This window comes from Marinobacterium lutimaris (genome assembly GCF_900108065.1).
Lineage (GTDB): Bacteria > Pseudomonadota > Gammaproteobacteria > Pseudomonadales > Balneatricaceae > Marinobacterium_D > Marinobacterium_D lutimaris.
Genome location: NZ_FNVQ01000005.1, coordinates 57,672 through 171,866, shown reverse-complemented (window position 1 = coordinate 171,866; position 114,195 = coordinate 57,672). Strand labels below are relative to the sequence as shown.

Annotated in this window: 105 protein-coding genes and 1 other RNA gene (2 of these 106 running past the window's edge); 72 read left to right on the top strand and 34 right to left on the bottom strand. The window is 58.9% G+C overall.

The features are described 5' to 3' along the window. The 5 genes in view from C4S72_RS20170 to glcF are tightly spaced (at most 44 nt apart) and all read left to right on the top strand, a layout consistent with a single transcriptional unit that may run on beyond the window. A protein-coding gene (locus C4S72_RS20170) for a malate synthase G (protein WP_104004988.1) crosses the window boundary here: on the top strand, nucleotides 1-1,469 show its 3' portion. 712 nt of this gene lie to the left of the window's left edge; 1,469 of the gene's 2,181 nt are visible here — the last part of the coding sequence; its start codon lies beyond the left edge, outside the window; the stop codon is at nucleotides 1,467-1,469. Nucleotides 1,470-1,488: 19 nt separating this feature from the next. Beyond that, nucleotides 1,489-1,920, top strand: a complete 432-nt coding sequence (locus C4S72_RS20165) for a GlcG/HbpS family heme-binding protein (RefSeq protein ID WP_104004987.1) — start codon at nucleotides 1,489-1,491, stop codon at nucleotides 1,918-1,920. Nucleotides 1,921-1,964: 44 nt separating this feature from the next. Further along, a complete protein-coding gene (locus C4S72_RS20160; protein ID WP_104004986.1) occupies nucleotides 1,965-3,482 on the top strand; it encodes an FAD-linked oxidase C-terminal domain-containing protein in 1,518 nt (505 codons plus the stop codon). Continuing rightward, a complete protein-coding gene (gene glcE, locus C4S72_RS20155; RefSeq protein ID WP_104004985.1) occupies nucleotides 3,475-4,539 on the top strand; it encodes a glycolate oxidase subunit GlcE in 1,065 nt (354 codons plus the stop codon). The genes C4S72_RS20160 and glcE overlap by 8 nt, the downstream gene beginning before the upstream one ends. A 6-nt stretch (nucleotides 4,540-4,545) precedes the next feature. Then, entirely contained in the window at nucleotides 4,546-5,754 is a 1,209-nt protein-coding gene (glcF, locus tag C4S72_RS20150; RefSeq protein ID WP_104004984.1) for a glycolate oxidase subunit GlcF, read from the top strand. 30 nt (nucleotides 5,755-5,784) lie between these two features. Here glcF and C4S72_RS20145 read toward each other — a convergent pair whose 3' ends face one another. The 3 genes from C4S72_RS20145 to C4S72_RS20135 form a co-directional block, all read right to left on the bottom strand. Beyond that, entirely contained in the window at nucleotides 5,785-6,585 is an 801-nt protein-coding gene (locus C4S72_RS20145) for a DUF1338 domain-containing protein (RefSeq protein WP_104004983.1), read from the bottom strand. 93 nt (nucleotides 6,586-6,678) lie between these two features. After that, nucleotides 6,679-7,239 carry a hypothetical protein gene (locus tag C4S72_RS20140; RefSeq protein ID WP_104004982.1) on the bottom strand — a complete coding sequence of 187 codons (561 nt, stop codon included), beginning with the start codon at nucleotides 7,237-7,239 and terminating at the stop codon, nucleotides 6,679-6,681. Between the two features lie 7 nt (nucleotides 7,240-7,246). Next, the gene (locus C4S72_RS20135) at nucleotides 7,247-7,894 is read right to left on the bottom strand and encodes a HupE/UreJ family protein (RefSeq protein WP_235009210.1); all 648 of its coding nucleotides are present in this window, start codon (nucleotides 7,892-7,894) and stop codon (nucleotides 7,247-7,249) included. A 370-nt stretch (nucleotides 7,895-8,264) separates the two neighbouring features. Between C4S72_RS20135 and C4S72_RS20130 the strand changes: the two genes are divergently transcribed. Further along, a complete protein-coding gene (locus C4S72_RS20130) occupies nucleotides 8,265-9,845 on the top strand; it encodes a choice-of-anchor I family protein (RefSeq protein WP_104004980.1) in 1,581 nt (526 codons plus the stop codon). A 282-nt stretch (nucleotides 9,846-10,127) separates the two neighbouring features. Continuing rightward, nucleotides 10,128-11,774 (top strand): Na/Pi symporter, encoded by a 1,647-nt coding sequence (locus tag C4S72_RS20125; protein WP_104004979.1) that lies wholly within the window; start codon nucleotides 10,128-10,130, stop codon nucleotides 11,772-11,774. A 42-nt stretch (nucleotides 11,775-11,816) separates the two neighbouring features. Here C4S72_RS20125 and C4S72_RS20120 read toward each other — a convergent pair whose 3' ends face one another. From C4S72_RS20120 to C4S72_RS25815, 4 genes are all read right to left on the bottom strand, one after another. Beyond that, the gene (locus tag C4S72_RS20120; protein WP_104004978.1) at nucleotides 11,817-13,544 is read right to left on the bottom strand and encodes a bifunctional protein-serine/threonine kinase/phosphatase; all 1,728 of its coding nucleotides are present in this window, start codon (nucleotides 13,542-13,544) and stop codon (nucleotides 11,817-11,819) included. A 70-nt stretch (nucleotides 13,545-13,614) separates the two neighbouring features. Then, entirely contained in the window at nucleotides 13,615-14,472 is an 858-nt protein-coding gene (locus C4S72_RS20115) for a formate/nitrite transporter family protein (RefSeq protein ID WP_104004977.1), read from the bottom strand. Nucleotides 14,473-14,775: 303 nt separating this feature from the next. Next, nucleotides 14,776-16,092 (bottom strand): nitrate regulatory protein, encoded by a 1,317-nt coding sequence (locus C4S72_RS20110; protein WP_160115556.1) that lies wholly within the window; start codon nucleotides 16,090-16,092, stop codon nucleotides 14,776-14,778. A 347-nt stretch (nucleotides 16,093-16,439) separates the two neighbouring features. Continuing rightward, nucleotides 16,440-16,607 (bottom strand): hypothetical protein, encoded by a 168-nt coding sequence (locus tag C4S72_RS25815; protein WP_160115555.1) that lies wholly within the window; start codon nucleotides 16,605-16,607, stop codon nucleotides 16,440-16,442. Between the two features lie 77 nt (nucleotides 16,608-16,684). On the opposite strand from C4S72_RS25815, the gene C4S72_RS20105 reads away from it, so the two are divergent. From C4S72_RS20105 to C4S72_RS20085, 5 genes are all read left to right on the top strand, one after another. Beyond that, a complete protein-coding gene (locus tag C4S72_RS20105) occupies nucleotides 16,685-17,164 on the top strand; it encodes a cyclic nucleotide-binding domain-containing protein (RefSeq protein ID WP_104004975.1) in 480 nt (159 codons plus the stop codon). Continuing rightward, complete coding sequence (locus tag C4S72_RS20100) at nucleotides 17,161-17,829, top strand: HD domain-containing protein (protein ID WP_104004974.1); 669 nt, start codon at nucleotides 17,161-17,163, stop codon at nucleotides 17,827-17,829. Before C4S72_RS20105 ends, C4S72_RS20100 begins: the two co-directional genes overlap by 4 nt. A gap of 564 nt (nucleotides 17,830-18,393) precedes the next feature. After that, nucleotides 18,394-19,602, top strand: a complete 1,209-nt coding sequence (locus C4S72_RS20095) for a glycosyltransferase family protein (RefSeq protein WP_104005239.1) — start codon at nucleotides 18,394-18,396, stop codon at nucleotides 19,600-19,602. Further along, a complete protein-coding gene (locus tag C4S72_RS20090; RefSeq protein ID WP_104004973.1) occupies nucleotides 19,583-20,797 on the top strand; it encodes a glycosyltransferase family protein in 1,215 nt (404 codons plus the stop codon). Before C4S72_RS20095 ends, C4S72_RS20090 begins: the two co-directional genes overlap by 20 nt. Continuing rightward, entirely contained in the window at nucleotides 20,790-21,539 is a 750-nt protein-coding gene (locus C4S72_RS20085; protein ID WP_104004972.1) for a polysaccharide deacetylase family protein, read from the top strand. Before C4S72_RS20090 ends, C4S72_RS20085 begins: the two co-directional genes overlap by 8 nt. Nucleotides 21,540-21,551: 12 nt before the next feature. On the opposite strand, the gene C4S72_RS20080 is transcribed toward C4S72_RS20085, so the two are convergent. The 3 genes from C4S72_RS20080 to C4S72_RS20070 are packed head-to-tail and all read right to left on the bottom strand — an operon-like array spanning nucleotide 21,552 to nucleotide 24,599. After that, entirely contained in the window at nucleotides 21,552-22,154 is a 603-nt protein-coding gene (locus C4S72_RS20080) for a histidine phosphatase family protein (protein WP_104004971.1), read from the bottom strand. A 52-nt stretch (nucleotides 22,155-22,206) separates the two neighbouring features. Further along, complete coding sequence (locus C4S72_RS20075) at nucleotides 22,207-23,352, bottom strand: glycosyltransferase family 4 protein (RefSeq protein WP_104004970.1); 1,146 nt, start codon at nucleotides 23,350-23,352, stop codon at nucleotides 22,207-22,209. Continuing rightward, complete coding sequence (locus C4S72_RS20070) at nucleotides 23,349-24,599, bottom strand: glycosyltransferase family 4 protein (RefSeq protein WP_104004969.1); 1,251 nt, start codon at nucleotides 24,597-24,599, stop codon at nucleotides 23,349-23,351. The genes C4S72_RS20075 and C4S72_RS20070 overlap by 4 nt, the downstream gene beginning before the upstream one ends. Before the next feature lie 212 nt (nucleotides 24,600-24,811). On the opposite strand from C4S72_RS20070, the gene C4S72_RS20065 reads away from it, so the two are divergent. Next, nucleotides 24,812-27,442, top strand: coding sequence for an ABC transporter transmembrane domain-containing protein (locus C4S72_RS20065; RefSeq protein WP_104004968.1), 2,631 nt, complete (start codon nucleotides 24,812-24,814; stop codon nucleotides 27,440-27,442). 14 nt (nucleotides 27,443-27,456) lie between these two features. Here C4S72_RS20065 and C4S72_RS20060 read toward each other — a convergent pair whose 3' ends face one another. From C4S72_RS20060 to C4S72_RS20045, 4 genes are read right to left on the bottom strand one after another with little or no spacing between them, the layout of a single operon-like run. Further along, complete coding sequence (locus C4S72_RS20060) at nucleotides 27,457-28,620, bottom strand: ABC transporter permease (protein WP_104004967.1); 1,164 nt, start codon at nucleotides 28,618-28,620, stop codon at nucleotides 27,457-27,459. Next, nucleotides 28,617-29,615, bottom strand: a complete 999-nt coding sequence (locus C4S72_RS20055; RefSeq protein ID WP_104004966.1) for an ABC transporter permease — start codon at nucleotides 29,613-29,615, stop codon at nucleotides 28,617-28,619. The genes C4S72_RS20060 and C4S72_RS20055 overlap by 4 nt, the downstream gene beginning before the upstream one ends. Beyond that, a complete protein-coding gene (locus C4S72_RS20050) occupies nucleotides 29,615-31,567 on the bottom strand; it encodes an ABC transporter substrate-binding protein (protein ID WP_104004965.1) in 1,953 nt (650 codons plus the stop codon). The genes C4S72_RS20055 and C4S72_RS20050 overlap by 1 nt, the downstream gene beginning before the upstream one ends. Next, nucleotides 31,564-33,459: an ABC transporter ATP-binding protein gene (locus C4S72_RS20045; protein WP_235009209.1), complete on the bottom strand. Its 1,896-nt coding sequence runs from the start codon at nucleotides 33,457-33,459 to the stop codon at nucleotides 31,564-31,566. The genes C4S72_RS20050 and C4S72_RS20045 overlap by 4 nt, the downstream gene beginning before the upstream one ends. A gap of 288 nt (nucleotides 33,460-33,747) precedes the next feature. Between C4S72_RS20045 and C4S72_RS20040 the strand changes: the two genes are divergently transcribed. The 3 genes from C4S72_RS20040 (at nucleotide 33,748) to C4S72_RS20030 (ending at nucleotide 36,469) form a co-directional block, all read left to right on the top strand. After that, a complete protein-coding gene (locus tag C4S72_RS20040) occupies nucleotides 33,748-34,293 on the top strand; it encodes a hypothetical protein (RefSeq protein WP_104004963.1) in 546 nt (181 codons plus the stop codon). Between the two features lie 16 nt (nucleotides 34,294-34,309). Beyond that, the gene (locus C4S72_RS20035) at nucleotides 34,310-36,130 is read left to right on the top strand and encodes an adenylate/guanylate cyclase domain-containing protein (protein WP_104004962.1); all 1,821 of its coding nucleotides are present in this window, start codon (nucleotides 34,310-34,312) and stop codon (nucleotides 36,128-36,130) included. A gap of 96 nt (nucleotides 36,131-36,226) precedes the next feature. Next, a complete protein-coding gene (locus tag C4S72_RS20030; protein ID WP_146071927.1) occupies nucleotides 36,227-36,469 on the top strand; it encodes a hypothetical protein in 243 nt (80 codons plus the stop codon). 33 nt (nucleotides 36,470-36,502) lie between these two features. Here the strand turns inward: C4S72_RS20030 and C4S72_RS20025 are convergent, their stop codons facing one another. Together C4S72_RS20025 and hisN are read right to left on the bottom strand one after the other, a co-directional pair. After that, the gene (locus tag C4S72_RS20025; RefSeq protein ID WP_104004960.1) at nucleotides 36,503-37,285 is read right to left on the bottom strand and encodes a DeoR/GlpR family DNA-binding transcription regulator; all 783 of its coding nucleotides are present in this window, start codon (nucleotides 37,283-37,285) and stop codon (nucleotides 36,503-36,505) included. Nucleotides 37,286-37,315: 30 nt separating this feature from the next. Next, nucleotides 37,316-38,128: a histidinol-phosphatase gene (gene hisN / locus C4S72_RS20020; protein WP_104004959.1), complete on the bottom strand. Its 813-nt coding sequence runs from the start codon at nucleotides 38,126-38,128 to the stop codon at nucleotides 37,316-37,318. Between the two features lie 161 nt (nucleotides 38,129-38,289). Between hisN and C4S72_RS20015 the strand changes: the two genes are divergently transcribed. The 3 genes from C4S72_RS20015 to C4S72_RS20005 all read left to right on the top strand — a co-directional run bounded on the left by C4S72_RS20015 (nucleotide 38,290) and on the right by C4S72_RS20005 (nucleotide 42,078). Then, nucleotides 38,290-39,312, top strand: a complete 1,023-nt coding sequence (locus C4S72_RS20015; protein ID WP_104004958.1) for an ABC transporter substrate-binding protein — start codon at nucleotides 38,290-38,292, stop codon at nucleotides 39,310-39,312. Between the two features lie 85 nt (nucleotides 39,313-39,397). After that, on the top strand, nucleotides 39,398-40,405 hold the full coding sequence (locus C4S72_RS20010) for an ABC transporter ATP-binding protein (RefSeq protein WP_104004957.1): 1,008 nt from the start codon (nucleotides 39,398-39,400) through the stop codon (nucleotides 40,403-40,405). Further along, entirely contained in the window at nucleotides 40,390-42,078 is a 1,689-nt protein-coding gene (locus C4S72_RS20005) for an ABC transporter permease subunit (protein WP_104004956.1), read from the top strand. The genes C4S72_RS20010 and C4S72_RS20005 overlap by 16 nt, the downstream gene beginning before the upstream one ends. A 189-nt stretch (nucleotides 42,079-42,267) precedes the next feature. On the opposite strand, the gene C4S72_RS20000 is transcribed toward C4S72_RS20005, so the two are convergent. Then, on the bottom strand, nucleotides 42,268-42,894 hold the full coding sequence (locus C4S72_RS20000; RefSeq protein ID WP_104004955.1) for a heme-binding beta-barrel domain-containing protein: 627 nt from the start codon (nucleotides 42,892-42,894) through the stop codon (nucleotides 42,268-42,270). Between the two features lie 239 nt (nucleotides 42,895-43,133). Here C4S72_RS20000 and C4S72_RS19995 point away from each other — a divergent pair, with 239 nt between their 5' ends. Then, a complete protein-coding gene (locus tag C4S72_RS19995; RefSeq protein ID WP_104004954.1) occupies nucleotides 43,134-43,637 on the top strand; it encodes a helix-turn-helix transcriptional regulator in 504 nt (167 codons plus the stop codon). Nucleotides 43,638-43,733: 96 nt separating this feature from the next. Here C4S72_RS19995 and ssrA read toward each other — a convergent pair. Continuing rightward, nucleotides 43,734-44,092, bottom strand: a transfer-messenger RNA (tmRNA) gene (gene ssrA, locus C4S72_RS19990). Nucleotides 44,093-44,148: 56 nt separating this feature from the next. Then, nucleotides 44,149-44,628, bottom strand: coding sequence for an SsrA-binding protein SmpB (smpB, locus tag C4S72_RS19985; protein ID WP_104004953.1), 480 nt, complete (start codon nucleotides 44,626-44,628; stop codon nucleotides 44,149-44,151). Nucleotides 44,629-44,782: 154 nt separating this feature from the next. Here smpB and C4S72_RS19980 point away from each other — a divergent pair, with 154 nt between their 5' ends. From C4S72_RS19980 to C4S72_RS19970, 3 genes are read left to right on the top strand one after another with little or no spacing between them, the layout of a single operon-like run. Next, nucleotides 44,783-46,150: a sodium-dependent transporter gene (locus tag C4S72_RS19980; RefSeq protein WP_104004952.1), complete on the top strand. Its 1,368-nt coding sequence runs from the start codon at nucleotides 44,783-44,785 to the stop codon at nucleotides 46,148-46,150. Nucleotides 46,151-46,169: 19 nt separating this feature from the next. Continuing rightward, entirely contained in the window at nucleotides 46,170-46,601 is a 432-nt protein-coding gene (locus C4S72_RS19975) for a type II toxin-antitoxin system RatA family toxin (RefSeq protein WP_104004951.1), read from the top strand. 10 nt (nucleotides 46,602-46,611) lie between these two features. Further along, a complete protein-coding gene (locus C4S72_RS19970; RefSeq protein ID WP_104004950.1) occupies nucleotides 46,612-46,914 on the top strand; it encodes an RnfH family protein in 303 nt (100 codons plus the stop codon). 40 nt (nucleotides 46,915-46,954) lie between these two features. On the opposite strand, the gene C4S72_RS19965 is transcribed toward C4S72_RS19970, so the two are convergent. Beyond that, on the bottom strand, nucleotides 46,955-47,272 hold the full coding sequence (locus tag C4S72_RS19965) for an outer membrane protein assembly factor BamE (protein ID WP_235009208.1): 318 nt from the start codon (nucleotides 47,270-47,272) through the stop codon (nucleotides 46,955-46,957). 105 nt (nucleotides 47,273-47,377) lie between these two features. On the opposite strand from C4S72_RS19965, the gene fur reads away from it, so the two are divergent. Continuing rightward, on the top strand, nucleotides 47,378-47,803 hold the full coding sequence (gene fur, locus C4S72_RS19960; RefSeq protein ID WP_104004948.1) for a ferric iron uptake transcriptional regulator: 426 nt from the start codon (nucleotides 47,378-47,380) through the stop codon (nucleotides 47,801-47,803). 78 nt (nucleotides 47,804-47,881) lie between these two features. Here the strand turns inward: fur and recN are convergent, their stop codons facing one another. Then, on the bottom strand, nucleotides 47,882-49,555 hold the full coding sequence (gene recN / locus C4S72_RS19955; RefSeq protein WP_104004947.1) for a DNA repair protein RecN: 1,674 nt from the start codon (nucleotides 49,553-49,555) through the stop codon (nucleotides 47,882-47,884). A gap of 183 nt (nucleotides 49,556-49,738) precedes the next feature. Here recN and grpE point away from each other — a divergent pair, with 183 nt between their 5' ends. The 13 genes from grpE (at nucleotide 49,739) to C4S72_RS19890 (ending at nucleotide 63,184) form a co-directional block, all read left to right on the top strand. Next, nucleotides 49,739-50,329 (top strand): nucleotide exchange factor GrpE, encoded by a 591-nt coding sequence (gene grpE / locus C4S72_RS19950; RefSeq protein WP_104004946.1) that lies wholly within the window; start codon nucleotides 49,739-49,741, stop codon nucleotides 50,327-50,329. Nucleotides 50,330-50,455: 126 nt separating this feature from the next. Next, entirely contained in the window at nucleotides 50,456-52,378 is a 1,923-nt protein-coding gene (dnaK, locus tag C4S72_RS19945; protein ID WP_104004945.1) for a molecular chaperone DnaK, read from the top strand. Between the two features lie 162 nt (nucleotides 52,379-52,540). Beyond that, nucleotides 52,541-53,683 carry a molecular chaperone DnaJ gene (dnaJ, locus tag C4S72_RS19940; RefSeq protein ID WP_104004944.1) on the top strand — a complete coding sequence of 381 codons (1,143 nt, stop codon included), beginning with the start codon at nucleotides 52,541-52,543 and terminating at the stop codon, nucleotides 53,681-53,683. Between the two features lie 34 nt (nucleotides 53,684-53,717). Further along, the gene (cysE, locus tag C4S72_RS19935) at nucleotides 53,718-54,575 is read left to right on the top strand and encodes a serine O-acetyltransferase (protein ID WP_104004943.1); all 858 of its coding nucleotides are present in this window, start codon (nucleotides 53,718-53,720) and stop codon (nucleotides 54,573-54,575) included. Continuing rightward, entirely contained in the window at nucleotides 54,572-55,381 is an 810-nt protein-coding gene (dapB, locus tag C4S72_RS19930; RefSeq protein WP_104004942.1) for a 4-hydroxy-tetrahydrodipicolinate reductase, read from the top strand. The genes cysE and dapB overlap by 4 nt, the downstream gene beginning before the upstream one ends. Before the next feature lie 347 nt (nucleotides 55,382-55,728). After that, the gene (locus tag C4S72_RS19925; protein ID WP_104004941.1) at nucleotides 55,729-56,994 is read left to right on the top strand and encodes an amidohydrolase/deacetylase family metallohydrolase; all 1,266 of its coding nucleotides are present in this window, start codon (nucleotides 55,729-55,731) and stop codon (nucleotides 56,992-56,994) included. Nucleotides 56,995-56,998: 4 nt separating this feature from the next. Then, entirely contained in the window at nucleotides 56,999-58,144 is a 1,146-nt protein-coding gene (locus tag C4S72_RS19920) for an oxamate carbamoyltransferase subunit AllG family protein (protein ID WP_104004940.1), read from the top strand. Between the two features lie 44 nt (nucleotides 58,145-58,188). Beyond that, complete coding sequence (locus C4S72_RS19915; RefSeq protein ID WP_104004939.1) at nucleotides 58,189-59,220, top strand: aromatic ring-hydroxylating oxygenase subunit alpha; 1,032 nt, start codon at nucleotides 58,189-58,191, stop codon at nucleotides 59,218-59,220. A gap of 31 nt (nucleotides 59,221-59,251) precedes the next feature. Beyond that, nucleotides 59,252-60,175, top strand: a complete 924-nt coding sequence (locus C4S72_RS19910; protein WP_160115554.1) for a PDR/VanB family oxidoreductase — start codon at nucleotides 59,252-59,254, stop codon at nucleotides 60,173-60,175. Between the two features lie 74 nt (nucleotides 60,176-60,249). Then, entirely contained in the window at nucleotides 60,250-61,080 is an 831-nt protein-coding gene (locus C4S72_RS19905; RefSeq protein ID WP_104004937.1) for a transporter substrate-binding domain-containing protein, read from the top strand. Nucleotides 61,081-61,089: 9 nt separating this feature from the next. Then, nucleotides 61,090-61,737 (top strand): amino acid ABC transporter permease, encoded by a 648-nt coding sequence (locus C4S72_RS19900; RefSeq protein ID WP_104004936.1) that lies wholly within the window; start codon nucleotides 61,090-61,092, stop codon nucleotides 61,735-61,737. Then, nucleotides 61,734-62,396, top strand: coding sequence for an amino acid ABC transporter permease (locus C4S72_RS19895; RefSeq protein ID WP_104004935.1), 663 nt, complete (start codon nucleotides 61,734-61,736; stop codon nucleotides 62,394-62,396). Before C4S72_RS19900 ends, C4S72_RS19895 begins: the two co-directional genes overlap by 4 nt. Continuing rightward, on the top strand, nucleotides 62,393-63,184 hold the full coding sequence (locus C4S72_RS19890) for an amino acid ABC transporter ATP-binding protein (RefSeq protein WP_104004934.1): 792 nt from the start codon (nucleotides 62,393-62,395) through the stop codon (nucleotides 63,182-63,184). The genes C4S72_RS19895 and C4S72_RS19890 overlap by 4 nt, the downstream gene beginning before the upstream one ends. A gap of 65 nt (nucleotides 63,185-63,249) precedes the next feature. Here C4S72_RS19890 and C4S72_RS19885 read toward each other — a convergent pair whose 3' ends face one another. The 9 genes from C4S72_RS19885 to C4S72_RS19845 form a co-directional block, all read right to left on the bottom strand. Continuing rightward, nucleotides 63,250-63,771, bottom strand: coding sequence for a MarR family winged helix-turn-helix transcriptional regulator (locus C4S72_RS19885; RefSeq protein WP_104004933.1), 522 nt, complete (start codon nucleotides 63,769-63,771; stop codon nucleotides 63,250-63,252). Between the two features lie 122 nt (nucleotides 63,772-63,893). Continuing rightward, nucleotides 63,894-64,775 (bottom strand): NAD(P)-dependent oxidoreductase, encoded by an 882-nt coding sequence (locus C4S72_RS19880; protein WP_104004932.1) that lies wholly within the window; start codon nucleotides 64,773-64,775, stop codon nucleotides 63,894-63,896. 120 nt (nucleotides 64,776-64,895) lie between these two features. Further along, nucleotides 64,896-66,398 carry a pyridoxal-phosphate dependent enzyme gene (locus C4S72_RS19875; RefSeq protein WP_104004931.1) on the bottom strand — a complete coding sequence of 501 codons (1,503 nt, stop codon included), beginning with the start codon at nucleotides 66,396-66,398 and terminating at the stop codon, nucleotides 64,896-64,898. Between the two features lie 198 nt (nucleotides 66,399-66,596). Beyond that, nucleotides 66,597-68,183 (bottom strand): gamma-glutamyltransferase family protein, encoded by a 1,587-nt coding sequence (locus C4S72_RS19870; protein WP_104004930.1) that lies wholly within the window; start codon nucleotides 68,181-68,183, stop codon nucleotides 66,597-66,599. Between the two features lie 97 nt (nucleotides 68,184-68,280). Then, the gene (locus C4S72_RS19865; protein ID WP_104004929.1) at nucleotides 68,281-69,117 is read right to left on the bottom strand and encodes a sulfite exporter TauE/SafE family protein; all 837 of its coding nucleotides are present in this window, start codon (nucleotides 69,115-69,117) and stop codon (nucleotides 68,281-68,283) included. Nucleotides 69,118-69,146: 29 nt separating this feature from the next. Further along, complete coding sequence (locus C4S72_RS19860; protein WP_104004928.1) at nucleotides 69,147-70,472, bottom strand: TRAP transporter large permease; 1,326 nt, start codon at nucleotides 70,470-70,472, stop codon at nucleotides 69,147-69,149. Next, nucleotides 70,469-71,023, bottom strand: a complete 555-nt coding sequence (locus C4S72_RS19855; protein ID WP_104004927.1) for a TRAP transporter small permease subunit — start codon at nucleotides 71,021-71,023, stop codon at nucleotides 70,469-70,471. Before C4S72_RS19855 ends, C4S72_RS19860 begins: the two co-directional genes overlap by 4 nt. 9 nt (nucleotides 71,024-71,032) lie before the next feature. Further along, nucleotides 71,033-72,130, bottom strand: a complete 1,098-nt coding sequence (locus tag C4S72_RS19850; protein WP_104004926.1) for a TRAP transporter substrate-binding protein — start codon at nucleotides 72,128-72,130, stop codon at nucleotides 71,033-71,035. 452 nt (nucleotides 72,131-72,582) lie between these two features. After that, nucleotides 72,583-73,029 carry an Lrp/AsnC family transcriptional regulator gene (locus C4S72_RS19845; protein WP_104004925.1) on the bottom strand — a complete coding sequence of 149 codons (447 nt, stop codon included), beginning with the start codon at nucleotides 73,027-73,029 and terminating at the stop codon, nucleotides 72,583-72,585. 247 nt (nucleotides 73,030-73,276) lie between these two features. Between C4S72_RS19845 and C4S72_RS19840 the strand changes: the two genes are divergently transcribed. From C4S72_RS19840 to C4S72_RS19805, 8 genes are read left to right on the top strand one after another with little or no spacing between them, the layout of a single operon-like run. Beyond that, nucleotides 73,277-73,597 (top strand): Nif3-like dinuclear metal center hexameric protein, encoded by a 321-nt coding sequence (locus C4S72_RS19840; RefSeq protein ID WP_104004924.1) that lies wholly within the window; start codon nucleotides 73,277-73,279, stop codon nucleotides 73,595-73,597. 27 nt (nucleotides 73,598-73,624) lie between these two features. Further along, nucleotides 73,625-75,007 (top strand): V-type ATP synthase subunit B, encoded by a 1,383-nt coding sequence (locus C4S72_RS19835; protein WP_104004923.1) that lies wholly within the window; start codon nucleotides 73,625-73,627, stop codon nucleotides 75,005-75,007. A 3-nt stretch (nucleotides 75,008-75,010) separates the two neighbouring features. Beyond that, nucleotides 75,011-75,613: a V-type ATP synthase subunit D gene (locus C4S72_RS19830; protein ID WP_104004922.1), complete on the top strand. Its 603-nt coding sequence runs from the start codon at nucleotides 75,011-75,013 to the stop codon at nucleotides 75,611-75,613. After that, on the top strand, nucleotides 75,610-77,403 hold the full coding sequence (locus tag C4S72_RS19825; protein ID WP_104004921.1) for a V-type ATP synthase subunit I: 1,794 nt from the start codon (nucleotides 75,610-75,612) through the stop codon (nucleotides 77,401-77,403). Before C4S72_RS19830 ends, C4S72_RS19825 begins: the two co-directional genes overlap by 4 nt. Then, the gene (locus C4S72_RS19820) at nucleotides 77,391-77,837 is read left to right on the top strand and encodes an ATP synthase subunit C (RefSeq protein WP_104004920.1); all 447 of its coding nucleotides are present in this window, start codon (nucleotides 77,391-77,393) and stop codon (nucleotides 77,835-77,837) included. Before C4S72_RS19825 ends, C4S72_RS19820 begins: the two co-directional genes overlap by 13 nt. A gap of 10 nt (nucleotides 77,838-77,847) precedes the next feature. Further along, nucleotides 77,848-78,528, top strand: coding sequence for an ATPase (locus tag C4S72_RS19815; protein ID WP_104004919.1), 681 nt, complete (start codon nucleotides 77,848-77,850; stop codon nucleotides 78,526-78,528). Continuing rightward, a complete protein-coding gene (locus C4S72_RS19810; protein ID WP_104004918.1) occupies nucleotides 78,529-79,263 on the top strand; it encodes a hypothetical protein in 735 nt (244 codons plus the stop codon). After that, entirely contained in the window at nucleotides 79,260-81,086 is a 1,827-nt protein-coding gene (locus C4S72_RS19805) for a V-type ATP synthase subunit A (RefSeq protein WP_104004917.1), read from the top strand. Before C4S72_RS19810 ends, C4S72_RS19805 begins: the two co-directional genes overlap by 4 nt. A 13-nt stretch (nucleotides 81,087-81,099) precedes the next feature. Here C4S72_RS19805 and C4S72_RS19800 read toward each other — a convergent pair whose 3' ends face one another. Continuing rightward, nucleotides 81,100-81,432 (bottom strand): winged helix-turn-helix domain-containing protein, encoded by a 333-nt coding sequence (locus C4S72_RS19800; RefSeq protein WP_235009207.1) that lies wholly within the window; start codon nucleotides 81,430-81,432, stop codon nucleotides 81,100-81,102. A gap of 852 nt (nucleotides 81,433-82,284) precedes the next feature. Here C4S72_RS19800 and C4S72_RS19795 point away from each other — a divergent pair. The 5 genes from C4S72_RS19795 (at nucleotide 82,285) to C4S72_RS19775 (ending at nucleotide 90,400) form a co-directional block, all read left to right on the top strand. After that, entirely contained in the window at nucleotides 82,285-83,223 is a 939-nt protein-coding gene (locus C4S72_RS19795; RefSeq protein WP_235009206.1) for a response regulator, read from the top strand. 73 nt (nucleotides 83,224-83,296) lie between these two features. Next, nucleotides 83,297-83,662, top strand: a complete 366-nt coding sequence (locus C4S72_RS19790) for a response regulator (protein ID WP_104004916.1) — start codon at nucleotides 83,297-83,299, stop codon at nucleotides 83,660-83,662. A gap of 66 nt (nucleotides 83,663-83,728) precedes the next feature. Next, nucleotides 83,729-84,277 (top strand): chemotaxis protein CheW, encoded by a 549-nt coding sequence (locus C4S72_RS19785; RefSeq protein WP_104004915.1) that lies wholly within the window; start codon nucleotides 83,729-83,731, stop codon nucleotides 84,275-84,277. Between the two features lie 11 nt (nucleotides 84,278-84,288). Beyond that, on the top strand, nucleotides 84,289-86,142 hold the full coding sequence (locus tag C4S72_RS19780; RefSeq protein WP_104004914.1) for a methyl-accepting chemotaxis protein: 1,854 nt from the start codon (nucleotides 84,289-84,291) through the stop codon (nucleotides 86,140-86,142). Between the two features lie 7 nt (nucleotides 86,143-86,149). Next, nucleotides 86,150-90,400, top strand: coding sequence for a hybrid sensor histidine kinase/response regulator (locus tag C4S72_RS19775; protein ID WP_235009205.1), 4,251 nt, complete (start codon nucleotides 86,150-86,152; stop codon nucleotides 90,398-90,400). Here the strand turns inward: C4S72_RS19775 and C4S72_RS19770 are convergent. Continuing rightward, on the bottom strand, nucleotides 90,391-90,951 hold the full coding sequence (locus C4S72_RS19770; protein WP_104004913.1) for an NUDIX hydrolase: 561 nt from the start codon (nucleotides 90,949-90,951) through the stop codon (nucleotides 90,391-90,393). The two genes, C4S72_RS19775 and C4S72_RS19770, sit on opposite strands and share 10 nt — an antisense overlap. A 113-nt stretch (nucleotides 90,952-91,064) precedes the next feature. Here C4S72_RS19770 and C4S72_RS19765 point away from each other — a divergent pair, with 113 nt between their 5' ends. Together C4S72_RS19765 and C4S72_RS19760 are read left to right on the top strand one after the other, a co-directional pair. Continuing rightward, entirely contained in the window at nucleotides 91,065-91,664 is a 600-nt protein-coding gene (locus C4S72_RS19765) for a CoA pyrophosphatase (RefSeq protein WP_104004912.1), read from the top strand. Between the two features lie 9 nt (nucleotides 91,665-91,673). After that, a complete protein-coding gene (locus C4S72_RS19760; RefSeq protein ID WP_104004911.1) occupies nucleotides 91,674-91,868 on the top strand; it encodes a DUF1289 domain-containing protein in 195 nt (64 codons plus the stop codon). A gap of 30 nt (nucleotides 91,869-91,898) precedes the next feature. Here the strand turns inward: C4S72_RS19760 and C4S72_RS19755 are convergent, their stop codons facing one another. Next, nucleotides 91,899-93,164, bottom strand: a complete 1,266-nt coding sequence (locus C4S72_RS19755; protein ID WP_104004910.1) for an HlyC/CorC family transporter — start codon at nucleotides 93,162-93,164, stop codon at nucleotides 91,899-91,901. 74 nt (nucleotides 93,165-93,238) lie between these two features. After that, the gene (locus tag C4S72_RS19750) at nucleotides 93,239-94,033 is read right to left on the bottom strand and encodes a cytochrome C assembly family protein (protein ID WP_104004909.1); all 795 of its coding nucleotides are present in this window, start codon (nucleotides 94,031-94,033) and stop codon (nucleotides 93,239-93,241) included. Between the two features lie 296 nt (nucleotides 94,034-94,329). Here C4S72_RS19750 and ffh point away from each other — a divergent pair, with 296 nt between their 5' ends. The 20 genes from ffh to parE form a co-directional block, all read left to right on the top strand. Then, nucleotides 94,330-95,712, top strand: coding sequence for a signal recognition particle protein (gene ffh / locus C4S72_RS19745; RefSeq protein WP_104004908.1), 1,383 nt, complete (start codon nucleotides 94,330-94,332; stop codon nucleotides 95,710-95,712). Nucleotides 95,713-95,945: 233 nt separating this feature from the next. Next, on the top strand, nucleotides 95,946-96,197 hold the full coding sequence (gene rpsP / locus C4S72_RS19740) for a 30S ribosomal protein S16 (RefSeq protein WP_104004907.1): 252 nt from the start codon (nucleotides 95,946-95,948) through the stop codon (nucleotides 96,195-96,197). Between the two features lie 24 nt (nucleotides 96,198-96,221). Continuing rightward, nucleotides 96,222-96,755 carry a ribosome maturation factor RimM gene (gene rimM / locus C4S72_RS19735; RefSeq protein ID WP_104004906.1) on the top strand — a complete coding sequence of 178 codons (534 nt, stop codon included), beginning with the start codon at nucleotides 96,222-96,224 and terminating at the stop codon, nucleotides 96,753-96,755. Nucleotides 96,756-96,758: 3 nt separating this feature from the next. After that, a complete protein-coding gene (gene trmD / locus C4S72_RS19730) occupies nucleotides 96,759-97,514 on the top strand; it encodes a tRNA (guanosine(37)-N1)-methyltransferase TrmD (RefSeq protein WP_104004905.1) in 756 nt (251 codons plus the stop codon). A gap of 9 nt (nucleotides 97,515-97,523) precedes the next feature. Next, nucleotides 97,524-97,880 carry a 50S ribosomal protein L19 gene (rplS, locus tag C4S72_RS19725; protein WP_104004904.1) on the top strand — a complete coding sequence of 119 codons (357 nt, stop codon included), beginning with the start codon at nucleotides 97,524-97,526 and terminating at the stop codon, nucleotides 97,878-97,880. Between the two features lie 212 nt (nucleotides 97,881-98,092). After that, nucleotides 98,093-99,562 carry an LSm family protein gene (locus tag C4S72_RS19720; protein WP_104004903.1) on the top strand — a complete coding sequence of 490 codons (1,470 nt, stop codon included), beginning with the start codon at nucleotides 98,093-98,095 and terminating at the stop codon, nucleotides 99,560-99,562. Beyond that, complete coding sequence (gene xerD, locus C4S72_RS19715; RefSeq protein ID WP_104004902.1) at nucleotides 99,559-100,488, top strand: site-specific tyrosine recombinase XerD; 930 nt, start codon at nucleotides 99,559-99,561, stop codon at nucleotides 100,486-100,488. Before C4S72_RS19720 ends, xerD begins: the two co-directional genes overlap by 4 nt. Before the next feature lie 95 nt (nucleotides 100,489-100,583). Then, entirely contained in the window at nucleotides 100,584-101,315 is a 732-nt protein-coding gene (locus tag C4S72_RS19710) for a DsbC family protein (protein WP_104004901.1), read from the top strand. 246 nt (nucleotides 101,316-101,561) lie between these two features. Continuing rightward, nucleotides 101,562-102,863 carry a homoserine dehydrogenase gene (locus C4S72_RS19705; RefSeq protein WP_104004900.1) on the top strand — a complete coding sequence of 434 codons (1,302 nt, stop codon included), beginning with the start codon at nucleotides 101,562-101,564 and terminating at the stop codon, nucleotides 102,861-102,863. A gap of 13 nt (nucleotides 102,864-102,876) precedes the next feature. Then, complete coding sequence (gene thrC / locus C4S72_RS19700) at nucleotides 102,877-104,271, top strand: threonine synthase (RefSeq protein ID WP_104004899.1); 1,395 nt, start codon at nucleotides 102,877-102,879, stop codon at nucleotides 104,269-104,271. A gap of 74 nt (nucleotides 104,272-104,345) precedes the next feature. Then, nucleotides 104,346-105,170 (top strand): YdcF family protein, encoded by an 825-nt coding sequence (locus tag C4S72_RS19695; RefSeq protein WP_104004898.1) that lies wholly within the window; start codon nucleotides 104,346-104,348, stop codon nucleotides 105,168-105,170. Then, the gene (gene recJ, locus C4S72_RS19690) at nucleotides 105,167-106,900 is read left to right on the top strand and encodes a single-stranded-DNA-specific exonuclease RecJ (RefSeq protein WP_104004897.1); all 1,734 of its coding nucleotides are present in this window, start codon (nucleotides 105,167-105,169) and stop codon (nucleotides 106,898-106,900) included. The genes C4S72_RS19695 and recJ overlap by 4 nt, the downstream gene beginning before the upstream one ends. A 29-nt stretch (nucleotides 106,901-106,929) precedes the next feature. After that, nucleotides 106,930-107,112, top strand: a complete 183-nt coding sequence (locus C4S72_RS19685; RefSeq protein ID WP_104004896.1) for a hypothetical protein — start codon at nucleotides 106,930-106,932, stop codon at nucleotides 107,110-107,112. Between the two features lie 67 nt (nucleotides 107,113-107,179). Continuing rightward, nucleotides 107,180-108,040 (top strand): deoxyribonuclease IV, encoded by an 861-nt coding sequence (gene nfo / locus C4S72_RS19680; protein WP_104004895.1) that lies wholly within the window; start codon nucleotides 107,180-107,182, stop codon nucleotides 108,038-108,040. Between the two features lie 81 nt (nucleotides 108,041-108,121). Then, entirely contained in the window at nucleotides 108,122-109,945 is a 1,824-nt protein-coding gene (locus C4S72_RS19675; protein ID WP_104004894.1) for a GGDEF domain-containing protein, read from the top strand. A gap of 101 nt (nucleotides 109,946-110,046) precedes the next feature. Next, nucleotides 110,047-110,667 carry an NUDIX domain-containing protein gene (locus C4S72_RS19670; protein WP_104004893.1) on the top strand — a complete coding sequence of 207 codons (621 nt, stop codon included), beginning with the start codon at nucleotides 110,047-110,049 and terminating at the stop codon, nucleotides 110,665-110,667. A gap of 21 nt (nucleotides 110,668-110,688) precedes the next feature. After that, the gene (locus C4S72_RS19665; protein WP_104004892.1) at nucleotides 110,689-111,132 is read left to right on the top strand and encodes a DUF1249 domain-containing protein; all 444 of its coding nucleotides are present in this window, start codon (nucleotides 110,689-110,691) and stop codon (nucleotides 111,130-111,132) included. Next, nucleotides 111,125-111,931, top strand: coding sequence for a phosphodiesterase (locus C4S72_RS19660; RefSeq protein WP_104004891.1), 807 nt, complete (start codon nucleotides 111,125-111,127; stop codon nucleotides 111,929-111,931). Before C4S72_RS19665 ends, C4S72_RS19660 begins: the two co-directional genes overlap by 8 nt. Nucleotides 111,932-111,970: 39 nt before the next feature. After that, on the top strand, nucleotides 111,971-112,609 hold the full coding sequence (locus C4S72_RS19655) for a YqiA/YcfP family alpha/beta fold hydrolase (protein WP_104004890.1): 639 nt from the start codon (nucleotides 111,971-111,973) through the stop codon (nucleotides 112,607-112,609). A gap of 17 nt (nucleotides 112,610-112,626) precedes the next feature. After that, nucleotides 112,627-114,195: the 5' portion of a DNA topoisomerase IV subunit B gene (gene parE, locus C4S72_RS19650; protein WP_104004889.1), read on the top strand. It continues 327 nt past the right edge of the window; 1,569 of the gene's 1,896 nt are visible here — the first part of the coding sequence; it begins with the start codon at nucleotides 112,627-112,629; its stop codon lies off the right edge, out of view.

Genomic DNA, 114,195 nt, shown 5'->3' with positions numbered 1-114,195 from the left:
ATAACGGCCTGCACGTTGAGCTGCAGATCGACCCCAGCCATCCCATCGGTCAGCTCTCGCCCGCGTCGGTGAAGGATATCCTGATGGAGTCCGCCATGAGCACCATCATCGACTGCGAGGACTCGGTGGCCGCCGTGGATGCCGAGGACAAGGTGGCGGTGTACCGCAACTGGCTCGGTCTGATGATGGGCACGCTGGAGGATACCTTTGAGAAGGGCGGCAAGCAGATGACACGCCGCCTGCACGCGGACCGCACCTATTCGGCCCCCGATGGCGGAGCGCTGACGCTGCACGGGCGTAGCCTGCTGCTGGTGCGTAACGTGGGCCATCTGATGACCAACGACGCGGTGCTCGATGGTGACGGCAATGAGGTGCCCGAGGGCTTCCTCGATGCCATGGTCACCAGCCTCTGCGCCATCCACGACCTGAAAGGGCAGGGGCGTTACCGCAACAGCCGTCGCGGCAGCATCTATATCGTTAAACCGAAGATGCATGGTCCGGAAGAGGCGGCGCTGACCAATGAGCTGTTCGGCCGCGTCGAGCAGGCGCTGTCGCTGCCCGCCAATACGCTGAAGGTGGGCGTCATGGACGAGGAACGCCGCACCTCCGCCAACCTGAAAGAGACCATGCGCGCCGTCAGCGAGCGGCTCTTCTTTATCAACACCGGCTTCCTCGATCGCACCGGCGATGAGATCCACACCTGCATGGAGGGCGGCCCGGTGCTGCCCAAGGATGCGATCAAGGCCGAGCCCTGGATTCTCGCCTATGAGGACCGCAACGTGGACGCGGGCCTGGCCTGTGGCCTCGAGGGCGTGGCCCAGATCGGCAAGGGGATGTGGGCGATGCCGGACGAGATGGCGCGCATGATGGGCGCCAAGCTGGCGCATCCCCAGGCGGGCGCCAACTGTGCCTGGGTGCCGTCACCCACGGCCGCTACGCTGCACGCCACTCACTATCACCAGATCGATGTGCATCAGCGTCAGCATGAGCTGAGCGGCCGCGAGGAAGCCCCCATCGAACAGCTGCTGACACCACCGTTGCTGGGCGATACACAACTGACACCAGATCATATCCAGAGCGAGCTGGATAACAACGTACAAGGGATTCTCGGCTACGTGGTGCGCTGGGTCGGCCAGGGGATCGGCTGCTCCAAGGTGCCGGATATCCACAACGTGGGGCTGATGGAGGACCGGGCGACCCTGAGGATCTCCAGCCAGCATCTGGCCAACTGGCTGCTGCATGGCATCTGCACCGACGACCAGGTCAGCGACACCCTGAAGCGTATGGCCAGGGTTGTGGATAAACAGAACGCCGGCGATCCGGCCTACCAGCCGATGGCGTCGGATCTGGAGAACAGCATTCCGTTCCAGGCCGCCTGCGATCTGATCTTCAAGGGCTGCGACCAGCCCAACGGCTATACCGAACCGCTGCTGCACGCCCATCGTCGGGCGCAGAAAGCCAAACACTAATCGGGAAACAGGTATCAACATGCTGACAATAAAAAGACTGGACCTGCAGGATGCGCGGCTGCTTATGGAGGGCGCCTGCGCCAAGGCGCGGGAGATCGGCGTGCCCATGTGCATCGCCGTGGTCGATGAATCCGGCAACCTGGTGGCGTTTGAGCGCATGAACGGCGGCAAGATCACCAGCGTCACCATCGCCCAGGACAAGGCCTATACGGCGGCAGCCGCGAAAAAAGCGACCCACGAATATAACGAGAAGTGCGTGCCGGGCAGCCTGGTATTCGGTATCCACACTTCCATGGGCGGGCGCCTGTGCGTGGTTGGCGGCGGTCTGCCGGTCACCGTGGATGATCAGGTGGTGGGTGGGATCGGCCTGAGCTCCGGCACACCGCAGCAGGATATGGAGTGCGCCCAGGCCGGTATCGATCACTTTCTTAGAACCCGAGCCGGGGTCTGAGCAGAGAGTTGGCAGAAAGCCTGAGGTAAGTGAGGTGAAAGCCGATGAGTAACGCGGGAAAACGGGTCGATCGCGAGGCGCTGGCGCAGCGGTTTCGCCAGTTTATCGACCCGGAATATGTGATCAGCGATGACGAGACGCTCAAGCCCTATGAGTGCGACGGTCTCTCGGTCTACTGCGAGCAGCCGATGCTGGTGGTGCTGCCGGAAACCGTAGAACAGGCGCAGCAGGTGCTGCGCATCTGCCACCAGGAGGGCGTTCCGGTGGTGGCTCGTGGTGCCGGCACCGGGCTCTGCGCTGGCGCCATGCCGCACCCCGAGGGAGTGGTGCTATCGATGGCCAAGTTCGACCGGATTCTGGAGATCGATACCCTGGCCCGGGCGGCGCGGGTGCAGCCCGGCGTACGCAACCTGGCGATCAGCGAAGCGGCCGGTAAGAACGGCCTTTACTACGGCCCCGATCCCTCGTCGCAGATCGCCTGCACCATTGGCGGCAATGTGGCGGAAAACTCCGGCGGCGTGCACTGTCTGAAATATGGCCTAACCGTGCATAACCTGCTCAGCGTCGACCTGCTCACCGTGGAGGGCGAACGCCTGACCCTGGGTAGCGAGGGGCTGGACTGTTACGGCATGGACCTGATGGCGCTGATGACCGGCTCCGAAGGGCTGCTTGGCATCGTCACAGAGGTACGCGTGAAATTGCTGCCCAAGCCCGAAGTCGCCCAGGTGGTCATGGCCGGGTTTGATTCGGTACAGACCGCCGGTGATGCGGTGGGAGCGATCATCGCCGAGGGGATAATTCCCGGCGGACTGGAGATGATGGATGGTCACGCCATCGTTGCGGCCGAGGCCTTTGCCAAGGCAGGTTATCCCACCGAAGCCCAGGCGCTGCTTCTTTGCGAAGTGGATGGCACTTCAGAAGAGGTTCACGAGCATATCGATGCGGTGGAGAGCCTGTTCAAACGTCTTGGTGCCACCTCGGTACGCACCTCCCACAACGAGGAGGAGCGTGCGCGGCTCTGGCAGGGGCGCAAGTCGGCGTTCCCGGCGGTGGGGCGTATCTCGCCGGATTACTACTGCATGGATGGCACTATTCCCCGCGGGCAGCTGGCGCATGTACTCACCGAGATGGACCGCAAATCCCAGGAGTGCGGCCTGCGTGTGGCCAACGTATTCCACGCCGGTGATGGCAACCTGCATCCGCTGATCCTGTTCGATGCCAACGTACCCGGTGAGCTGGAAAAGACCGAGGCCTTCGGCGCCTGGATTCTCGAACTCTGCGTCGAAGTGGGCGGCTGTATTACCGGCGAACACGGCGTCGGTGTGGAGAAAATCCGCCAGATGCCGGCCCAGTTTAATGACTCTGAGATCGAGCAGTTCCACCGTATCAAGGCCGCCTTCGATCCGGCCGGCACGCTGAATCCGGGCAAGGGAATACCCACCCTGAGGCAGTGCCAGGAGTACCGGTCGCTGGATAAGGATATAGAGCCCAACGCGGGTGCAGCTGCTCAGCTTCATGCTCACGACCATGATCACGGACAGGGAGGGCATCACCATGGCTGATATCACCAATCTATTGGTTGAGCAGGTGCTCGCCGCCCGCGAACAGAAGCAGCCGCTGCGCATTGTCGGCGGTGGCAGCAAGGACTTTATGGGGCGGGCTGTGGATATGTCTCTGTCCGAGCTGAACCTGGCAGAGCACAGCGGCATCGTCAGTTACCACCCCGTGGAGCTGGTGCTCACCGCCCGCGCCGGCACGCCGTTGACCGAGCTGGAAACCGCGCTGGCCGAGAATAACCAGATGCTGTCGTTTGAACCTCCAAGGTTTGGCGAAGGCTCCACGCTGGGCGGCACCCTGGCCACGAACCTCTCCGGCCCGGGACGTCCCTGGTGGAGCTCGGTGCGTGATCAGGTGCTTGGTATCCGCCTGATCAATGGCTATGGCGAGCATCTGCGCTTCGGCGGCCAGGTGATGAAAAACGTGGCCGGATACGATGTGTCGCGACTCCAGGCGGGTGCCCTGGGTACCCTGGGCGCGATGACTGAAGTGAGCCTTAAGGTACTGCCCAAACCTGCCTCCACCCGCACCCTGGTCAGCGATTGCGAGCTGGGTGAGGCGGTCTCGATCATGAACCAGAGAGCGGCACAGCCCAAGCCGATTACCGCAGCCTGCTGGCTCGACAACAGGCTCTACATACGTTTATCCGGAGCTCACTCAGCGGTGGATGCTACCGCCGCTCAGTGGGGCGGTGAGGAGCTCGAAGATGCCGATGTTTTCTGGCAGCAGCTGCGCGATCAGCAGCTGGAGTTCTTCAGCACCGATCAGCCGCTCTGGCGTTTCTCCGTCAATCCCACCGCAAGGATGCCACAGCTCTCTGGCGGATGGCTGGTGGATTGGGGCGGCGCCCAGCGCTGGTATAGCGGCGCAGCCGACTTTGCCGAGATGGAGCAGATCGCAAAAGCGGCGGGCGGGCAGGTGAGCCTGTTCCGTGGGGGCGATCGCAGCGGCGAGGTTATGCACAGCCCCTCACCTGCGGCGCAGGTGCTGCAACAGCGGTTGAAACAGGCATTCGATCCGGACGGGCTGTTCAACCCCGGTCGGCTCTATAGCTGGATGTAGATCGATATGAAAACAGAGATTTTGCAAATCTATCAGGCCAGCCCCGAAGGTCAGGAGGCGGAAGAGATTTTGCGCAGTTGCGTGCACTGCGGCTTCTGCACAGCCACCTGTCCCACATATCAGGAGCTGAATGACGAACGTGACGGCCCGCGCGGCCGTATCTATCTGATCAAACAGTTACTCGAGACCGGCCAGGTGACGGAAAAGACCCGCACTCACCTGGATCGTTGCCTCACCTGTCGCAGCTGTGAAACCACCTGCCCCTCCGGCGTGAAGTATGGTCGCCTGGTGGATATCGGCCGTGGCCTGGTGGAGGAGAAGCTGGAGCGGCCCACCAAAGAGAAACTTATGCGCTGGGGGCTGCGCAAGGTGCTGCCCTATCCGGGACGCTTTGGCCCCTTGATGAAAATGGGCCAGCTGGCGCGTCCGCTGTTGCCGGCGCAGCTGAAAACCAAGGTGCCGCCGAAACGCAGTGCCTCGCCCTGGCCGGCGGAACGTCATGAGCGGGTGATGCTGGCGCTGGCGGGCTGTGCCCAGTCTTCGGCGGCGCCCAACACCAACGCTGCTGCGGCGCGGGTGCTAAACCGATTGGGGATTACCTTGGTGGAAGCGCCGAAGGCGGGTTGCTGTGGCGCCGTCAGCTACCATCTGTCTGCCCATGATGAGGGGCTGGATTTTATGCGCCGTAATATCGATGCCTGGTGGCCGGCGATTGAAGCCGGCTGCGAGGCGATCGTGATGACTGCGTCGGGCTGCGGCGCCATGGTGCAGGAGTATGGCCACCTGTTACGTCATGACCGCAAATATGCGGAGAAAGCGAAGCGGGTTAGCGAGATGACCAAAGACCTGTCGGAAGTGCTGCTTGGCGAGGATCTTAGCGTGCTGAAGATGCAGCGGGGCGACGGCAAGGTGGCCGTGCACTGCCCCTGCACCCTGCAACATGCGATGAAGCAGGGCGGCAGTGTGGATAAGGTGCTGCAGGCGGTGGGCTTTACGCTGGCGCAAACGGAGGAGAAACACCTCTGTTGCGGCTCTGCAGGCACCTATTCGGTGTTACAGCCGAAGATGAGCAAGCGACTGTTGGACAACAAGATCCGCGCCCTCACCGGCGATGGGCCAGAGAAGATCGTCACCGCCAATATCGGCTGTCAGCTGCATATCGAGACCCAATCCCCGGTGCCGGTACAGCACTGGATCGAGCTGCTCGACACCTGATCCAGGCCGTTAGGCTTTAGGACTGACTCATCAAGCGTGCGTGGACTCGAATATCTTATCCGCGTTGCCCTCGATAAAGCCCTGGAAGAGCTTGCCCGGTGACTCCTCGTAGCGCCGGGCGAACTCATAAAAACAGCTCGGCACCCGGTGGGTATCGCCGCCGGGGAAAGTCACGGCGATCCTGTCGGCCAGGGTCGATGACTGTTCGAGCAGCACCGCGGCTGAGCCTTTGACCTCCCCGCCCACATCGTTCAGCCCATAGCCCTTGGCTTTTAGCAGGTGGTTGACCGCTTCCAGCGTCTGCATCGTCTCCAGGTGATTGATGCTGACGGTGAAGTGGTTTGCCCTCAGGCCCAGCACCGATAGCCAGGCGGCATATTCGCTTTCATCCCTGAGCGCGCAGTAGGCATCGTAGCTTGGCATCGCCCAGAGCGGGCCATGCCAGAACAGGTTCGGATCCTCCACGGCGTTTTTGGGAATCTGCGCGATCAGGGTGTGGATAATCGCCTGGGTGCGCTCGGACAGGCGTTCAAACTCCAGCTCACTGAGGAATATCTTCGGTGCCAGCTCGTCCACCTCATGGCAATAGGCGCGGGCGCGTAGTTTCTTGGTATCGAACGTGTACTGGCCGAAGGCGTGGTAACCGAGCTGCTCGAGCAGCGGCTCCAGCCGCTCCAGCTCAATCGGGCTCTGGGCAAAGGTGCGAAACGCCACGTGGTCGTTGACGATGGTTTCGCCACGCTCGATAAACAGCTGCTGAATCGCTTCAGCCTGGGGTGCGATATCGACGTAATCGCGCCATAAATGCTGGAAGAACTGATGATGGTTCACAGCTCACCTCCCTCCGGTCTGACCGGCTTTGAGGTTCTCCCGTACCCTGAAAGGTAGTGGGTCGCTGTCTATCTGTCGAAAACCGAAGCTGCATCAGCGGATGCCAAGTACCTCGAAGCGCCCCTGTACCTGGAGGTTGATGGTGATGGCGCGATCGCTGTCATTACGCCAGTACCAGCCGTGAGACCCATCGAAGGGTGCGGTCAGGGTACCTTCAAGCCCGGTAACCTCGCCCAGGGAGTAACTCTCAAAGTAACCCGTGGTGTCGCCCGCCGGCTCACCGTGAAAGTCCACATGTACGACATGTTCGCCGCTGCTCCACTGGTAGGCGAACTTGTCGCCCTGGCCAAGCTGAAATTTGTACTCAATATCCTTGCCCGCGGGCAGAGAGAGCTGAATCTCGTGACGGGAATAGCTGCCCGTATTCGCTCGGCTACCTGGGTCTTCCGGCGCTGTTTCTGCGTCAGCTGTCCCGGGCTGAGACAACGCGATAAGACCGCTGAACTGGCCAAAACCGGTTGGGTCGATACCGAACTCCGCCGGCAGAATGACACAGGTATAGACCAGCGCGGCCACGCCGCTGGCGAGGCCACAAAGCTTGGTCAGCGATGTGGCTGAGCGGGTGTGTGGCGTTGAGGAAGAGAGATCAGACATAGATACCTCAGGAAAGGTAGTAACCGGTGAGCTGGTAGCCGGTGAGCATCAGCCCCAGGCTGATCAGAGCGGTATTGGCGGTCAGGGCAAAGCGGGGGAAACCGGGCAGTCGCCGCCATTGCGTCACCAGCGTCAGGATCAGGAAAAGCGCAGCCAGCTGGCCCAGTTCGACGCCCAGGTTAAACGCCATCAGGTTAGCCAGCATACCTTCGTCGCGGTTGATCAGTTGCTGCAGTTTGGTGGCCAGGCCGAAACCGTGGAACAGGCCAAAGATCAGCACGGCGATACGGGTATCCGGCTGATAGCCGAGCAGGCGTTTGAAACCGCCGAGGTTATCAAAGCCCTTATAGACCACTGAAAGGCCGATGATGGCATCGATCAGCCAGGGATTCAGGTTGATCTCATACAGGGTCCCATAGATCAGCGTGAGGCTGTGGCCAAGGGTAAACAGACTGACGTAAAGCAGAATCTCGCGGGGGCGGAACAGAAAGAAGATCACGCCGGTCAGGAACAGCAGGTGATCGTAACCGGTGATCATATGTTTGGCGCCGATATAGATAAACGGCAGGATCGCTTGGCCTGTCTGACCGCTGAGAAAGGCTTTGGAGCTCTCATCCACGCCGTGGGCGTAAATGCCTGTGCTTACCGCTGTCAAAACCAGCAATGTCGCCCACGCAAATACTCGGCTTGATATCAGCCTTGGCCTGACACTGGATGCGAACCCCGGTACAGGTTTTTGAGTGAGGAGAGGTTCTGACATGTGATAACCAGACTTTGCACAGTTTGGCTTCAGCCTAGTGGGGTCATGCCCGGCCTTGAATAGGACTCTGGCGCTGGATGGCAGGTACTTTGGTATCAAACAGCTGTTGGAAGCCCGTCTGAGCCCGGCTAAAGCCGGCGAAGGGCTCACTCGGAGGATAGAACGCTGTCGATTAAAAAACAGTCAATCTGTAACTTTCTGTCGTCAAAATATCGGCCTCGTTCCCGAACCTCTCATATTAAGAACTCAAAACGGACGGTCCGATATGAAGCCTTCTCTGCTCGCATCCGCGCTCTCCATGGCGCTTGTCTTACCCCTTGCCGGAACTGCACAGGCCGCTGTCTCGCTGACACAGGTGGGTCACTTTGCAGAAACCTGTAGCGATACTGAAGATGGCGGATGCACGGAGATTGCGGCTTACAGCAAGACCGCTCAGCGTCTGTACGTGACTAACGGCACCGATAACAAGCTGCGTATCCTCAACGTATCGGAGAGCGGCGCGCTGGCGCCCATGGCCGAGAACAGCGGCGTGGTGAGCGAGATCGACCTTTCGGTCTATGGTGGCGGGCCGAACAGCGTGGCGGTCTATGGCGAGTGGGTCGCCGTTGCGGTGCAGGCCGACAATAAACAGTCCAACGGCTTGGTGCTGGTGTTCGATCTGGACGGCAACCTGGAACGCAAAATCAAGGTCGGTGCGCTGCCGGATATGCTCACCTTCAGCCCTGACGGCCGCTACCTGCTTGTGGCTAACGAAGGCGAGCCGAGCGATGCCTACAGCCGCGATCCCAAGGGGTCGATCAGCATCATAAACACCCAGCGCAACTGGCTGGTGAAAACTGCCGGTTTCGCTCATTTCAACAATCAGGGGCAGGGCAAGGGTTCCGCCGAGCTGACCGGCGATGTGCGTATCTTTGGCCCGAACGCCACAGTGGCTCAGGATCTGGAGCCGGAATATATCGCCGTATCGCCGGACTCCTCCACCGCCTGGGTCTCCCTGCAGGAAAACAACGCGCTGGCGATTGTGGATATCGCCAAGGCAGAGGTGACCGACGTGGTCAGCCTGGGTTTCAAGGATCATCTGCTGCTCGCCAACTCGCTGGATGTGAGCGATAAAGACGATGACGAGAACGGTGGCATCAATCTGAAAAACTGGCCGGTGCTGGGCATGTACCAGCCTGACGCCATCGCGCCGCTGGTGATCGATGATCAGGTTTATATCCTCTCCGCCAACGAGGGTGATGCCCGCGATTACGACGGTTACTCGGAAGAGGAGCGGGTTAAGGATCTGGAGCTGGATGAGGCCGCCTTTGCCGATTTCCTGGCTGAAAAGGGAATGACCCTGGATGAGCTTCAGGCTAACGAAAACCTGGGGCGTCTGAATGTCACCACCTCACACGGTGATGACAACGGCGACGGCAAGTTTGAAAAACTTTACGCCTACGGAGCGCGCTCGTTCTCGGTCTGGAACAGCGACGCCGAGCTGGTCTGGGATTCCGCCAACCAGTTTGAAACCCTGCTGAAGCAGTTCGCCGAAGACGATGACATGGATGTCTGGGAAGATAGCCGCAGCGACAACAAGGGGCCTGAGCCGGAGTCGATCACCGTTGGCGAAATCGATGATGTGCCCTATGCCTTTATCGGCCTGGAGCGCACCAGCGGCGTCTTCGTTTACGATATGACTAACCCGGCCATGCCGCAGCCGGTCAGTTTCTTTGATCTGGAGCCGGCGGGCGATATCAGCCCGGAAGGTTTGATGTTCGTTAAAGAGGGCGCTCACAACTGGCTGGTCGTCACCAGCGAGGTGAGCAGCACCGTTTCCATCTATGAGGTCAGTGTGAGCGACTGAGTTGAGCGCGGGTCATGACTGGCGTTAAACAAGGCCCCCAGAGTAAATCTTTGGGGGCCTTGTTTTCTTTGGACGCTTTTTCACGACTTTTACTCAAAAACTCGAAATTCCCACCATATTGTTAGATACCCCTTGGCTTAGAACGGATTAACCAGCACTCTTTGGCTTAGGGTGCATCAACAGTATTCGGTCACTGCCGCCTGCGGCTGAATCAGCGGGACTGAATCACCAGATCAAACCACTAGACCCTATAAGCAAGCTGCCTGAATGGATGAGGCGTAAATGGATATTTTTGCCATGTTTTTCGCGGGACTCGGTCTGTTTTTCATCGGGTTGCGCGGCTTTGCCAACAGTTTCAAAAGCAGTAACGGTCGCCTGTTTCATAGTTTGGTCAAGCTGGCCGGTAAGCGGCGAGAACTCACCGTACTGATCGGCACCTTCGCCGGAGCGATCACTCAGAGCGGGGTTGCCGTTGCCTACATGATTATTTCGCTGGGCGCCGCCGGCGCGATCAACGTGCGTCGCGCGGTGCCGCTGATCGGCTGGGCCAACGTGGGCACCACGGGGCTGGTGCTGCTGGCGGCCTTCGATATCTACCTGATGATCTACCTGATGCTGGGCGTCGTCGGCGTCGGTTACTACCTCAGGCTCTATGATAGCGAGCGCTTTCGCTTTCCTCTGGCGGCCCTGCTAGGCCTGGGGCTGCTGTTATTGGGTCTCGCGACGCTGAAGAGCGGTGCTTCCCATCTCAACGAGGTGGTTTGGGTCAATGAGATCCTCTCCACCTCACCGCCTTCGCTGGTGTTGCTGTTTTTGGCGGCGGTGCTTTTCGGCACGATTGCCCAGTCATCGGCCACGGCCGCGGCTATATCCGTGACGCTGATCGTTGCCGGTCTGTTCAACATGGATCAGGCGCTGGTGGTGCTGTTCGGCGCCAATCTGGGTTCGGCGATCTGTGTCTATATACTGGGTCGCGGCATGACCGGTGTCGGCATGCAACTGGTGCTGATGCAGGTCTGGTCCAAGGCGCTTTCCGTGCTGGTTTTGCTGCCTGTGCTGATCTTCGAGCTCAACAGCGACTACCCCGGGCTGGAAACACTAGCCGCGATGCTCACCGAGGATGCGGGGCTGCAGTTGACGCTGGTCTCCCTGATCATTCAGCTGGTCGGTGCGCTGATGCTGAGTTACCTCGGTGACACCTTGATGGATATCGCAGAGAAGGTGGCGCCGGAGGGCAGGGCGGAAACCATGGGGCGGCCCAAGTATCTGTTCGATCAGGCGCTGAATGACCCGGAATCTGCCATGGATCTGGTTGGCAAGGAGCAGGCGCGGCTGGTGGCGCGTCTGCCGCATTACCTCGATTCGCTGCGCAGCGAGGCACAGCCCGGTGCTCTGCCGGTCATACAGCTGCACACCGCCAGTCTGAGTCTGGCCGCGCATTGCCGGCGGTTTATCTCAGAACTGACCGTGCGCACCCGCTCGGCGCCTTCGCTGGAGCGCATTGCCGGCATGCAGTCCCGCAACGAGACGCTGGTGCATATGTTGGAGGGCTGCCAGGAGCTCAGCGCCAGCCTCGCCCACCCCTTCGGAGAACCTATGGCGCAGCGGATGCGGAACAGCATTATCGAGGGGCTGCATGCGCTGCTGCTGACGTTGGAGGACAGCCTGAACGATCCCGAAGATGACTGTGAAATTCTGCTGCTGATGAGCAGCGACCGCTCCGGCCTGATGGAGCAGTTTCGCAGCGACCTGCTGGATAGCGAGGCGTCACTGAGCATGGAAAGCCGACGCGCCCTGTTTACTACGACCACACTGTTTGAACGCCTGGTGTGGCAGATCCACAATTTTGCCCGGGTGCTGGCCCGTTCCGATCGTCAGCGCGAGAACGGTGTGGAAAGCGATCTGGCTTCGCTGGAGTCAGCGCTCTGACTTTTTTCGAGGGTGAACTCAAGTGTGAGCTTGGTTGCGCAGTCAGTTGAGCCGCATCACCAGGTAGACGATCACGGCCGCCAGCAGTGCGCTGACGCCCTGCCAGAACTGCACCGGGTTGCGCTCGATCAGCGGCGGCCGGTTGCGGCTCAGGAACGCCTGGCCGGGCTTGCGCAGATCGTGGATAAACTCGGACAGTTCGTCGTAGCGCTTGAGCGGATCGGGGTTTAACGCCTTTTTCAGCGTGGCGTCGATCCAGGCCGGAATCTCCCGCTCGTCATCAAGCACCGGGTCGTACTGCAGACGCCGTTGCGCTGCCCGGGTGCGCGCGCGAGCCACCTGCGGGCCGTAGGGAAAGCGCCCCGACAGCATCTGGTAGGTGATCACCGCCAGGGAGTATAGATCGGAACGGGGCGAGGCCGGCTCACCCAGAAAATACTCCGGTGCGGTGTAGAGTGCGGTGCCTAGGATGGCTGGCTGATCCTGCCCAAGCAGGGTTTCATCGATACCGGCCACGCGGGTGGAGCCGAAGTCGATAATCTTCACCGTGCCGCTGTTGTCGATCATCAGGTTATCGGGCTTGAGGTCCTGGTGAAGCATCTCCAGACGATGGAAGGCGCGCAGGCCTCGGGCGATCTGTTCAATGATATCGCGCACCTTCTCCAGATCCGGCGCCGGGTTATCGATCAGCCACTGCGCCAGAGTCTGGCCCTCAATGTATTCGCTCAGGGTGTAGAGACAGCTTTTCGGGCGTGCACTCTGTACCGCCTGCAGCACATGGGGACTGTTCAGGCGCCTGGCGATCCACTCCTCCATCATGAAGCGTTCGAGATAGGCCGGATCCTCCCCCAGGTCGATGGAGGGCGTTTTCAGAATCACCCGCTCGCCGCTATCGTTATCCACAGCCAGGTAGACATGGCTGCGGCTGGTGGCGTGAATCTCGCGGACGATCCTGTAGCCATCCAGCTCGGCACCAGCTTCCAGCGGTGGTGGCAGCGGCAGGTTATCGACCTGCAGCGACAGCGCAGACTCCTCCGGCCGGGGCAGGGCGTCGACACGGACGATCTGCAGGCTCAGGTTGTCGGGGCTGCCCTGCTCAAACGCCTGGTGCACTATCGCCTCTGCGGCCCGGTCCAGATCGTCGCGGTGCTCCTGGATAGCGTAGAGGATGAAGGTGGCGTCCACATGTTCGTAGACACCGTCGGTGGCGAGCAGGAAGGTATCGCCCACCGCTAGCGGCAGCGCTTCATAATCCAGCTCCAGATGATCCTCGATACCGAGCGCGCGGCTTAAGTAGCTCTCCTCCTGGGATACCCAGAGGCGGTGGTCCTTGGTCAGCTGCTCAAGGCCGTTTCCCCGGGCGCGGTAGATACGGCTGTCGCCGGCGTGAAACAGGTGCGCGGTGGTGCTTTTCAGCACCAGGGCGCTGAAGGTGCAGACATAGCCTCGATCCCTCTCATAGCGGTACTCGCTGCGCCGGGTCTGGGAGCAGAGCCAGGAGTTACTGGCCTGAATCACCCTTGCGGCGGCGGTTTTTACTGTCCAGGCGTCGGAGGTGCAGAAGTAGTCATCAAGAAAGGTTTTGACGGCGGCGGCGCTGGCGATCTGGCTCACCGGGCTGGAACTGATGCCATCGGCGATGGCCAGGGCTGCGCCCTTGAGGGTCAACTGGGGCTCTTCCGGCACCAGCACGCCGTGGAAATCCTGGTTCTGTTGCTTTCTGCCCTTGTCCGAAAACTGGCCGATGCTGAGTCGCAGTGAGTTGCTCATGCGTCCATACCGCTGGAAACAGAGGAAAGCCCGGCCAGAGGGCCGGGCTTGGTGAGTTGCTTTAGCCGTTTCAGACGGAGGCTGAACCCGGCTTGCCGGCTGTTGCGGAAGTCTGTGCAGCCACCTTGCGCTTGGCGCCGGTGCGGACGTGAGTGGTGTACAGGGTCAGGCCGGTGAAGGCGAGACCGCCGACCAGGTTACCCAGAGCAGTGGGGATCTCGTTCCAGATCAGGTAGTCGGCCACGGAGAAGTCACCGCCCATGATCATGGCGAACGGGAACAGAAACATGTTGACCACGGAGTGCTCGAAACCCATGAAGAAGAACAGCATGATCGGCATCCACATCGCCAGCACCTTGCCGCTGACATGGGTAGAGATCATCGCGCCGACAACACCCATGGAAACCATCCAGTTACACAGCATGCCGCGGATAAAAATGGTGATCCAGCCATCAACGCCGTAGGCGGCGTAGCCAACGGTACGGGCTTCGCCGATACCGGATACTTTCTCGGCGATGGCACCGCCATCGGTGTTGTAACCCATGGTGAAGATGTAGGACATCATCACTGCCACGGTGAAGGCGCCGGCAAAGTTACCCACAAATACCAGGCCCCAGTTGCGCAGGATCTGTGACGGGGTGACGCCGGGACGTTTGTCGAGCCAAGCCAGCGGGGTGAGCATGAATACGCCGGTGAGCAGGTCGAAGCCCATCAGGTAGAGCATGCAGAAACCGACAGGGAACAGAATCGCGCCGATCAGGAAAACACCGGTCTGCACCGCCACGGTGACGGCGAAAACGGCGGCCAGTGCCAGAATCGCACCGGCCATGTAGGCGCGGATCAGGGTGTCACGGGTGGACATGTGGATCTTGGATTCGCCTGCATCGACCATCTTGGTCACAAACTCGGAAGGGATCAGGTAAGCCATGGTTAATTGCCTCTGTTTAAGCAGTTAAGTCATCACACACGGAATCGGTTGTGCTGGAGCTTGCAAAAAAAAACGCCCACTTCCCGCCTTCTGTAAAAGAGGAGGGAGGTGGACGCCGTTGTCCGGAAACTCTCAGCTTGTTAGTCGGAGCCATTACTGACTCAGATACAGGGACTAAAGCAACCGGTGTGCCAAGTTTTTAAAACGCGCGGAGCCGCAGAATATCAACAGAAATAGCTGTATTAGAGATCTGTTTAGCGATCGAGAATGTTTGTCATTGGTGCGGCCGGGCCGTTTTTTGCGCTAGTTTGGAGCCCTGCGTGCCGTTTTGTGTCCGCCTTTTATCCGCTCAACATCGGCAATCACCTTTTCGGCTACCTCGATCAGGCGCTTTTTCTGTGACATGGCGCTCTGCTGGAGGGTCCGAAACGCCTGCTCCTCATCCAGCCCATGGTACTGCATCAAAAGACCCTTGGCGCGCTCCAGCAGCTTGCGTTCAGACAGCGCCTGACGCGCGGCGCCCAGTTCGCTGCTCATCTGCTTCAGGCTTTCTGCCTGCTGCTGCACCAGGCCGTAGAGCGAGCGCACCCAGTCGGCGCCACCGGCAGCGCCGGCGGGCGGCAAGGCGGAGGTGTAGCCCAGCAGCAGGGTCAGCGGTGAGGGAGCCTGGCTGTCGGCAGAGCTTTCCAGTGAGGACTGCAGCGATGCCAGGCTGGCGCGCTGGTTTTTTAGGTCGCTGTTGGCCTGCTGGACGCGTTCGTCGCTCAGGGTCAGCAGCAGGTCGGCCAGTTCCCGCTCCAACACCTGCATCGCATCGATACGCCGGGTGGCCAGGTCGTACCAGACCTCGCTGATATCGGGCGGTACCCCGGCGCCAGGCGTCAGCCTTGCGATCACCTGCCGTAGCCGCATGAACTCATCGGTTTCGGGTTGCTCCAGCAGCATCTGCCAGGCATCCAGTTGCGGTTGCAGGGCAAACTCTTTGAACGTGGAAAAACAGTGCTCCTGGGCTTCGATCAGGTTGCCTATGCGTTCGAGAAGCTCGGCACTGAACTCCCCTGCGGCGATGCCGCTGACCGCCCAGGCGCGCTCCTGGCCGGCGTACTCCTTGCCCTGCATCAGGTTGAACATCGCCACCAGTTGACGGGTGATCTCCGGGTCATCGGAGATATCCGCCGCCTCGAAGATAACACCCAGTAGTGACTCCATCAGCCGGCTGTAGGCCTGGGTGCTCTGCTCGGGCTTAAGCTCAAGCTGATCTACCGCCTGACGCAGGCCGGGCAGGGCATCCAGGCCATGAAGAACGTGAGCAAGATTGTTGAACAGGCGTGCGCGACCGGCCAGGGGGCCGGTTTCCAGATCTAGCTGTTCGAGGCCGATACGGAAGTCGGCTTCCGCCCGGCGGGCGCTGTCGATCTGGGCCAGCCGCTGATCACAGAGGCGGGTGCCGCCGGATGCCAGGTAGACATTGGACAGCCCGCGTTCCCGCTGCAGTTCGTGGATCAGGTTGCTGACCTGGGTGACTTGGGTACAGCTGGCCATCAACTGCTTCAACGATGCGATTTCGGACTGTTTGGATGCGAGGAAAAACGCCTCGATTCTCTGCTGACTCTGCGGCATGCTCGGCTCCATTTACGGAATAGGCTCCGGGAAATGTGGACAGGGGCACCTGCCGAAGCTCGTACTACAGGTTTGATGAACAGGGGGCTTGCTTAACCCCTAAGCTATTGCAAAAGCGGGGCCTGGGCAAAGGTCGTCTGCAAAAGCCTTCTTTGCATAAGTGAGTTGTCAGGGCTCGCTCTTGGCTAGCTTTGGGCCTTGGGGGGTTGTCAGATGCTCAAGCGCAGCAGATGCGGGCCGATAACCTTATTAGGAGTCTGCTTCACAAAATGAAGGATGGTTGATTTTTAAGTGTATGTTATTAAATGACTTAATGGTCGGTGGTGATGCGGCTAAAGTATTGTTTATCAATAAAATGTTGAAGCTTTAAACTTTGTCGCTTGCAGGTTTTGTGGTACGAGTATTGCTTTATTTCCCGAATCTGTAATAAAGATGTTTGTAACAATATGCCGGTATCGTTTCTTTGCTCGCAAAGTCGTTGCCCATCCGCCGCTCGCATCAAGTGCTTGCAACATCAGCTCACTTGACCAGCTACGGTTCCAGTGCATATCTTGAAGACTTGTCCGATTTTATTTTGACGCTAGGTGTTACCTTGGATATCAATCAGGAAGTTGAACGACTTCGTCAGATTCCGATGTTCGCGAAAGTGGATATTTCGAAGCTGAAGCTGCTGGCGTTTACGAGTCAATTGCTGACCTGCAAGCCCGGTGAAGTCCTGATCAAGGTAAACGATCCTTCGGACTGTGTTTATCTGGTGATGGATGGTGAACTGGAAATCGTTTCCCTGACCACTTGTGGGCGGGAACAGTCCATTGTCCGCCAGCGTGGCGACGTGATTGGTGAAATCGCGGTTATTGCCAAAAGCCGCCGTACAGCGACCGTCAGGGCGCTGACCGAGGCCCGAGTACTGCGCATAGAGGCTGATGCCTTTATCGATATGATGACCAGAAACTCCGACGTGGCGCTCGACGTGATGCGTCAGCTCTGCGATAAGCTGGCTCAGGCGATGCAGATCAACGAGAGCCTGCAGGCGCGCCTGTCGGAACTAAAGCAAGAGAAGTGCAGCGAGTGAATGCCGATCGTTTCAAGCAGCTGTGGACACGCAACGTCACTGCTTCCAGCAGTAGCGGCGATGCCGAGTGGGTCTGCGCCTACCTGGAAAAACAGTATCGGCATGCCGAGCGCTACTACCACGATTTCAGCCATATCGATGAATGCCTGAAGTGGCTGGATCTTTATGCTGATACCGTTGAGGATGCCGATGCGGTAGAGCTGTCGATCTGGTTCCACGATGCTTGTTATCTCCCCACGCCTATCGGCCATGAAGAGCGCAGCGCACAGCTGTTTGCACGGATGGTCGGAGAGGGCATGGCCGCCGAGCGGCGCGAGAAGATCGTCCGCATGATTGGCTACACCACCCATACAACGCCGCCGCAAAGTGCGGAAGAAGCGCTGATGGTCGATATCGACATGGCGAGCTTTGCCCGTCCCTGGCATCAGTACCTGGTCGATACCGTGCATTGCCGCCTTGAGCGTCACTGGCTCACTGATCTGGAGTTCTGCGAAAGCCAGATCGGCTTCCTGCAGCGGATGCTTGAACGCCCCAGTTTCTATTACAGCGAAGCGTTTCAGCAGCATCACGAACAGGACGCCCGCAACAACATGCTGCGCATGATCGACCTGCTGCAGAAGCGCCGCGTAAGACTCGGTCACCGCATCGCGGTGGGTCAGCGCTAGGTCCGTAGATACCGGGAAAGCTGACCGCTTTCACCGCATTTCTGTTATCCATCACTTTTTATCTTCATGCCTGAACGCTAGCCTCCCGCACAGCTTTTTATGGCTTGAGCACGGCTGCTTACTGGGCGTCGTTATGACGCTATAAGTAAACAATCTTCGCTGTGAAGGAATCGGCGGAGCGACTTCAGATTCATCGGAACGAAACACTTGAGCCTGATCATCACGCTGCTACCTGAGGCTTGTTAAATCTACGCGCAGCAGCGATTTCGGGGCTTTCAGTGACGCCGATTCAGGCGGTTGCCTGGTTTCTTTGTAAGAATATGCAAAAAAAGGCTTCATTAGAGGAATCGCGAACGGGGTTATAGCCTTTATACTGAGGCCCTATAGCGCCGTTCGTTGCCGGGTCGCCATCGGCGTTATATCGAAGTGTTGTTTTGGATCCGCTATGTGGATCTGAATTTCTGATCTGATTGGTTTATCTGTGTGCCTGGCGTAGTCACCATGCCGGCAAAGAGGGAAAGAGCCCATGGTGTTTGTATGGGTGAGTTGATACAGGGTTTTAGTATGTCACAGCCGGAATCTCGCACCCCCCGCCGCATTCTCATGTACAGCCACGACACCTTCGGTCTGGGCCATCTGCGTCGTTGCCGGGCCATCGCCCATGCCATCGTTGACCGCTACAAATCCGCCACCGTGCTGATTTTGACCGGCTCGCCGATTATCGGCAGTTTCAGTTTCAAGGCCCGCGTCGATTTTGTGCGTATCCCCGGCGTGATCAAGCTGCATAACGGCGACTACACCTCGCTGAGCCTGCTGCAGGACCTGAGCAATACCCTGGCGCTGCGGGAGTCGATCATCCGTCATACCGCTGAGGTGTTCGATCCGGAGCTGTTTATCGTCGACAAGGAGCCGCTGGGGCTTAAGGGCGAGATCGAGCCGACGCTCGAGATGCTCAAGGAAAAGGGCGTGCCCGCGGTGCTTGGTCTGCGTGATGTGCTCGACACACCGGAGCTTCTGGCCCCGGAGTGGGAGCAGAAAAAAGCGATCGAGGCGATCGAGCGTTACTACAGCCGTATCTGGGTCTATGGTGACCGATCCATGGGTAATCCGTTGGAGACTATCCCGGGGCAGGCGCGTATCGAGTCGAAGATGCTCTACACCGGTTATCTGCGCCGTTCGCTGCCGAGCACCTATACCTCGCTCAATCTGGAGCAGGTGCAGCGTCCCTATATCCTGGTGACGCCGGGCGGTGGCGGAGATGGCATCGAAATGGTTGATCAGGTTCTGCGAGTTTATGAATCCGACCGGAAAATGCCGCTTAACCTGCTGATCGTGATGGGGCCCTTTATGCCCAGCGAGACCCAGGAAGCGTTTCAGCACCGTGCTGCGCAGCTCGAACAGGTGGGCATTATCACCTTCGATAACTGCATGGAGGCGCTGTTGCAGGACGCCAGCGGCGTGGTCGCCATGGGCGGCTACAACACATTCTGTGAGATTCTCTCGTTCGACAAACAGTCGGTGCTGCTGCCACGCAAGGTACCGCGACAGGAGCAGTGGCTGAGGGCGAAAAAGGCCGAGGCGCTGGGACTCACCTCCTGCCTCGACCCGGACAGCCCCGATCTGGAGCAGGAGCTCCAGAGCGCACTGAGCCAGCTGCATCTGAAGCAGCCGCCTTCGGGGCAGATGCCGCCCAATTTCATGAGCGGGCTGGAGACCATCTGCCTCGATCTGCAGGAACTGATGGATGTAGAGGATGAAGTGGCCTGTGGATAAGCCTGCTCCGACACTGATGTTTTATGTCCAGCACCTGCTGGGCGTGGGTCATATCAAACGTGCCTCACTACTGGTCAAAGGCTGGCTCGAGGCCGGCTTTGACGTCTGTGTGGTGAGTGGTGGCGAGCCTGTGCCGCTATTCAACTTCGATGGCGCGCAGCTGGTGCAGTTGCCGCCGGTGAAAACGGCGGATGCGGCGTTCAGTGCGCTGGTGACTGCCGAGGGAGAACCCCTGGACGATGGGTTCCGTGAGCATCGTAAGGGAATACTGCTGGATACCTTTGCAGCGGTTCAGCCCGATATCCTCGTGATCGAAAATTACCCCTTTGGCCGCCGCCAGTTACGCTGGGAGCTGAAGCCTCTGCTGGAGCTGGCTTCGAATGCAGAGAAGCGGCCGCTGATAGCCTGCTCGGTGCGCGATATTGTGCAGGCACGCAAGGCGGAGCGCGTGGCCGAAACAGTCTCGCTGATCGAGCGCTATTTCGATCTGGTGCTGGTGCACGGCGATGGTCGTTTCGTGCCGTTCGAAAGCAGTTTTCCCGCCGCTGCCGAGATTGCTGAAAAAATCCGTTATACCGGTTACGTCACCGATTCTATCGCCGCATCCGATGCCGAGGACGGTGAAGCGGAAGGCGAAGGCGAGGTGCTGGTTTCCAGCGGAGGCGGCGCCGTTGGCTTTGGCCTGATGCGTGCGGCAATGGATGGACGCAGCCAGACACTGCTGGCTGAACACACATGGCGCTTTCTGATGGGGCCGAATGTTCCCACACATGAACGTGCGGAGCTGGAGCTGGGAGTTAAACCCGGTGTTATTGTCGAGCCGTCGCGCCCGGATTTCCCCGCGTTATTAACCCGTTGCGGTCTGTCGATCTCCCAGGGTGGCTACAACACGGTGATGGATCTGTTGGTTGCAAGGGCCCCGGCGGTGATCGTCCCCTTTGAGGGCGAAGGCGAGACAGAACAGCTTGAACGCACTTCGAAACTGGCGCAGTTCGGGCTGTGCGCCCTGGTCCGGGAGCGAGATCTGACGCCAGAAGCCATGGCGCAGGCGGTGGACCGGGCTGTCGCCCTGCACCCGGAACAGGTGGATATCGATCTGCAGGGCGCTGCGCACTGTGCCCGGCTGCTCGGTGAAGCGCTTGAAAGCCGAAAAACAGTGAAACCGGAGAACAAGTTGGAGACCCTGGGTGGCTGATTGGAAAGCGCTGGAAACGGAGCTGGCGTTATGGCGTGAGTCGGGCCAGCAAGCGACGCTCTGGTGGCGCGACGATGATGCAGAAAGGCCCAGCGATGCGCTGGAGCAGTTGATCGAAATCAGCGACCGCTTTCATGTTCCGCTGGCGCTGGCGACTATTCCCGCCGGGGCTGAAGCCTCCCTGGCAGAGAGAGTTAAGCAGGCGAGCGCGGTCAGCGTGCTGCAGCACGGTTTTTCCCATCTCAGCCATGTGCCACCCAGCGAGCGAAAGTGCGAACTGGGCAATCATCGACCGCTGGCCGAGATCACCGACGAACTGGGTAAGGGACAGGCAAAGCTCGCTGAGCTGTTCGGCGATGCGTTCCTGCCGGTTCTGGTCCCGCCCTGGAACCGACTGGGTGAGCAGGTGATCGATGCGCTGCCAGGCCTAGGTTTCACTGGGCTTTCCACGCTTGGGCCTCGTAGTTGTAAGCAGAAAAGGCTCATCGAGGTTAATGTGCACGCCGATCTGATCAACTGGAAAGCAGGGCGCTGCTTCGCCGGTGAAGAGCGGTCGCTGGCGCAGATCATTACTCATCTACAGCAGCGCCGCCTGGGTGAGGTGGACAGCAGTGAGCCTACCGGAGTGATGACCCACCATCTGGTGCATGATGAGGGTGTCTGGGCATTCCTGCCGCAGCTCTTCGATCTGACGCTAAAAGCCGGCGCCCACTGGTGTACGGCGAAGGAGATTTTCAGCTAAAAGCCTGTACCCTCAGCCGCTGGAGTCCAGGGGAATATTGTAGTCCAGTAGCTCGATCCCTTCGGCTGAACAGCGAAACAGCAGTGCCTGGTCCCAACGGATTTTGACCGGGCACGCCTCCAGCATTTGCCAGTCCAGCGCCTCGCTGAGCAGGGCGCGGATCACGCCCTTATGGGTGACCAGCCCGATTTTTTCCGTAGCGAACCCTGCGGTCTGCAGCCAGGTCAGGATGCGCGTACGCACCTGCCGTGGTGATTCGCCGTTAGGTGGCGAAAGATCCAGTCCCTTATCTTCCTCCTGCTGCATGGCTGGGCCAAGACGGCGGCGCAGCTCAGGCAGGCGTTCACCTTCCCAATCGCCCCAGTTCATCTCGATCAGCGCTTCAGTGGTGATAAAGTCATTGATGCCAAGTGCCTTGGCGGTCTGCTGGGCGCGCAGCAGGGGGCTCACATACCAGGGGATGCTGGCGAAGGCTTGGGGCGGGCGTTTGCCGGCCAGCTGTGCAAACCCTTCGTCACTGAGCGGAATATCACGTCGTCCCTGCAGTCGCTTTTCCAGGTTCCACGTGGTTTTGCCGTGACGGACCACTAATATTTCAAATGCTTGGACTGTCATTGCCGGATCCTGAACGCTTCAGTTTTTAGATTAAGGGTTACTGGATTAAGTGTTACTGGATTAAAGGGATCAGCAGTTCCCTGAGCCGTGCTTCGGCCTGGCTCTCACTGTGATGCGCCAGGCACCAGCTTTTCGCTTTTTCACCCAGGCAGGCCAGTTGCTCAGGCTGTTGCAGCAGACGATCGACGGCGCTCGCCAGGGCAGCGGGATCTCTGGGAGTCACCAGATTGCCGCTATCTCCTTCGGAGACGATGCTACTGACGCCGCCCTCGTTACCGGCGATCACCCAGGTACCTGCAGCCTGGGCTTCCAGCAGCGCCATACCGAAAGCTTCATTGACCGCTGGCCAGACCATCAGGTCCGACGCCTGTAGCAGAGGTATTAGCGTATCGGATGTCAGGCGACCGGTCATGCAGACCGCGGGTACCTCAGCAAAGGCCTGTTTTATCGCCGCTTCGGCGCGGCCGTCGCCAACCAGAATCACCTGCCGGTTTTGTTGCGTGCAGAGCTTCAGACTCTCGGCCAGCAGCTTGTAGGAGGTCTCCTTGTCGCCGGGGCGCATCATACCTACGGCGATCAGCCAGGGGAGGTCAGGGTCCAGATTAAACCGCTGGGCCAGCGGCAGGCGGGAGTGTTCCGCCAGCGTATAGCTCGCGTTTTCCAGACCAGGTGGCAGATAGGGGGCCAGGTAAGCGAGCGGCGCATCGGCGCGCGCATCGAGAACACCACCCTCGTCGCAGGGATTCAGGCTCAGAATCAGATCGGCCTGCTGAATCGCCTCTCGCGAAGCGTTAAAACCGAGATCCCAGCGGCCGCCCGCCTGTTTACCGGCGTAGGAGGCCTCGGCGATCACGTAGGGAATTGCCAGAGCCTTGGCTACTCGTGGACCTATCCAGTCCGGCGCCTTGTGATAGAGATGATAAGTGAACCAGATCTGCGGACGCTGGCTGGCCGGTAGCTTGAGATAGCGGCGTATCAGCCGCTCGGCGAGGCGTTCACCTGTATGGCGGATCCTTGCCTGACGCTGGGCGTCGCCGGCGCGATCATAGCTGCGGAAGTGACTGGCCAGAGTCACCTCAAACCCTGCCAGGCCCAGCGTATGCATCAACCGCTGGGCAATCAGGCGGTCGCCGGAAGGGTTACCGTGACTAGGCGGTTTCAGCGGCGCGTAAAACGCCAGGCGCGGCGCCGGATTCATGACGACTCACAGGCTTTTGCGCTGATCGACTGCTGGTGTGCATCGAACTTGGCCATCAGATGGTCGATGCCGCGCTCAAACGAGAACAGTCGGTGTACGCGGTGCAGGCCGGCTTCCGCCAGAGCGTTGCGCTCATCCGGGTGAGTGATCAGATGCTCAAGCGCCGCGGTCAGCGCGGGCAGGTCGTTCTGCTCCACCAGCGTGCCGGTCTCGCCGTTGATGATCAGCTCCGGGATGCCGGAGATATTGGTGGCCAGGCAGCTAAGTCCCTGGCTCTGCGCTTCCATCAGTACGTTGGGCAGGCCGTCGCGGTCGCCATCGGCGGTGATGCGACTCGGCAGCACGAACAGGTCCGCCTCGCGGTAGCGTGCCAGTACCTCGGTCTGCGGCTGGGCGCCGAGCCAGGTGATGCGCTCGGAAAGACCCAGTTCCTCGGCCTGTGCGCGTAGCTTCTCAGCCAGGGTGCCGCCGCCGATATGGGTAAAGCGCCAGTTCAACTCCGGCGGCAGGGCCGCCAGTGCTGAGAGCAGCAGGTCGTAGCCTTTTTTCTCTACGGCGCGGCCGACGGAGATCAATTCCACCGGGCCGTTACGGCCGTCGTGGGTTTTCGGGGTGCGGTCCGCAAGCTCTGGGAAACGGGAGAAATCGATACCGTGGTAGACCAGCTCCACCTTGGCGGGGTCCGGTGACAGAGCCGCCAGATAGTCCTTGTTAGCCTCGGTGCAGGTTACCAGCCATTCAAGGTCAACCAGTTTCTCCTGGATCTCCCACTGGGACTGAGTCCAGATATCCTTGGCGTGGGCTGAGGCGAACCAGGAGCGCTGGGTCAGCAGGCTGGTGTAGCGGCCAACCGAGCCGGGCGTATGGATAAAATGGGTGTAGATGCCGCTGGTGCTGGCGGGCATTTCACGCGCAAGCACCAGCGCCTGGCCGAAGCGGCGCACGCGATTGCGGGTGAAGTCACGACGCAGGTCCTTGAGCCAGGCGCCGAAGGTTCTGCCAAAGCCGGGACGCAGCAGTGCCGAGAAGCAACCCTTGAGCACACGCCAAGGTTCCTGGTGCAGATATTCCGGCAGGTAGAGCACCGGTGACTGGATCTCTTTATGGATCGGGTGCACGGCCTTGTCGGTGGGGTGGCGAAGAGAGACGATGGTCATCTGCAGGCCACGCCGTTCCAGTGCGAGTATCTCCTGCGCGATAAAGGTTTCTGACAGTCTTGGATATCCTTTCAGGACTAGCGCGATCAACGTAACTTTCTCCGCGTGGGCTCCATTTGAGCCCTGCTTTTAAACGATCGCCTGGTGTAACCGCTGCTCGTACGGAGACACCGGGCGTTAGATAAGAAAAGTTGTATATCTTATCAGTTAACTCGCTATGCTGATGGTATAGTTGACCGAGATCTGATGCTGTCTGATGCCCCGGGATAGACCCGGTGTGTCGCCTACCGAGATGGAGCGGAATGGATTCATCCATATTCAAGTTTATCCGTCGACATACGATGAGGGATCAGATCCTGATCCTGCTGTTGACGTTGATCTCCTTCCCGTTTGTCTATGCAACGCTTGAGGTGCCCAAACGCATCGTCAACGATGCCATCGGTGGCGCAAATCCACCCCGGGAGCTGTTCGGCTATCAGATCGACCAGCTCGACTACCTGATTGTTCTCTGTTTCGTTTTTCTTGGCCTGGTGCTGCTCAACGGCGCGATCAAATACGTGCTGAACGTCTATCGCGGTGTGGTGGGCGAGCGCACACTGAGGCGTCTGCGCTATGAGCTGTTCGAGCGCCTGCTGCGCTTCCCCTCCAGCCGTTTTGACAAGGTTTCCCAGGGCGAGATTATTCCCATTGTGGTTGCCGAAACCGAGCCGCTGGGCGGCTTCGTCGGTGAAGCTTATGCGCTGCCCGCGTTTCAGGGCGGCCTGTTAATCACCTACCTGTTCTTTATCTTCAACCAGGACCTGATGCTCGGCACCGCAGCGATAGCGCTCTATCCGCTACAGATGTACGTGATCCCGAAACTGCAACGCAAGGTCAACCTGCTCGGCAAAGCGCGGGTTTTGGCCGCACGTAAGCTGGGCGAACGGATCAGCGACACCATCTCCGGGGTCAACGAGGTCCATGTCAGCGACACCTCGCAGTACGAAAAAGCGGTGATCAGCAAGCGTTTGGGTGCGATCTTCGATATCCGTTTCGAGCTGTACAAAAAGAAGTTCTTCATCAAGTTTTTGAATAACTTCCTGTCCCAGGTGACGCCGTTTTTCTTCTACCTGATCGGCGGTTACTTTGTGCTCCAGGGCGAGCTGTCACTGGGCGCCTTGGTCGCTGTCCTGGCGGCTTATAAAGACCTGGATGCGCCCTGGAAAGAGCTGCTGCGCTACTACCAGACCAAGGAAGATGCGCGCATCAAGTATGAGCAGATCGTCGAGCAGTTCGATCTGCCCGACATGCTCGATCCTGCGCTGCAGTCGGGCCCGGTGCTTGAGCTTGAGCTGGAAAAGGGCGCCTGGGATGGTCGCTGGGTTGGCTATGACCGGGGCATCGGCCGCAGCAAGCTTGAGCAGCTTAACTTTACCCTGCCGGTGCATGGCCACACCGCCATCGTCGGTTCCGGTGGCAGCGGTATCCACGAGATCGGCCTGCTCCTGGCGCGCCTGGATTTGCCCACATCGGGCACGCTGCACTTTGCCGGCGCGGATATGCAGACCCTGCCGGAGTCCGCCATCGGCCAGCATCTCGGCTATGTCAGTAGCGATGTGCACCTGTTCAGCGGCACCATCCTGAATAACCTGATCTATCCGCTGCGGCGGCGCTACCTGCCGCCGGAGGATGAATCCGAGCGTGAGCGCGAGATCCACCTGGCGATCAGTGCCGGCAACAGCAGCGACGATCCCGATGGTCAGTGGATCGATATGCAGCGGCTTGGCTTATCCGACAGGGCCGGGTTGGAGCACCATGTACATCAGGTGATCGAGGCGATGGAACTCTCGGAAGAGCTGTTCCAGTTTGGCCTCAATACCATCGTTGAGCAGCCCGGCGATGTGCTGAAAGAGGGAGTGCTGGCCGCCCGCGCCTCGATACACAATCGTTTGCAGGAGGACGAATACTCCGGACTGGTAGAGCCGTTTGACTGGGATCGTTACAACGAGAACCTCACCGTTCACGAGAACATGCTGTTTGGCTCCAAGTCGTCCAGTCTCAATAGCGACGAGGCGTCGCGAAACCCGGTAGCGATAAGGTTCCTGCGTGATCAGGGGCTGTTGCATGACTTTTTGATCATCGGCCGGCGTCTGGCTGAGACCATGGTCGAGCTGTTCTCCGATGTGGAGGAGGGCAGCGATCTGTTCGAGCGTTTCAGTTTTATTCGCGCCGAGGATCTGCCCGAATACCGCGAGCTGCTGAAAAATACCGATCCCAAGCAGATCGATACGGAAGATATGGCGACGGTGCAGAAGCTGCTTTACCTGACCAACCAGCTGTGCCCGGCACGGCACCGTTTGGGCCTCATCGATGCCGGCATGAAGCAGCGCATCCTCAACGCCCGTAAGGCGTTCGCCGAGATCTGGGGCAAGGGCGAGGGGCAGCGTTCACTGGATATCGAGTATTTCGACAGCGAGTCCTATAACTCTGGCCTGACGCTGCAGGAAAACATCCTCTTCGGCCGCACCGGTTACGGCGTGGTCCGCGGTCAGGAGAAGATCTCCGAACTGATCCAGGAAGAGGTGGGCCGGCTTGGCCTGGTGCGGGCGATCCGCAATACCGGGCTGGACTTCGATGTGGGCACCGGTGGACGCCGCCTGTCGGTGGCTCAGCGCCAGAAGCTGGCGTTCGCCAGGACCCTCGTGTGCAAGCCGGATGTGGTGGTGGTCAACGATGCTACCGCCAACCTGGATAGCTCCACCGAGATCAATATTCTCTCCAACCTGCGGCAGATGCTTACCGGCCGCGGTCTGGTGCTGATCACCAGCCGACCCAAGCTGGCGCAGTACTGTGATGATGTGCTGGTGGTCGAGCAGGGTCGTCTGGTGGATCAGGGTAGCTACAGCGAGCTGGAACAACGTAGCGATACGTTCCAGCAGCTGCTTAGCGAATAAGGCCAGCCGTCCCGTCAGTGTTTGTACGGGTCGGCTGCATCCCTTAAACCGTCACCGAAGAAGTTGAACGCCAGAATCACGATGATGACCGGCACCACCGGCAGAATCAGCCAGGGGTAGATCGCCACCACGTTGATATTCTGCGCCTCGTTCAGCAGCACACCCCAACTGGTGATCGGTGGCCGCAAGCCCAGTCCAAGGAAACTGAGCGCGGTTTCACCCAGGATCATCGCCGGTATTGACAGGGTCGCCGAGGCGATCAGGTGACTGAGAATCCCCGGCAACAGGTGCCTGCGGATCACCCGTGAGGGTCTTGCGCCCATCAGCTCTGCCGCCATGCAGTAGTCCTCTTCGCGCAGTGCCATCAACTTCGAACGGACAGCCCGGGCGAGGCCGGTCCAGTCCAGCAGCGCAAGAATCAGCGTGATACCGAAGAACACCCAGAGCGGACTCCAGGTCACCGGCAAGATCGCCGACAGCGCCATCCACAACGGCAGCTCAGGGAAGGAGCGGATTACCTCGGTGACGCGCTGTACCGATGAGTCCACCCAGCCGCCGTAGTAGCCGGCGAGGCCCCCCAAAGTTATCCCCAGCACGAAGCTGATAAAGATGCCGATCAGGCCGATGGTCAGAGAGATCCTTGCGCCGTAGATGGTGCGCGAGAGCATATCCCGGCCAAGCCGGTCGGTGCCCAGCAGGAAGATCGTCGCGCCCTCAGGGGCGCAGAACAGGTGGATATCTCTCTCCCAGATGCCCCAGAACTCGTAAGTGTCGCTGCGGCAGAAAAAGCTCAGCGGATAGACCTTGCTGGTGTTCTCCGAGTACTCCCGTATCAGCTTGTCCATGTTCAGGGTCTGCTGCCAGCCATAGACGAAGGGGCCGACAAACTCGCCCTCATGGAACAGATGCACCGGCTGGGGCGGCGAGTAGATGTAGTCGGTGTGGCGGGTTTTCAGCGCGTAGGGGGCGAGAACCTCGGCGATCAGAATCGACAGATACATCGCCACCAGCAGCACACCGCAGAACAGCGCCAGCTTATGCCGCTTGAACCCCCACCACATCAATTGCCACTGAGAGGCGTAGTAGAGTTTCTCCTGCGCCGGTGTCAGCTGTTCGATGCTCTGCGGATCGAACGGTTTGTCGGAAACATAATGCTCCATCACTTGATCGTTTCTCATGCCGCACGCCCTCCTTCCAGTCGGATACGTGGATCAAGCAGGGCCAGGGCAATATCGGAGATCAGCACGCCGATCACGGTCAGCAGGGCCAGGAACATCAGGAAGGAACCCGCCAGATACATATCCTGACTCTGCAGCGCGGCGATCAGGATCGGGCCCGTGGTCGGCAGTGACAGCACCACGGCGACGATTTCGGCGCCGGAGATGATGCTGGGCAGCATGCTGCCGATATCGGCGACAAAGAAGTTCAGTGACACGCGCAGCGGGTATTTCACCAACAGTTTGAACGGCGGTACGCCCTTGGCGCGGCCGGTGACCACATAGGGTTTATGCAGCTCATCGAGCAGGTTTGCGCGCAGGCGGCGGATCATCGCCGCGGTGCCGGAGGTGCCGATCACGATGACCGGTATCCACAGGTGCTGCAGGATCGAGACGAACTTGTCCCAGCTCCAGTCGGCATCCAGGTATTCCGGGTCCATCAAGCCGCCGATGGAGATGCCGAAAGTGACGTTGGCGAAGTAGAGCATCACCAGCGCCAGCAGAAAGTTGGGTGTCGCCAGGCCGAGAAAGCCCACCAGCGTCAGGCCGTAATCGCCCCAGCTGTACTGGTGGGTGGCGGTGTACATGCCGATCGGGAAGGCGATCATCCAGGTAAAGACGATGGTAAAAATCGAGATCACAACGGTCAGGAACAGGCGGTCGCCGACCACCTCGCTGACCGGCAGCCCGTACTCGAAGGAGTAGCCGAAATCGCCGTGCAGCATCCCCGTGGCCCAGGTGAAATACTGCACCAGGAACGGCTCATCGAGCCCGTACTGGGCGCGCAGGGCGGCGATCTGAGCGGGGTCTATGGATTCGCCCTGGCTCTCCAGCTCCGAGATATAGCTTTCCAGGTAATCCCCTGGCGGCAGCTGGATAATCACGAAGATGATGAAGCTGATGACGATCAGGGTCGGGATCATCATCAGGATGCGGCGGCCAATGTAGGGCAGCATTACTGAACCTCCGCCGAAGTGATGGAGTTATCCACATCCAGCCAGAAGCGCTCCGGCCGGAAGCGGCCGAAGAAGGCGTTAGGCTCCCAGTTCCACAGCGCCGTATCGGGCACGTTGCGCAGCGCCTTATTCACCACAATCGGCTGCTTCACCTGGGTGACCGTGCCGATGGAGTAGACCTGATCGGCGCGTATGCTGAGGATTTCGTCCCAGGCCGCTCGTTTCTGTTCGATGCTGTCGGCGTGGCGCCACTCCTTGTACAGCGCCAGCAGACGCTGGGGTTCTTCCATATCCGGTGGGCTTTCCTGATCGGTTTCATAATGTTTGCCCCACTTGGGCCAGCACAGCTGTTGCTGCGAGGTGGGGGCAAATTCCGCCGGGCTCATATCGGCGGTGGCCAGGCCATTTTCGATCCCCGGCCAGACCGACATCAGGGCGTCGCCGGCAAACACCCGGTTGCGGAAGATCTCACGCTCGGTGGGCTTTACGTGCAGCTTCACGCCGATATCCATCCAGCTGTCGTGAATCAGTTCGAGGATATCGGTCTCTTCGGTGCTCTCGCCGGCGCTCTGGATAATGATCTCCATGGGGCGACCGTCGGGCAGGATGCGGATGCCGCGATCGTCGCGCTCGGTAAGGCCGAGTTCGTCGAGCAGTGCATTGGCCTGCTTCAGGTCGAAGCCGGCCCAGGCTTTACGGTACTCCTCGCGGTACAGCGGGGATTCCGGGATCAGCGTATCGGCGCCTTCCAGCGCCAGCCCGAAATAGATCACCTGGTTGATTTCGTGGCGGTTGATCGCCAGCGACAGAGCGCGGCGGAAGCGGACATCGCGGATCAGCGGGCGCCAGGTATCGTCGTTGGTGTTCAGGTTGGGATAAAGCGCGACGCGTGAGCCGCGTGAGGTGCTCCACAGCCGCACATCGTATGGATTGCGGGCGGTGCCTTCGCGCAGGAAGGTGTAGTTGCTCATCTCCAGGTAGCGCCCCTGCAGGTCAGCCTCACCGGCACCGGTCTTCGCCGGAATCAGCTTGCTGCTGGCGATATCGATGACGATCTCATCCAGGTAGGGCAGCTGGTGTCCCTTGGCATCAACGCGATGGTAGTAGGGGTTACGCTTGAAAATGAAGTGCTCCGACGGCATCTCGGTGGTCGGTATCCAGGGCTGTAGCGTCGGCAGTTCAGGGTTATCGAAGGGGTACTGGTGGTCCATGCGCTGATGCAGGCCGGTCCAGTTTTTCTTCTTGATGTTGGCGTTGGCGACAAGCTCAGCCAGCTTGTAGGGCTCGGCGTAGTTGACGTGAAACTGCTTCAGATAATGTGATGGCCGGTAGATAAACAGCGGGCTGGCGCCTGCCAGCGCCAGCAGGAATTCCGGGTTTGGATTGCTCCAGGTGTAGCGCACGGTGAGTGGGTCGAGCACCTCGAATTTGGGCACCTCGCCATCCACCAGCATCGAGGCGGGCGGCCCGAAGGGGGAGAGCTCTTCATTCATCGCCATCTCTTCCCAGAAGTAGCGGAAGTCCTCGGCGGTAAACGGCGCGCCATCAGACCAGCGGTGGCCGGGACGCAGGTGGAAGGTGAATTCGCGCTGCTGTTTTACTTCGAACGACTCCAGCAGGTCCGCCTGCAGTTCGACATTTTCGTTGAAAGCGACCAGGCGCGCATAGCCGTATACCACCAACTGGCGGATATCCTTAGCCTTGCCCATCAACAGGCGGATCGAGCCGCCATAGCGGCCGGGCTCCAGCGTATCGGAGCTGCTTAACAGCTGATCGACAAAGGGCGCAGAGGGCACCCGTTCAGCAATCGGCGGCAGCTCGCCTGACTGCACCTGTTCAAGCAGAGCCGGCGGCTCCTGCAGGTTCAGCCCTTCGGCTGTCGCGGCGAAAGCGGGCAGGCTGCTGAACAGGCTCAGAATTAACAGGCCAGCAAAAGCGAATATCGGTTTCATAGGCTGACCTCCGCGCCTGCGGTGCCCGCTGTTGTGCTTTCTGTGGCCGTCACAGCGACCCGGACCAGGTGATTTTCACTCACTTCCTGCCACTCGGTATGCTGCTCGGGGCCATGGGCGTATGGGCTGTCCCAGGACTGTGGATCGCTGTAGTTGCTGCCGATAATGCGCTGGAAATCCAGCGGGCGATCCAGATCCGGGTAGGGAATCGCGGCCATCAGCGCGCGGGTATAGGGGTGGATGGGGTTGCGCAGAATCTGCTCGCGTCGACCCACCTCGACCAGCCGGCCGCGGCACATCACGCCGATACGGTCGGCGATATAATCGACCACGGCGATGTTGTGGGAGACAAACAGATAGGTCATGCCGAGCTCCTGCTGCAGGTCTTTCAGCAGGTTCAGTACCTGCGCCTGCACCGAGACATCCAGCGCGGAAACCGGCTCATCCAGGATCAGCAGTTCCGGCTCCAGCGCCAGGGCGCGGGCGATGCTGACACGCTGTCGCTGTCCGCCGGACAGGCTGTGCGGATAACGGTTAAGAAAACGCGGGCTCAGGCCGACCAGTGCGAGCAGGTCCTTGGCGCGTTGGCGCTGGCTCTGCTCGTTACCGAATTTGTGGATAACCAACGGCTCGCGCAGGATGTTCATGATCGTCATGCGCGGGTTCAGTGCTCCGTGCGGATCCTGGAACACCAGACCGATACGGCGGCGGAACTGACGCAGCTCTTCGCCCTGCAGACTGCCCAGGTCAATCGGTGTGTTCCGGGAGCTATAGATGATTGAGCCGGAGTCCGGTTTCAGCGCACCCATCAGCATCTTGCTCAGCGTGGTCTTGCCGCAGCCGCTCTCACCGACCAGGCCAAAAGATTCGCCCACACCGATATCCAGGCTCAGGTCGCAGACGGCGCGGGTGGTTGTCTGCTCGCTGCCAAGCAGGCTGCCCTTACGCGAACCGAAGCTTTTGCTCAGGTTGGTAATGCTCAGATGCGGCGCCGACTGCGGCTGAATCTGCTCTTTTTTGGCGGCGCTCTGCCTGAACGGACTGGTTTCGTGATCGATTTCACGAATCGGGCGCAGTCGTTCTCCCGGCTTCATATCGAAGTGCGGCACCGCAGCAAACAGTGCCTGCAGGTAAGGGTGGCGCGGGGCACGGAACAGCGTCTCGGAGGGGCCGCTCTCCATGATCTCGCCGTGGTACATCACCACCAGATCGTCGGCCATATTGGCAACCACACCCAGGTCATGTGTGATCAGCAGCACCGCCATGCCGAGCTTCTGCTGCAGCGATTTGATCAGGTGCAGGATCTGCGCCTGTACGGTCACATCCAGCGCTGTGGTGGGCTCGTCCGCGATCAGCAGGGCCGGGTGACAGATCAACGCCATGGCGATCATGGCGCGTTGTCGCAGCCCGCCGGAGAGTTCAAACGGGTAGGCGTTGAACGCCTGCTCCGGTTTGGGGAAACCGGCCAGCGTCAGCATCTCGATGCAGAGCTGTTTCTCTTCTGCCTTGGGAATATCGCGGTGCAGGCGGATCGCTTCGGTGATCTGGTTACCGATGGTGTGCATCGGTGAGAGCGACACCATCGGCTCCTGAAAGATGATGGAAATCTTGTCGCCACGGATCTCGCGCATCGCCTGGCTGTTAGGGTTGAGCGCGGCGATATCCACCGTTTCGCTGTTCGGCGGGGTGAACAGGATCTCGCCCTGCGAGATGCGGGCGTTGGCCGGCAAAATACCGAGTATCGCCTGGGACGTAACGGTTTTGCCCGAGCCGGATTCGCCCACCAGCGCGAGCGTACGCCCCGGCCAGAGTGTCAGCGAGATGCCTTTCACTGCGGGTACGGGGGTGCCGTGCAGGTTGAATTCTACGGCTAGGTCCCTGATGGCAAGCAAGGGTTTGATAACTTGCACTCCTCAATGTGGTAACAGAGGTGTTCCTGAAAAAGCGGTTCCTGAAAAAAACAGGGTCCTGCAAAGAGTTTATGCAGTAAACGGATTACTTTGTAAGCACAAAATAACAATTATTACTGATAGATATAGTTGTATTTATGGCTTTTATGCGGGTGCGGGCATAATCTTCTTGGCAATACAGATGCAGCTCAGTACCGGCCCGGCGAGAATTCACGTCATACCGGCCGGCATCAGGGATTTAGAGTTCCAAGGCCTGGAAGGGGCAAGGCGATGCCAGTGTTCAAATATCTCAGTTTTTGTTTTCTCCTTTTACTGGCGGTTTCCCGCGTCCAGGCAGCCGAGGTTGATCGGCCGATAGAAGATTTTATGGGCCACTACATCGGCCATGCCGACAGCGAAGATGGCATCGGCCGCGATATGAGCGTCACCATCGGGGATATCCCCGGCAGCGATGACTATTTCGTCGAGTGGTCCACCGTTATCCACAAATCCAAGACCCGCACCAAGCGCGTCACCTACAACATCCGCTTTCAACAGTCTGGCCGCGAAGGTATCGATGCATCGGCCATGGCGAAGGATGTGTTTGGCAAATCCCGGCCGTTGGATCCGCTCAATGGTGATCCGCTGGTCTGGGCCAGGGTGAAGGGCAACACTCACGTGGTCTATGCGCTGATCATCACCGAAGATGGGGGGTATGACCTGCAGGTCTACAGCCGTACCCTGAATGCCGAGGGGCTCTGGCTGGAGTTCACGCGCCAGAAGGATGATCTGCCCAAGCTGGAGATCTCTGCGCAGCTGGTCCGCGTGTCGAAGTAACGCTAAGGCCCACTGAATGAAGAAATTTCGTGTTTCCGTGGTGCACCTGCTGGTCAGTGTGTTCGGCCTGCTGATCACGCTGGGATTCTGTGCGCTCGCCTATATCGCCATCGAAGAGTCGCGCAATACGCTGATGGAGCAGCTGACCAACTTCGCTGAAAGCACCATGGCGTCGATCTCTGAGCGGCTGGTTGAGCGTCTGACCCCGGTGCAGGAGCAGCTGCGCTACCTGTCATCCGGTGGCACCGTCGATGTGATTGCGGAAGGGGATTACAAACGTCTCGGACAGACCCTGGACGGTGCCCTGGCCGCCACGCCCCAGGTGCTCGGGCTTGGCTTTATCGGCATCAAGGGCGATATGACCTATGTGAACCGTGACAGCCGCTCGGTGATGATCGGCGACTGGCGCCAGCGCTCCATGCCGCAGATCAAGCGCTTTCTCTCCCACGAGCCGGGCCAGCTGGTCTGGCTGGATCCGCAGTGGAGCGAAACCCTGGGGCGCAGCATCATGCCTGCGTTGATGCCGGTGAAAAAAGGCGATCGCTTTCTCGGGCTGATCATCGCGGTGATCGCGATCGAGGACCTGTCGGCGTTTCTGGTCGAGCTGCAGTCGGAGTTCGATGGCTTGCCGTTCGTACTCTACAACTCCAAAACGGCGCTGGCTTATCCGAGGCTTGAGCAGCACTTCACGCTGCCCTCCGGCCCCGAGCGGCCGCTGCCGCTGCTGGCAGAGCTGGATGATCCGGTGCTGGCGGCCTACGGTGCCGGCGAGCAGGAGGCGTTCGACCTGATCGACTCTCCCAAGATGAACAGCGAACGCGTCACCGTCGATGGTATTCGTTATGTTCTCCTGACCAAGACCCTGAGCGAAGGCGCGCTGCCGAGCTGGACCATCGGCACCTACTACAGTTGGGATATCGTATCGGAGCGTTCCTCAAGGTTTTACATCCTGCTGGGCGCCAGCACGGTGCTGTTGCTGTTGATGCTGCTGGGTGCTATCTGGCTGAGCAAGCGCATCAGTAATGCCGTTAACCGTATAGTCCACGCCTTCGATACCTTTTCCCGGTCTGATCTCTCCGAAGTGCCGACGCTGGAGGGCAGCTCCATTGTTGAGCTGGACCGGGTCGCATCGGCGTTCAACCTGATGGTCAGCTCGTTGAAAGACTTCCAGTTCGTGAAGAGCATGTTTGTGCGCTACGTGCCGGATACCGTGGCAAAACGCCTGCTGAAAGGACGCGGCGTGCTGGAACCCCAGGAGGTGGAAGCCACAGTGCTGTTCTGTGATCTGCAGGGCTTTACCCAGCTGGCGCAGCAGGTGCGACCTGCGGAAATCGTGGAGATACTGAACAGCTATTTCAATATGGTTGCCGAGTGCCTTGAAGAGGAAGGCGGCGTGATCACCCAGTTCCAGGGCGATGCGGTGCTGGCGATCTTCAACGTACCGCTGCCGCTGGAACAGCACGAGCGACGGGCGATCAGAGCTTCACGCCAGATTATCCGCCGGATCGAACGCGATACTTTTGCCGGTCGTAAGTTGCAGTGCCGTATCGGCATCTGTACCGGGCCGATGGTTGCTGGTGTGGTCGGTGCCAGTGATCGTGCCAACTACACCGTGCACGGCGATACGGTGAATCTGGCGGCGCGTCTTGAGCAGGTCAACAAGGTCTACGGCACGCGCATACTGATCGATGAGTCTACTGCCAAGGGGGCAGAACCGGGAACGGTTCGGCTAGTGGCAGAAACCCTGATCCGCGGTCGTGAAGGCCGCATCAAGGTGTTCACGCCCGGAGTGCCGTCTGTCGAAGCGGTGGGCGGCTTTCTGCGCGAAAACTGCTAGCGCTGCCAACTTGGCAAAGCCTTGCGCCAGATTATGGGCGCTTGCCGCCGGTGAGTGTTATCTTGGGCGCCTAACTGCAACCTCGGCGAGATTGAGATGAAAGAGTTCATGTACGCGATGGGCCTGTGCCTGCTGATGATGTCGATCTGGAGCTTTTCCAAGATCCCCAGCGATGCGGATATCAGCCAGGCTGAGCCGGCACTGGTACAGGCGCTGGAACAGGACCGGAATACCCTTAAATTCGTCTCCGGAAGCGCGCTGGTGCTGAGTGTGGTCTGCGGGCTGGTTGGCTGGCGCTCCCGCTCACGGGAAGATACCGATAAAAAATCGGTGGGTTAGATCCGCGCTGCGGCACGCTGAGCGTTGCTCTTGTCAGCGCTTGCGTGCCACCAGCACGCTGTTCAATGCGGACTCCACGGTATCCCAACTTGGCAGTGTCTGTGCCTGGCTATCGACAATCAGCGTATCGATCTCTACTGCCGGGCAGTAGCCGATTTTGCCTTTAACGCCGATCTTGGCGTGGTCCGCCAGAATCACCGTGCGTTCCGCGTGACGTGACATGGCGCGGGCGATCTCTGCCTCTCTCGGTTCATAGCTGGCGGCACCCTGCTCCAGGTTGAAGCTGTAGGGGGAGAGCATGGCGAAGTCGAGCTGGTAGCGGCTGATTTCGTTGATCGCCAGCTCGCCGCAGGTCGAGGCGGGATTGGTCGCCATATCGCCGCCGATCAGCACCACGCGATTAGTGCGTTGCTCACCGGCGGAATCCTGCAGTTTCTGCGCCGCTTCCAGCGAGTTGGTGATAATCGTCAGCCCGTTCAGGGCGGAGAGCTCTTCGGCCAGAATCGTCGTGGTGCTGCCGGCATCGAGAAACAGTGACTGACCGCTGTGCACCAGTGTGGTGGCCAGTTTGGCGATCATCCGTTTCTCTTTCACCCGGATCTGTGAGCGTTCGGCAAAGGGCGCCTCGCTTGCATCATCCAGGGCAATGGCGCCACCACGCACCCGGCGCAGCTCGCCGTTGGCTTCCATATCCAGCAGGTCCCGGCGCACGGTTTCGCGGGATACATCCATCTCTGCCGTGATTCTATCGACGCTGATCCTGCCAAACGTGGCCAGCAGGTTTCGTATGCGTTGATGTCTCTCTTCCTGCCACATTGGCCTTTGCCTTTTCGGATTTTGGAACGGTTAAACGTTGAGCGCGTGCAAGACTTCGCGGTGCAGTGACGCTGTTGCTGCCGCTACCACGCGACCATCGGAGGCGGTGGTCAGCGGCTGGCCCTGCCAGTCGGTGATAATGCCGCCCGCTTCCTCGACGATGGTGACCAGTGGCAGGTAGTCGAACGGCTGGAGCTGGGATTCTACCACCAGATCGATATGCCCCGAGGCCAACAGGCCGTAGTTGTAACAGTCGCCGCCGAAACGCGCCACCGCGCAGCTATCAAGCAAGGATTCAATGGCCGGGCTGTCCGGTGCATCGAAGTAATAGGGCGAGGTGGTGTAGAGCTTGGCTGCGGCCAGGGATTCACACCGGCTGACTTCGCAGCGTTGCTCTTCGCCACGGATGGAGCGGAAATGAGCGCCATCACCGCGCCGGGCGTACCAGCGCTCGCCGGTGGCCGGAACTTCCACCAAGCCCAGTACCGGTCTGTTGTGCTGCATCAGGCCGATCAGGCAGCCCCAGAGTGGCGAGCCGGTGATAAAGCTGCGGGTACCGTCGATAGGATCGACCACCCAGACATGCTCTGCGTCCAGCCGCTCACGACCGAACTCTTCGCCCAGCAGCCCGTGCCCCGGGTACTGCGCCTCAATCGTGCTGCGCAGCATCTTTTCCACGTTACGGTCAGCGATGGTGACGGGGCTGTCATCGGATTTCAGATCGATATCCAGCGTCTTGCGAAACCACTGCAGCGAAAGTTCGTTGGCCTTGTCTGCCAGGGCCAGGGAAAAAGGCAGTGCCTCTTTGAGCAGCTCCACTGTCTCTGTGGATAGATTCTCCATCGGGCAACTCCGTGTCGTTGAGCGTGTAATAAATATGTCATTTGTGTGGACAGTAAACCAAATATTTGCATAAATGCACATATTGCCACATACAAAATTATAACTTCCCGTGTCAGGCCCCTCGACAAATCCAAATATCCACAGAGCTTGGAGACGTCACCATGAACTGGCCAGTACTCAAAAAAAGCACCGCAATTCTTGGACTCTCGGCATTGAGTGTCGTGATCAGCAGTCAGGTAAATGCCGGTGAGATTACCGTGTATTCTGCGTTGGAAGAGGATGAGATCGCCTCTTACCTGGAGGTAGCTAAGCAGGAGCTGCCGGACGTAAAAATCAACGTGCTGCGCCTTTCCACCGGCGATCTCGGTGCGCGTTTGATCGCCGAGGCGGACAACCCTCAGGCGGATGTGGTTTGGGGCTTTGCGGTAACCAACATCCTCAATCCACAGATCAGCGACCTGCTGGAGCCCTACGCCGTTGCCGGAGGTGCCGAACTCCCGGAGAGCTACCGTGCGCCGGATGACCGCTGGTTTGCGGCCACCGGTTACATGGGTGCGCTCTGCGTTAACACTGAACGCCTGGCCGAGAAGGGCCTGCCGATGCCGACCTCCTGGGAGGATCTGCTGAACCCGGCGTTCAAGGGCGAGATCGTTATGCCTGATCCTTCCTCTTCCGGCACCGGTTATCTACAGGTGGCTGCGATCCTTCAAGGCTTGGGGGAAGAGAAAGGCTGGCAGCTGATCGAGGATCTGGACAAAAACATGGCGCAGTACACCTCCTCCGGTTCACGCCCCTGCCGCATGGCGCAGGTGGGTGAGTACACCGTGGGCGCCTCGCTGTCGTTTGTGGCGATGAAGTCCATCGAGCAGGGTTATCCGCTGAAAATGGTGTTGCCGTCTGACTGGGCCGGTTTTGAACTTGAGGCTTCGGGCCTGATGGCAGGTTCTGACAACAAGGAAGATGCCAAGAAATTCCTCGACTGGACGCTTTCCAGCTCCGCCACCGACCTTTACTCCCAGTACAAATCGATCATCACCGTGCCTGGTGTTCCCGCATCACCCCTGGCTGAACAGGCGGGCCTGCCTTCCGACCTGAGCCAGGTGCTTTTCCCGATGGATTTTGCCAAGTCCGGTAATGAGCGCAACGCCATTCTGGATAAGTGGAAAAGCACAGTAGGCCGCTGATAACGGCGCGGATCGTCGGCCCTCTTTTCGCGGGGGCCGCGACTCCTCCTTTCTGCTTCGGCATTCCCTGATACGGAAGTTCAAGATGTACCTGCAGATCAAGCAACTGACCAAGACCTTTGGCGACTACAAGGCGCTGAACGAGATCTCGCTGTCGATCGCCAACGATGAATTCGTCTGCCTGCTGGGGCCCAGCGGCTGCGGCAAAACCACGCTGCTGCGGATTATCGCCGGGCTGATGCCGTTCGATAGCGGCGAACTGCGATTGGGTGACAGGGACCTGACCCGCATCCGGGCCAGCGAACGGGGTTTCGGCATCGTGTTTCAGTCCTACTCCCTGTTTCCCAATATGACGGTGGCGGAAAACATCGGTTACGGCCTGCGTATCCGCAAGGTCGATCAGACGACGATCACTGCGAAGGTTAATGAACTGATGGATTTGATCCGCCTGCCGGATCTGAGAGATAGATATCCACATCAGCTGTCGGGTGGCCAACAGCAGCGCGTGGCGATCGCCCGGGCACTGGCGGTAGATCCTTCACTGCTGTTGCTGGATGAACCCCTGTCGGCACTGGATGCCAGCGTGCGCATGGAGATGCGCAGTGAGATCCGCGAAGTTCAGAAGCGCCTGGGCATACCAACGATCATGGTGACCCACGATCAGGAAGAGGCGCTGAGCATGGCAGACAAGATCGTCTGCATGAATCATGGCGTGATTGAGCAGGTAGGCTCGCCGGAGGAGCTTTATGCCCGGCCGGGCACCCGCTTTGTGGCCAGTTTTATCGGCCAGACCAATCTGCTGGACCGGCACTGGATTCGCGAGCATCTGCCTGCGCTGATCAAGGGGCTGCCGGATACGCCTCAGCTATACGAGCTTTCCCTGCGTCCCGAGGATCTGCTGCTGCAGAGAGATACTCAGGGAGAAGCCCAGGTGGAATCGATTACTTACCTGGGCAACATCTGCCGCCTGGCTTTGGAGTGGGGCGGTAAAAAACTGATCGCGGAAGAACATGGCTTCCGTGGACGCTGGCAGCAGGGTGACCGGGCATCGGTCAGCGTTAAAGGGGAGGCGGGCGCATGGGTTCGCGTGTGATTGCCAGGAAACCCCACAATCCGGGGCGCCCGATCGCCTGGGATCAGCGCCTGCTGTTGAGCGTTTCGCTGATTGTGCCGTTGGCGGGGCTGCTGCTGTTTTTTGTCTATCCACTGTTTCTTGTGGCCCGGCGCAGTTTTGAAACCGCCGATGGCAGTTACGGCTTGGGCAACTATATCCAGGTGCTGTCCCAGTCGGACATGCTGAGCGTGGTTTCCAACAGCGTACTGATGAGCGGCGCTACTACTCTGCTTTGCCTGGTACTTGGCTTTGCCATCGCTTACGCGCTGCAGCGCACCACCATCCGTGGCCGCTGGTTGATCAAGGGCGCCCTGATACTGCCGCTGCTGGCGCCGTCGCTGGTGCAGGCGCTGGGGCTGATCTTTCTGCTGGGTCGCAACGGCGTGGCCAACAAGTTTCTTGGCCTCGACATACAGATCTACGGTTTCTGGGGCCTGCTGCTCTCCAACAGTCTTTATGCCCTGCCGCAGGCGGTGATGATCATCGAGGCGTCGCTGCGCAACTCGGATGCCCGTTACTACGATGCCGCCGAAATCATGGGTGCGTCCGGCTGGCGGCGGTTTCTCGATATCACTCTGCCCAACGCCAAGTTTGGCCTGATCAGTGCGGCCTTCGTGGTGTTTACCGTCACTATTACCGACTTTGGCAACGCTGCCGTGATCGGTGGGGACTTCCGTGTACTGGCCACCGAGATCTACGCCCAGGTGGTGGGGCAGATGAACTTCAACGTGGGCGCCGTGGTGGGGATGATCCTGCTGCTGCCCACGCTGGTGTCGGTGTATATTGAGCGGGTCTCGTCGCAGAAGCAGTTCGGTGGCGGGTCCGAAAGCTCGATTCCGGTAACGCCTGGTTTTGTGCCGTCGCGGGATTATCCGCTGGGCGCTCTGGTGTATCTGGCCAGTGCGGTGTCGATCTCTATTGTCGCCATCGTGGTGTATGTCAGCTTCGTGAAGCTCTGGCCCTACCGCCTGGACTTCACCCTGGCCAACTACAACATCACCATGGCCGGCGGATATGCGCCGCTGCAGACCACGCTCTGGGTCTCGCTGACGGCTGCGGTGGTGGGCGTGGTGTTGCTGTTCGGGCTGGCGCTGGCGCAACGCAGCCTGCCGAGAAACCTGGCCAAGTTGATTTACCTGCTGGCGGTATTGCCGGTGGGTGTACCCGGGCTGGTGTTGGGACTTTCCTACGTGTTCTCGTTCAACGTGGCGGACTCTGTGATCGGATTGCTCTACGGCTCAGCGCTGCTGATCGCCTTCTGTAACTTCTATCACTATCACTCCCAGGGTTTCCTCACCATGGTGACCGGTTTGCGTGCGGTGCCGGCGGCGCTGGAGGAGACGATCACCAGCATGGGCGGCAGTGCGTTCCGCGGTATCCGCGATGCGGTGGTGCCCTACATGCTGCCGACGCTGGTGGCGGTGTTCTTCTTCCTATTCATGCGCTCGATGGTGACTCTGTCGGCGGTAATCTTCCTGATTTCGCCGGAGCTCAGCGTGGCCGCTGTATCGGTGATGCGGCTGGAGCAGGCCGGGTTTATCACCCAGGCGGCTGCCTTTTCCACCTGCATCATATTGACGGTGCTGGTCTCCATGGGGGCGATGAAACTGGTGATGGGGCTGCTGGCCAGGCGCACGCCAAAAGCAGCCTGAGAGGATAAAAAAGAGGCCAGGTTGGGCCTCTTTTTTTGGGCGTCAGATTCGATCAACGGGTATCGATACCGTCATGAAATTATCGAGTCAGGCGGACGGCATAAAATAAAGGGGGGGGGAACCTGATATCCTGGATTTTTATATTTTTCTAACAAGGTATCAGGTTTATATGATTTGTAAGCTTTGTGCTTACATTACTTTTTTAAGAATAGCACTGTCGGTATGAGGGAAGTCCTTACCATAGATACTCAACTTGGTATTCTGTGAATAGGTTAACGTATCCGCTCCGATATTCATCGTCATGGAGAACGCCTGAGTCGTGGCGTTATCGTTCATGTAGGATGACTCTGCAATACCGCTCTGTGGCGCGGTAAGTGTCATTTTATCGCCCGCTTGACCCTCGGCGACAACACAGGTGGCCCTCGGAATACAGAAAGAGTTATAAACCATCTGTTTGTCTTTATCGTAAATCAGGTAGCCGCGCTGGTCGTGAAACTTGACGTCGTCTTTTTTACGAAAAACTTCCTGTTTGTAATAAACCGCAATCAGATTCTGATCGCTGGCGTTGGTCGCGTCGGCGGCTACTTCAAAAGTTCGCACCTCGTAGAAGGGCTCTACCGCCGGTGCACCTTTCCCCACCGTCGAGTCCGCCTTGCCGGGCGCTACATCAACGCCGGTATCCTGAGTTTTCCAAGTGCCGATCAGCGGCGCGAGGGGGCCAAGATCGACCTCTGCGGCCGAGGCGCTCTGAACCATCGGCAGTGCCAGCGAAAGGGAAGTCGCGATCAATGTGAGTACGCGGGTAGTTTTTTTCATCGGTCATCCAACTTGATTTGATAAAGAAACTATTTGTACGAGATTGCACGAAAAATGAGCTACGAACAGTCTCCTGGCGAGACGCGAAGGCGATGGTAGAAGTGGGAGATCTGACTGGAAATAGGCGCTCTGTCCTAATTCCTTTAAAACAGGAACTTATTGGCGGTTTATGGGACATATAACCCAGCCTTTTATTCGTGCATAACGCTGAATCTGACCTTAGGGATAAGGTGTCAAAAATGTTGAATGAGAATAAGTTTATTTTCTGTGTTAGAATTTTCTTTGTTGTAATTATCGTAGCCAGTGTTTCCGATATCGTCTTCGATATCCGCCAGGGAGCGCATCCACTGCATGTGTTCCAGGAACTGTTAATGGGAATATTCGCACTTTTATTCCTGTTAACGCTTTTTATGAATACGCGATTACAGACCAAGTGTAATGCCGAGCTAAAAAAGGAATTGGTAAAGGTGAAGGCCGAATCTGCCAAGGCCTCACAGCAACTGGTCGCCGCCAGGCGCACCTTTGGTGAAGCAGTCGTTAAGCAGTTCTCCGATTGGTCGTTCACCGACAGCGAAACCGAAGTCGCCCTCTTTACGTTGAAAGGCCTGACCGCAAAAGAGATCGCCAACCTGAGAAACGCATCGGAAAAAACCGTGCGTAACCAGCTGACCAGTATCTATAAGAAGTCAGGGACTGCAGGGAAACTCGGATTTATTGCGTGGTTTATGGAAGGGTTGATGTAGCTGGATGTGGTAGGAACGGTGAATCTGTTTGGATAGGAAGTTGGTTGCCAGAAACGAAAAAAGCCTGTCAAAGACAGGCTTTTAACTTTAGCAATTTGGTGGAGGTGGCGGGTTTCGAACCCGCGTCCGCCAATCCTCTGCCTCGAGATCTACATGCTTAGGCTGCTCTATTGAGTTAACCCGTCACGACCCGAGAGCCAGGGTGTTGTGGGCGAGCCCTTTTAGTTTTAACCGTTCAGCTTAGGGCGAAGCATCCAGGCGATTCTGTCTCGAATGACACCGCGAACCTCTGAGTTACAGACACCTTAGAGTGCGGCGCTAGCAGACTTAAGCTGCTAGAGCGTAGTTATCGTCGTTTGCAACTATAACTAGTGTGATGAGGGATTTACGAGAATCATCACGTTCTCGGCATGCACCCAAGGGTTCGTAATCGGCGTCGAAGCCAAGTCACCCCCGGATAAGAGCGCGAAGTTTACGCGATCAGTAGACAACATGAAAGGGCAATAAGTTCTTACGCCTTATGCACTGCCATGGCACGTTGCTTTTCGCGGTTCGCATCTTTCTCTTTTTCTGACGCGCGCTTGTCGTGAAGTTTCTTACCTTTCACGAGAGCGATTTCGCATTTCACGCGGCCGTTCTTCCAGTATAGCGCCAGTGCCACGCAGGTGTGACCCTTGGCCTCTACGGCAACCACGAGACGGTCGATCTCTTTGGCGTGCAGCAGCAGCTTGCGGTCACGGCGTGGGTCGGCCACGACGTGAGTCGATGCGGTGATAAGCGGTGTGAAGTGCGCGCCGACGAGCCAGGCTTCGTTATCCTTGAAGATAACGTAGGAGTCGACCAGCTGTGCACGACCCTCGCGCAGGCTCTTGACCTCCCATCCCGTCAGGGACACGCCGGCCTCGAACTTCTGCTCGATGATGTATTCGTGCTTCGCACGTTTGTTGAGGCAGATGGTGTTTCCGCCTGGAGCCTTTTTCTTTTTCGCCATGGGGCGCGATTATACGGGCGGGCCCGGTACAAGGAAAGCGGGAAGAAATTTGCCCGCTTGGTCAGGAAATGTGGCGCATTTTGATCTCTGAGGTTGCTACCGCTGACTGAAACATGAACAATTGCGCGCCTGAAGTAAAACCAGAGTGAGAGTAATGCAAAACAAGCAGTCTATTCACGGGGCCTGGGCTAACCGCTGGATCTTTATCCTGGCGGCTACAGGGTCCGCTGTCGGTCTGGGGAATATCTGGAAGTTCCCTTATATCGCCGGTGAGAACGGAGGCGGAGCCTTCGTACTGGTTTACCTGGTCTGCATCTTATTGGTCGGTGTGCCGATCATGATGGCAGAGGTGTTGGTGGGGCGTCGCGGTCGGCAAAGTCCGATCAACTCCATGCGTGAGACCGCCTATGAGGCTGGGCACCACGGTCGTTGGGCCGGTGTGGGTTGGCTCGGTGCATTGGCCGGCTTTTTGATCTTTTCCTTCTATTCTGTGGTTGCGGGCTGGGTGCTGTATTACATCGCAGGCATGGGCAGCGGCAAGTTTATAGGCCTCGGCAGTGAACAGGCGGGGCAGGTGTTCGGCGCCCTGCTGGAGGACCCGAAAACCCTGCTGATCTGGCACACGGTGTTCGTGGGGCTGGTGATGATCGTTATCGCCGGGGGCGTGAATAAGGGCCTGGAACGGGCCACCCGCGTGCTGATGCCGCTGCTTTTCGTGCTGCTTTTCGTGCTGCTGGGATATTCCATTAATAGTGGCTACTTCTCCCAGGGCTGGGATTTCCTGTTCCACTTCAAGCCGGAAGCGCTGACCTGGGAGGCGGTGCTGGTGGCGATGGGTCATGCTTTCTTTACCCTGTCGCTGGGTATGGGCTCGATCATGGCCTACGGTTCCTACATGGGTAAGAAGGATTCCATCGGCGGCACGGTGCTGATGATCGCGGGTCTCGATACGCTTGTAGCCTTGGTGGCGGGCCTTGCGATCTTCCCGATCGTGTTTGGTAACCAGCTGGATCCGGGCGCAGGCCCTGGCCTGATGTTTATCACGCTGCCGGTGGCGTTCAGCCAGATGGCGGGCGGTCAGGTGTTTGGCTTCCTGTTCTTCCTGATGGTCGGCTTTGCCGCCTGGACCTCGGCGATCTCTCTGATGGAGCCGGGTGCCGCCTGGTTGGTGGAGAGCTTGGGTGTCAGCCGTCCTGTTGCCGCCGTTATTCTTGGCGCGCTCGTCTGGTTGCTGGGTCTGTTGGCGCTGGGGTCGTTTAACGTCACCTCCGATCTGTTAGTGTTTGGAATGACGGCCTTCGACTTCCTTGATTTCATCACCGCCAATATCATGTTGCCTCTGGGCGGAATGCTGGTGGCACTGTTTGTGGGCTGGTATCTGACCCGTGAGATGACCGAGGATGAGCTGGCATTGCGTTCTTCTGGCGTTTATATGCTCTGGCGCTTCGTACTGCGCTACATATCGCCGGTGGCGGTTGCGGTAGTATTTGCGCTGAACCTCTATCAGAAGTTCGCTGGCTAAGCAGGTAATAGGAGCAGCTATGGCTCAGGTAAACCGCAGTGCACTGGTGTTGCACACTGCGGACGAGATGTTTGAACTGGTCAACGATGTGCGTCGTTATCCGGAGTTTCTGCCCTGGTGTTCATCCACCGAGGTGGTGCATGAATCCGAGGATACGCTGGAGGCGACGCTTTACCTGGCCAAGGGCGGCTTGAAATACAGCTTTACCACCCGCAACTCTCTGCAGCGCCCTGAGCGCATGGAGATCAAGCTGGTTGAGGGGCCGTTCAAGTCCCTCACCGGCATCTGGACCTTCACGCCGCTCAGCGATGAGGCCAGCAAGGTGGAGCTGAATATGCACTTCGAGTTTTCCGGCAAGCTGACCGGGATCGCGATGGGCAAGGTGTTCAATTCGGTCGCAACGACGTTGGTGGATGCCTTCGTTACGCGTGCCGATCAGGTTTACGGTTGAGGGAAGCGGGATGATTACGGTTGAAGTGGCTTATGCGTTGCCGCATGAGCAGAAGATCGTGGCGGTGCAGGTGGAAGAGGGCGCGACAGCTTATGATGCGGTGATCAAGTCACGCATCGCCGAGCAGTTTACACAGATCGATCCGGAAAATGATCCAATGGGAGTGTTTGGTAAGGCAATTCGTGATCCGCGCTCGCAGGTACTGAACGCAGGTGATCGCATTGAGATCTATCGCCCGCTGATCGCCGATCCTAAAGAAGCCCGGGCCAAGCGTGCTGCGAAGCTGAAAGCGCAGAAAGATAAGGAAGATTGAATCCCAGGCCGGTGGCGAATTACCGGCCTGGATTAACGACTTACTGGTCGCCAGCGCCGGGGCGGAAGTCGCCGGCAAGGCCGCTCAGTTTGCCATCGGTGAAGGTCAGCGATACGCGTTCCTGAACGCGGTCACCACCACCGGGCTTGAAGCTGTAAAGGTAGTCCCAACGGTCTGGGCTGAAAGTGTCGGTGACCAGCGGCGTACCCATGACGTAGCGTACCTGGCTCTGGGTCATACCGGGGCGAAGCTGATCGATCATTTCCTGAGTAACCACGTTACCCTGAGGGATATCGATCTTGTAAACGCCGGGGAATTCAGAACAGGCGCTGACCAGGGTGGCCAGTGCTACACTCATCAAAACCTTTCGCATCTGTAAATGACTTCCGTTTTCGCCCATAAAAAAAGATAATGAAGTCTAACATTGCATTTTGTGAACCGCATAGCGATTAGAGATAAGAATATGGCCCTCGAAAATCAGGAGCTGCGTAAAGCTGGACTTAAAGTCACACTGCCGCGGGTGAAGATCTACCAGATCCTGGAACGTGCAGGCGAAGGACAGCATTTCTCAGCTGAAGACATCTACAAGATGTTGATGGAAACCGGTGAAGACGTTGGCCTGGCCACTGTCTACCGCGTGTTGACTCAGTTTGAAGCGGCCGGCCTGGTATCGCGTCACCACTTTGAGGGTGGTCACTCGGTATTCGAACTTGCACGGGATGAGCATCACGACCATGTGGTTTGCGTAAAATGCGGCCGCGTCCGCGAGTTCGTCGATCCCGAATTGACCGAGCGCTTCAATACCATCGCTGATGACCTCGGCTTCTCAGTGACCGATCGTACGCTTTACCTGTACGGCGTCTGCAAGGATGGTTGCGAAGAGGGTTGATTGCTTCGCATAGCGATAAAAAAACCGATCCGTCGCGATCGGTTTTTTATTGCCTGTGGTTTGCTGTCGCGACCTGTTCTAGGCGGACTTCAGCATCTCTTTGGCGTGCTTGCGCGAGGTGTTGGTGATATCGATACCGCCCAGCATGCGTGCCACCTCCTCCACCCGACGATCCCGTGACAGCATATCGATGCGGGTGCGAGTCAGGTCGCCTTGTGAATCCTTACTGACAAACAGGTGCTGATGCCCTTGGGAAGCTACCTGGGGTTGGTGGGTGACGCAGAGGATCTGCGCACGTGCGCCCAGCTCCCGAAGCATACGGCCCACTACTTCGGCGATGGCGCCGCCAATACCCACGTCCACCTCATCGAAGATCAGTGTCGGTGTGCTGGAGGTCTGGGCGGTCACGACCTGAATCGCCAGGCTGATACGGGACAGCTCGCCACCGGAGGCGACCTTGGCCAGTGAGCGTGCCGGCTGCCCCTTGTTGGCGCTGATCAGAAACTCCACCTCTTCCAGGCCGCTGGCGTTGTAACGACCTGGGTCCAGCGGTGTCAGGCAGGCGACGAAGCTGGCCATCGCCATGCCGAGGCCGTGCAGCTGCTTATCCACTGCATGACTGAGCTCTTCGGCGGCTTTCTGGCGCGCCAGGCTGAGCTGCCCTGCAGCCGAAAGATATTCCTGCTGTGCTTCTTTTACCGCCTGCTCCAGCGCTTCCAGTTCGTCGTCGCTGCGATGCAGGCTGCCCAGCTCTTCGCGCTGTTTTTCGTGGAATTCTGGAATATCTTCCGGGTTGATGCGGTGTTTGCGGGCGATGTCGTAGATGCTGCTGAGGCGGTCTTCGACCTCCTGCTGGCGCTCCGGGTTGATCTCGACCGCATCCATATAGCCGCGGATCTCGCGGCTCGCTTCATCGACCTGGATCTGGGCGCTGGCGAGCATCTCGGCCGCCTGCTGCAGTGCCGGCGCCTGTGAGCCTAGGCTGTCCAGAAGGTGCTGGCAGTGGTTCAGCAGGCTCAGGCAGTTTTCGCTGTCGCCATCGCTGTCTGAGGTCAGGTTGATCAGCTGCTGGCCGGTGGTGAGAATCTCACCGGCGTTGGCGAGAACGCGCTGCTCCTCTTCGAGCTCGCTCAGTTCGCCGATCTCCAGGCCCAGCTGGTCCAGCTCTTCGACCTGATAGGAGAGCAGCTGTACGCGGGCAGTCTGCTCTTCGCTTTGTTCGGTAAGCTGGGTCAGCTCGGTATCAAGGCGACGCCAGCGGTGGAAGGTGCGGCGCACCTGTTCGGCGAGGTCCGTCTGTGCGGCAAACTCATCCAGCAGGGTACGATGATGTTCTTTCTTCAGCAGACGCTGGTGTTCGTGCTGGCCGTGGATGTCTACCAGCAGTTCGCCCAGCTCGCGCACCTGGGTCAGCGGCGTGGGGCGGCCATTGATAAAGCTGCGTGAGCGCCCTTCAGTAGTCACTACCCGGCGCAGCTGGCATTCGCCATCCGCTTCCAGGTCATGTTCGCTTAGCCAGGCGCGCGCTTCGGCCAGGCCGCTGACATCGAAGCAGGCGCTGATCTCGGCGCGTTCGCTCCCCTCGCGGACACAGTCGCTTTGCGCGCGGTCACCCAGGGCCAGGCCCAGGGCATCCAGCATGATGGATTTACCGGCCCCGGTTTCACCGCTGACGACGGTCATGCCGTGCTTAAGTTCAAGGTCCAGTTGGTCGACGATGGCGTAATTGCGAATGCTCAGTAGGGTAAGCATGACGGCCTGCTCATGAGTAAAAAGTCATGGTTATTTATACAGTGTTTTATGTATAAGCCATTTGTTCCCGGCCTGCAATCCTGCTGTACAAAATTCCCTCAAAAAATACCCTTGAATCATTTGCGGATAGCCCCATATAGGAGGCCAGTACCCGTTACAACACATCTGTGGAGAGACAACGCGATGTCAGACGAACAGCAGAAGCAGACTGAAACCCCCGAACAGGTTCAGCCGGAACAGATTCTGGAGCCGGCGGCGGACGACGTCGAAATCCAGGGCGATGAGGCTGTAGACGCTGAAACACTGAAACAGCAGCTGGCCCAGGCCGAAGCCGAAATCGCCGACCTGCAGAAACAGCTTGCCGAACTTCAGCCGCGTGCTCAGGCCGAGATTCAGAACATGCGTCGTCGTGCCGAGCAGGATGTGGAAAAAGCCCGCAAGTTCGCACTGGAGAAGTTTGCCGGTGAACTGCTGCCGGTGATGGATTCTCTGGAGCGCGCCATCGAAGCCTGCCAGGCCGAGGATGAAGCGACCAAGAGCCTGAAGGAAGGCGTCGAGATGACTCACAAGCTGTTCCTCGACGGCATGGGCAAATTCAACGTGGAAACCGTTGATCCGACCGGTGAAGCATTCAATCCGGAGCACCACCAGGCGATGTCCCTGGTCGATGCGCCTGACGCCGAGCCGAACACGGTGGTTGCGGTTATGCAGAAAGGCTACCTGCTGAACGGCCGTTTGATCCGTCCGGCCATGGTCATGGTAGCTAAAGGCTGAAACTGGCGAAAAAGCCATACAGTCTGGCTTGAAATAGAAAATGCCAGACCCATATAGAGTTTCATCGAATCACGACAAGTTATCCCCGCCGCGGCGGGTGAAGCAAAGAATATAGTGGAGTCAAACATGGGCAAGATCATCGGTATCGACCTCGGAACCACCAACTCCTGTGTGGCTATCCTTGAAGGTGAAAAGACCAAAGTCATCGAAAACGCTGAAGGCGATCGCACTACGCCGTCCATCATCGCTTACACCGGTGATGGCGAAACTCTGGTCGGTCAGCCGGCCAAGCGTCAGGCGGTTACCAACCCGGACAACACCCTGTTCGCCATCAAGCGTCTGATCGGCCGTCGTTTCAAAGACGACGTGGTCCAGAAAGATATCAAGATGGTGCCTTACAAGATCGTCGAAGCCGACAACGGCGACGCTTGGGTCCAGGTTAAAGATCAGAAAATGGCGCCGCCGCAGATCTCTGCTGAAGTGCTGAAAAAGATGAAGAAAACCGCTGAAGACTACCTCGGTGAAGCGGTTACCGAAGCGGTTATCACCGTTCCGGCTTACTTCAACGACTCTCAGCGTCAGGCGACCAAAGACGCCGGTAAGATCGCGGGTCTGGAAGTAAAACGTATCATCAACGAGCCGACCGCAGCTGCGCTGGCTTACGGCATGGACAAGTCCAAGGGTGACAAGACCATCGCCGTATACGACCTGGGTGGTGGTACCTTCGATATCTCCATCATCGAAATCGCTGACGTCGACGGTGAGCACCAGTTCGAAGTACTGGCCACCAACGGTGACACCTTCCTCGGTGGTGAAGACTTCGACCTCAAGCTGATCAACTATCTGGCTGATGAGTTCAAGAAAGAGAGCGGCATCGACCTGCACAACGATCCGCTGGCGCTGCAGCGTCTGAAAGAAGCGGCTGAGAAAGCCAAGGTTGAACTGTCTTCTGCACAGTCTACCGACGTGAACCTGCCGTACATCACCGCTGACGCTACCGGTCCTAAGCACCTGAACGTCAAGGTCAGCCGTGCCAAGCTGGAATCCCTGGTGGAAGAGCTGGTTCAGCGCTCCCTGGAGCCTTGCCGCACTGCACTGAAAGACGCTGGTCTGTCCGGTTCTGAGATCGACGAAGTGATCCTGGTCGGTGGTCAGACCCGTATGCCGATGGTTCAGAAGGCGGTTTCCGACTTCTTCGGCAAAGAGCCGCGTAAAGATGTTAACCCGGATGAAGCCGTTGCGATTGGTGCTTCCATCCAGGGTGCGGTACTGTCTGGTGATGTAAAAGACGTACTGCTGCTGGACGTAACCCCGCTGACCCTGGGTATCGAAACCATGGGTGGCGTGGCGACTCCGCTGATCGAGAAGAACACCACCATCCCGACCAAGAAGTCGCAGGTGTTCTCTACTGCTGAAGACAACCAGACCGCGGTCACCATCCACGTGGTTCAGGGTGAGCGTAAGCAGGCGGCACAGAACAAGTCCCTGGGTCGTTTCGACCTGGCCGACATCCCGCCGGCGCAGCGCGGTATTCCGCAGATCGAAGTTACCTTCGACATCGATGCCAACGGTATCCTCAACGTGTCTGCTAAAGACAAGGCGACCGGCAAGCATCAGTCCATCGTGATCAAGGCCTCTTCCGGTCTGTCTGATGACGAAATCGATCAGATGGTCAACGATGCCGAAGCGCACGCTGAAGAAGACAAGAAGTTCGAAGAGCTGACCGCAGCACGTAACCAGGGCGACGCCATGGTTCACACTGCCAACAAGACTCTGAAGGACGCTGGCGACAAAGCGACCGCTGAAGAGAAAGAAGCGATCGAAGGTGCGGTTTCCGCACTGGAAGAAGTGCTGAAAGGCTCTGACAAAGAAGCGATCGAAAGCAAGACAGAAGCGCTGACCGAAGCGCTGTCCTCCCTGGCGCAGAAAATGTACGCCGAAGCTGAGCAGCAGGGTGCTGGTGCAGAAGCGGGCGAACAGGCTGCGAAGGACTCTGCCGACGACGTGGTCGACGCTGAGTTCGAAGAGGTTAAGGACGACAAGAAGTAAGCGTTCGCTACCTCTTATGACCGGTTCGTGCTCTGACGCCCTGCGGGGTTGATGGGGCGCGATCGGGTCCGAGAACAGCAAAGAGTGGCAGCGCGGGTCCTGGTGACCCGCGCTGTCGTGTCCGGCTCCCGCGGAGTCATCTGACCAGACCAGATTCGGATCATGTCGAAACAGGACTATTACGAGCTACTGGACGTTCCACGCGATGCGTCCGACCGGGATATCAAGAAGGCCTACCGCCGTTTGGCGATGAAGTATCATCCGGACCGCAATCCGGACGATAAAGCGGCCGAGGACAAATTCAAAGAGATCAGCGAAGCCTACGAGGTTCTCTCTGACGCCCAGAAACGTGCAGCCTACGACCAGTTCGGACACGCAGGTGTCGACGGTCAGGGCGGCGGCTTCGGCGGCGGTGGCTTTGGTGGTGGCGGTGACTTCTCCGACATCTTCGGAGATGTGTTCGGCGACATCTTTGGTGGCGGAGGCGGCGGTGGCCGTCGTCGTTCCAGCGTACAGCGTGGCGCCGACCTGCGTTACAACCTGGACCTTAACCTCGAAGAGGCGGTCCGTGGTTGTGAGAAAACCCTGAAAGTACCGACCCTGGTGGGTTGTGAAGTCTGCGACGGCACCGGCGCCAAGCCCGGTACCAGCGCCAAAACCTGCGGTACCTGTGGCGGTATCGGTCAGGTGCGCATGCAGCAGGGCTTCTTCTCCGTACAGCAGACCTGCCCGACCTGTCGTGGCGAAGGCAAGGTGATTTCCGATCCCTGCAACAGCTGCCATGGCCAGGGTCGTGTCGAAGAAACCAAAACCCTGCAGGTCAAGATTCCGGCCGGCGTCGATACCGGCGACCGCATCCGTCTGACCGGCGAGGGCGAAGCGGGTACCCATGGCGGTCCTGCGGGCGACCTGTATGTGCAGGTCAATGTGTTGCAGCATCCGATCTTTGAGCGTGATGGCAAACATCTATACTGCGAAGTGCCGATCAGCTTTGTTGATGCGGCGCTTGGGGGCGAACTTGATGTGCCGACACTGGATGGCCGCGTTAAACTGAAGATTCCGGCCGAAACCCAGACCGGCAAGCTGTTCCGCCTGCGTGGCAAGGGGATCGCCCCGGTACGCGGTGGCAGCACCGGTGACCTGATGGTCAAGGTAACGGTGGAAACGCCGGTGAGCCTGAGCAGCCGTCAGAAGGAGCTTCTCAAGGAGTTCCAGGACGAGATGGACGAAGGCAAGAGCAAGCACAGCCCGAAAAAACACGGTTTCTTCGATTCAGTGAAGAAGTTCTTTGAGGATATGACCTGACACGATGGCCAGTTTACGTCGTGAGGGGGTAAGCATGTACGAAATGCCGCTCTCCGTTGATGAGTTATGGGGCAAGATACGCGAAGAAGCGCGTGGCCTCGTGGAATATGAACCGCTGCTGGCGAGCTTTTACCACGCCACTATTATCGGCCATTCGGACCTGCGGGGGGCGTTGTCCTTCCTGCTGTCCAGTAAGCTGGCGGATGAGGTGGTGTCGGCCATGGCGCTGCGTGAGATCATCGAGCAGGCCTACGAGGCTGACGAGGGTCTGATCGAAGCGGCCTGTGCCGACATCCAGGCGGTGTGTACCCGTGACCCGGCGGTGGAAGCCTATTCCACCGTACTGCTCTACCTCAAAGGGTTTCAGGCGATTCAGGCCCATCGTGTGGCGCACTGGATGTGGCAGCAGGACCGGCGTTCGCTGGCCCTGTACATCCAGAGCCGCGTCAGCACCATCTTCCAGGTGGATATCCACCCGGCGGCCACCATCGGTTTTGGTGTGATGTTCGACCACGCCACCGGCATCGTGGTGGGCGAAACCTGCGTGATCGAGAACGACGTCTCTATCCTGCAGTCGGTGACCCTTGGCGGTACCGGCAAGGAGAGCGGCGATCGTCATCCGAAGATCCGCAAGGGTGTGATGATTGGCGCCGGATCGAAGATCCTCGGCAATATCGAAGTGGGTGAGTGCGCCCGTGTCGGTGCCGGCAGTGTGGTGCTCAATGCAGTGCCTGCGCACACCACCGTGGTCGGTGTACCGGCTACCGTGGTGGGTTGTGCCGGTTGCGATACGCCGTCACTCTCCATGGACCAGACGATTAAAAATTCGGAGCCGGATTGCGATGGCGATACCAGCTCCGATAAAGCCCCCTGTAACAGGAAACAGGCATGACAAGAATTGCAGTGATCGGCGCCGCCGGTCGTATGGGCAAGACCCTGATCGAGGCGATCACCCTGACCGAGGGTGCCGAGCTGACCGCCGCTATCGTCGAGCCGGGCAGCAGCCTGAACGGCGCTGACGCGGGTGAGCTGGCCGGTGTTGGCAGGCTGAACGTACAGATCGCCGCTGACCTGGATGTGGTGAAACAGGATTTCGATCTGCTAATCGATTTCACCATGCCCAGCGTAACTATGGAAAACCTGGCGTTCTGCCGCGCTAACGGCAAGAAGATGGTGATCGGTACCACCGGTCTGGACGATGAGCAGAAAGCTCTGCTCCAGGAAGCGGCGAAAGAGATCCCCATCGTGTTCGCACCGAACATGAGCGTCGGCGTGAACCTCTGCTTCAAGCTGCTGGAAGTGGCCGCCAAGGCCCTGGGTGAAGACAGTGGTTACGATATCGAAGTGATCGAAGCGCACCATCGTCACAAGATCGATTCCCCGTCCGGCACCGCGCTGCGCATGGGTGAAGTGGTCGCCGATGCACTGGGCCGTGATCTGAAAGAGTGTGCCGTTTACGGCCGCGAAGGTCAGGTCGGTCCGCGTAGCGCCCGTGAAATCGGTTTCGAGACTATTCGTGCCGGTGACGTGGTGGGCGATCACACCGTGCTGTTCGCCACAGAAGGCGAGCGCATCGAAATTACCCACAAGGCATCCAGCCGGATGACCTTTGCCAAGGGTGCCGTACGTGCGGCCCGTTGGCTCGATTCGCGTCCTGAGGGTCTTTACGACATGCAGGATGTGCTTGGCCTGCGCTGATGCACGGCTTTTACCGTTGTATGTTGTTCCCTATTTGAGCCCGCATTTGCGGGCTTTTTATTGCGTGCGTCGGCAGATGTTTTTCCCCTCTGATATTTCTGAGGCCTGTCTTTTCTAACCTGAACATGCATATCGACTGGATGTTTATGGTGCAGGGCTGTTTCAGCCTGGTGCAGGACAAGTTGGGTCGTCAGCTGTTCTTGCTACTCTTCTTACTATCTTTAGTCGGTGTACCACCGATTTTATTTTCATTTAAAACAACATCTTAAGTATTTTTATTTGATCTGTGTTAATAAGTGGTATACCACTTGCTTTGCCGTGTTGACAGTTTGAGAGACGGTAAAGTTATGAAGAATGTACTTCTGAAAGGGGGCCGCATTGTCGACCCAGCTAATGGTCTGGACAGGGGTGGCGATCTGCTGGTCGTCGATGGACGCATCAACCAGGTAGGGGACGTTGATACCTCTGTTCTGTCGGACGGTTTCGATGTGATTGATTGTACCGGTCGCTTGGTGCTGCCTGGCCTGATCGATACACATGGGCATGTATATGAGCATGTGTCAGGACGTTTCGGACTCAATCCTGACCTGTGCGGGGTTCGTTCCGGAGTGACCACGCTGGTGGATCAGGGTGGCCCGAGCTGTATGACCCTGCCGGGGTTTATCAAGTACATCATAGAGCCTTCGAAAACCCGGGTGATCCCGTTTATTTCCGCCTATCTGGTCGGCGGTCTTGAAGGACATTTCTATCCCGAACTTTACCGCCCCGAATGTGCGGATGTGGACGCTACCCTGACCGCGATCGAAGGCAACCGTGATCTGATCAAAGGGATCAAGGCGCACGCGGAGCTTGGCGGCTTTACTCGTTGGGGCGTCAGCGTGATGGAAAAAGCCGCCGAGATTGGCCGGCGCTCAAATCTGCCGGTCTATATCCACTTCGGTCAGCTCTGGCCTTTGCCCGAAGAGGGCGGCTGCGATGTGGACCCGGACACGATCCTCAGTGAAGTGGTCAAGCTGCTCAAGCCTGGCGATATTCTCGCGCATCCCTTCAGCCGTCATCCGGGCGGTTTCGTGACCACCGACGGCAAGTTGCACCCGCTGGTCAAAGAAGCGATTGCCAAGGGGCTCAAGATCGATGTGGGCCACGGTTCTCACTTCAGTTTTGCTACCGCACGTATAGTGCTGGATGAGGGCGTCCTTCCCGAGACTCTGGGTTCGGATATGCATGGCTATAACACGGCCGTTCCCGTGGCGCCGGGAATGCCCAGCGAGCATCCGGACGAGGGGCATATCTTCAAGGGCGCGGTGAAATTCAGCCTGACATCCGCCATGACCAGCATGCTGGCTCTAGGCGTGCCTTTCGATCATGTCGTGCGCATGGTTACTACCAATGCCGCGGAGATGCTGGGCATGGCCGGAGAGTTGGGCACGCTGACGCCGGGCGCAGAGGCGGATGTGTCGGTACTGGCCGATGAGCGCGGTCACTGGGAACTGAGGGACAACGAAGGTACCCGCGTACCGGCTGAGCGACTGCTGTCGCCCCTGTTCTGTCTGCGCGGCGGCGTGCTGTTCGAGGCGGATGCCGAAATTCTCCCCGAAATAGCGGTTGCCTGAGCCGATGAACACTCCAGCCAGGCTCGTGCAGCTGACCCATATCACTGAACCATCCCTGCTTTGGGACAGCGTGTTGCCGGCAAGCCAGGCGGTGGGCTTGCCTACGAGGGTATTGCTCCATGCCGGGCCCCCGTTTATCGATGCCCGCCGGCCGAGCCTGCCGGTGCTCTCCTCTGCGCTTGCTTGTGCGCTTTATGAAGGCTGGGCCGAGAGCGAAGCGCAAGCGCTGCAGATGATCCGTTCCGGCGAGATACGCCTGGAGCCTTCTCTGGACTGGGGGGTTGCGATTCCACTGGCCGGGGTGGTCTCTCCGCGCACGGCTCTGGTGGGTGTTCTGGATCCTGAGCAGGGCAGGCGCTACTGGTCGCTGCTGCACAGTGGCCCCGGTGCCGAGATTCGCTTTGGCTCGAATAACCCTGAGCTGCAGGCGCGCATGGCATTTCGGGATACCGATATGGCGCCGCTGTTCCATGCCCAGGTGTCGGCGCAGCCAATCTCGCTGCTGCCTGTGGCAGCAGAGGCCATCAGCGAAGGCGACGATCTGCATTGCGAAACCAGCGCCGCAACACAGCGGTTGAGCCTGCTCTTTGCCAATGCCGAGGCCCCTGGTCGTGCCGAGGGATTTCTCGCCCAGACTCCGCTGTTTTTCCTGACCCTGTGGATGGCCTGTTCGCTGCACCTCAGTGCGAGGATCGCAGCCGAGGCTGATATACCCGATCTGATTCTGGCCGTGGCCGGTAATGGTGAATCGCTTGGCGTGCGGTGCGCTGGAGCCCCGCATCAGTGGATCAGCTGCGAGGGCAGGCCGCCGGCGGGAGAGCCGGGTGCAGTGGCGGATGAAACCGCGAATGCCCTGGGGGACAGCGGTGTGATCGACGCGCTCGGGCTGGGGGCGCAACTCTGGCCACAGAGCCGTGTTGCTCGGAATCTGGCAGCGGAGCTGCTTGGGCAGGTAACAGACATTGAACAGTTCGCCAGCGCCGTATTTGTGCTGGGAAAAAGCATTAAGAGTGGATTTCGCCTGCAGGCGATGATCGCTGCCAAGGCGAGCATGAGTGTGTCGCTGGCGCGTGTGGATGCCGCGGGCGAGCACGGCCTGCTGGGTAAGGGTTTATTGAATCTGCCGATGGAGCGGTTTGCGAAAGGGTGAATACCGGCGCCGCTTCTTAAGCCTGTCAACGCAGAGAGGGATAGATGAATACATCGATTGATAACGAAAACACCATTGAACCAGTACTGTTGAACGACTGGCATGTTGTGGCCACCAGCGAAGAGGTGGTCGAAGGTGAACTGATCCCAAGCACGCTGATGGAGCGTGATTTGGTGATCTGGCGTGATAGTTCCGGTCAGGTACATGTCTGGGAGGATCTCTGTATCCACCGTGGTGCGCGTCTCTCCAAAGGGTTTATCGCCAGCGATAAGGTGGTCTGCCCTTACCATGGCTGGAACTACGACGGCCGTGGCCAATGCACACTGATTCCGGCATCACCGAACGAAACACCGATGAAGAAAGCCAAAACCGTGGTGCATTATGCGCAGGAGAAGTATGGCTTTGTCTGGGCCTGTATCGGCACGCCGGAACAGGATATTCCCCACTTCCCGGAATGGGATGACGCGGAATATAAAACCGTGGTCTGTGGACCGTACACGTTTAAATCTGCTTATCGTGCACTAGAAAACTTTGTCGACCCCAGCCACTTCCCGTTTGTACATGCCGGTGTCAACGGGCTGATGGATAACCCGGATCCGATTCCGCCTTTCAAGGTGTGGGAAGAGGATGGCGTTCTTCACTCCTCAGAAGTGCAGGTTACTCAGCCTTATGGCGATCCGCGCGAAGTACCAGTAATTGCTTATTACGCTTATAAGATCATGCGCCCGAACGTGGCGTACTTCAAAAAACGCCTGGTGATATCTGATCCTGAGCGTGCCCATGAAGGCCGTGAGGCGGATCGCTTCTGCACCTATTTTACCGCCCAGCAGGTTAGCCCTGAGCAGAGCATCATCCGTATCTGCTGCGCCATGAATTTTGATCCTCAACCCAGCGATGCGGATGTCCGCCGCCGTCAGGACCTGGTCTACAAGCAGGATGCAGAGATTGTTGATACTCAGCGCCCCGAGCGAATCCCCGTGGATCTGAGGGCTGAACTGCATCACAGCACCGACCTCCTGGGTATGAAGTACCGCGCCTGGATGCGTGAGATGGGGATCAAGTATGGCACCGTCTGAGTCCGTCGGAACCGCTTTCCAGGTGCGATCCATGCGTCTGGGAGCCCGGGGTATTCATCTCTACGAACTCTGGCCCGAGGACGGATCTTCGCTGCCGCTCCCGGCGCCTGGCTCGCATATCGATCTGATACTGCCCAACGGTCTGATCCGTCAGTACTCGCTGGTTACGCCCAAGTGCACCGAGCACTGCTATGTCATCGGCGTAAAACATGAACCCGCCGGCAGAGGCGGGTCGCGCTGGCTACATCAGGAGCTGCGCCTTGGACAGAGTCTGTTGGTTGGAGCCTGTCGCAATGCCTTTGAACTTGCCGAAAGCGACTCTCCCTACGTTCTTTTTGCCGGCGGTATCGGCATTACGCCGATCTACTCCATGTACTGCTACCTCAAGGCGCAGGGGCGACAGGTGCACCTTCACTACTGGGGTGAGAGTGCACAAACCATGCTGTTTCACGATGAGCTTGCTGTTGATGCCGACGTGACTCTTTACCCCAAAACCGGCTATCCAAAAACCGGCCAGAGCGCACGACCCAGGCTAAAAGCGCTGGCGCAGTCACTAAGTAAAGATGCCCAAATTTACTGCTGTGGGCCGGGTGCGATGATCGAAGACCTGGTGGAGGTGGCGCGAGAGTGTGGCCTTTCGGATGTGCACTACGAGTACTTCGGCAAGATCGAGAGTGCGGCGCCGGAAGGCGCTCAGCAGGTGACACTGGCTAAAAGCGGCCGGGTTATCGATGTGGCGGAAGACGAATCGATTCTCGAGGCGCTGGTCCGCAACGACGTCGACGTCATGTACTCCTGCGAGCAGGGCATCTGCGGTGCCTGTGAAGTCCGTTTTCTCGAAGGAGACCCGGTCCACATGGATCGGGTGAAAGAGGCATCAGAACACACTAAGGACCGGACGATGATGATCTGCTGTTCAAGAGCAGGTGCGCAAAAGCTGGTCCTGGATATTTGAGGGGAAGCAAACAAAAAGACAACCGTTTTCGTTGTGTCACGGGTTCAAGAACTTTCAATTTAAAGGGTGAAAAAATGACTTCTATGCTGAGTGTTCTAAAGAAAACCACACCGATTGTTATGCTGGCTGGCGCCATCAGTTGCAGTACTCTTACGGCGGCCTCTACGGTCGATGAGATCAAGGCGAAAGGGACGATCACTGTTGCCACCGAGGATAACTACCGACCGTTCGAGTTTGTACAGGATGGTGTCTCTACCGGTTATGACAATGAACTGAAAGCGCTTGTCGAGAAAGAGTCCGGTATCAAACTGGAGCAGGAGATTATGCCCTGGGCCGGTATCCTGCCAGGCGTTCAGAGCGGCAAGTTCGACATGGCGCTGTCTGCCGTGATGGTGACAGACCAGCGCCGCAAGGTGTTCGATTTCACGACACCGACCGCTGCATCCCAGACCTACTTTGCGACCAAGGCCGACAGCGACATTAAATCCGGAAAAGACCTGATCGGTAAAACCGTGGGTGCGGAAACCGGCAGTGCTTTTCTGCTGGAGCTGAAAGCCTACGATAAGAAACTCAAGGATGAGCATGGCGAAGGTGTAGGCAAGATCGTTGAATATCATGGTTACCCGGAAGCGTACCAGGATCTGGCACTGGGCCGCCTGGATGCCGTCGTCAATACCGACATTACCCTGCGCAGCCTGATGGAAGAAAGGCCGGGAGTCTTCTCGCTGGGTGAGCCGGTGGGTGAGCCGGGTTACAAGGCCTGGGCGGTCAAGAAGGGTAACGAAGCGGTGTTGAAAGTGGTCAATGACGCGATGCTGAAAGTACGTGAGTCAGGGGAGATGTACCGTCTTCAGGAGAAGTGGCTCGGCGCTAAAAACGAAGATATGCCGCTAGATGTGAACTGAGATTAGAGAATGAATTTCTACGATTACCTCAGCTTTGTCTATGGTGCAGTCTCGACGATAGGTGTCTCATTTATCGCCATCATCGTAGGAATTCCTCTCGGTCTTGGCCTGGCGCTTCTGCGCTGGGCCAAGGTGCCGCTGCTGGGAAAATGTGCCTACGTCTATGTCAGCCTGGTGCGTTCCTGCCCTGCAGTGACGCTGATTATGCTGATCTATTTCGGACTGCCGCAGTTCGAGATCTCTCTAAGCCCGCTGGTAGCGGCGATGATTTCCTTCTCGATCACTGCGACTGCCTTCAACTGTGAAATCTGGCGCTCGGCGCTGCTCTCTTTTGACCGCTCCCAGTATGAAGCGGCGCAGGCGTTTGGCATGAACCGGTGGATTCGTTTCCGTTATGTTCTGCTGCCTCAGGTATGGCGCTCCAGTATTCCTGGTTTGATTAACGAAATGACATTGCTGGTGAAAAACAGCCCGGCGATTTCGGTGATCGGTCTGCTGGACATTACCCGTGCGGCGCAGCGTATCGGAGCGCGAACCTACGAGCCTATTCCACCTTTGCTGGTTGGGTTTGCCATCTACATCGTCATCGTGATGTTGCTGATCAAACTGCAAAAGCACCTTGAAGTGCGCATTCGATCTGCGCAGGAGCCGTTATGAACCTGAGTGATTTTCAGATCATCTACGATGAGCGTGATTCGGTGATCACCGGCATACAGACCACGCTCTCGCTAGTGCTGGTTTCGGGTCTTGCATCGGTGTTGTTCGGCCTGATACTGACGCCGCTCTTCTTCAGCAAGGTCGGCTGGGTGCGAGGTTCTATCGAGTGGCTCTGCAGTGCCATGCGCTGCTCGCCGTTTCTGCTCTTTGTCTACGTGATCTACTTCGGCCTGCCGAGTTATGGCATTAACTTCGATAAATATACTTCCGGCCTGGTGGCGATGATTGTCTATCACTCGGCCTACATGGCGATTATTTTTCGCAGTGCATGGGTCGATATTCCGGCGGAGATTCTAGAAGCAGGGACTGCCTACGGATTTCGCGGCGCCACGCTGATCCGGCGCATCATCGGACCCCTGTTGCTAATGCGTGCCATACCGATGGTGGGTAATCAGTGGATACAGATCGTTAAGGACAGCGCCTATCTGGGGATCATCTCTGTGTTCGATATCACTGCTGCCTTCAACTCGATCCAGTCGATCTACTTCAATCCCTTTGTCTGCTTTATCGTGGCGGGGCTGCTCTATTGGGTGTTCTGCCTGTTGATTGAATTAATTGTGAACCTTGTCGCGCGTTACGCCCGGGAGAGAATTGCATGAACGCATCAGTCCAGCATGAGAGTAAAACCCACCAGGCGGTGCTTCGGGTGCAGGGTATCAGCAAGAGCTTTGGTGATAACCATGTGCTCAAAGATATCTCCTTTGATATGCAAAAAGGGGAGGTTGTGTCGCTGCTGGGACCATCGGGTTGTGGCAAATCAACGCTGCTGCGTTGCATCAACTGGCTGGAGATTCCGGATGCCGGCCATATCCGGCTTAATTCGGAGCGGATGGGATATGCCGTCAATGGCACCAAAGTCGGCGACGCGCAGCTATCTAAAATGCGTTCCAAAATCGGCATGGTGTTTCAGCACTTTGCACTCTGGCCGCACATGACGGTGCTCGAGAATGTGATGGCGAGTCCGCTGCATGTGCAAAAGCGCAATCGCAAAGAGGTGGAGCAGGAGGCACGTGCTGTACTTAAACGGGTCGGTCTGGAGGATAAGATCAATATGCTGCCTTCGCGCCTATCCGGCGGTCAGAAGCAACGTGTCGGTATTGCCCGTGCATTGGCGATGAAGCCGGATATCCTACTGTTTGATGAACCTACCAGTGCGTTGGATCCGATGCTGGTCGGCGAGGTGCTGGAAGTCATGCGAGACCTCGCCGCTGAAGGCTCGACTATGGTGATCGTCACCCATGAGATGAAGTTTGCCCGTCAGGTCTCCAGTCGTATCATCTTTATGGACAGCGGACACATCATCGAAAACCGATCTCCAGAGGAGTTTTTCGACAACCCGCAAACGGACAAGGCGAAGACCTTCCTGCACAGTGTGCAGTATAAGTAGAGTTAACCGGTTGTTGCTCCCCTTAGCCGAGTGGGTAAGGGGAGCTAACAGCTCGCACTAGTGCGTTATGCGTCACCGGAGTCGGGTAGCTTGAAAGGGGCATTGCCAAGGTGATTGTTGGCTTCCACAAGTCTGATCATCTGCAGCAGAAACAGGTTTCGTTCCTCTTCAGGCAGGGCCTCCACCGTGCGGTCATGAGCTTGCTGAACCCTTTCGGACATCTTTTTGAGAAGAGCCTGTCCCTTACGGCTTAGTTTTACCAGCTTTACCCTGCGGTCCTTAGTGCTGCGCCGCCTTTCCAGTAGCTCCCTCGACTCGAGTCTGGGGATGACCTCGGCCACGCTGGTTCTCTCCAGTCCAATTTCTTGAGCAACGCTGTTCTGATCCATTTCGCCATTGGCCCTGAGTGCACTCATCAGACTGAACTGGACCGGGGTGATGTTGAACTCGTTGGTTTCACTCAGAAAAAGGCTGGTATGGATCTGGTGCAAACGCCGAATTAGAAAGCCGGGGCGAGCAAAAAGCGGTGACCGGGCAAAGGCCTTTTCGAGTTCGGCGTTAATTTCATCGTGACTGGGAATAGGCATAAGGGGGCTGTGTTTAGTGCTTGGAGTAAGAGAATAGAATAATATTAGTGGTATACCTCATAATTTGCGCGGGAGTCAAAAGTATCTGTTTGGAAACAAGCACTGAGTTACGGTTTGGGCTATCAGCTTCGATCGCTGAATAGCTTCACCAGCGTAGCCGGATCCTGCTCCAGATAGCCTTTGCTGCCATGCAGTCGCATCAGCTCCGCGCCGAGACCGGCCATCGGAATTGCGCTGCCATTTGCCTTGGCCAGGGCGTTGGCCATATCCAGGTCCTTGAGTAGGGTTTTGACATGCCATTTGATCTCGTCGAAATCGCGCGCGGCCATTTTCGGTCCGGTCAGCTGCAGTGGAATTGAGTCGGCAAAGCCACCTTTAAGAGCTTCAGGGATGCGGCTGGCATCGACACCAGACTGCTCGGCGAGGGCCATCACCTCGGCCATCACCAGCACATTGCAGGAGACCAGCATCTGGTTGCAGATCTTGGTGGCTTGGCCGGAACCGACAGGGCCCATATGAGTGACTCGCTGGGATAGCGGCTCCAGTAATGGCCGTACCCGCTCAACCAGTTCAGTATCGCCACCGGCCATGATCGCCAGGGTGCCCTGCTCAGCGCCGGCGACACCGCCGGAAACCGGAGCGTCGATCCAGTCGAGGCCGTGTTCCTCTTTGCAGCGGCTTGCCATCTCGCGGGTGGCGTCCGGGGCAATACTGGAAAAATCGATCAAGACCTGTCCTTCCCGCGCTGAATCGGCGATACCCTGTTCGCCGAACAGGATCTCGCTGACAGCTTCGGTGTTGGAGACGCAGGTCATGATCACATCCACGTTGGCGCAGAGCTCGGCGATGCTGCCGGCAACCCGGGCGCCACGTTCGGCCAGCGGTTGGCACTTGTCGGCGTTGCGGTTCCAGACGGTGACGGCGAATCCTGCTTCCAGCAGTCGTGTGCTCATCGGTACGCCCATCAGGCCCATGCCGATAAAACCGATTCGGGTGCTGCTCATGCTGATCTCCTGTGTCTTCTTAATATTGTGGGTAACGCCCGGCCTTCCTGAGCCGGGCGATCCAGTCTATCAAAAAGCGTTTTAAAACAGCGAAAGCAGCAAGGAGTTAGCAAAGGGTGGCTATTTGCGTGGATGCAGCCAGGCAGGCAGCAGGCTGTAGGGATCTACCGAAACGTCGTGATCGAAACTGACGCTCGAGTCTTCCAGCCGTTGCTGGAAACGACCGCTCTTGAACTCGTCGAACACCTCGGTGCAGCCGCCGACAAACTCTCCGCCGATAAATATCTGTGGGATGGTGACGCAACCGGTATGTGCGTTAAGCGCAGCGCGGATGCTGCCGCCCAGATTGTCCTGTTGATACTGGGCGCTATCCAGGTCCAACGAGCGGTAGGGGATATTGCACTGTTTGAACAGCTTGCGCAGGGACCAGCAGAACTCACACCACTCCAACGCGAACATCACCACCGGGTTGTTCTTGTCGTGCAGGGCATCGGCCAGAAACTGTTCGGCTTGAGGTGTGGCCTTGATCGTTGCAGGAGTCGGCGCGGCCGCCGGTGCAGGCGCGGGTGCAGAGGGTTTATCAAAGCGGTAGCCGGGGGTTGAGCGGGAGATCTCGATCTCCTCGTTGGTCATCTCCGTCTCTATCTCGGCAAACAGCGGTGTGCTCAGGTAGCGCTCGCCGGTATCGGGCAGCATGCAGAGAATGGTGGTTCCGGGTGGCGCTGAGCGGGCGATCTGAAGGCCACCGGCCATAGTGGCTCCGGCGGTGATGCCGCAGAAGATTCCCTCCCTGCGTGCCAGGTCCAGTGAGGTTTGCAGGGCGTCGCTGCCGGCGATGGGGCGTAGTTCGTCGATCAGCTGCGCGTTGGCTGCGTCCTCCGTCAGCTTGGAGATAAAGTCCGGCGTCCAGCCCTGCATCAGGTGGGGGCGGAAACTTGGGTGGCTGGCACTGGGCATGCCGTTGGCAGCTCTGGGTTGCGGCTGGTGGCTGCCGAGCAGCGGTGAATTATCCGGCTCGCAGACGATAATGCGAGTCTCGGGGCTCTTCTCTTTCAATACCCGGGCGACCCCTTTGAGCGTACCGCCGGTGCCGAAACCGGTGACCCAGTAATCCAGCCGGGTGTCGCTGAAGTCATCGAGAATCTCGACGGCGGTGGTGCGGGAGTGGAAATCCGCATTGGCCTCATTCTCGAACTGACGACAGAGAAACCAGCCGTGGCTTTCAGCCAGTTCCACTGCCTTGGCCAGCATGCCGCTGCCCTTGTCGGAGGCCGGTGTCAGAATCACTTTGGCGCCGAGAAAGCGCATCATCCGACGGCGCTCGACGCTGAAATTCTCCGCCATGGTTACTACCAGGGGATAGCCCTTCTGGGCGCAGACCATTGCCAGGCCTATGCCGGTGTTGCCACTGGTGGCTTCGATCACCGTCTGGCCTGGTTTCAGTGCGCCGCTGCGCTCGGCATCTTCGATAACGCCCAGGGCGAGTCGGTCCTTGATCGACCCCATAGGGTTGAAGGCTTCCAGCTTGGCGTAGAGGTTAACTGCGGGAGGGGCCAGGTGATTGATGCGCACAACGGGCGTACGGCCCACTGTTTCGAGAATGTTGTTATACCGAGTGCCCATGGCTGTTCTCCCGGTTTTATTATTCTTTCAAGCATAGTTCAGAGCCGGCGTTAAGGCCCGGTATGAGCAGCGCTGGCTCGTTGTGGTGTTGGTTCTGTCGATGGGGGTGTTGAGAGAGCGGGTGGCTGGCGCGGATTGTGGAAAACGTTAAAGAGAATCCAGCCCCCGTTCATCGGTCAGGGGGCTGGATCTCAGTGCTTACAGAGCGGCGACGCAGCCGTCACTGCGCGGATCGGCAGCGCCTTCCAGCACGCCATCCGGGCGTTTCACCAGTGCCCCGGCATGGCCCATGGTGTCGCTGAACGCTTCGTCCAGCATCTCCACCTCATGGCCTGCATCGCGCAGCTGCTTGACCAGTGCCGGATCGAAACGGCTCTCCAGCTTCAGCGTGGTGCTGGTATCACCCCAGGTGCGTCCCAGCAGCCAGCGCGGCGCGGTGACCGCCTGCTGCAGCGGCAGACCGAGCATGGCGTAGCGGCTGAATACCGCAGCCTGGGTTTGTGGCTGACCTTCGCCACCCATGGTGCCGTAGCTCATCACGCGGCCATCGTCGAAACGGGCCAGGGCAGGGTTGAGGGTGTGGAACGGCTTGCGGCCAGGTTCCAGCGCCTGCAGCGCCTTGGGATCGAGCGAGAAGCTGATACCGCGGTTCTGCCAGTTGACGCCGGTGCTGTCGAGCACGACGCCGGAGCCGAACTCCCAGTAGATGCTCTGAATAAAGCTCACCGCACGACCTTCGCTGTCGATGCAGCCCATCCAGATGGTATCGCCCGGGCTGGCAGGATCGGGCCAGGGCAGGGCTTTCTCCGGGTCGATCTCGTCGGCCAGTTTCTGCAGAACCGCAGGATCGAGGAACGACTGGGGATCCGCCGGCAGACGGTCCGGGTCGGTGACGTGGGTGTCACGCACGCGGAAGGCGCGTTTGGTGGATTCGATCAGGCCGTGCAGATGGGCGAAACCTTCCGCTTCGGTGATGCCGAGCTTGTCGAAAATCCCCAGAATCATCAGCGACGCCAGGCCCTGGGTAGGCGGCGGGAGGTTATAGATCTTGGCGCCGTTGACGGCGACCTCCAGTGGTTTTACCTGGCTGGCGCTGTAGCCGGCCAGATCGTCTGCGGTTAGCGGGCTGCCCAGGCGTTCCAGTTCTTCACCCATGGCACGGCCCAGCTCGCCGCGATAGAAATCATCGAGACCGGCACGGGCTAGCTGCTCCAGCGTATTGGCCAGCTTGCCCTGAGTCATCAGGGCGCCCACATCGGGCACCTGGCCATTCAGCATAAAGGTATCGGTGAAACCGGGCACATCGTGCAGCTGATCCAGCTTGGAAGCGGTCAGCGCTGACTGGCTTTCGGTAACGACGATGCCGTTGCGGGCGTGATTGATCGCGCTTTCCAGAAGGCGGCTCAGCGGCAGCGATTTGCCCCAGCCGTCAGCGACCTTGAGTGCTTCGGCCCAGCCGCCGATGGTGCCGGCGCTGGTGAGGGCTGCGGTGGCGCCGCGGCTGGGGATTGCATCCAGGCCTGCGTAGAAGCTGCGGTCGGCTTTTTTTGCCGCGCGGCCGCAGGCGTCGATCGCCACCGGCGCCTTGCCCGGCTCATGGATCAGCCAGAAGCCGTCGCCGCCGATGGAGTTCATGTGCGGATAAACCACGGCGATGGTGGATGCCGCAGCGACCATCGCTTCGACGGCGTTACCGCCTTCGGCCAGCACGTCGCGACCCGCCTGGGCGGCCAGGTGATGGGGGGCAACCATCATTCCGCGGGTGGAATAAACCGTTTTCAGCATTGTTGTTCTCCGTTATTGGAAAGTTATGCACAGCTCCGTTTCAGAATCGGGAGCTGTGCATAGCGCTTTCTTAGCTGAACTCTTTTAGTGAGCTGTTTTAGCTGAAGAGACCGTAAAACATGCGCAGCGAGGTGATCCCCAGGAACAGGGCGAACAGCTGGCGCAGCAGTTTGGCGTTGATTGCGTGGGCGATCTTCGCGCCGACCGGAGCCATCTTCATGGTAGCCGGGATGATCAGGAACAGGCCTATCAGGTTAACGTAGCCGATCGACAGCGGCGGGCGCGCTTCGACACCGATACCATTGATCAAAAAACCGATGGCGCCGGGCAGGCTTATCACCAGGCCCAGGGCCGCACCTGTACCGACGGCAGTGTGCATCGGGGTTTTGAACGCGCTCAGGATCGGCACGCTGAGGGTGCCGCCGCCAATACCCATCAGGGTGGAGATGCCGCCAATGAAGGTACCGATCACGCCGGTGCCCAGGGCGCCGGGCAGTTTGTCGGCCACATTGAAGCCATCTTTCTTGAACGCCATGTTCAGCGCGACCAGTAGGGCGATGGTGGCAAAGATAGCGGTCAGTACCTTGCCGCTGAAGTAGCCGCTGGCCACGGCGCCGATGATGACGCCGATGATCACGCCCGGTACCAGCTGCTTCAGCAGATCCGGATTCAGGCTGCCCTTCTTGAAGTGCGCCCGCGACGACATGATCGAGGTAGGGATGATGGTCGCCAGCGAGGTGCCCACCGCCACATGCATACGAACCGCTTCGTCGATGCCGAGCAGGGTAAACAGGTGGTAGAGCACCGGCACGATAACGATGCCGCCGCCCACGCCGAGCAGGCCCGCCATCAGGCCTGCGATCACACCGGTTACGACCAGAGCGACAGCCAGGCCGATCAGCCAGGTTGTCGAATAATCCGAGAGTATATCCATAAACGTGTCCTTAGCTTGTTATAAGGTTTTTACCAACCGATCGCTTCAGGCAGCCAGGTGACCAGAGAGGGGAACTGGAACAGCACCACCACGGCAGCGAATTGAAGCAATACAAACGGTAACGCGCCTACGTAAATATCCCGCGTTGTCACCCCCGGTGGCGCCACGCCTTTCAGGAAGAAAAGCGCCCAGCCAAAGGGCGGTGTCAGGAAGGACATCTGCAGGTTCATCGCTACCAGAATCGACAGCCACACCATGTCGGTGCCGTAGTTCATAAACACCGGCAGGAACATGGGCAGTGCGATATAGGAGATCTCGATCCATTCGAGGAAGAAACCGAGAACAAACAGCAGCGCCATCAGGAACAGCAGTGCACCCAGTTCGCCGCCCGGAAGCATCTCGAACATATGGTGAACCATCTGGTCGCCACCCAGCCCACGGAACGCCAGCGAGAACGGCTGAGCGCAGAGCAGGATAAAAAACACCATGGCGGAGATGGTCAGGGTACCGTGCAGCGCTTCCTTGACCAGTTTCCAGTTCAGGCGCTTGAACGCCAGGGCAATCGCCAGCGCACCCAGTGCGCCCATGGAGGCGGCTTCCGTCGGAGCAGCGATGCCACCGACAATGGAACCGAGTACAGCAACCACCAGGAACAGCGGCGGGCAGACATCGCGCAACAGGTCTTTGGTCAGCTGCTTGCCGGTAATTCCAGCGCGCTCTTCCGCCGGGATAGCGGGCATCCATTCCGGCTTGATTTTGCCGAGAATAAGCAGGTAAAGCACATAGATCAGCGCCAGTACCAGGCCGGGAATAAACGCTGCCGCAAACAGGGTACCCACCGACTCACCGACGATATCAGAGAGCAGGATCAGCACCAGGCTCGGCGGAATGATCTGTCCGAGCGTACCCGAGGCGCAGATAGTGCCACAGGCAACGCTGGGTGCGTAGCCGCGACGCAGCAGCGATGGCAGGGTCAGCAGGCCTACGGTGACTACGGTGGCGCCGACGATACCGGTGGAGGCGCCCATCAGTACGCCAACCAGGATGATCGCCAGGCCCATGCCGCCGTTCACGCCGCCCATCGCCTTGCCGATGGTTTCCAGCATGTTCTCGGCGACCCTGGATTTTTCCAGCATCACGCCCATAAACACGAACAGCGGCACCGCCATCAGGGTGTAGTTGGTGACAACGCCATACAGGCGCGCAGGCATCAGGTTAAACAGCATTGGCCCGAAGCCGAGGTAGCCGGCGACAAAGCCGGACACAGCCAGGGAGATCGCTACCGGAATACCGATCATCATCAGGCCGAGGAAACCGCCGATCATGCCGATGATCAGCCACTCGTTACCGCTCATGCGACCTCCTCGGCAGTACTTGTTTGATCAGTAGTTTCGTTAGATGTTTCAGACGGCAGTTTGCCGCACAGCACCAGCAGTGAACGCAGGCTTTCAGCCAGTCCCTGCAGCGCAAGCAGGCCGAAGCCCAGCGGAATAAAGGCTTTGAGCAGATAACGCATCGGCAGGCCACCCGGATCCGGAGAGCCTTCATTCAGCATGAAAGACTGCTGCACATAGCTGATCGACAGGTAGGTGATAATCACCGCCACTGCCAGCGTCAGCAGCGCGCCAACCAGGTCGACAAAGGCACGCAGTCGCCAGTTGAAGCGCTCGTAAAGAAAATCCACGCGCACATCGGCGCGGTGTTTCATGGTGTAAGAGAGACCGATCAGGGCGATCGGCGAGATCAGGTGCCACTCCAGCTCCTGCATCGCCACCGGGCCGATGGAGAACAGGTAGCGCAGAATGACATCGGTGGCGACGAGCAGGACCAGGGCCAGCACGACTAATCGTGCCAGCCCGCCCATTGTTTCGACCAACCACTCTATGGCGTTAATCGCGGTCTTCATGCATTACCATCAAAACAGGTTCAGGAAAGGTTTTTCGCTGAGCGCTGCCCAGGACGCATGTTTCTTGCGGAAGTCCATGAACGACTTGTGCACCTTGCCGGTCAGCGGATCGGCAGCGGCCATGGTTTCCAGGGTGTCGGCGGTCACTTCCTGCAGACGGCTGACGATAGAGCCCGGCAGCGGCTGGGCGATAACGCCTTCGTTCTCGACCAGGTCGGTCATGGCATCGGCGTTGACCGCTTCACACCAGGAGAGGCTCTCGGTGACGCAGGCCGCAGCGGCCGCCTTGATGATCGCCTGCTGATCCGCCGGCAGAGAATCCCAGACCTTCTTGTTGATCAGCAGTTCGGTAACGTTGGTGGGCTCGCCCCAGCCGGTGGTGTAGTAGTACTTGGCGGCTTTGTGCAGGCCCAGACGACGGTCCTGGTAGGGGCCGACAAACTCGGCGGCATCGATAACGCCACGCTCCAGCGCCGGGAAGATCTCGCCGCCCGGCAGCAGCACCGGGTTAACGCCCAGCTCTGAGTAAACCTTGCCGGCCAGGCCCGGGATACGCATCTTCAGACCTTTTAGGTCATCTACGCTTTCCAGCGGTTCGCGGAACCAGCCGGTCATCTGCACGCCGGTGTTGCCCATCGGGAAGGCGATCAGACCATATTCAGCGTAGATCTCGTGCCACAGATCCAGACCGCCGCCGTGGTACAGCCAGGCGTTCATGCCCTGGGTGCTCATGCCGAAGGGGACGGTGGTGAAGTACTGGGCGGCGGGGATCTTGCCTGCCCAGAAGTAAGCGTTAGCGGCGTTCATCTCAACGGTGCCGGCGGCAACGGCGTTGAAACCTTCCATCGCCGGGATCAGCTCGCCCGCGGCGAAGTGCTGAATGTTCATCCGGCCGCCAGACATGGTTTTGACCTTCTCGCAGAAATCCGTTGGGCTGCCCGGGCCCTGGACATAGAACGGAGAGCCCGGCGGGTAGGCGTTGGTCATTTTGAGGTTGAACGTTTCTTCGGACGCAGCGGCACGCGCGATGGCCGGAGCGCCAAGGGTGGCGCCGACGGCGGTTGAAGCCAGAGCTGCACCGATGAATTTACGTCGTTTCATAGTCATGTCTGTTGCTCCTGTTCTAACAAAGGGATGGGCCGATGCCCGAAACGGAAGAATCCTTGTGTTTCTGGTTTTGCTAGAGCAGGGGGCGTGCCAGTTATGCAAATAATTCGTAACTTTATGAAATTAAAAGATTTATTGTTAGGTTTTTGTGTCTGAGTTGAGAAAGTTTCGGGATCAAAAAGAGGCGGGTGCAAAACGGGGCAGGGATACAAAAGCTAGCGCCTGGAGCATAGATCTAGCAGTTGTAAACCGAAAAAATGGAACTGAGGGTTTCCAGGAACACAAATGGCATCGCTGTACCGGGTTTGGCGACAGATGTACTCACTGCACCAGAAACGGATGTGCGCACCAAATATGTGCGAAATTCATCTAATTTGAGGTCCGTGTATACAAGGAGCGTCTAGAAGCGGTGCTCTTGTATACACGATTGGCCTTGGAGGGCTGGCTTGTTGTTAGAGCCTTGCGCCGCCGCGGCGATGCTTGACTCGCTTCAGCAGGCTGTTGCACTCCACGGAGATAATCTCCGGCCGGCCAAAGATATGATCCTTGGCAAAACGGTCGAAGCCTTCGTGGCTGTCGGTGAGTGTGTGGATATGCAGGCTGCGCAGATCGGACATGATATAGAGACTGACCACTTCAGGCAGCGCCGCCAGTTCTTCGGCCACCTTTTCGATCTCCTGGGGGCTGACCTTGAGGTCAACGAACATGGAGATGGTTTTGCCCAGCTTCTCTGGATTGACCACCGCAGTGAACTTCTCGATCACCCCTTCTTCCACCAGTGCCTGCACGCGGGCGCGGGCATAGGCGCGGGACACGTTCAACTGACGGGCGATATCGGCAAAGGAGATGCGTGCATCCTTGATCAGGATTTTGAGCAGTGCGCTGTCGAGTTCGTTCATGGGTCGGCGGATCCATTTGGAAAAACTGGTTTCAGTATACTGACTTACATCGATCTCTGGCTATCTGGCTGGCTGCTCTTGGGCTATCTGACTGGTTAGTCTACAGAGCTTTAACGGGCGTCAACAAACTGCAGTGCAGGCCACGCATAATTGTCATTGTGCTGTTGCAACATAAGTAGCACCAGCGTTATATGTATGGGTATTAAAAGCGCGTGTACGCCCATCTTCAGACAGAAGGTTTTGCTGAATGTACAAGCTCTGCTTCTTTGTACCGGATTCCCACCTTGAGCCGGTCAAGGCCGCCCTGTTTGCAGCAGGTGCCGGTCGCATCGGCGATTACGACAGCTGCTGCTGGCAGACCTTGGGTACGGGGCAGTTTCGGCCACTGGCCGGCGCCAATCCGCATCTGGGTCAGGTCGGGCAGGTGGAGCGCGTCGAGGAGTGGAAGGTGGAAATGGTGCTGGATGATGATCTGGTGCAGTCCACGCTGATGGCGCTTCGAACCGCACACCCCTATGAAGAGGTCGCCTACGACCTCTGGCGTCTCGTCGATCCCGACAAGCTCTGATACAGCCCAAAGGACAGGGAGTCTGCTGTGACCCAACTGTTGGTACGTTACTCACGAATCCTCGAAATCATCGGCGATATCGTCAAGGTTCATGTGCCTGAGCCGGAAGCCGGGGAGGTCTCCGAGATCGGTTACGGCGATCTGGCGCTGATCGAAAACACCCAGGACCCTTCGCAACTGCCGTTCATGGCGCAGGTGATCCGCATCGATGGCGATGAGGTGTCGCTGCAGCTGTTCTCCGGCACCAAGGGGTTATCCACCCAGGCGGGTATCCGTTTTCTCGGTCACCCGATGCAGGTGACTTTCTCGCCCAATATCCTCGGTCGCAGTTTTTCCGGTTCCGGTCGGCCCATCGATGGCGGCCCGGAGCTCTCTCAGGAAGCGCGCATCGAGATCGACGGCCCCACGGTGAACCCGGCGCGGCGTATCCTTGCCTCGCGGATGATCCGCACCAACGTGCCGATGATCGACGTATTCAACTGCCTCGTTGAGAGTCAGAAGATCCCGATCTTCTCCGTGGCGGGCGAACCTTACAACCGATTGCTGGCGCAGATAGGCGCCAACGCTGACGCCGATATCGTGGTATTTGGCGGTATGGGGCTGATCTTCGATGACTACCACTTTTTCCGCCAGGCGTTCGAGGAAGCCGGTGTGCTGGCGCGCACGGTGATGTTCGTGCACCAGGGCTCGGATCCCGTCGTTGAAGGCCTGCTGGTGCCGGATATGGCGCTGGCGGTGGCGGAGCGCTTTGCCGTCGAAGAGGGCAAGAAGGTGCTGGTGCTGCTCACCGATATGACCGCCTATGCCGATGCGCTGAAAGAGGTGGGTATCTCCATGGAGCACGTGCCCTCCAACCGCGGTTATATCGGCGATCTCTATTCTCAGCTGGCGCGGCGCTACGAGAAAGCCTGCGACTACAAGGGCGCGGGCTCGGTCACCATCCTTTCCGTGACTACCATGCCGGGCGACGATGTCACCCACCCGGTGCCGGATAACACCGGTTATATCACCGAGGGGCAGTTCTACCTGCACGATGGCGTCATCGATCCCTTCGGTTCCCTTTCGCGCTTGAAGCAGCATGTGATCGGCAAGGTGACCCGCGAGGATCACAGCCAGATCATGAACACCATGGTGCGCTTCTATGCCGCCGCCCAGGATGCCGAGCAGAAGCAGGCGATGTCGTTTGAGCTGACTGAATACGATGAGCGCCTGCTCAAGTTCGGCGGCCTGTTCCGTGACCGCTTCATGGATATCCGCGTTACCCTGCCGTTGGAAGAGGCGCTGGATCTCTGCTGGCAGACGCTGGCGGAGTGTTTCGAGCCGAAAGAGCTGCTGATGAAGGATGCACTGGTCAGCAAATATTTCCCCCAATCCGGACAGCCCAAGGCTGCACGGACGGCCCAGGAGTGAGCCGTGGCAAAGCTGGCGCTGAACAAGAGTTCACTGCATAAGGAAACCAGCCGGCTAAAGGCGTTTCGTCAGTTTGTGCCGGCGCTGGACCTGAAGCGCAAGCAGATACTGGCGGCGCGGCAGGCCAGCCGTCGCGCGCTGAATGAAACCCGCGGCAAGCTGGACGATATTCTGCGTCAGGTGCGTGAACAGCTGCCGATGCTGGCGCAGAGCAAGCTCGACCTGCGTGCGCTGGTACGCCTCGAAAAGGTTCAGATCGGCCAGGTAAACCTGGTCGGTATCGAGCTGCCGCAGATCGAGCAGGTTCAGATTCAGCGACAGCAGCATTCCCGTCTTGCCATGCCCGCCTGGGTCGACAGCGCCTGCGATCTGATCGAGCAGCGCCTGCGCTTAGAAGTCGAGTGCCGGGTGGAGCAGCAAAGGCTGGATTGTCTGGAAGCAGCGCTACGCAAAACCACCCAGCGGCTTAACCTGTTCGACAAGGTGCTGATCCCCCGCACCGAAACCCATATCCGCAAAATCCGTATCGCCCTCTCTGATGCCGAGCGTGCTGGTGTGGTGCGCGCGAAACTGGCCAAGAACAAAAGGGTGAGGGCTGCTTCATGAGTATCCGTCCACTGTTCAAGGTCACCCTGATCGGCATGCTTGAAGAGAAGGCCCGGGCGCTGGATGCGCTGCAGAGCCTGGGGCTGGTGCATATCGTCCCGCTGGCGTCGCGACCGCCGGAGAAACCGCCGGAAGATCTCGGGGTTACTCCGGAGCAGCTGCGTCTGGCGCTGCAGTACCTGGGCAGTTGCCCGAGCAAGCGGCGCCAGGTGGTCACCGAGCGCCATTTTGATCTGGTCGATGTGGTCCACAAGGTGCTGCAAAAGCGGCGTCGACGCCTGAAGCTTGAAGAGCAGCGTGATGCGCTGGTGAAGCGTATCCGTGATCTTACGCCCTGGGGGAGCTTTGAGCTGCCGGGTGAGCAGGGGCTTTACGGCCAGCGGCTCTGGTTTTACCTGGTGCCCAACTACCGCATGAAAGAGGTGGAGAAGGCCGACCTGGTCTGGAGCGTGGTGCACCGGGATAACCGTCTTACCTATGTGGCCGTGATCGCCGAGGATGAACCCCGTACCAACCAGATGCCGGTGCCGCGTACCCATACCGGATCCATCCCGCTGGAGCAGCTCGAGCACCAGTTGCAGGACATAGAGATCGAGCTGGAACTGCTCGATGGCGAGCGCGAGGCGGACACCCGCTGGCTCTACCTGCTGCAGCGTTCCCTGGCAGGTAACGCCGATGCTGCAGAACGCGCCGAAGTGGCGGAGCAGACGCTGGATCGTGATGGCGTGTTTGCGATCCAGGGCTGGGTCGATACCGGCAAAGAGAGCGAGCTGAACGCCTTTGCCGAGCGCAACGGCCTGGCGCTGTTGCTGCATAGGCCTGCCGATGATGAGCTGCCGCCCACGCTGCTGGATAACCCCCAGGCCCTGTCGGGCGGCGAAGATGTGGTGCGTTTCTACCAGATGCCGGGCTATCGCGCCTGGGATCCTTCCCGGGTGGTGTTTTTCTCCTTTGCTACCTTCTTTGCGCTGATTCTGTCCGATGCCGGTTACGCGCTGATGCTGGCGCTGGTACTCGGCTTTTACTGGAAGCGGATGGGGGCCAGCGATACCGGCCAGCGGCTGCGTATTCTTGGCGCCACACTGTCCGTGTTCTCGCTGGTCTATGGCGTGCTGGTCGGCAGTTACTTCGGCGCCGGGCCGCCCTGGGGTTGGCTGGAGAGCCTCAAGGTGCTGGATGTGAACGACTTCGACAGCATGATGAACCTGTCGATCTTTGTCGGCGCGGCACACCTGATCATCGCCAACGGTATCAACGCCTGGCGCCTGCGCGGGCGACTGCCGGCCATCGCCAGCGGCGGCTGGATACTGGTGATCATCGCAGGTCTTTTGCTCTGGCAGCTTGGAGGCTCGGCGATCATCTACGCACTCGGTGCGCTGGGTCTGCTGCTGGTGTTTGGCTGCTCCAGTGAGCGGCGTGGCCGGGATGCGAAAACGCTGTTATTGCGAGTGTTCGATGGGCTGTTGGCGCTGACCGGGCTCTCATCGATGTTCGGTGATGTGCTCAGCTACCTGCGCCTGTTCGCGCTGGGGCTGGCCAGTGCCTCGCTGGCGCTGACCTTCAATCAGCTGGCCGGTGAGGTCGCTACTGCACTGCCCGGAATGGGGGTGCTGCTGGAGGTGCTGATCCTGATTGTCGGTCATCTGCTGAATTTTGTTCTGGCGGTGGTCAGTGGCGTTATCCACGGCCTGCGTCTGAACCTTATCGAGTTCTACAACTGGAGCCTTTCCGATGAAGGCTATCTGTTCCAACCCTTTGCCAAGCGGGAGGTTAACCCTTGGATAACCTGATTATTGCCCTGGGATGGGCGGGGCTTTACGGGCCGATGGCCCTGGGTGCTATCGGCAGTATTATCGGCTGCGCGTTGGCGGGGCAGGCGGCCTGTGGGGCGCTGCTGGAAACGGAGACCGGACACGGGCGTTATGTCGGCATCGCCGCCATGCCCTCGTCGCAGACGATCTATGGCATCGTGGTGATGTTCTCGCTGAACCGCGAGGTCAATATCGACAATGCCCCGGGTCTGTTCGCTGTCGGTATTCTGGCCGGTATGGCGCTGCTGTTCAGTGCCGTGCGTCAGGGCCAGTGCTGCGCCTCGGCGATCAACGTTTCCAAGATCAAGCCGGAGATCTTCGGTATGTCGGTGGCGCCGGCCGCTATTGTTGAAGGTTTCGCGGTATTTGCCTTTATCTTTGCCCTGGTGATCAGCGCCGGCATCCCGGCCTGACGGAGGCATTATGAGCGAGATCGAAAAATCCCATGCCGCCTCCGGTGTAGAGGCGCTGATCGACCGGCTGCGACAGCAGGGGGTCGATAAGGGGCAGGAGGAAGCGGCGCAACTGATCGCCGAGGCTCAGCACCGCGCCGACTGGCTGATCGAGCAGGCGGAGCAGGAGGCGAAGCAGATTCGCGATAACGCCCGCGCCGATGCCGAGCGGCTGCGCAAGGGCGGCGAGGATGCTTTGAAGATCGCGGCCCGCGATGTACAGCTGCTGCTGCGTGAAGCGCTGGGCCGGGTATTCGCCGACCGGGTGCGGATCCTGGTCAGTGAGCAACTGGACGATGCCGAGTTCATGCAATCGCTGCTGCGCGAGGTGGTCTGCGCCGTGCGTGAGAACGCGGAGCTCGATAGCAAGTCGGTTGAGGTGCTTCTGCCGGCCCAGTTTGTCGGTATCGACGAACTGCGACGCAACCCCAACGCCTATCGCGAAGGCAAACTGAGTAACTTTGTACAGCAGTTGCTGGCGGAGCAGCTGCGCGAGGGCGTCAGCTTCGATATCGGCGACCAGCGCGGTCTGGTGCTGAGGTTCGAAGGTGAAGACGCCGAGATGGACTTGAGTGACCGGGCTCTGTCTGAGCTGCTGCTGCGCCATCTGCAGCCGCGCTTCAGGGCGCTGCTGGAGGGAGTGATTCGCTAGATGACCTCTTTGTCCTCGGCTTCCGGTTCTTCCAACTCAAGAGCCTCTTACTACACGCTGATCCCGTCACTGCCGGCGCTGGCGCCGCTGCACAAGCTGCAGGAACTGCCCTGTTCCACGCTGAAGCTGGAGCAGCGCCTGACCATGCTCAACGACCGGGACAGGGAACAGCTGGACCGGGCGTTGCGCCTGTGCCAGCGGGAGAGGATTGGGGATGAAGAGTACTCAGATACCGATGAGGTGAGTCACTGGCAGGAAGAGCTGGCCGCCATCGATGACCCGCTGGTCACCGAGCTGATCGCCGATTATCTCGAGTCACGCACGCTGGTGGCGGCGCTGCGCTACCGTCTGGCGGGGCAGAGCAGCGGCGCCGACTTCAAGGGGTTTGGCCCGCGGGTCTGGCTGATTCAGCGTAACTGGCAGCAGCCGCTGTTCGGGTTGGAACATCAGTTCCCCTGGCTGGTCCGCGCCCGTGAGGCGTTGGAGGCCAACGAGGGGCGAGTGCTGGAGAATCTGCTGCTGGAGCGCTTCTGGACCCGGCTCTGGCGTACCGAGCAGACCCAGCATTTCAGCTTTGCCGCCATCGTCGCCTACCGGTTGCGCTGGGCGCTGTCGGAGTACCGGCTGCGCTGGGACCAGACGGCGGCCGTAGATTATTTCGATCGCTGGGCGGAGGCTGCACTGGATCAGTTCAGCTTCGAACCCGATCCGATTTCCACAGGGAGTGAAGCATGAGCGATGCCGTGCAGGTAAGTGCCCGCGTCAGTGCAGTGCACGACGACATAGTGACCATCCGGCTGCTGAAGGATGAGGACGGCAACTTCTACCCGATCATCAAGAACGAGGTGGTGCTGGTCTGCCCGCAACGCACCAATAGCGAGTTTCAGGAGAAACTTCAGGCCGAGGTGCTGCGTGTGCGCTACGGCGAGGCAGACGTGCAGGTGTTCGAGAACACCCGCGGCGTGGCGGTGGGCGATGCGGTGGAGCAGACCGGCGAGATGCTCTCTGTGGCGCTGGGACCGGGTCTGCTGGGCCAGGTTTACGATGGCCTGCAGAACCCGCTGGAGCTGATCGCCGGCCAGCAGGGCTTCTTCCTGCCGCGCGGTTACGCCGTGGATGGTATCGATGCCCAGCAGCACTGGTCGTTCCAGCCCAAGGTGAAAATCGGCTCCACCGTGCGTGCCGGTGACCTGCTCGGCACCGTGCAGGAGGGACGCTTTGAGCACCGCATTCTGGCGCCGTTCAACCTGCGTGGGCAGGCGGAAGTCAGCTGGGTGCAGGAGGGTAGTTTTACCGTCACCACGCCGGTGGTGCGCCTCAGTGATGAGGCGGGCCGCGAGCGCGAGGTGACCATGCAGCAGAGCTGGCCGGTGCGGATTCCGGTCAACCGCGACCTGCTGCGCGAAGGTTACAGCGAGCGGCTGTTCCCGGATAAGCCGCTGCAGACCAGCATCCGTCTGATCGACACCTTCTTCCCGGTGGCGCGTGGCGGTACCGCCTGTATTCCGGGACCTTTCGGCGCGGGCAAAACGGTGCTGCAAAGCCTGATCTCGCGCTACTCCGATGTGGATATCGTGGTTATCGTCGCCTGTGGTGAGCGTGCCGGTGAGGTGGTTGAGACGATTACCGAATTCCCCAATACGCCGGATCCCCGTGGCGGCACGCTGATGGACCGCACGGTGATCATCTGTAACACCTCGTCGATGCCGGTGGCGGCCCGTGAGGCGTCGATCTACACCGGGATTACCATCAGCGAGTACTACCGCCAGATGGGCTACAACGTGCTGCTGATCGCCGATTCCACCTCGCGCTGGGCGCAGGCGATGCGTGAAACCTCCGGGCGGCTGGAAGAGATTCCGGGTGAGGAGGCGTTCCCCGCCTACCTGGAGTCCTCAATTCGAGCGCTTTATGAACGTGCCGGTGTGGTGAAAACCAATGATGGCCGCGAAGGCAGCCTGACGCTGATCGGCACCGTATCGCCGGCGGGCGGTAACTTCGAGGAGCCGGTGACCCAGGCGACGCTGCGTACCGTGAAAACCTTCCTCGGTCTCAGCGCCGATCGTGCCTACAAACGTGCCTATCCGGCGGTGGATCCGTTGATATCCTGGTCGCGCTACCTGGATCAGCTCAGCCCCTGGTTTGAAAAGGAGCTGGAGCCGGGCTGGACCGAGCGAGTGCATGGCTTGCTGAAACTGCTCAAGCAGGGCGAGTCGGTACAGCAGATGATGGAAGTGACCGGCGAGGAGGGGGTAACCCTGGATGATTACCTGACCTGGCAGAAAGCGAACTGCCTGGACCAGGTCTATCTGCAACAGGACGCCTTCGATCCGGTGGATGTATCGACGCCGCTGGCGCGGCAGCAGGTATTGCTGACGCTGTTGCTGAAATGCCTGCACGAACTGCCACCGCTGGCGGACAAGGCAGCAGCGCGTGAGTATTTCGTCACCCTGACCGGGCTGATGAAAAACCTCAACTACAGCCGCATGGACAGCCCGGACTACCGCCACTACCTGCAGGAGATTGAAGCCCTGCGCGGCGGTAAGCGGTCCGCGGCTTAGTTGTTGTCGTTCTTCAGGCTTCTGCTGTAACGATCCCCAGCGCGTCGGCGATTTCGTCGGCGCGCTCTGTTATCCACTCGGGCCGGATCGGACCCCAGTCTGTCACGCGATAGTGGCCCTGGTTATTGCGGGCGCCATCCTGCTGTTCGAAATCGCACTGAATACCTAAATCATCCACCGACTTCAGCGTGTCCTGCAGGGTGCGCCGTGGCATGCCTGTGGCTTTCTGCAGGCTGGTCAGGTTGTGCTCTTCGCGGCTGATCAGCCAGCACAGGTAGAGCTTGCGCTGGAAGGCTAATGCGGCCTTGCTGTCGCTGAGAATGTAGTCGCTCGGTAGTGCGCTCAATGGAATCTCCGCTAAAGGCAGGTCTTTCTGTTGAGGCCTGCCACAAGTTAGAACGATAGGGCTGTGATCGCAGCCTGGACTGCAACTTCAGCTACAACCAGAACAACCACGAAGATGGTACGCGGAACTCTGGCTGAATTCAGCAATGCGGCGGTTAACTGTTATATCCGTGCTTCTCGATCAGTTGCGAACAAACCGTGCACCTTGCCAGTCTTTTGGGCAATTTCGGTGCGGATAGCGTTGCTGACTACAAATGACTCCTGCTGGAGAGGTAAAACTGGGCCTTCAATCAGACATTTTTTCTTTCTCGATCGCGACTGAAAAGAGACTGTAAAGAAGGAGGCGGAAAATGCGCGGCTTTGGATGGATTTAAAGCCCGCCGGCTAAGCCTCTTGGTGAATCGACTCAATTCAGGCTCAGTGGCGCTCCTTATCACGGTTTTCTTTCAGCCCGGGTTAATGGGGAAGTGACTTAACACCGTTTAAAGCTTTTGGTCTGTCTTTTGCATTTTTACTTAAGGTTTTGGATTACGTATTTCACTGTGGCTTATTCGGTCTGGAGATAATGGCCGGATAAGTATCACTTGAGTCCAGGCTATAGCTCCAGGGTTGCTGAAAAGGGTTGGCTAAGGCCATGTTAAAGCGAAGGTTTTTCGCTGGTTGAGGGCCATTTCGGTGATTGAGCAGTGGCTGGTCTGGATAGTGGAACATGTAACGAAACGGTTGTTTTTGCGCAGTTTATAGACTAAAACGATCGTTCGTCCGACGGGCATCGGACCAAAACAATAAAAAAATTCGCTGGAGTCAGCTGTGTTTTTAGCTGGCGATAGAACAGTTCACACAGGGATGCAGTATGCATATAGGGACCTTGGGATTCCCCGACGACCAGTTTAAAAAACTGGAGAAAATTCTCACCCTATCCAAACAGAAATCCTTCACGCTTTGTCCGTTTGAACCGGCGTCAACGCCAGATCTTATGCTGGTCTTTGGCGAAGAAAACCTCGCCACCGACGGGCTTGCCGAGTTGCCGGATGATTTCGGTGACCGGATGGTTGTTGTCAGCCGCACAGCGCCGGCACGTGAAGACCTTCATCATATCAAGCTGCCGTTTATCTCCTCCCGTGTTATCCGCACGCTGGAGCGGTTTGATCCCTACCTGCCAACGCTGAACGAAGCTGTCGAATCCGAACAGGAATCCAGCCTGGAGCCTGGTCAGGAATCTGAGCCAGAGTTCGTCGCGGATGAGCCGCCGGAAGCTCTGGTCGAACCGGATCAGGACGAGGTTCTGGCGGAGGCGCCGCCCGCCGCCGAGGTTGAGCCGGAAAACCGTTTCAGCAAGTACGATGCCCAGATTCAGGCGCTGCGCGAGCAGGGGCGGGATCAGGCGGTGGCTGATCGCCCCTACCGGGTGCTGGTGGTGGATGACAGCGTGCCGATGCAGCAGGCGCTGGCGAAGGCGCTGCATGCGCTGGAGTACCCGGTGGAGATCAGCTTTGCCGACGATGGCGAAGCCGCGCTGGCCGAAGTTGGCAGGCAGCCTTTCGACTTTATCTTTCTCGATATCATGATGCCCGGCATCGACGGCTTCGAAACCTGCACCCGGATGCGGGCGATCCCGGAGCTGAAGAAAACGCCGATCATTATGCTCTCCTCGAAAAGCTCTCCGCTGGATGAGGTCAAGGGGATCATGGCGGGTTCCTCCACCTACCTGACCAAGCCGATCCAGACCGAGGAGTTCAGCAAGGTGATCAAGCGTGTCACCCGCTGGGTTAGCGAGTTCAAGAAAGCCTAACTCTGAAACAGTTGAGCTCTAAAAAATTTGTATTTCAGGCAAATACAGTTCTACCGACACTTTGGAAACCATCATGGCCGTAAACAAGATTCTCGTGGTTGAAGACGATCCTGCGCAGCAGCAGCACCTGCGCGACATTCTCAAAAGCACCGGCGCCCAGATACTGGCGGGCTCCAACGGCGAAGAGGGTATCGCCCTGGCCGAGAAGGAATCTCCGGACCTTATTTTCATGGATATCGTAATGCCGGGTGTGGATGGATTTTCCGCTTGCCGGCAGATCACCAACAGCGCCAAGACCAAGGGTATCCCGGTGGTGATCGTCTCCAGCAAAAACCAGGAGGCGGACAAGGTATGGGCCCAGTTGCAGGGCGCCAGCGCAGTGGTGGCCAAGCCCTATACCGAGCAGGATATCCTCGATCAGGTTGCGCAATACAGTTAACAGCACCGTTAATGAGGCGCTTGAGCGCGCAGCAAAACACACAAGGTTAAGCGGAGCAGGCAGCTAATGGATGAATTGTCCCAGGCGCTATCCAGTGCACAGGACCGGCCAGAAGTGGGCAAGGAGGCAGGAGAGGTGCGTCACGGCTTTATGCTGGGCGAGCACCGTCTGCTGCTGGCGGCCGGTACTCTGGCGGAGCTGGCGGGCAAGACGGCGATCTGCGCTTTGCCGGATACGCCGGCCTGGTTCGCCGGTTTTATCAATCACCGCGGCCATACGGTACCGGTCTATGACCTGAGCCTGCTTATCGGCGCCGGCGCTACGGACCTGGGCCGTCAGTACTGGATACTGCTGCTGGATCGCCAGCCTGCCACTTTCGGGGTGATCCTGCGCCAGTTGCCGGCGGCGATCAACGATCCCCAGCCTGCGGCGTCGGCGATAGCCGCTGTGCTGCCTGAACCACTGGAACGCTGTGTCAGTGGTCGCTACCAGCTGGGCCAGCAGAGCTGGGCGGAGCTGGATCACCGTGGCCTTGTCCAGCAGCTTAAATCACTTTTCCACGCCCGGGACGGGGTCTCCACCGCGCCGGAAAACCAGAATAACGAACAGTCGTGAGGTAGAGCACAATGCCATTGTTTGGTGGAATCCAGCATATCCGGGTGGGCGTCAAGTTCGCCATCGCGGGGCTGCTCATGGTGATCGGCGTAGCGGCCATTTCGGCGGCCTATTACCAGACGATCCGTATCGTCGAGCAATCCCAGCAGGACAGGGAACAGACCCGCGCGCTGGCCGAGGATGTGGGCCGTCTGGATGCGCTGCTTCAAGGCATGGCGTCGTCGATCACTGAAACCGAGATGCGCTTCACCAGCGCGGCGGTGGAGAACTTTTCCACAGCCGCCCAGGCATACGGCAACGCCCTGCGCACCTCGCTGAGTCAGCTGCGCAACGAGGAGGACCGACAGAGTTTTACCGCTGCGCTGCAGACGCTTGGGTTCTGGGACACCATGGATCAGCTGGCGCAGCTGAACCTGGATGGCTCGAGCCTACCTGTCGTGGAGATTCGCGAGGCGCGTCAGGGGCTGGCCGCACTACTGACCGACCTGGAGCTGCGTAACTACCGTCTGCGCGGGCTGGTGCGTGACTACGAGCGTCAGGATCTGATCACCGAAAACGCGGCCCTGGCAGAGCTTATCCAGCTCAGCTTCCTGTCGCTGATCATTCTGGGTTTTGCCCTGGCGGTGGCGCTGGCGATCGCCAAGTACGGTGTACTTGATCCGGTGCGGCGCATACAGGCCACGGTGGATGCCGTGCGTGGCGGCGATACCGAGGCGCGTACCCGTCTGGAGAGCCGCGATGAGCTGGGCCAGATGGCCACGGTACTCGATAGCCTGCTGGATGAAAAAGAAACCGCGCTGGCGCGCCAGGCGGCGGAAAACAAGAAGCTTAACGACTCTATCATCACGCTGATCCAGAGCGTTTTCCGCATCAGTCAGCGCGACCTGACGATCCGGGTACCGGTGGCGGAGGATATTACCGGTGCGGTGGCCGACTCCATCAACCAGCTGACCGATTCCATCGAGGGAGTACTGCGTGAGGTTAGCGCGGTCTCCAGCGAAGTTAACGAAACCTCCGTTGAGGTGCGTGCACAGTCGGGTCGAGTGATCCAGCACGCCGACAAGGAGCAGGAGGAGATCGTTGAAACTCTGCAGGGGCTCGATTCCGCTATCCAGGCGATGCAGCTGATCGCCAAGCTGGCGGCAGTCTCCAACAGCGCTTCCAAGCGCGCGATCAATACCGCCGATAACGCCAGGGGCTCGGTATCGGCCACCATCGACAGCATCAACAAAATCCGCCAAACGATTCATGAGGCGGAGAAACGTATCAAGCGTCTGGGCGAACGTTCCCAGGAGATCGGCGGTATTATCGGCCTGATCAACAACATCTCTGAGCGTACCCATATCCTGTCATTGAACGCGAGCATGCACGCGGCCTCCGCCGGTGAAGCCGGTCGTGGCCTGATGGTGGTGGTAGACGAAGTGCAGCGCCTGGCGGAGAACTCCCGTGAGGCCACCGCCGAAATCGAAAGTCTGATCGGCAACATCCAGATGGAAACCGCCGATACCATCCACGTTATCAACACCGTAATCGAAGACGTTGTCGCCGGTACGCGCCAGGCGGAAGAGGCCGGTGAACGTATGGAAGAGACCCGTAACACGACTCAATCGCTGGTGGAGTCGGTGGTGCGCATCGCCCGCAGCGCCACCAGCCAGGCGAAGCTGGCGCAGGGCCTGCGCGAGCGCGCCGGCAGCATCAACGACTTCAGCCGCGCCACCAACACCGAGATGCAGGCGCAGCTGCAGCTGTCCGAACGTCTGGTAAGGGCAGCCGATGAGCTGCAGGGCTCGATCAGTGTGTTCAAGCTCCAGGCGCTTGAAGTGCAGCCTGAACCAGCATTGATCGAAGAAGCTGAGACGGTCTGAAGGGCGGATGACAGTGGTTGATCAAACCGAGGTGCAGGGACTGGCGGCGCTGGGGGAGGTTATTGATGGACTGCGTCTGTCTCTGGCCGATGGCAGTGTCGAAATTGCTGAACTGGGCGCAGAGCTGGAAGCAGCGGCGGAGCTGGCGCTGGATAGCGAGCTACAGGGGCTGGGTGAAACTCTCAGCCTGATCGCAGAGCTGGTTGCGGCGGAAGAGTCGGAGCAGCTAAGTGCCGGGCTGGTACCGGTGTTGGGGAGCATGCTTGAAGTGCTGCTCAGCGCCCGGGCGCCAACGACGCGGGTCGAAGCTCTGCTGACGGGAATGCAGCACAAGCTCTGGCAGGCACCCTTGGCCGCGGAAGACCTGGAGCTGTTGCCGGAACTGCTGCTTGAGGACTGGGCCCGCATCGATAGCGATATGGGCTTGCCTCAGGTTGAGGCTGAACCGGACACTGTTGAAGCCGAAGCCGAAGCCGAAGCCGAAGCCGAAGCCGAAGCCGAAGCCGAAGCCGAAGCCGAAGCCGAAGCCGAAGCCGAAGCCGAAGCCGAAGCCGTGGCTGAAATGCTGCTTGCCCGCAGCGATGCGCTATCCGAAGCGGAGCAGCAGCCGTTGGCGGATCTGCTGGCGCTCAGTGCAGAGCTGCTGGAAAGCGGTTCAGGACTGCAGGATGAGGTCGCGCAGGAGCTATTGGCCGCGCTGGACTCCCTGGATTTGTCCCCCTCACTGGGAAGCGCTCTGCGAGTGCTCGACCTACTGGCAGATTCGCGCTGGCCCGAGCCCTCCGATGTCGAGGATCTAAACGATCTGCGCGCGATGCTGGAGGAGTTCTTTGCAACCGGCGAAGAGAGCGCAGCAATACCGGTTTCTCAAGCCGATCCTGCCGGCAGCGATAGTGCAGAAGCGTTGGCGGCGGCTCTTTTCGAGCGCAGCGAGCTGTTCGCCGAGAGCGATCAGCAGCCGCTGGCCGATCTGCTGGCGCTGAGTGCGGAGCTGCTGGAATCGGCCGGATCTCTGGATGATGCGCCCGCGGCGCAGCTTTTGGCAGCGCTGGATAATTTGGAAACGCCCAGTCTTGAGGCGGCGCTGGCGGTGCTGCAGCTGCTTGGCGACCCCCGTTGGGATCAACCCTCTGACGACGAGGATCTAAATGATCTGAGTGTGATGCTCAGGGAGTTTTTCGACGTTGTTGATGCGGAAACCGCTCCTGCTCCTGCTCCTGCAATCGCCGAACCGGTTGAAATTGCTAGCGTCGCAGAACCAGAACCAGAACCAGAACCAGAACCAGAACCAGAACCAGAACCAGAACCAGAACCAGAACCAGAATTTGATATAGCTCCGGCGATAGAAGAGATTCTCGCGGCCGCCAGCTTTTGCCCTGTGGATCTCTCGCTGCTAGAGCAGTCCGGCCCCAGCGTGGACGAGGGCATACTGGCGATGCTGGCCAACTCCCTGCAAACGCTGGAGTCACAATGGCATTCCGAACTGTCCGCCGAGGATGCCAGGGAGCTGCTGGAAGATAGCGTCGATGCATTGGCACCGTTAACCCGCGCCTGTCAGACCGTGCGGCTCAGCGGTGTCGAGTTGCTTCTTGAAGGGCTGTTGGTGAACCTGGGTGTCCTGGTGCGTGAACCTGAGCGGCTGCACGGCTATCGTCGCCAGCATATCGCTCGTACGCTCAGCGCGCTGCATGCCCATCTGGATAATCTGGCAGATCGCAGTGCCCGCGAGGCGCTGGTGGACTGCCTCAGCGATGAAGCCCTGCCGGTGCCGGCGGATATTCAGCAGGCAGGATTCATCTCCGGCCTGCTGGCGCTGGCAAGCATTCAATCAGCGGATGCGATTGAGCTGCAGACCGCTCAGGCCGGGGATACCGATCTGACCATCGGCGAGGGCGTCGATGAGCAGTTGCTGGAGATGCTCTACGCTGAGCTGCCGCTGCTGGTGGATGAGTTCCAGCAGCAGCTGCAGGCGGTTACCCAGCAGGGCGAGTCGGAAGCCCTGCTGTCGGCGCAGCGCGCCGCGCATACGATTAAGGGGCTGGCCAACATGGCGGGGATCCGCGGTGTCGCCAACCTGACTCATCACCTGGAAGATATTCTGGAGCTGCTGACCGACGCGCAGATGCTGCCGGGAGAGCAGCTGTCCCAGGATCTGGCCGCCGCCGCCGACTGCCTGGCGCAGATGAGCGAAGTGGTCACCGAAGGCGGTATGGCGCCGGAACATGCCCTGGCGCAGCTGCAGCAACTATTGAACTGGTATTACCGTTTGCGCACCGAGGGGATGGAGTGCGCGGCCCAGGTACTCAGTGGTGAGGAGCGCGAGCGCCGTCGGGAGCAGGCCGAAGCCCAGGCCGCCGAGGTGGAAGACGCTGCGGCCACGGAGGTCCAGATTGAAGCGCCGGCCAACCCGGCAGCGTCGGAAAGCCGTGAGGCGGGCCAGATTCGGGTGCCGGTTTCTATTCTCGATAACCTGTTTCGTATCGCCGGTGAGTCCAGCACCCTGGGCACCCAGCTTGATGCCACGCTCACCGAGCTGCGCGCGCTGTCGCGCACCAATCGTGACCGTCAGCGCGTGCTGCAAAGGGTTATCTTCGAGCTGGAGCAGCAACTGCAGGACCACTTCACGCTCTCGCCTGCGTTGCAGGAGGGCGAAGATGATTTCGACCCGCTTGAGATGGACCGTTACCACGCCATGCATACGACCCTGTCGCAGCTGCAGGAAGCGGCGGCGGACGTCCGCGAGGTGGACCAGTCTTCCGAGCGTCAGCTGCGTCAACTGTCTGAGCTGCAGGTGGCGCAGAGTCATCTGCAGAAAGAGTCGCTGGATAACGTGCTTGGCACCCGTCTGGTGGCGGCAAAAACGCTTTCTTCACGGATGCAGCGCATCATGCGCCAGGCCTGCCGTGCGGCGGACAAGCAGGGACAGTTGCTGATCGAGGGTGAGGAGGTGATGGTGGACAGCCAGATCCTCAACCAGTTGGCAGATCCACTGATGCACCTGATCCGTAACGCTGTGGATCATGGTCTTGAAACCCCGCATCTGCGCTTCGAGGCGGGCAAGCCGGAAACCGGCGTGCTGAAGATCCGCTTTGCCAAGACAGAGGGGCAGGTTTACGTCAGTTGCGAGGATGATGGCCGCGGTATCGATCTGGATCGCGTGCGCCAGATCGCCGAGCAGCGTGGGCTGATCGGTAGCGAAACTGAGCTTAGTGAAGCGGAAACCCAGCGCCTGATTCTGGTGCCTGGTTTTTCAACCCGCGAGGAGATCAGCCAGCTGTCCGGCCGTGGTATCGGTATGGATGTGGTGTATCAGCAGGTTACCCGGATGCAGGGTACGCTGAACATCAACTCCCGGCCGGGGCGGGGCACCCGCTTTGAACTGGCGATGCCGTCATCTTCGCTGCTGGTGCACACCCTGCTGGTGAAAAGTGCGGCGCAGCGCATCTATGCACTGTCCGGCCATACCATCGACCAGAGTCTGCTGTCGCTGGACGGCCAGCTGCAGGAAACCGCAGATGGCTTGAGCTTTACGCTGAATGATCAAACTTATCCGGCCTATACGCTCGAAGAGCTGGCCGGTGAGCGGGTGCCGGATTATAGCGATATGTCGGCGCACCCGGTGCTGCTGGTGAACCTGGACCAGGGTGAGAAGGCGGTGGTGCTGGTACGCGAGGTTCTGGCGCACCGCGAACTGGTGTTCAAACGCCTTGGTGAACATCTGCCGGATATTCCCGGTATCCCCGGGGTGACTATCCTGGCTAACGGTGAAGTGGCGCCGATCATCGACCTGCAGGCGCGCGTGCGCCATTGTCACTCGCTGGTCGATCGCGTGGCGGAGCGGCTTGATGCCAGCCAGGCGTCCGGTCTGCCGAAGCTGCTGGTGGTGGATGATTCGCTCAGTGCCCGCCGTACCCTGGCGACACTGCTCAGTGACAGCGGTTACGAGGTGAATACGGCGATCGATGGTTTCGATGCGCTCGACAGTATCCGTCGTGATCCGCCTGACCTGGTGCTGACCGACCTTGAGATGCCACGCATGAGCGGTATGGAGCTGGCGGCGATGCTGACCAGCAGCCGTGATTTCGGTGAGATACCGGTGATCATGATCACCTCGCGCTCTACCCGCAAACACAGGGACGAGGCGGAATCTTCAGGCGTATCGGCCTATCTGAACAAGCCGTGGAGTGAAGCGGTGGTGCTTGATGAGGTGGAGCGTCTGCTGACGGTCGCCAGGTCAGGAGTCCGGGTTCAGTCGTGAACCCGGGCGGTATTGAAGCCGTTGCTGTCGATCTCCACATGGCGCAGCGGAAAGTGTTGCTTCTTGCGGTCTTCAAAGTAAAGGCTGAGCACCTTGCGGATCGTTTCGAAGGCTAGCTGGTCCCAGGGTATATCCTCTTCGCGGAACAGCTCCACCTCCAGTGATTCTTCCGAGGGCGCGAAGCTTGGCTCCGGCATCTCTGCCAGGTAGATCATCTGTACCTGGTTGACGTGGAGAATCGAGGTCAGCGTGTACAGGGACTGGATCTCGACCTCGGTGCAGGCTTCTTCCAGGGTTTCGCGTCGGGCCGCATCCTCGGTGGATTCGCCGTTCTCCATGAAGCCGGCTGGCAGGGTCCAGTAGCCCAGACGTGGCTCTATCGCCCTTTTGCACAGCAGTACCCGGTCGCCGTAGACCGGCAGGCAGCCGGCGATGATGCGCGGGTTGTGGTAGTGAATTGTGCCGCAGGCTGGGCAGATGTGCCGCTCGCGGTTGTCTCCCGGTGGAATGCCGATTTCGACACTTTCACCGCACTGGCTGCAGTATTTCATGGGGCTCCCTTGGTTTGCTGGCTCAATTCTAGGCGTGCCGGCGATGGCGCTCAACCGTTACGAGTCGCGGTGTTTTATTTGAAAGGTTAGTATTGCTGTAAATGGAGGCGAGTATGCTGGAGCAGTTAACAAGGCGGCTTGCCCTGCACCGACCCTGGCGTATCCGTGCGCCCGGGGCAGAAGCGGGCGTACTGGTGGCATTGACGGATAGTAATGATCCCGAAGTGGTGCTTACGTTGCGCGCGAAGAACCTGTCGACCCATCGTGGTGAAGTGGCCTTTCCCGGCGGCAAGCGTGATCCTGAGGATCTGGATGTGCTGGCGACCGCCCTGCGTGAAGCGGAGGAGGAGGTGGGGCTGCACTCCGGCCAGGTCCGCATTATCGGCTCTCTGGGGCAGCTGATCTCCAAGCACAGGCTTGCCGTTACGCCCTGGGTGGGTATTATCCGACCCGACGTGCATCTGGTGGCCAACCCGGGTGAAATCGAACGAATTTTCCGGGTGCCGCTGCGTTTCTTCCTGGAGCAGCCAGCGCTGCGTACCGATGAAATCCCGTTTCGCGGCAAAACCCATTATGTCCCGGCCTGGGAGTATGAGGGCGCCGTTATCTGGGGGCTGACCGCCTATGTGCTGGTGGAACTGCTGAATACTGGCTTCGATGCCGGGCTGCCGATGCGGCCGCGTCCCGAACATCTCGAAATTGAACATGAGTGAAACACAAAAATGAGTGAAACGAGCCGCCCTGCCGGTGTGCGCAGCCCCTGTATCGGTGTCTGCATGCTGGACGATGATGATCTATGTACCGCCTGCCGTCGCAGCGGTCTGGAAATTGCCGACTGGGGTGCCATGAGCGATGAGGAAAAACGCAGGGTCTGGGCCCTGATTCGGCGTCGTGAAGCGGGTGAGCGGGGGATCTGAGATCCCCGCGCTACGCAGTAGCTCGATCGATCAGCTTGAGCTTTCTGTCTTGTGAATCCGAACCGTTTTGACCCGGTTATCGCTGATCTGCAGGGTTTCGAACTGATACTTGCCCAGGCGCAGGCAGACATTGGCGTCCGGCAGTGACTCCAGGGTTTCCGTAATCAGGCCGTTAAGCGTTTTCGGCCCGTCGGTGGGTAGTTCCCACTGCAGCGATTTATTGATCTCGCGGATGTAGGCGGAGCCGTCGATAAAGTAGCTGCCATCCTCCTGCGGATGGATCTCCTGATTCATCTCGGCGTTATCGGCGGACAGTTCGCCGACGATCTCCTCCAGAATATCCTCCAGCGTCACTATCCCTTCGATATCGCCATACTCGTCGACCACTATGCCGATACGACGGCTGTGCTTCTGGAAGTTCAGCAGCTGCGTCTGCAGCGGCGTGCTTTCCGGCACGAAGTAGGGCTCGTGCACCACCTGCATGATGGCGGCTTTATTGAGTCGGCCCTGCTGGATCAGCTGTGCCAGGTTGCGCATATGCAGCACCCCGATCACATGGTTGATATCACCCTGGTAGACCGGCAGGCGCGTGTGCTTGGTGGTGGAGAGCTGTTCAAGGATCTGATCCATATCCTGGTCCAGGTCGATCCCTTCAACCTCGCTGCGCGGAATCATGATGTCGTTGACGGTGACATCGCCCAGTTCCAGCACGCCCAGCAGCATCGACTGGTTACGCTGCGGGATCAGTGCGCCCGCCTCGTTGACCAGGGTGCGCAGCTCCTCGGTGCTCAGGTGTTCGTTGTTTCCGCCGGAGACCTTGATGCCGAAGATGCGCAGAAAACCGTTGGTGATGCTGTTGATGATCCATACCAGCGGGTAGAACAGTTTCAGCATGGGGCGCAGGACATAGGCCGCCGGGAAGGCGATTTTTTCCGGATGCAGCGCTGCCACGGTTTTCGGCGAAACCTCGGCAAAAATAAGGATGATCAGTGTGAGGCCGGCGGTGGCTATGGCGATACCGGCGTCACCCCAGATGCGCACGCCGATGATGGTGGCGATGGCGGAGGCGAGAATGTTAACGAAGTTGTTGCCGATCAGGATCAGGCCGATCAATCGGTCGGGGCGTTCAAGCAGGCTGCTGGCCTGGCGTGCTCCCCGGTGGTGATTCTTGACCAGGTGTCGCAGCCGGTAGCGGTTTAGCGACATCATGCCGGTTTCGGAGCTGGAGAAGAACGCAGAACAGATAATAAGTAGGGCAAGCAGGATCAATAATGAGCTTATCGACGCGTCTTCCAAAGTAAAGCAACCTCAGCCTGAAAAAAGAACAGCCATTGTCTGGTCAGGTGGGTACCCTGTCAAGGCGTGAGGTCTTAACCTTTGAGCAGTATTTCGACGACAATTTTAGAGCCGAAAAACGCCAGCATCAGCAGAATGAAGCCGCCCAGAGTCCAGCGCACCGCGGTCTGGCTGCGCCAGCCAAGAATGAGGCGTCCCGCCAGCAGCACGGCATACACGAGCCAGGCGACGATCGACAGTACCGTTTTATGAACAATATGCTGGGCGAACAGATCTTCTACGAAGAAAAAGCCAGTGATCAGCGCCACGCTGAGCAGGATGAAACCGCACCAGAGCATCTCGAACAGCAGTCGTTCCATGATCTGCAGCGGCGGCAGTGAATTAAGCAGACCGCGAGTGTGATGCTGCTTGAGCATCTTTTCCTGGCGCGACAGCACCAGCGCGTGGAGCGCGGCGAGGGTGAAAATGCTGTAGGCGAGCAGTGATAGCAGGATGTGAATAACCAGCCCGCCGGAGTAAATGCGGTGATCGCCGGTATCCGGCGCAAACGCTGCAAGCCCCGCGGTGACGGCGGCCATGCTAAAGGCGCCTATGAAGAGGTTATCAAGCTTCTGACGCAGGCTGCTGGCCAGCAGGATACCGACCACCACCCAGGCGATCAGCGAACCCACCCTGAAGGTACCCAGGTCTATGCCGTCGGGAACGTGCAGTACCGAGTAAACGGTGTAGCCGTGAACGACAAACGCCAGGGAGCCCAGAGTACGAATGAGGCGGCCGCGGTTATCGGTCGGCGTAGACAGTCGCTGCCACTGTAACCAGGCGGCACCCATGTAGACCGTCATGGCGATCACTGTGGTGGCGGACAGCATTCAACTCCTCCCTAAGGAACCGGTGCCGGGGCGGTTTTATTTAAATAGAATAAGAAGCTCAATTTGGGCGAATAGTTTGTCATAAACACCTGTTCAGGGAAACATCGCCCGGTGTGCATATAAATGATGTGACGCAAGCGGCGGGTGCGTAGCGGGGGGCTGCTCCTGTATAATGCGCCGTCATTAGTAACTTGCATTAGGTACTCGCGCCGGCCCAGCGGGCTTTCAGCGACTTTATATATCCAGAATATCCAGGCTGTCGGGGTGTTCCCGGCCGTCCAAGGCAGAGGTTTTTCATGTTCGATAATCTGACAGAACGGCTAACGCAAACGCTGCGCAGCGTTACCGGTCAGGCCAAGCTGACTGAGGATAATATCAAGGGCACGCTGCGCGAAGTGCGCATGGCGCTGCTTGAGGCCGACGTGTCGCTGCCGGTGGTTAAAGAGTTTATCAACAGCGTCAAAGAGCGCGCTGTTGGCCAGGAGGTCAGCAAGAGCCTGAGCCCGGGCCAGGTATTCGTCAAGATCGTCAACGAAGAGCTGGTCAAGGTGATGGGCGAGGCGAACGAGGAGCTGAACCTCGCCGCAACGCCGCCAGCCGTGGTGATGATGGCCGGTCTTCAGGGTGCGGGTAAGACCACCTCTGTGGGCAAGCTGGCTCGCTTCCTGAAAGAGCGGAAAAAGAAAAAGGTGCTGGTGGTTTCTGCCGACATCTACCGTCCGGCGGCGATCCGTCAGCTGGAAACCCTGGCAGGTGAAGTGGGTGTGGATTTCTTCCCCTCGACCGCTGAGCAGGATCCGGTGGATATCGCCAATGGCGCCATCGCCCATGCCCGTATTCAGCATCACGATGTGGTGATCCTCGATACCGCCGGCCGTCTGCATGTCGATACCGACATGATGGACGAGATCAAACGTCTGAACGCGGCCGTAAAACCGGTTGAAACCCTGTTCGTGGTCGACTCCATGACCGGTCAGGACGCGGCCAACACCGCCAAGGCGTTCAACGAAGTTCTGCCGCTGACCGGCGTGATCCTGACCAAGACCGATGGTGACGCCCGTGGCGGTGCCGCCCTGTCGGTGCGTCATATCACCGGTAAACCGATCAAGTTCCTCGGTATCGGTGAGAAGAGCGACGCGCTGGAGCCGTTCCACCCGGATCGTGTGGCCTCCCGCATCCTCGGTATGGGCGACGTGCTCTCCCTGATCGAGGAAGCCGAGCGCAAGATCGACAAGACCAAGGCGGAGAAATTCGCCAAGAAGGTTTCCAAGGGCAAAGGCTTTGACCTGGAAGACTTCCGCGAGCAGCTGCAGCAGATGAACAACATGGGCGGCATGATGTCGATGCTGGAAAAACTGCCGGGTATGGGCCAGATGGCTCAGGCCGCGCAGAGCGCCCAAGCCGAGCAGGGGATGAAGCAGTTCGAGGTGATCATCAACTCGATGACGCCGAAAGAGCGCCGCAACCCGGATATTATCAGCGGTTCCCGCAAGCGTCGTATCGCGATGGGTTCCGGCACCCAGATCCAGGACGTAAACCGCCTGCTTAAGCAGCACAAGCAGATGGCCAAAATGATGAAGAAATTTGGCTCCAAGGGTGGCATGGCCAAGATGGCGCGCGGCATGAAAGGCATGCTGCCGCCGGGCATGGGTGGCGGCGGCGGTTTCCCCCGCTTCTGACCCTGGTGCCGGCGCCTGGGGGTGCTGGCTAAAAACTGCACGAAACAGCTTTTATCGGGCGGTGTATTCACGTAGAATCACCGCCCTGATTTTTGTCAGCCTGTCAGGGTGCGCTAAGCGCGTTTGTGACAGGTTGCAAGGCAAGGCCCTTTCTCCGGCGTTTGGCGCTGGTCGAAAGGAAACAATCACGATGGGCGATCTTAAAACCCATCCCGCGAAATAAAGGGGTCCGCATGGTCACTATTCGTTTGTCTCGTGGTGGCGCTAAAAAGCGTCCGTTCTATCACATTACTGTTGCCGATTCGCGTTTTGCGCGTGACAGCCGCTTTATTGAGCGGGTCGGTTTCTTCAACCCGATCGCTCGCGGTCAGGAAGAAAAACTGCGCGTTAACCTGGAACGTGTCGAATACTGGCTCGGCAAAGGCGCTCAGCCGTCTGAGCGTGTTGCTGCGCTGCTGAAAGACGCACGTAAAGCAGCAGAGTAAGGTTGACGGGCAGGCTTGGTTAGAATGAGTGAATACAGCGAAGAGGATGTAGTTACCCTCGGACGCTTTACCTCCACTTATGGTGTGCAGGGCTGGATCAAGGTCTTCTCCTACACCGATAAGATGGACGATATTCTGACCTACTCGCCGTGGCTGATTCGCAAGAACGGTGTTTGGACCGAGCTGAAGCGGGTTGGCGGTAAAAAGCACGGCAAGGGCCTGATTGCCAAGCTGGACGGTATCGAGACCCCTGAGCAGGCGAGGCTCTTTGCGAACCTCGACATTGCAGTGCCCAAATCGGCGCTGCCAGACCTGAAGCAGGGCGAGTATTACTGGAGCCAGCTGGAAAACCTGTTGGTATATACCGAATCCGGCGAGTTGCTGGGTCGGGTTGATCATCTGATGGAAACCGGCGCGAATGATGTGCTGGTGGTTAAAGGCACCGAAGACAGCATCGATCGCGAAGAGCGTCTGCTGCCCTGGCTGCCGGATCAGGTGATAAAAGAGATTGATCTGGATTCAGGCACTATGCGGGTCGATTGGGACCCGGAGTTCTGAATCATGTGGTTCGGGATCGTATCCCTGTTCCCGGAGATGTTCGAAGCGGTCACCCGCTACGGCGTTACCGGACGAGCAGTACGTAATGAGCTGATCAGCGTTGAGTGCTGGAACCCGCGTGATTTCACGCATGACCGGCACCGTACCGTGGATGACCGCCCCTACGGCGGAGGGCCCGGCATGCTGATGAAGGTTCAACCGCTGCGTGATGCGATCCAGGCGGCGAAAGCTGCGGCGGGCGACGATGCCCGGGTGATCTATCTTTCCCCCCAGGGGCGAAAGCTGGATCAGTCCGGAGTTGCTGAGCTGGCACAGGCGCAGAAGCTGATTCTGGTAGCGGGTCGCTACGAGGGAATCGATGAGCGTCTGATCCAGTCTGAAGTCGATGAAGAGTGGTCTCTCGGCGACTTTGTTCTCAGCGGCGGCGAGTTGCCGGCGATGGTGATGGTGGATGCGGTAGCGCGTCTGGTGCCGGGGGTTCTCGGTCACAGCGACTCTGCCGTGGAGGATTCCTTCTACGAAGGCTTGCTCGACTGTCCCCATTACACGCGGCCTGAAACGCTCGATGGTATGCAGGTGCCTGATGTACTGCTCAGCGGCAATCACGAGCAGATAAGGCGCTGGCGGCTCAAGCAGCAGCTTGGACGTACCTCGGAGCGACGCCCGGACTTACTGGAACAGATCGAGCTGAACCCGGAACAGCAGGCGCTGTTAAGCGAATATATCCGCGAGGCCAAAGGGCCAGCGGGTGAAAATTAGGAGCGAGCGATGAGCAGCAAAAACACAATTATTCAGCAGATCGAAGCTGAACAGACTGGTAAAGAAGTACCGGCATTTGCACCGGGTGACACCGTTGTTATCCAGGTACGCGTAGTAGAAGGCACTCGTAGCCGTCTGCAGGCGTTTGAAGGCGTTGTAATCGGCAAGCGTAACCGCGGCCTGAACTCTGCTTTCACCGTACGTAAAATCTCCCACGGTGTTGGCGTTGAGCGTACCTTCCAGACCTACAGCCCGACTGTAGAAGGTATCGAGGTTAAGCGTCGTGGTGACGTACGTCAGGCTAAACTGTACTACCTGCGTGAGCGTAGCGGTAAGTCTGCACGTATCAAGGAAAAGCTGGGTTAAGCGATTTAATCGCATCAGCTTCCGAGAAGGGCGGCCCTAGGGTCGCCCTTTTTGTTGATATATACCTACATTGAGCGATACTTCTTTCCGTTATGATGGCGGTAGTCTATGTCTGGGGCTGTTCGGCATTTCGCCGCGATAGCATCTCGCCTTTTAGGCTCGGCGGACATAGAATCCGAACCAAACAGGGATAAAAACGAAAGGAGTGGCCGATGCGCAAACTCGCCACCTGGTTGTTCTTACTGGTCCTGCTGCTGGCGTTGGCGCTCGGTGGTATGTATGGCTTTTACTGGTATCAGGTAAAGACCTTCGTGGACGATCTGGCCGTGCAGGTCAGTGGTCAGGCGCAGATCGAATATGACGCTATCTACGCGGATCCCCGCGGTGAGGTGGGCGTCGACGGTATCAATATCACACTGACTCAGGACGGCATCCGCATTCCGGTGCAATCGATCCGTGTTCGCTCCGATGATCCCTTCTTCTTTTTCAATCCACAGGGCCGTATCGAGTCCGGTGACTGGCCAGGGCGTCTGAGTCTGGTGGTTAAACAGGCCGAGGTAGGCCTGGATAGCGGCCTGGTTAAAAGTATCGAACAGCAGGCGGCGCTGGCCATGGAAGCGAATCCGCTGGCGGTGAGTCCCGAGGCGCTGGCCTGTGGTGATCTGCAGCAGTTGGGCGTAGCCGAGATGCGTCAGATGGGCTATTCACGCTTTGTCTCCGATATGGTGGTCGGGCTCGATGTGGATCGCTACAACCGCCGGGTGACGCTGAATACCGATTTTTCCGCCAATCAGTTCGGTAGTTCCACTGTTGAGCTTGAGTTCTCCGTCGCCAGTGATGACCTGGTGCCGGCCCAGCTTCTTGCCGCGAATCCACGCCTGCGCAAGCTGGAGGTAAGCTATCAGGATGGTGGCTACAACCAGCGCCGTAACAGCTTCTGTGCCGAACAGGCCGGCGTCGAGGTGGATGCCTATCTGGCCGATCATCGTCAGTTGATGGAGCGTACTCTGCTGGCTTCCGGCGTCGATCTGCCGGAGCTCCTCTGGGATATCTACAGCGGTGTGAATCAGCCTGGCGGCAGTCTGATGCTGACCATGCGTCCGCCGGGAGGGCTGGGACCGGAGGTCATGGCGGCGCTTGGGTCGCCCGGCGATATGATTGAGCGTCTCAACCTTGCGGTGCGTCTGAACGGTGAGCCGGTGGCGGTTAACAGCATCGACTGGAGTCGTATTCAGGTTGAACCTGTGCCTATGCCTGCGCAGGGTGATGAGTCGCTGGCTGGCGAGGAGGCGATCTCCATGGATGAAGCGGTTGAGGCTGTTCTGGCTGAGGGTGCGGAAGCTGAGGTTGCTGAGGCAGAAATTTCTGATGCGGTTGAGGCAGAGACTGCAGCTGCTCCAGAGGCTGAACAGGTCGTCATGGTGCCAGACATCTTTGCCGGCATGCCGAAACGAGCGCTCAAGCCTGAGCCTAAGCGCTATCGTCCTACCGAGTTGTCTCAGCTGGCTGCGATGCAGGGGCACCCGGTGCGGGTGAAAACCGACCTGGGTAACCGCTTCGAAGGGCGTATTGTCGAAGTCGAGAATGGCAATACTCTGCTGATCGAGCAGCGCCTGGATCGAGGCATCATCACCTATCCGCTGGAGTTTCAGCAGATCCGCTCCGCCGAGGTTTATCGTTGAAACCAGATCGACGTCGGCGGGCGAAACAGCCCGCCGAACCTGATCAAGCTCTTATCGCTCAATATCTCGATCACCTCTGGCTTGAGCGTGGTTTGAGCGATAACACCCGCTCCTCCTATCAGCGTGACCTGAGTCATTTTGCCTGCTGGCTCAATGAGCGGGGGCTGGCGCTGCTCGAGGTGGTGCGTGCCGATCTGCAGCGCCATCTGCACTGGCGTATTGAGCAGCAACTGCGTCCCACCTCTACCTCTCGTTTGCTCTCAACGTTACGGGGTTTCTACCGTTATCTGCTGCGTGAACAGATGATTGCTGCCGACCCGACGCTCAATATCGATAGCCCAAAACGAGGCCGTCCGCTGCCGAAAACGCTGACCGAAGCCGATGTGGAGGCTCTGCTTGCGGCGCCGGATACCGGCACCGCGCTGGGTTTGCGTGACCGCACCATGCTGGAACTGCTATATGCCTGTGGTCTGCGCGTATCCGAGCTGGTGGGGCTTAGGCTCGAGGAGCTGAATCGGCGCATGGGTGTGCTGCGGGTGATCGGCAAGGGTGACAAGGAGCGCATGGTGCCGGTGGGGGATGAGGCCCTGAGCTGGCTGACCCGCTACCTGCGTGAGGGTCGTCCGGAACTTGGCGACGATCCGCGTATCGAAGAGTTGTTCCTGAGCAGGCTTGGGCAGGCGATGACGCGCCAGACCTTCTGGCATCGGATCAAGCGCTATGCGGTGGAAGCGGGGATCGATAAGCCGTTATCACCCCACGTATTGCGCCACGCATTTGCCACTCATCTGCTCAATCACGGCGCGGACTTGCGTGTGGTGCAGATGCTGTTAGGACATTCGAGCCTGTCGACCACACAGATCTATACCCATATCGCTACCGCGCGGTTGCAGGCGCTGCACAGGGAGCATCATCCGCGGGGCTGATTGCGGGCTTCCGGGTGAGGTCGGTGGTAGACTGACAAATAACGGATTTTTCAATCTTTCAGGCTTTTTCAGGCTTTTACTTTCGGGAGAGTGGCATGCGGGCGTTAGTGGCTGCGATGTTGATGTTGGTAGTAGCGCAGGGCGCTCAGGCTGCAGAGGATGCAAACAACAAGATCGCTGAGCGTATCAAGAGTGTTGATAGCCGGCTGGATGTTGAGTCGGTAACGGCTACGCCTATGGATGGCCTCTTTGAGGTGGTCTTGAGCAGCGGTGAGGTGCTCTACACCGATAGCGAAGGAGAGTACGTACTTTCCGGCGAGCTGTTTCACCTGGAGCAGGGGCGTGGCCTGGTCAACCTGACCGAGCAGCGGATGCAGAAGGTGCGCGTTGATGCCCTGGCGAAGATCCCTGCCGAGCAGCGCGTGGTGTTCCCGGCCAAAGGGGAGCGCAAGGCGCGGATCCAGGTGTTTACCGATGTGGACTGCGTTTACTGCCGCCGCCTGCACTCCGAGGTTGAAACGCTGAACGAGATGGGTATAGAGGTCGACTATCTCGCCTTTCCGCGTGGTGGTGAGCGCTCCGCTGCTGCGGGCAAAATGTCAGCAATCTGGTGTGCTGAACCCGGCGAAGAGCGACGCGAGCTGATGAACCGTGCCAAGGCGGGTGAAGCGCTGGAACCGGTGAATTGCGAGAATCCGGTGCTGGATCAGTTCCACCTCGGGCAGCAGCTGGGTGTAAACGGTACACCGGCGCTGATTCTCGACAATGGTCAGATGCTGCCGGGCTACGTGCCGGCGGAGCGTCTGAAGCAGATCCTGGAGATCTGATTCAGCAGTTGATACTGCAGGAAGGTTATCCGGGCGGGTGCGTGAGACGCACCCGCCTTTTTTGTGGCCAACTATGAGCAGTTATCCCGCCGAGTAAATGGATGCAGGCGAGCGGGGTTTGCTATACTAGGGCCCATTTTTCGCCCGCGAGAAGTCACGAACCGTCACCACAGCGAAACCGCAGCAGCGGATTTTATCGGGTGGCGGGGCTAACGGGTTGTTTTGACAAGCAAAGCGAGGTGTTGTTTGAAACCGGTAAAAGTTGGAATCTGTGGTCTTGGCACCGTCGGTGGCGGTACTTTCAATGTGCTCATGCGTAACGCTGAAGAGATTGCGCGTCGTGCTGGACGTAAAATTATTGTCGAGCAGATTGGCACGCGGCATGAAAACCCCGCCTGTGATACCACCGGTATTCAGATTACCAACGACATTTTCGCTGTCGCTACCAATCCTGAGATCGACATCGTTGTCGAGCTGATCGGTGGTTACGAGACCGCTCGTGACCTGGTGCTGACCGCTATCGCCAATGGCAAGCACGTGGTCACCGCCAACAAGGCGCTGATCGCGGTGCACGGTAATGAAATCTTCGCTGCGGCGCAGGAAAAGAACGTCATGGTCGCGTTCGAGGCCTCGGTTGCTGGCGGTATCCCGATTATCAAGGCGATCCGTGAAGGTCTGGCGGCCAACAAGATCAACTGGCTCGCCGGCATCATCAACGGCACCGGCAACTACATCATGTCCGAGATGCGCGAGAAGGGTCGCGCTTTCGATGACGTGCTGGCCGAAGCCCAGGAGCTGGGCTATGCCGAAGCCGATCCGACCTTCGACGTCGAGGGTATCGATGCCGCGCACAAGCTGACCATCCTGGCTTCCATCGCCTACGGCGTGCCGCTGCAGTTTGAAAAGGCGTACACCGAGGGGATCAGCAAGATCACCACCGAAGATGTGCAGTACGCCGAGGAACTGGGCTTCCGTATCAAGCATCTGGGCCTGAGCCGCCGTACTCCGCAGGGCATCGAGCTGCGCGTGCACCCGACCCTGATCCCGCAGTCCACGCTGCTGGCCAGCGTTAACGGTGTGATGAACGCGATCCTGGTGGATGGCGATGCCGTTGGCCAGACCCTGTACTACGGCAGCGGCGCCGGTGCTGAACCGACCGCTTCTGCCGTGGTGGCCGATATTGTCGATGTGGTCCGCACCCTGACCGCCGACCGTGATAACCGCGTACCGCACCTGGCGTTCCAGCCGGGTCAGCTGTCCGAGCTGCCGATGCTGCCGGTGGACGATGTAGTGACCGGTTACTACCTGCGTCTGCAGGCGGTGGAGCGTCCGGGGGTTCTGGCGCACGTCACCCGTATCCTGGGTGAAAAGGGCATCAATATCGAAGCGATCATTCAGAAACAGACCCGCGAAGCGCAGGTGCCGGTGATCATGATGACCCAGCGTGTGGCTGAAAGCACCATGAACGAAGCGATCCGCGAGATCGAAGCGCTGCCGGATATCCTCGGCGAAGTGGTACGTATCCGCGTCGAACATCTGGCAGATTGAGGTTAATAGAACCATGAAATATATCTCTACCCGCGGCAAGGCTGAGAAGCTTGAGTTTGCCGATGTACTGCTTGCAGGGCTTGCCAGCGATGGCGGCCTTTACGTGCCGGAACAGCTGCCGACCTTCTCTCAGGAAGAGATCGCTTCCTGGTCAGGTCTCTCTTACGCGGATCTCGCGTTCAAGGTGATCAAGCCGTTCGTCGATACCTGCATCAAGGATGAAGACCTCAAGCGCATGGTCGATGAGACCTATGCCGGTTTTAACCACTCCGCCGTTGCGCCGCTGAAAGAGCTGGGCACCAACGAGTGGGTGCTGGAGCTGTTCCACGGCCCGACCCTGGCGTTCAAGGATTTCGCCCTGCAGCTGCTGGGCCGCCTGATGGATCACGTGTTGGCCGAGCGCGGCGAGCGTCTGGTGATCATGGGCGCTACGTCCGGCGATACCGGCTCCGCCGCTATCGAGGGCTGCCGCCACTCCGAGCACCTGGATATCTTCATCCTGCATCCGCACAACCGCGTATCCGAAGTGCAGCGTCGTCAGATGACCACCATTCTGGCCGACAACGTCTACAACATCGCGCTGGAAGGCAACTTCGATGACTGCCAGCAGATGGTCAAGGACAGCTTCGCCGATCAGGCCTTCCTGAAAGGGCTGAAGCTGGGTGCGGTCAACTCGATCAACTGGGCGCGCATCATGGCCCAGATCGTGTACTACTTCTCCGCGTCTCTGGCAGTGGGCGGTCCCCATCGTCCGGTGGCCTTCTCTGTTCCGACCGGTAACTTCGGCGATATTTTCGCCGGTTACCTGGCCAAGCAGATGGGTCTGCCGATCCAGCAGCTGGTAGTCGCCACCAACCGCAACGACATCCTGCACCGCGTGATCAGCGGCAACGATATGTCCAAGGGCGATCTGGTGCATACGCTGTCACCGTCTATGGATATCATGGTCAGCTCCAACTTCGAGCGTCTGCTGTTCGATGTTTACGACCGTGACGGCGCCGCCATCAGCGAGCTGATGGACCGCTTCAAGAAAGAGCCGGTCAAGCTGGATGCGGCGCGTTGGGAAAAAGTGCGCGAACTGTTCGACAGCGCCTGTGCCGACGACGAAACCACCTGCCAGACCATCGCCGACGTGCATGCCGAAACCGGTTACCTGCTCGATCCGCACACCGCCATCGGCGTCAAGGCCGCGCGCGAGTGCTGGCGTGACAAGTCGGTGCCGATGATCACTCTGGCTACCGCTCACCCGGTTAAATTCCCTGAGCCGGTGATCAAGGCGGGTCTGGAAGGTCCGGCACTGCCGGAGCACCTTGCCGATCTGTTTGAGCGTGAAGAGCGCCTCGATGTAATCGATAACGATATCGCCGCCGTGCAGTCGTTTATCGCGTCGCGGGTACATCGCGACTGATCTGCTGAAGGCCCGGAGATCTCCGGGCCTTTTTCTCCTTCTCCCGTTCCGGACTCCTTAGCAGGGAGGGCGCCATGGATAGTTTTTTCACTGTTTCCAAGCTGTTCTGGTTTTTTGCCCGCCCCGATCATCTGCTGGTGTGGATGCTGCTACTTGGATTGTTCAGCCTCTGGGTCGGCTGGAAGCGCTTCGGCGGCGTGCTGCTCGGCTGCAATCTGATCCTGTTCCTGCTGTTTATGCTGATGCCTCTGGGCGATGCGCTGCTGATGCCGCTGGAAAAACGTTTTCCACAGCCGCAGCAACTGACTAATGTGCAGGGAATTGTGGTGCTGGGTGGCGGTGAGCTGGCGGAGGAGAGTGAGTTTTGGGGACAGCCCCAGGTCAATCAGGCCGGTGAGCGGCTGATGATGATCCCGATGCTGGCGCGCCAGTTCCCCAACGCGAAGATCGTCTTCACCGGCGGTAGCGGTTCGGCGCTGCGGCCGGAGTTTCGTGGTGGTGATGTGGCGGCCGGTTATCTGCAGAGTCTGGGTTTGTCGGACCGGGTGATGATCGAGCGTAACTCCCGCAACACCTATGAAAACGCCGTTTATACCCTGGATGAGCTGGGCGGTGTGCCTGAGGGCAACTGGCTGCTGGTGACCTCGGCGTTTCATATGCCGCGCTCGATCGGCGTGTTTCGCCGCCAGGGCTGGGGTATTACCGCGTACCCTGTGGATTATCGTGCGCTGAGCGCCAATGGCGCCCGGCTTGACCCAAGCCTGTGGGAGAATCTGCGCGATACCGAGACCGCTCTGCGTGAGTGGGTAGGGCTCGTCGCCTATTACCTGAGCGGTAAAACCAGTCAACTATTTCCGGCTCCCTTGCCATCAGAGAGCGCTGCAACCGTAACACCATGACCTCATCTTTTATTGAACGACGTCCCGCGCCCGAGCACCTGCCGAGCGCGCTTTCAGGTTTGCATCCGGTACTGGCGCGCATTTATGCCAGCCGCGGTATCAACACACCGGATGAGCTGGGTCGCCAGTTGAAGGAGTTGCTGCCCGATTCCGCCATGCATGGCATGGAGGCGGCGGTGACGCGGCTGGTGCAGGCGCTGCAGCGGCGTGAGGCGATCCTGATAGTTGGTGACTTCGACTGTGACGGTGCGACCAGTACCTCTTTGGCCGTGCTGGCTTTACGCCAGTTCGGTGCCGCCAGTGTCGAGTACCTGGTACCTAACCGCTTTGAGTTCGGTTACGGCCTGAGCCCGGAAATTGTCGAGGTGGCGGCCACCCAGGAGCCGGGGCTGATCATCACCGTGGATAACGGTATCTCCAGTATCGAGGGTGTCGAACGCGCCCGGCAGCTGGGGATCGATGTGCTGGTGACCGATCACCACCTGCCTGGCGAAGAGCTGCCAGCGGCCTGCGCCATCGTTAACCCGAACCAGCCGGACTGTGACTTTATGGCCAAGTCCACCTGCGGTGTCGGTGTGATCTTCTATGTCATGATCGCGCTGCGCCGCGCGTTGACAGAAGCGAACTGGTTTGCCGAGCAGGGGATCCAGCCGCCCAACCTGGCCAGCTTTCTCGATCTGGTGGCGCTGGGCACGGTGGCGGATGTGGTGGCGCTGGAGCGCAACAACCGCACCCTGGTGTATCAGGGGCTGCAGCGGATCCGCGCCGGTCAGGCGCGGCCCGGTATTCTGGCGCTGATCGAGGTCGCTGGGCGGCGTCGCGATATCCTCTGCGCCACCGATCTCGGCTTTGCCCTGGCGCCGCGGCTGAATGCCGCTGGCCGCCTGGAAGATATGTCGATCGGCATCGAGTGTCTGCTCAGTGATGACCAGGACTACGCCCTGGATCTGGCGCGCACCCTGGATGACCTTAACAAGGAGCGTCGTGGCATCGAGCAGGAGATGCAGCAGCAGGCGCTGGTGCTGCTGGAGCAGCTGCAGCTCGATGACGATGCCTTGCCCTATGGTCTGTCTCTGTTCGATCCGGGCTGGCACCAGGGCGTGATTGGTATCCTGGCGTCGCGGATCAAGGAGCGGGTGCATCGGCCGGTGATCGCCTTTGCGCCGGGGGATAACGGTGAGATCAAGGGGTCGGCGCGCTCCATCAACGGTTTCCATGTCCGCGATGGCCTGGCGGCGATCGATGCCCGTCATCCCGGGCTGATCAAAAAATTTGGTGGTCACGCCATGGCGGCGGGGCTGACCCTGTCGGAAGAGTCAATGACGACTTTTCGCGAGGCCTTCGATCAGGAGGTGCGGCGGCAGCTGGATGAAGCGGCGCTGACCCGCAGGGTCGTGACCGATGGCGCGCTGCGTGCGGAGCAGTTCACTATCGAGCTGGCGGAGCTGATCCGTGAGGCGGGCCCCTGGGGGCACCAATTCCCGGAGCCACGTTTCGATGGCCGTTTTCGCCTGCTGCAGCAACGTATCGTTGGTCAGCGTCATCTCAAGCTGGTGCTGATGGAACCGCAATCGGGCATGGCGCTGGACGCCATCGCCTTTAATATAGATACCCGGCAGTGGCCGGATCAGTCGGTGACCGAGGTTGAAGTGGTCTACCGGCTGGATGTGAATGAGTTCCGCGGTCAGCGGAATCTGCAGCTGATGGTAGAGCAGCTGCAACCTGTTTAAACCTGCCTAAACCCAAGTGGGAGCAAATCATGCACGAACTGAACCTGGAAGAACTGAGCGCACTGCTGGCCGTTTTCGAGCGCGCCGGAGTTGAAGCCAACGACAGCACCGAAGGCCAGCTGCTGGGCCGTATCCGCACCCTGCATGCGGAAAAGGAAGAGCTGGAATCGATGGATTTTGACGACTGCCTGGGTGGTGCCTGCAAACTGTAATAAATCTACTGCGCGACCCGTGCGCCTTGCCCACGAGCCGCTCGCTACGATTTAGTTTGGGAGAGTTATGTACTACGTAGGAGCTCACGTCAGCGCTTCCGGCGGTGTGGAAAACGCGCCGCTGAATGCTGCCGAAATCGGCGCCAACGCCTTTGCGCTGTTCACCAAGAACCAGCGTCGCTGGGACGCCAAGCCGTTGACCAGCAAGAGTATCGATGCCTTTAAGCGAAACTGTGAGAAGCACGGTTTTCGCGCCGATCAGATCCTGCCTCACGACAGTTACCTGATCAATCTGGGACATCCGGAAGCGGATGCGCTGGAGAAGTCGCGCAACGCTTTTATCGATGAGATGCAGCGCTGCGAGCAGCTGGGTTTGACCCTGTTGAACTTCCATCCAGGCAGCCATCTGCGCAAGATCAGCGAGACTGAATGCCTGGCGCGGATTGCCGAGTCGATCAACCTGGCGCTGGACAAAACATCGGATGTCACGGCGGTGATCGAGAATACCGCAGGTCAGGGCTCCAACCTGGGCTGCCGCTTCGAACAACTGGCCGAGATCATCGATCAGGTGGAAGACAAGTCCCGCGTTGGCGTCTGTCTGGATACCTGTCACACCTTCGCATCGGGCTATGATCTGCGCAGCACCGAAGCCTGTGAAGCGACCTTTGCGGACTTCGCCCGCACGGTGGGCTTTGAATACCTGCGTGGTATGCATATCAACGATTCCAAGGCCGTGCTCGACAGTCGTGTCGATCGCCACCACAGCCTTGGGCAGGGTGAGATCGGCTGGGCGGTGTTCCGCTACATCATGCAGGACTCCCGCTTCGAGGAGATTCCGCTGGTGCTGGAGACGATCGATCCCGATATCTGGGCCGAGGAGATACAGCAGCTGCGCCGCTTCTCCATTGGCGAGATGGAGGTCGCCTGAACCCCCTGTCATCTGTCACCGCGCTGTCATGGCACTGCCATAAACTGAACCATTGAGCAGTTGTTTTTCAGGTGGTTGCAGATGGATCAGCGCGGTTTTAAGGATGAAGAAGTTGATACTGGACAGGCGGAAGCGGAGCTGCTGGCGGATATTATTCGCGAGCAGCGGCTCTACCCGGTTTTTCAGCCCATAGTCGATCTCTCGACGGGAGAGTGTCTCGGTCACGAGGCGCTGATTCGCGGCCCCAGGGGCACTTCTCTGCACTCTCCCTATCATCTGTTCAACGCGGCGATTCGTAATCATCTGCTGCATCGTCTTGAGCTTTTGTGCCGGCGCTGCTCCATCGAGAGTTTTTCCGCGCTCGGGATGCAGGGCAAGCTGTTTCTCAATGTCTCCGCCTCGCTGTTGAGCACTCCAGAACATCAGCACGGCTTTACCGCTGAACTGCTTGAAGAACTGGGTATTCCCCGCGAAAACATCGTCATCGAGCTTTCCGAGCAGCACCCCTTCGATCATCACGGCCTGACCCGTTCCGCCGTGGAGCACTACCGTGAAATGGGTTTTCATATCGCCATTGATGACCTGGGTAGCGGCTACTCCGGGCTCAAGCTCTGGTCGGAGCTGCATCCCGATTACGTCAAGATCGATATGCACTTTGTCCGGGGCATCGACAAGGATTCGGTTAAGCGCGAGTTCGTGCGCTCTATCTGTAATATTGGCCATACCCTGGACTGCAAGATCATCGCCGAGGGGATAGAAACCCTTGAAGAGCTGCATACCCTGCAGGAGATGGGGGTGCGCTATGGTCAGGGGTTTCTGCTGGGTCGACCGGCACCGGAGCCGGGCCTGTTGATGGAGCCCCTGGTGGTGCGTCACGGCTACCTGCAGAACCGGGGCGATATGCGGATGCTCGCTCAGGCGGATACCGCCCGGGTGTTGGTGCGCAGTATTCCGGCAGTATCCTCCGAAGATCTGCTGAAGGATGTGAACGAGATCTTCCGCAACGACTCACAGATTATCGCTGTCCCGGTGCTGGTGGATGGTGAGCCGGTTGGGGTGGTGCGCAGAGCCGATCTGCTCGAGCTGTTCTCGGCGCAGTATGGTCGTGCGCTCTACGAGCAGAAGCCGGTCACACGTCTGATGCGTAAGGATGCGCTGATTGTGCCCAGTGATATGCCGTTGGAGCGGGTGTCGCTGATGGTTACCGAGCAGGAGGACTCGGTGCTGATCCAGCAGGATCTGGTGGTTATTGAAGATGGCTGTTACGTCGGTATGGCGAACGTGCGCGATCTGCTGAAGCGTATGACGGAGCTGAAAATCCGCAACGCCCGCTACGCCAATCCGTTGACCATGTTACCCGGCAATGTGCCGATCAACTCTGAGGTGGACCGGCTGCTGCAGCAGGCGTGTGACTTTCATGTGGCCTATTTCGACCTCAATCACTTCAAACCCTTCAATGACTGTTACGGCTACACCCGCGGTGATGAGGTGATCCGCGAGCTCGGCGAGCTGCTGGTGCGTTTTGTTTCCGCCGACGATAACTACCTGGGACACGTGGGCGGCGATGATTTTGTCGTGCTGTTCCGTCACCACGACTGGCGAAAAACCTGTGAGTCGATTCTCTCTGCCTTTGAAGAGCGGGTGCAGGCGCTCTGCCGTGCCGACGACCTCGAGGCGGGGGGGATCTGGGCGCAGGACCGTAACGGACAGAAAGCGTTTTTCCCGCTGCTGAGTCTGGCGATCGGTGTGGTGCACCCGGATCCTTACAAATGCTCCAGCTGCCATGACGTCGCGGAGCTTGCCGCCGAGGCGAAGAAAGAAGCCAAGGCGATAGGCGGTAACGCGCTTTATATCTCATCGAGGCGCATACCACGCCCATCTCCGATTGGTCGTCGCAGCGCCTGAGTTGACCTTTCCCTCCCGGTGAAGCCATGGATTTTTCTCTGGCTTCGCCAGCCCCCCGCTAAACGCGTTATAGTAAGTCGATCTCAAACAGGGGAGCGACAATGCAGAAAACGTGGCAGGCCGAATTTGGCAGGGACGACTACCGCATCGAAGAAGACCAGCGTGTATTCGATGGTTACTTCAAGATGCACCGCCTGACACTCAGTCATCAGCGTTATCATGGCGGCGAGGTCCGTATCACTCGTGAGATTTTCCGTCGCGGCAGTGCGGTCTGCGTGCTGCTCTATGATCCACGCCAGGATGCCGTGGTGCTGGTCGAGCAGTTCCGGATCGGTGCTCTGGATGCGCCCGAAGGCCCCTGGTTGCTTGAACTGGTCGCCGGTATTGTTGAAGAGGGGGAAAGCGTCGAGGATGTGGCGATCCGTGAAAGTGAAGAAGAAGCGGGTATCAAGCTCAGCGGCGTGAAGAAAATCACCCGTTTTCTGCCCAGCCCCGGCGCCTGCGATGAGTGGATCGACCTGGCGTTTGCCTGTATCGATGCCCGGGATGTGGGTGGTGTCCATGGCCTGGCGGAAGAGGGGGAGGATATTCGCGTGCGTGTCCTGGCTGCGGATGAGGCCCTTGAACTTGTGCGTAACGGGCGCATCAATAGTGGACCGGCGATAATTGGTCTACAGTGGCTTGAATTGAATCGCCAAACTATTCGAAATAGCGAGTCGTAACGAGGAACTGGCAGAGTAACGATGAAACGCAAGTATGTACCCGACCTGTCGCGACAGGGTTCTGTCTGCGAAGCTAACTATGCACGGCTGCTGAAGCTGCTGCCGGATCTGGATACTCAGGATCAGCGTGAGTACCAGATCAGCTGGCAGGGGCGCAGTGCGGTCGTGCGGCTGCAGGTCGAGGAGCGTTTCCGCTACACCACCACGGTGATGGTGAGTCAGCAGCTGGAGAGCGACTCCCGCTGGCTGGATGCGCCACAGCTGCTGGTGCGACTCTATCATGACGCCGGTATGGCAGAGGTGATCTGTATCCGTCAGCGCCGTCAGCTCTCCGGGCGTTACCCCTATCCAAACCCACAGATGCATCAGCCGGATGAGAAAGCCCAGTTAAACGACTTTCTCGGCGAGTGTCTGAGCCAGTGCCTCAGTCATGGCCACCTGATGGAGCCTGTGTTCGTTGGCTGAAGCTCACTCCGATTCGATCTACCTGCTGCAGCTCACCGATTGTCACCTGATGCCGCAACCGGGGCAGCTGTTTCGCGATATCGATGCGGACCGGCAACTGGCCCGGGTCGTAGAGCATCTCATGGGTATCGACCAGCCCATCGACCATCTACTGCTGACCGGTGATCTTGTTCACCACGGCGAGGCCCAGGCATACCGGCGTCTGCTCGACATACTGGCGCCGCTTCCTGGAGAGAGACACTGGATTCCCGGTAACCACGATGAAATCGACGCCATGCGCGCCGCAACCTCCATGCCCTGTGGGCAGGAAGAGGTCGATCTGGGCTACTGGCGCCTGCTGTTGCTGGATTCGAGCAGCTATCCCGATGGCCGCGGCAGCGGTTCACTCAATGAGGAAGAGCTGCACTGGCTGCAGCAGCGTTTGGCTCAATCCCCTGAGCGGCCGGTGCTGATCGCTTTGCATCACAACCCGCTATCCACCGGCAGTGACTGGCAGGATGAGATCATGCTGGGTAACGCTGCAGCCTTCACCGAACTGGTGGCGGCTGCTCCTCAGGTGAAGGCGGTGATCTGTGGTCATCTGCATCAGTCCCAGGTGCGAACTATCGCCGGCGCGCAGTTCTGGTGTTCCCCATCCACCAGCGTGCAGTTCCGACCGGCACAGAGCGATTTCCTGCTGGAAAGTGAGGGGCCGGACTCTCAGCCCGGCTACCGCTGGTACCGGCTGGATCCCGATGGCTCTGTAGAGTCGGGGCTTGTGCGAGTGGACGCGGTTGCGCCGGAACCGGAGCTTGGGTAACGTTCCCGCCATTCAACTGATTCTGAACAGGTGTTGCTGATGGCCGATCCGGTATATATCTATGTGCACGGCTTCAACAGCTCGCCGGCCTCCTGGAAGGCTCAGCTCTTTGAGCAGGCGCTGCAGCAACAGGGCAAGGCGGAGCGTTTTCGTTGCCCGGCGCTGTCGCACTGGCCTGAGAAAGCCATGGAACAACTGAATACCGAGCTTGAGCAGTGTGCCGGTGAGCAGGTTGTGCTGGTGGGCAGCTCCCTGGGCGGCTATTACAGCAGTTTCCTGGTAGAAGCCGCCGCTGCGAGGGGCGAGGCGTTGAGCGCGGTGCTGGTGAATCCCGCGGTACGTCCCTACGATCTGCTGCGTGACTGGCTCGGCGACACCAGTAATATCTACACCAACGAGCAGTATGAGCTGACCGACGAGCATCTACACCAGTTGCTGGCGCTGGATTCGTCGGCACCGGTTGATCCGTCGCGCTACCTGCTGCTGGTGCAGACCGCGGATGAAACCCTGGATTATCGCCAGGCTGTGGATAAATACCGGGGCTCGACTCAGTTCGTGCAGCCCGGCGGCAGCCACGGTTTTGACCGGTTTGAGCAATTGATTCCCGCTATTTTCGCCTTTGCCGAAGGGCGCATCGAGCTTCCTGAGCCGACGCCGCTGCCGGCAAGCGCAGATTGATTACAGGACAAAAACGGATGTCGAAGCAATATAACGCTGAAGCGATTGAAGTACTGAGCGGGCTGGACCCGGTAAAACGGCGTCCGGGTATGTATACCGAAACCGATCGCCCCAACCACCTGGCGCAGGAGGTGATCGACAACTCCGTGGATGAGGCGCTGGCCGGCCATGCCCGTCGCATCGATGTCACCCTGCATGATGACGGCTCTCTGTCGGTCAGTGATGATGGCCGCGGTATGCCGGTGGATATCCACCCGGAAGAGGGTGTCAGCGGCGTTGAGCTGATCCTGACCCGCCTGCACGCCGGCGGTAAGTTCAACAACGACAACTACACCTACTCCGGCGGTTTGCACGGTGTGGGGGTGTCCGTGGTTAACGCGCTGTCCAAGCTGCTCAACTTGGAGATCAAACGCGATGGCCAGGTCTACAAGATCGGCTTCGCCGATGGTGAAAAGGTCTCCGAATTGGAGGTCGTGGATACCTGCGGCAAGCGCAACACCGGCACAACGCTGCGTTTCCTGCCCGATCCTAAGTATTTTGACAGCCCCAAGTTCAGTGTTTCCCGGCTGAAGCACAACCTGCGTGCCAAGGCGGTTCTCTGCCCGGGACTGCGTGTGGTGTTTACTGACGCTAGCGGCGCCAAGAAGGAAAAAGAGGAGTGGTATTACGAGGATGGCCTGGTGGCCTACCTCAAGGGCAATACCCAGGTTTATGAAACCTTGCCGGCCGAGCCGTTTACCGGTCACCTGCAGGGCACCGAAGATGCCGTGGAGTGGGCGGTGCAGTGGCTCTCCGAGGGTGGTGAAGTGACCGCCGAAAGCTATGTGAACCTGATCCCCACCGCCCAGGGCGGTACCCACGTCAACGGTCTGCGTTCCGGCCTGCTTGATGCGATGCGTGAGTTCTGTGAGATCCGCAACCTGCTGCCGCGTGGCGTCAAGCTGAGCCCCGAGGATGTCTGGGAGCGCTGCTGCTATATCCTCTCTGCGAAGATGCGTGATCCACAGTTTGCTGGGCAAACCAAGGAGCGCCTCTCCTCGCGCCAGATCGCTGCGTTTATCTCCGGCACTGTGAAGGATGCCTTCTCCCTCTGGCTGAACCGCCATGTGGAGGAGGGCGAGAAGATCGCAGAGCTGGTGATCGCCAACGCCCAGCGTCGCATGCGCTCCAACAAGAAGGTGGTGCGCAAGAAGGTAACCCAGGGGCCAGCGCTGCCCGGTAAGTTGGCGGACTGCTCTGGTGGCGATATGACCCAGTCCGAGCTGTTCCTGGTGGAGGGTGACTCCGCCGGTGGTTCGGCCAAGCAGGCACGTTCCCGTGAATTCCAGGCGATCATGCCGTTGCGCGGTAAGATTCTTAACACCTGGGAAGTGGAGTCCGGCGAGATTCTCGCCTCTCAGGAGATTCACGATATCTCCGTGGCGATCGGTGTCGATCCGGGCTCCGACAAGCTCGACGGCTTGCGCTACAACCGTGTCTGTATCCTCGCCGATGCGGACTCCGATGGTCTGCATATCGCCACGCTGCTCTGCGCACTGTTCGTGCAGCATTTCCGCCCGCTGGTGGCGGCGGGTCATGTCTATGTG

Excerpts from the sequence above, each read along its gene's own strand:
- C4S72_RS20165 (WP_104004987.1), top strand. The coding sequence starts at position 1,489 with ATGCTGACAATAAAAAGACTGGACCTGCAGGATGCGCGGCTGCTTATG.
- C4S72_RS20160 (WP_104004986.1), top strand. The coding sequence starts at position 1,965 with ATGAGTAACGCGGGAAAACGGGTCGATCGCGAGGCGCTGGCGCAGCGG.
- glcE (WP_104004985.1), top strand. The coding sequence starts at position 3,475 with ATGGCTGATATCACCAATCTATTGGTTGAGCAGGTGCTCGCCGCCCGC.
- glcF (WP_104004984.1), top strand. The coding sequence starts at position 4,546 with ATGAAAACAGAGATTTTGCAAATCTATCAGGCCAGCCCCGAAGGTCAG.
- C4S72_RS20140 (WP_104004982.1), bottom strand. The coding sequence starts at position 7,239 with ATGTCTGATCTCTCTTCCTCAACGCCACACACCCGCTCAGCCACATCG.
- C4S72_RS20130 (WP_104004980.1), top strand. The coding sequence starts at position 8,265 with ATGAAGCCTTCTCTGCTCGCATCCGCGCTCTCCATGGCGCTTGTCTTA.
- C4S72_RS20125 (WP_104004979.1), top strand. The coding sequence starts at position 10,128 with ATGGATATTTTTGCCATGTTTTTCGCGGGACTCGGTCTGTTTTTCATC.
- C4S72_RS20120 (WP_104004978.1), bottom strand. The coding sequence starts at position 13,544 with ATGAGCAACTCACTGCGACTCAGCATCGGCCAGTTTTCGGACAAGGGC.
- C4S72_RS20115 (WP_104004977.1), bottom strand. The coding sequence starts at position 14,472 with ATGGCTTACCTGATCCCTTCCGAGTTTGTGACCAAGATGGTCGATGCA.
- C4S72_RS20110 (WP_160115556.1), bottom strand. The coding sequence starts at position 16,092 with ATGCCGCAGAGTCAGCAGAGAATCGAGGCGTTTTTCCTCGCATCCAAA.
- C4S72_RS25815 (WP_160115555.1), bottom strand. The coding sequence starts at position 16,607 with ATGTTGCAAGCACTTGATGCGAGCGGCGGATGGGCAACGACTTTGCGA.
- C4S72_RS20095 (WP_104005239.1), top strand. The coding sequence starts at position 18,394 with ATGTCACAGCCGGAATCTCGCACCCCCCGCCGCATTCTCATGTACAGC.
- C4S72_RS20090 (WP_104004973.1), top strand. The coding sequence starts at position 19,583 with ATGAAGTGGCCTGTGGATAAGCCTGCTCCGACACTGATGTTTTATGTC.
- C4S72_RS20080 (WP_104004971.1), bottom strand. The coding sequence starts at position 22,154 with ATGACAGTCCAAGCATTTGAAATATTAGTGGTCCGTCACGGCAAAACC.
- C4S72_RS20075 (WP_104004970.1), bottom strand. The coding sequence starts at position 23,352 with ATGAATCCGGCGCCGCGCCTGGCGTTTTACGCGCCGCTGAAACCGCCT.
- C4S72_RS20065 (WP_104004968.1), top strand. The coding sequence starts at position 24,812 with ATGGATTCATCCATATTCAAGTTTATCCGTCGACATACGATGAGGGAT.
- C4S72_RS20060 (WP_104004967.1), bottom strand. The coding sequence starts at position 28,620 with ATGAGAAACGATCAAGTGATGGAGCATTATGTTTCCGACAAACCGTTC.
- C4S72_RS20055 (WP_104004966.1), bottom strand. The coding sequence starts at position 29,615 with ATGCTGCCCTACATTGGCCGCCGCATCCTGATGATGATCCCGACCCTG.
- C4S72_RS20050 (WP_104004965.1), bottom strand. The coding sequence starts at position 31,567 with ATGAAACCGATATTCGCTTTTGCTGGCCTGTTAATTCTGAGCCTGTTC.
- C4S72_RS20040 (WP_104004963.1), top strand. The coding sequence starts at position 33,748 with ATGCCAGTGTTCAAATATCTCAGTTTTTGTTTTCTCCTTTTACTGGCG.
- C4S72_RS20035 (WP_104004962.1), top strand. The coding sequence starts at position 34,310 with ATGAAGAAATTTCGTGTTTCCGTGGTGCACCTGCTGGTCAGTGTGTTC.
- C4S72_RS20030 (WP_146071927.1), top strand. The coding sequence starts at position 36,227 with ATGAAAGAGTTCATGTACGCGATGGGCCTGTGCCTGCTGATGATGTCG.
- C4S72_RS20025 (WP_104004960.1), bottom strand. The coding sequence starts at position 37,285 with ATGTGGCAGGAAGAGAGACATCAACGCATACGAAACCTGCTGGCCACG.
- hisN (WP_104004959.1), bottom strand. The coding sequence starts at position 38,128 with ATGGAGAATCTATCCACAGAGACAGTGGAGCTGCTCAAAGAGGCACTG.
- C4S72_RS20015 (WP_104004958.1), top strand. The coding sequence starts at position 38,290 with ATGAACTGGCCAGTACTCAAAAAAAGCACCGCAATTCTTGGACTCTCG.
- C4S72_RS20010 (WP_104004957.1), top strand. The coding sequence starts at position 39,398 with ATGTACCTGCAGATCAAGCAACTGACCAAGACCTTTGGCGACTACAAG.
- C4S72_RS20005 (WP_104004956.1), top strand. The coding sequence starts at position 40,390 with ATGGGTTCGCGTGTGATTGCCAGGAAACCCCACAATCCGGGGCGCCCG.
- C4S72_RS20000 (WP_104004955.1), bottom strand. The coding sequence starts at position 42,894 with ATGAAAAAAACTACCCGCGTACTCACATTGATCGCGACTTCCCTTTCG.
- C4S72_RS19995 (WP_104004954.1), top strand. The coding sequence starts at position 43,134 with ATGTTGAATGAGAATAAGTTTATTTTCTGTGTTAGAATTTTCTTTGTT.
- smpB (WP_104004953.1), bottom strand. The coding sequence starts at position 44,628 with ATGGCGAAAAAGAAAAAGGCTCCAGGCGGAAACACCATCTGCCTCAAC.
- C4S72_RS19980 (WP_104004952.1), top strand. The coding sequence starts at position 44,783 with ATGCAAAACAAGCAGTCTATTCACGGGGCCTGGGCTAACCGCTGGATC.
- C4S72_RS19975 (WP_104004951.1), top strand. The coding sequence starts at position 46,170 with ATGGCTCAGGTAAACCGCAGTGCACTGGTGTTGCACACTGCGGACGAG.
- C4S72_RS19970 (WP_104004950.1), top strand. The coding sequence starts at position 46,612 with ATGATTACGGTTGAAGTGGCTTATGCGTTGCCGCATGAGCAGAAGATC.
- C4S72_RS19965 (WP_235009208.1), bottom strand. The coding sequence starts at position 47,272 with ATGAGTGTAGCACTGGCCACCCTGGTCAGCGCCTGTTCTGAATTCCCC.
- fur (WP_104004948.1), top strand. The coding sequence starts at position 47,378 with ATGGCCCTCGAAAATCAGGAGCTGCGTAAAGCTGGACTTAAAGTCACA.
- recN (WP_104004947.1), bottom strand. The coding sequence starts at position 49,555 with ATGCTTACCCTACTGAGCATTCGCAATTACGCCATCGTCGACCAACTG.
- grpE (WP_104004946.1), top strand. The coding sequence starts at position 49,739 with ATGTCAGACGAACAGCAGAAGCAGACTGAAACCCCCGAACAGGTTCAG.
- dnaK (WP_104004945.1), top strand. The coding sequence starts at position 50,456 with ATGGGCAAGATCATCGGTATCGACCTCGGAACCACCAACTCCTGTGTG.
- dnaJ (WP_104004944.1), top strand. The coding sequence starts at position 52,541 with ATGTCGAAACAGGACTATTACGAGCTACTGGACGTTCCACGCGATGCG.
- cysE (WP_104004943.1), top strand. The coding sequence starts at position 53,718 with ATGTACGAAATGCCGCTCTCCGTTGATGAGTTATGGGGCAAGATACGC.
- dapB (WP_104004942.1), top strand. The coding sequence starts at position 54,572 with ATGACAAGAATTGCAGTGATCGGCGCCGCCGGTCGTATGGGCAAGACC.
- C4S72_RS19925 (WP_104004941.1), top strand. The coding sequence starts at position 55,729 with ATGAAGAATGTACTTCTGAAAGGGGGCCGCATTGTCGACCCAGCTAAT.
- C4S72_RS19920 (WP_104004940.1), top strand. The coding sequence starts at position 56,999 with ATGAACACTCCAGCCAGGCTCGTGCAGCTGACCCATATCACTGAACCA.
- C4S72_RS19915 (WP_104004939.1), top strand. The coding sequence starts at position 58,189 with ATGAATACATCGATTGATAACGAAAACACCATTGAACCAGTACTGTTG.
- C4S72_RS19910 (WP_160115554.1), top strand. The coding sequence starts at position 59,252 with ATGCGTCTGGGAGCCCGGGGTATTCATCTCTACGAACTCTGGCCCGAG.
- C4S72_RS19905 (WP_104004937.1), top strand. The coding sequence starts at position 60,250 with ATGACTTCTATGCTGAGTGTTCTAAAGAAAACCACACCGATTGTTATG.
- C4S72_RS19900 (WP_104004936.1), top strand. The coding sequence starts at position 61,090 with ATGAATTTCTACGATTACCTCAGCTTTGTCTATGGTGCAGTCTCGACG.
- C4S72_RS19895 (WP_104004935.1), top strand. The coding sequence starts at position 61,734 with ATGAACCTGAGTGATTTTCAGATCATCTACGATGAGCGTGATTCGGTG.
- C4S72_RS19890 (WP_104004934.1), top strand. The coding sequence starts at position 62,393 with ATGAACGCATCAGTCCAGCATGAGAGTAAAACCCACCAGGCGGTGCTT.
- C4S72_RS19885 (WP_104004933.1), bottom strand. The coding sequence starts at position 63,771 with ATGCCTATTCCCAGTCACGATGAAATTAACGCCGAACTCGAAAAGGCC.
- C4S72_RS19880 (WP_104004932.1), bottom strand. The coding sequence starts at position 64,775 with ATGAGCAGCACCCGAATCGGTTTTATCGGCATGGGCCTGATGGGCGTA.
- C4S72_RS19875 (WP_104004931.1), bottom strand. The coding sequence starts at position 66,398 with ATGGGCACTCGGTATAACAACATTCTCGAAACAGTGGGCCGTACGCCC.
- C4S72_RS19870 (WP_104004930.1), bottom strand. The coding sequence starts at position 68,183 with ATGCTGAAAACGGTTTATTCCACCCGCGGAATGATGGTTGCCCCCCAT.
- C4S72_RS19865 (WP_104004929.1), bottom strand. The coding sequence starts at position 69,117 with ATGGATATACTCTCGGATTATTCGACAACCTGGCTGATCGGCCTGGCT.
- C4S72_RS19860 (WP_104004928.1), bottom strand. The coding sequence starts at position 70,472 with ATGAGCGGTAACGAGTGGCTGATCATCGGCATGATCGGCGGTTTCCTC.
- C4S72_RS19855 (WP_104004927.1), bottom strand. The coding sequence starts at position 71,023 with ATGAAGACCGCGATTAACGCCATAGAGTGGTTGGTCGAAACAATGGGC.
- C4S72_RS19850 (WP_104004926.1), bottom strand. The coding sequence starts at position 72,130 with ATGACTATGAAACGACGTAAATTCATCGGTGCAGCTCTGGCTTCAACC.
- C4S72_RS19845 (WP_104004925.1), bottom strand. The coding sequence starts at position 73,029 with ATGAACGAACTCGACAGCGCACTGCTCAAAATCCTGATCAAGGATGCA.
- C4S72_RS19840 (WP_104004924.1), top strand. The coding sequence starts at position 73,277 with ATGTACAAGCTCTGCTTCTTTGTACCGGATTCCCACCTTGAGCCGGTC.
- C4S72_RS19825 (WP_104004921.1), top strand. The coding sequence starts at position 75,610 with ATGAGTATCCGTCCACTGTTCAAGGTCACCCTGATCGGCATGCTTGAA.
- C4S72_RS19815 (WP_104004919.1), top strand. The coding sequence starts at position 77,848 with ATGAGCGAGATCGAAAAATCCCATGCCGCCTCCGGTGTAGAGGCGCTG.
- C4S72_RS19810 (WP_104004918.1), top strand. The coding sequence starts at position 78,529 with ATGACCTCTTTGTCCTCGGCTTCCGGTTCTTCCAACTCAAGAGCCTCT.
- C4S72_RS19805 (WP_104004917.1), top strand. The coding sequence starts at position 79,260 with ATGAGCGATGCCGTGCAGGTAAGTGCCCGCGTCAGTGCAGTGCACGAC.
- C4S72_RS19795 (WP_235009206.1), top strand. The coding sequence starts at position 82,285 with ATGCATATAGGGACCTTGGGATTCCCCGACGACCAGTTTAAAAAACTG.
- C4S72_RS19790 (WP_104004916.1), top strand. The coding sequence starts at position 83,297 with ATGGCCGTAAACAAGATTCTCGTGGTTGAAGACGATCCTGCGCAGCAG.
- C4S72_RS19785 (WP_104004915.1), top strand. The coding sequence starts at position 83,729 with ATGGATGAATTGTCCCAGGCGCTATCCAGTGCACAGGACCGGCCAGAA.
- C4S72_RS19780 (WP_104004914.1), top strand. The coding sequence starts at position 84,289 with ATGCCATTGTTTGGTGGAATCCAGCATATCCGGGTGGGCGTCAAGTTC.
- C4S72_RS19775 (WP_235009205.1), top strand. The coding sequence starts at position 86,150 with ATGACAGTGGTTGATCAAACCGAGGTGCAGGGACTGGCGGCGCTGGGG.
- C4S72_RS19770 (WP_104004913.1), bottom strand. The coding sequence starts at position 90,951 with ATGAAATACTGCAGCCAGTGCGGTGAAAGTGTCGAAATCGGCATTCCA.
- C4S72_RS19765 (WP_104004912.1), top strand. The coding sequence starts at position 91,065 with ATGCTGGAGCAGTTAACAAGGCGGCTTGCCCTGCACCGACCCTGGCGT.
- C4S72_RS19760 (WP_104004911.1), top strand. The coding sequence starts at position 91,674 with ATGAGTGAAACGAGCCGCCCTGCCGGTGTGCGCAGCCCCTGTATCGGT.
- C4S72_RS19750 (WP_104004909.1), bottom strand. The coding sequence starts at position 94,033 with ATGCTGTCCGCCACCACAGTGATCGCCATGACGGTCTACATGGGTGCC.
- ffh (WP_104004908.1), top strand. The coding sequence starts at position 94,330 with ATGTTCGATAATCTGACAGAACGGCTAACGCAAACGCTGCGCAGCGTT.
- rpsP (WP_104004907.1), top strand. The coding sequence starts at position 95,946 with ATGGTCACTATTCGTTTGTCTCGTGGTGGCGCTAAAAAGCGTCCGTTC.
- rimM (WP_104004906.1), top strand. The coding sequence starts at position 96,222 with ATGAGTGAATACAGCGAAGAGGATGTAGTTACCCTCGGACGCTTTACC.
- trmD (WP_104004905.1), top strand. The coding sequence starts at position 96,759 with ATGTGGTTCGGGATCGTATCCCTGTTCCCGGAGATGTTCGAAGCGGTC.
- rplS (WP_104004904.1), top strand. The coding sequence starts at position 97,524 with ATGAGCAGCAAAAACACAATTATTCAGCAGATCGAAGCTGAACAGACT.
- C4S72_RS19720 (WP_104004903.1), top strand. The coding sequence starts at position 98,093 with ATGCGCAAACTCGCCACCTGGTTGTTCTTACTGGTCCTGCTGCTGGCG.
- C4S72_RS19710 (WP_104004901.1), top strand. The coding sequence starts at position 100,584 with ATGCGGGCGTTAGTGGCTGCGATGTTGATGTTGGTAGTAGCGCAGGGC.
- thrC (WP_104004899.1), top strand. The coding sequence starts at position 102,877 with ATGAAATATATCTCTACCCGCGGCAAGGCTGAGAAGCTTGAGTTTGCC.
- C4S72_RS19695 (WP_104004898.1), top strand. The coding sequence starts at position 104,346 with ATGGATAGTTTTTTCACTGTTTCCAAGCTGTTCTGGTTTTTTGCCCGC.
- recJ (WP_104004897.1), top strand. The coding sequence starts at position 105,167 with ATGACCTCATCTTTTATTGAACGACGTCCCGCGCCCGAGCACCTGCCG.
- C4S72_RS19685 (WP_104004896.1), top strand. The coding sequence starts at position 106,930 with ATGCACGAACTGAACCTGGAAGAACTGAGCGCACTGCTGGCCGTTTTC.
- nfo (WP_104004895.1), top strand. The coding sequence starts at position 107,180 with ATGTACTACGTAGGAGCTCACGTCAGCGCTTCCGGCGGTGTGGAAAAC.
- C4S72_RS19675 (WP_104004894.1), top strand. The coding sequence starts at position 108,122 with ATGGATCAGCGCGGTTTTAAGGATGAAGAAGTTGATACTGGACAGGCG.
- C4S72_RS19670 (WP_104004893.1), top strand. The coding sequence starts at position 110,047 with ATGCAGAAAACGTGGCAGGCCGAATTTGGCAGGGACGACTACCGCATC.
- C4S72_RS19665 (WP_104004892.1), top strand. The coding sequence starts at position 110,689 with ATGAAACGCAAGTATGTACCCGACCTGTCGCGACAGGGTTCTGTCTGC.
- C4S72_RS19655 (WP_104004890.1), top strand. The coding sequence starts at position 111,971 with ATGGCCGATCCGGTATATATCTATGTGCACGGCTTCAACAGCTCGCCG.